Genomic DNA, 115,343 nt, shown 5'->3' with positions numbered 1-115,343 from the left:
GATCGGCGACCTCGAACTCGACTGCCTCGGCGACGGGACCGCGACCGCCGTGGGCACCGCGGACAAGCCGCTCGTGGTGGTCCTGTGGGCCAGCTGGTGCGTCCCGTGCCAGCAGGAGGCCCCCGAGATCGAGGCGTTCTTCCAAGCCAACGGCGACCAGGTGGACGTCCTCGGCGTCGACACCGCGGACACCGACGACGCCGGGCGCTGGTTCGCCGACGACTTCGGCATGACCTTCCCGTCCGTCGCCGACCCCGACGAAGCGGTGCGCATCGGCCTCGGCGTGCCCGCGCTCCCCGGTGTCGCGCTCGTGAACACCGACGGCACGGTCGCCGACCTCATCGTCCAGCCCGGCGTCACCGCCGAGAGCCTCGCCGAAGCCGCGGGCGCCGCGTTCGGCCTGGAGCTGGCGTGACCGCGGCCCCCGAGCCCGACTGGTGGCGCCCGCTGCTCAAAGCGGCCGCAGCGGCCCAGGGCCCCACCGCAGAGCGCGTCATCGAAGGCCACCTGCGGCCCTATAGCGAGGAGCACGCCCGGACCGCGTCGGTCCTGGTCCTCCTCGCCGACACCGAGACCGGACCCTCGGTCCTCCTCCAGCAGCGGGCCGCCACCCTGCGCCACCATCCCGGCGAGGTCGCGTTCCCCGGCGGCGCCGCCGACCCCGGCGACGCCGACAGCGCCGCCACCGCCCTGCGCGAAGCCGCCGAAGAACTCGCCGTCGACCCGGCCACCGTGCTCGTCGGCGCGACCCTCCCGCCGCTGTGGATCCCCGTCTCCGGCTTCGCCGTCACACCCGTGCTCGCCCTGTGGCGCCGACCCCACACCGTCGCCCCGCAGGCGGCCTCGGAAGTGGCCGCCGCGCACCAGGTCCCGTTGCAGGTCCTCGCCGATCCGGACGCGCGCGGCACCGTCGGCTACCCCTCGGGGCGCAGCGGCCCGGGGTTCCAGGTCGCTGGCGTGCCGCTGATTTGGGGGTTCACCGCCGGGGTACTGTCGTGGCTACTGGACCTGGGCGGCTGGTCCCGCCCCTGGGACCGGAGCCGCACGATGGAACTCGAAGGGCGCTAGCGCTCAAGCGATTGCGGGGTGGCGATGAGTCCGAGCGGATCCGGCCTCCTGGTCGACGTGATCATCGTGCTCCTCGCCCTCCTCTTCGCGATCAACGGCTACCGGCAGGGCTTCATCCTCTCCGCGGCCACGTTCTTCGGCTTCCTCGGCGGCGCGCTCCTCGGCATCCAGATCGCCCCCTGGGCCGCCGACTTCTACCAGGAGCCCCTCGCGAAACTCGTCGTCGCGCTCGTCGTCGTCTTCGCGCTCGCCCTCGGCGGCCAGGCCCTCATGACCGCGATCGGCTACCGGCTCCGCCGGAAGCTGAAGTCCAACGGCTCCAGGCGCCTCGACCGCTCCCTCGGCCCGGTCATCTCCATCGCCGCGGTCCTCCTCGTCACGTGGATGGCCGCCGCGCCGCTCGCGAGCCTGCCGCTCCCGGCCATCGCGGGCGCCGTCCGCAACTCCTCGATCGTCGGCGGCATCGACGACAACATGCCCGAGGCGGTCCGCGGCGTCTACGACCGGCTCCGCGAATCCCTGAACACCACCGGCATGCCGAACATCTTCTACGGCATCGACCCGACCCAGGTCCGCGACGTCCCCGCCCCGGACCCCGAGCTCGCCGCGTCCTCCGTCGTCCGCAACGCCGAGGACTCGGTCCTGAAGGTCCACGGCTCGGCCCCCTCCTGCGACCGCCAGATCGAGGGCTCCAGCTTCGTGTACGCCGACGGCCTCGTCGTCACCAACGCGCACGTCGTCGCCGGGACCGAGGACGTGCGCGTCGAGTCCGACGGCGACCTCCTCGACGCCGAGGTGATCGTCTTCGAACCGGAGAAGGACCTCGCGATCCTCCACGTCCCCGACCTCGACGCCGACCCCCTGCCCGTCGACGAGGACACCGCCGAGTCCGGCGCCGACGCGATCGTCCTCGGCTACCCCGGCGGCGGCCCCTACACCGCGACCGCCGCCCGCGTCCGCGAAGCGCGCGTCGTCACCGGCCCCGACATCTACGACGACGGCACCGTCACCCGCGAGGTCTACCAGCTGTACGCCACGATCATCGGCGGCAACTCCGGCGGCCCGCTCCTCAACCCCGACGGCGAAGTCATCGGCGTCGTCTTCGCCGCCGCCGTCGACGACCCCGAGACCGGATACGCGCTCACCATGGACGAGTCCGCCTCAGTCCTCGACGCCGGGCGCACCGCGAGCGGGTCCGTGGGGACCGGTTCGTGCACGTGAGATGTGCGATCTTGGGGATTCTCTCCATTGCCTGATGTTGGGCTTGACGTCACAATGCGGGTAGGCTGTAGCGGTCGCCGTCGACGCTTTCCGCTCCCCGGAACGAAACCCCTGCTGAGACGGCGCGGCGAGTCTCACGCGGTGACGCTCGGAACGGACGGAGGGCATTCATTCGGATACGAATGTCGATTCCGGCGGCGACGGTGCGCATGTGGATTTACGGGGGTCTCGCTCCCGCAATGCGGACAAGAGGCATAGACTCAGTACTTGCACTAGCGGTGCGTTGAAGAAAGGTGCGAACGGACATGGAAGACGTATTGGCGAGGGCCGCCCTGTTCAAGGGGGTCGACCCCGAAGCTGTCGAGTCGCTCATCAAAGAGATGGAGTACGTCGACGTCAACAAGGGCCAGACCGTCTTCACCGAGAACGAGCCGGGCGACAGTCTGTACATCGTCATGTCCGGCAAGGTGAAGCTCGGGCGCCGCTCCGCCGACGGCCGCCAGAACCTGATCGCCGTGATGGGCCCGTCCGACATGGTCGGCGAGCTCGCGCTCTTCGACCCGGGACCCCGCACCGCCACCGCCACCGCTCTCACCGACACCCGCATGGCCCGCCTGTCCAAGACCGCCCTGCGGCCCTGGCTCGCGAACCGGCCCGAGATCGCCGAGCAGCTGCTCCGGGTGATAGCGCGCCGGCTGCGCCGCACGAACGACTCCATGGCGGACCTCATCTTCACCGACGTCCCCGGCCGCGTCGCCAAGGCCCTGCTGCACATGGCGAGCCGCTTCGGCACCCGCGACGGCGGCGTCCTGCGCGTCACCCACGACCTCACCCAGGAGGAGCTGGCCCAGCTCGTCGGCGCCTCCCGCGAGACCGTGAACAAGGCCCTCGCCGACTTCGCGGGCCGCGGCTGGCTGCGCCTGGACGGCAAGAGCGTCATCATCATGGACCCGGAGCGCCTCGCCCGCCGCGCGCGCGTGTAACACTCCCGGTCGAACTTCGAGGCCCCCGGCGGCGCCGGGGGCCTTCGTCGTCCCCCTGGTAGTGCGCCTCATCACCTCCCGTAGCGCCCTTGGCCGCATGGACGCCCGCAGGTCCAGCCGTTTAGACTTCCCGTAACCATCCCGGAGTCCGACAGAAGGAGCGTTGTGGCAGGGCAACTGAACGTCGAAGTCGTGGCAGTCGACTCGAAGGTGTGGTCCGGCACGGCCGAAGCCGTCTACGCCCGCACCACCGAAGGCGAGCTGGGCATTCTGCCCCACCACCAGCCGCTCCTGGGCGAACTCCGCGTCGACAGCACCGTCCGCGTGCAGCCGGTCGGCGGCGGCGAGCTCGCCTGGAAGATCGAAGGCGGCTTCCTGTCGGTCACCACCGACGGCGTGACCATCCTCGCCGAGACCGCCGAAGCGGTCGCCCCCGCTTCGGCCTAGACATGCTGAAGGCACTGCTGATCGTCGCCGCGCTGGCGGCGGCCGTCGCGGTGTTCCTCGTGCTGACCTACGTCCGCCGCTCGATCCTGTCCCGCTCCGGCTCGGTCGCCATGGCCGCCCGCCTGTCGCGGCACATGGAGGGCCGCGGCTGGGCCCCCGGCTTCGGCGTCTACGAGCGGGGCACGCTCCGCTGGTACCGGATGTTCTCCCTCGCGCTCGGGCCGCGCTACTCGCTCTCGCGCCAGGACCTCCAGATCGCCGACCGCCGCGTCCCGGCCGGTCCGGAGGCCCAGATCTTCCCCCCGGAGGTGGCGATCCTCCGCTGCAAGAACGCCGCCGGCGACGTCGAGCTCGCGATGACGACCTCCGCCGTCACCGGCTTCCTCTCCTGGCTCGAAGCCGCTCCCCCGGGAGCGGCTTTCTACTCTGACCGGGACTGAACCACCCGATGCCCGCCTCCTGACGGAGGCGGGCATCGTCGTGCTACGCGGCCGGTTCGAGGGCCTGGGTGAAGAGGACTTCGCCGTCGAGGTCCTTGAGGGACACGGTGAGGACCTCGGTCTCGGCGTCGATGTGGACTTCGCCGAAGAACTGGTAGCCGACCGCCGGGGAGGTGTTGGCGGCGGGCGGGGCCTTGACGAAGACGGCTTCGGGGCCGAAGGTGGGGTCGAGCTGGTTGGGGCCGAAGGCGCCCGCGTTCAGGGGCCCGGAGACGAACTCCCAGAACGGGTCGAAGTCCTGGAACGCGGCGCGGTCGGGGCTGTAGTGGTGGGCCGCGGTGTAGTGGACGTCGGCGGTGAGCCACACCATGTTCGCGACCTCCTCGCGCTTGCAGTAGGACAGGAGGTCGGCGATCTCGGTCTCGCGGCCCATCGGGGCGCCGCCGGTGCCTTCGGCGATGCCCTCCCAGGCGCCCGCGCCGTCGCCGACGAGGAGGCCGATCGGGAGGTCCGCGGCGACGGCCTTCCATGTCGCGTTCGAGCGGCGCAGTTCGCGCTTGAGCCACGCGAGCTGGCGCTCGCCGAGGATCTGCCCGGTGGGCCCGTCGGCGTCCGGGTTGGCGCTCTTGTAGGTCCGCATGTCGAGGACGAACAGGTCGAGGAGCGGCCCGTACGAGATCTTCCGGTAGATGCGGCCCTCGGCGTCGAAGCCGCCGGGCGTGTACTCGGCGAACGCCTGGCGGGCCCGCGCGGCGAGGACGTCGACGTTCTTCTCGGTGTACTGCGGCAGGTCGAGGATCTCGCCGGGGTACCAGTTGTTGGTGACCTCGTGGTCGTCCCACTGGTTCACCATCGGCACCCGCGCGAGGTACGCGCGCAGGTTCTCGTCGAGCAGGTTGTACTTGAACTGCCCGCGGTACTCGTCGAGCGTCTCGGCGACCTTCGACTTCTCCTCGACGACCCTGTTGCGCCACGTGGTCCCGTCGGGGAGCGCGACGGTCTCCACGAGCGGCCCGTCGGAGTAGACGAAGTCGCCCGAGCACAGGAAGAAGTCCGGCTCCGAGTCGGCCATGGCCTGGAAGATCCGGTACCCGCCGAACTCGGGGTTGATCCCCCAGCCCTGCCCGGCGAGGTCCCCGGACCACTGGAACGTGATGTCGCGGCACTCGTCCGAAGCGGTCGTGAACGAGCCTTCGAGGGCGTCGGAGGCGCGCTCGCCCTCGGCGCGCACCCGGTAGTGGTACGTCTGCCCGGGCCGCAGGCCGCTGAGCCGCAGCTTCCCGGTGAAGTCCGAGTCCGCGGTGAGCGCGGGACCGCGCAGTTCCCTGGCGTGCTTGAAGTCCGGGCGGGTCGCGAGTTCGACGCGCATCCGGGAGCCGCGGTCGGCGCGGGTCCACAGGACCGCGCCGCGCTCGGTGACGTCGCCGGACTGGACGCCGTGCGTGAGCAGGGGCCGGGACGCGGCGTACGAGATGCCGGGCGTGCCCAGGAGGACGGCGCCTCCGGCTCCGGCTGCGAGCAGTTTCCTACGGTCGATCGGCACGGGGGCCTCCAGTGTCAGCGGGGTGTCGGCGGTCGCCACTCACGCTCGCAGACCCCGGTGGCACCGGAGTGGCCCGAAGGTGAACAGAAGGCCCCGCTCTCAGGCGTCCTTGGGCAGCAGTCGGAACGCCCCGCCTTGGAGCGGGGTGACCGGGCGGAAGTCGCGTTCGTCCCGGGTGAGGAGGTCGACGGTGCCGTACCGGTAGGCGAGGACGACGAGGCTCGCATAGGTGAGGCCGAGGTCGAGCGCCGCGTACTTGGCGTCGATCTTGACCGCTGTGAGCAGATCGGTGTGGGACAGGGCCGGGACTTCGATCATGCGGCCCTGGAGCAGCCGCGCGAGGATCGCCCGGACCGCCTTGGCGCTCTCGATCTTCCGCACGAGGTAGTCGAACTCGGCGAGCACGAGCGGGCTCACGATGAGCGGCTGCGGCTGCGCCACCGCGATCGCGCGGATCGCGGCGTGGTCGGGGTCGGCATCGTTGACGAGGCTGATCAGGCAGCTCGTGTCGCAGACGATCAACGGTCGAAACCGTCCAGCCGCAGGAACTCCTCTTCGTCGTCGATCGCCGCGAGCTCCGGACTGTGGATCACCGGCAGCAGGTCCCACTGCGGGGCCTTCGACGCCAGCCCGGCGTCGATGAACTCGCGGATCAGCTCGGCCTCGGAGATCCCCCGTTCGGCGGCGCTGCGGCGCAGGCCGTCCTTCTCGTCGTCCGTCAGGTAGACCGTCGTCTTGAACATGCCCTCATTGTGCCATACGTATGGCACGGCGCGGCGCAAAAAAGGCCCCGCGCTCCGGACGGCCTGGGGCCGGGGTGTCTCCGGAGCGCGGGGCGGGAAGCCCTAGGCGCCGAGGCGCGGGAAGGGCTTGGTGGAGAAGACCACTTCTACGGGCACCTCGAAGTACTCGGAGAGCTTCAGCGCCAGGTAGAGGCTGGGGCTGTACTCGCCGCGTTCGAGGTAGCCGACGGTCTGGTAGTGGACGCCGAGGGCCTCCGCGAGCTGGCGGCGCGAGACGCCCCGCTCGGCGCGCAGCATCGCGATCCGGTTGTAGACCTCGTCCCCGGCCACGGCTCGATCACCAGTCCCTCTGCATGTCGGCGCGGCGGGCCGCCACGGCCGAACCCGACTCGCGGCGCGACATCCGCCGCAGGAGCCTGGGCGCCAAGGCCATCGAGACCACGGCCCAGACCGCGAGCACGGCGAACATGGTAACGGTCCGCCATTCGCCGCCGATCTCCACGGCGGCCATGGAGTCCGGGAGCAGCGCGTGCCGCATCCCCAGGCCCATCCAGTACATCGGGAAGACCTGCCCGACGCCCTGGAGCCAGCCGGGGAGCGCGGTGATCGGGTAGAAGATCCCCGAGACCGCGACCAGGCCCATGACCGGGAGCATGACCAGGCCCATGTTGCGGGGGTTGTCGAGGATCGCGCCGAGGACGGCGCCGATCGGGAGGGTCGCGACGACGCCCATGACGAGGACCGCCAGGAAGGTCATCCACCGGTCGGGGGTGGCGAACGAGAGGCCGTCGAACAGCGGCAGGCCCACGGCCAGCAGCGCGACCGCGCTGGCGCCGATGAACATCGCGGTGGACGCGAGGTGCCCGACGAGGTAGCCGGTCATGCCGCCGGGCATGGACTTGGCGCGCAGGAGCGTGCCGTTGGTGCGGTCCATGGCGAGCGCGCCGACCATGCCCATGATGCCGCCGAAGACGACGTTCATGCCGATGAGGCTCGGCATGTTCATGGAGCCCAGGGAGACCGGGGCCCCTTCGAAGTCGGCGTTCTGCATGAACAGGAGGACGACGATGGCGATGCCGGTGGGCATGATGAAGCCCATGAGGTCGCCGATGGACGTCAGCGAGACCTTGGTCTCGATGAGGGCCCGCTTCCAGCCGGTGCGGTACTCGTGGAGGGTGTTGGCGCTCATCGGGTGACCTCCTTGAAGGCGTCGACGGCGGTCGCGGCCTCCCCGGCCTCGAACTGGGCGACGAGTTCGAGGTAGGCGTCCTCCAGGCTCGCGCGGTGGATCTCCAGTTCGGTGACCTTGCCGTCGTCGGTGGCGAGGAGCTTGCGCACGAAGTCGGTGGCGTCCTCGGTGGCGTGGATCTGGAGCTTGCCGTCCTGGATCCACTTCACCTCGGCGGTGGTGGACGCGGCGCGGGCGAGCTGGTCGGGCGAGCCGTCGGCGATGATGCGGCCGCCCGCGAGGATGAGGATCCGCTCGGCGAGCTTCTCGGCCTCGTCGAGGTCGTGGGTGGTGAGCAGGATCGTGGTCCCGTCGAGGTCGGTGAGCCGGTGGATGAGCTCGTGGAACTCCCTGCGGGCGTGGGGGTCGAAACCGGTGGTCGGCTCGTCGAGGAACAGGAGGGCCGGGCGGCCGATGATGCCCAGCGCGACGTCGAGGCGGCGGCGCTGCCCGCCGGAGAGGGTCCGCACGCGCTGCCCGGCCTGCTCGGCGAGGCCGACCATGTCGAGCAGTTCGTCCGCGCCCCAGGGGTTCGTGTACGGCTTGTAGTACTCGGCGAAGTGCGTGACGATGTCGCGCACCTTCCACTTGCCGTTGTCGCGCCACTCCTGGAGGACCACGCCGAGCTGCGCCCGCCACCGCTCGTCGCCGTGCGCGGGGTCGACGCCGAGGACGCTGACGTCTCCGGCGGAGCGCCCGCGGAAGCCTTCGAGGATCTCGATGGTGGTGGTCTTGCCGGCCCCGTTGGGCCCGAGGAGGGCGGTGACGCCTCCCGCTTCGATCTCCAGGTCGAGACCGGTGAGCACGTCCTTGTCGCCGTAGCGCATGCGCAGGTCGGACACCGCGATGGCGGGTCCGGCGTGCGTTCGGGGGTGTCCCATGGATCGCTCCGTTGTATGTTTCCGATCGTTGATAGCACTCATACTACAACCCGCGGGAGAGTTTCGCCAACCCGTATAACACCGAGGGCCGTCCACCTGCGTGAACGGCCCTCGGGAAGCGCTGCGGCTACTCCTGCGACCCCCGCGGGGCCCACAGCACGTCGCCGCCGGGGTTCGCCTTGCGCGCCAGCACGAACAGCAGGTCCGAAAGCCGGTTCAGGTACGTCACGGGCACTGCGTGCGTCGTGTCCGGCTCGGCCTCCAGCAGCGCCCACACGGACCGCTCGGCCCGCCGCACCACCGTGCACGCCTGGTGCAGCAGCGCCGCGCCGGGCGTGCCGCCGCGCAGGATGAACGACCGGAGGTTCTCCAGATCGGCGTTGGCCTCGTCAATCCAGCCCTCCAAACGAGTCACATAGGACTCGTCGATGCGCAGCGGCGGGTACTTCGGGTCCGCCGCCACGGGAGTGGAGAGGTCCGCGCCGACGTCGAACATGTCGTTCTGGACCGCGAGCAGCATCTCCCGCTCGCGCTCGCCGATCTCCCCCGTCTGCAGCGCGAGGGCCGTGCCGATCACGGCGCCTGCCTCGTCCACGTCGCCGTACGCGGCGAGCCGGAGGTGGGTCTTGGGGACGCGGGAGAAGTCGGCGAGCCCGGTCGTGCCGTCGTCGCCCGTCTTCGTGTAGATCCTGGTGAGATTGACCGCCATACCCCCGACCATATAGCCTCCCCCCATGACACAAGTCGCGGTAATCGGTTCGGGACTCATGGGTTCCGGGATCGCTCAGGTCACAAGCCTCGGCGGTTCCGACGTCACACTGATCGACACGGACGAGGGGGCGCTCGACCGGGCGCGGGCGGCGATCCGCTCGTCCCTCGACCGCTTCGTCGCCAAGGAGAAGACCACCCCGGAGGCCGCGGACGCGGCCCTCGCGCGGATCGCGGTCTCCACCGACCTCAAGGCCGCCGCGGGCGCGGACATCGCCGTCGAAGCGGTCTTCGAGCGCCTCCCGGTCAAGCAGGAGGTCTTCCGTCAGCTCTCGGCGATCGTCGCCCCGGAGACCGTGCTCGCCACGAACACCTCGGCGATCCCGATCACGGAGATCGCCGCCGCGGCCACGCACCCGGAGCGCGTGGTCGGCACCCACTTCTTCTCGCCGGTCCCCATGATGAAGCTCTGCGAGCTCGTGCGCGGCCTGCACACCAGCGACGAGGCCCTGGCGACCGCCCGCTCGTTCGCCGAAGCGGCGGGCAAGACCTGCGTGGTCGTGAACCGGGACGTCGCGGGCTTCGCCACGACCCGCCTGATCTGCGCGCTCGTGAACGAGGCGGCGCGGCTCGTGGAGGACGGCGTGATCTCCGCCGAGGACCTCGACACGGCCTGCAGGCTCGGCTTCGGCCACCCGATGGGCCCGCTGGCGACCGCGGACCTCACCGGCATCGACGTGATCACGCACGCCACGGAGAACATCTACGAGGACACCGCGGACCCGCAGTTCTTCCCGCCGGCGCTGCTGCGCCGCATGGTCGCGTCGGGCGCGATCGGCCGCAAGAGCGGCAAGGGGTTCTACGACTACGCGGAGTTATCCACAGGGTTGTGGATAAGTTCTGGACCAATGTGGCGCGGGCGGGTGCCAGCACCCGCTCGCCGCCGCTGGTCGCGGTGATCGCCAATTCCACGGTGCCGTCCTCGGCCTTGCGGACCTTGCCCTCGACCTCGACGGCCGTCCCGGCCTCGGGCACGACGACGGGCTTGGCGAAGCGGGCGGTGAAGTCGGCGAGGCGGGCGTCGATCCCGTTCGCGGCGGTCCATTCGAGGATCGCCCGGGAGACCAGGCCCATCGTGTACATGCCGTGGGCGATGACGTCGGGGAGCCCGGCGGCCTTCGCGGCGGCCTCGTCCAGGTGGATCGGGTTGTGGTCCCCGGAGGCGTCGGCGTACGCGGCGAGGTGCTCGCGCCCGACGGGGTAGGAGGCGGTGAACACGGTCTCGCCGACCGCGAGGTCCGAGAGGTTCACTGGGGGTCTCCTGCGACGAACAGTGTGGTCCACACCTCGGCGGCGAGGCCCTGGGCGTCGTCGACGGCGGTGCGGAGCGAGAGGAGGTCGTTCCCGGCGACGGTCTTGATCGACTCGACGGTGACGGTGCACGTCACCGCGTCTCCGGCCTTGAGGTCCCGGTGGTACGCGAAACGCTGCTCGCGGTGGAGGACGCGGCCCCAGTCGAGCCCGAAGTCCGGGTCGTCGATGAGGCGGTCCGCCGCGGGCAGCGTCAGCGAGATCAAGTAGGTAGGGGGGACCGCACCGGTGTCGGGGAGGCCGACGGCCTCGGCGAAGCGGGTCACCGACTCGGCGGTGACCACCACCGGCTCGGTGGTCGGCAAGGACCGTCCCACATACGAAGCGTTGAGCATGTACCGGGGCGGGGAAGACTAGCGGGTCTCTTTGTGGACCTGCGAGGTCTTGCAGCGCGGGCAGTACTTCTTGAGTTCGAGCCGGTCGGGGTCGTTCCGCCGGTTCTTCTTCGTGATGTAGTTGCGCTCCTTGCACTCCGTGCACGCCAAGGTGATCTTGGGGCGGACGTCGGTAGCCTTGGCCACGATGAGTGCCTTCCTCTAGCGGAACCCGCCGCTCGGCGGGCTCTCCCTGCAAAACAAAACGGCGACCAGCGTAACGCAGTGGTCGCCGATTGCCAAAGTAGCGATGGGCAGGATCGAACTGCCGACACAACGATTATGAGTCGTTTGCTCTACCACTGAGCTACACCGCCGTGTGCTCACTGCCGCCAGATGGCTCTGGGTGAGCAGTACAACACCAGTCCGCTTCCGCTTCGAGGTGTGTCCGAGCCCCCTTACGGAATCGAACCGTAGACCTTCTCCTTACCATGGAGACGCTCTGCCGACTGAGCTAAGGGGGCGTTCGCGGGGCTTCCCCCGCGGCCTTGACAAGAGTACATGACCGGGCCTGGACCGCCGAACCGGGGCCCGCCTTGCGGTGCGGGCCACAGGCCCGGCTCAGACCACCCGCAGCCGGGCCTGGCCGCGGTTCCAGCCGCGCCCGTCGAGCCAGGCCGCGAAGCGGTCCGGCGGCAGGGGCCGCGAGAAGTAGTACCCCTGCCCGGCCTCGCAGTGGAGCCCGCGGAGCTGCTCGACGGTCTGGTGCGTCTCGATGCCCTCGGCGACCACGTCGATCGCGAAGTGCCGGGCCAGGCCCAGCACCGCCTCGACGATCGCGCGGTCGTCGTCGTCGGTCGCCATGCCCTGCACGAACCGCAGGTCGATCTTGATCTCCTGCACGGGCAGCCGCCGCAGGTACGCGAGCGAGGAGTACCCGGCCCCGAAGTCGTCCACGGACAGGCGCACGCCCATCTCGTGGAGCCGCTCCAGCGCGGGCGTGAGCCGCGGCTCGCCGGACACCACGTCGTCCTCGGTGATCTCGAACGTGAGCCGGTCCCCGGGGACGCCGTGGCGCTCCAGGAGCGCGGCGACCCGGTCGGGGAACTCGTTGTCCGACAGCGTGCGCGGCGACAGGTTCACCGACATCGGCAGCGGCCCGTCCTCCCCGGCCCACTCGGCCGAGCGGCGCAGCGCCTCGTCCAGGACGGTGTCGGTGAGCCGCCCGAGCTGGCCCGTGGACGCCGCGATCGGGATGAACTCCTCGGGCGCGACGGCCCCGTACGTCGGGTGGGACCAGCGCACGAGCGCTTCGGCGCCGACGACGGCCCCGTCCGCGTCGAGCTCCCGGTCGAGCCGGACCTTCGGCTGGAAGTGGACTTCGAGGCGTCCCCGGTCGAGGGCCTTGCGCAGGTCCGCGGCGAGGCCGATGCGCCGCAGGGACTCCGATTCGAGCCCCGCGTGGTACAGCTGCACGCCGTCCGCGGAGTCCTTCGCCTGCCTGGTGGCGCCGTCGGCGCGCTTGAGGAGCTCGTCGGCGTCGGCCGCGAAGTCCGGGTGCGTGACCACGCCCACGGCCGCCGAGAGGCTCACGGCGACGCCGCCGACCTCGAACGGCCCCTGCACCTCCTCGCGGAGGCGCCGCGCGGTCTCCACGGCCGCGTCGGTGGACGCCAGGCGGGTCTGGAGGATGAACTCGTCGGAGTCGATGCGCCCGATGAACGACGCGGCGGGCGAGTGCTCCTTGAGCCGCCGCGCGAACTCCCGCAGCGCGGTGTCCCCGGCCTCGTGGCCGAGCGCGTCGTTGATCTCGTGCAGCGAGTCCATGTCGAACATGAACACGGCGACCACTTCGCCGGGCACGGTGATCGACAGGGCCTCCTGGAGCGCCGCCAGGGACCGGCGCCGGCTCGGCAGGCCCGTGAGCGGGTCGTGGTAGGCGTCGTAGCGGAGCTGGTCCAGCAGCCGCTCGTTCTGGACCGCGATGCCGACGCTCCCCGCGATCGTCTCCAGCAGCTGCAGGTCCACGGGCACGAAGTGCGAGATCTCCCCGCCGATCCGGTCGGCGACCGACAGGCACCCGTACACCTCGTCGCCCGAGCGCAGCGGCACGAGCATGGCCCCGCGCAGGCCCGCGGCCTCCAGTTCGGCGAGCTGCTCGGCGGTGCCGTGCTTGGGGCTGAGGAGGACGCCGGTCCCCGATTCCATGACCTGGCGCTGGAGCGAGTCGGGGATGGGGTCGAGGTCGGTGAGCCCGGCGTCGTCGACCGCGGAGGTGAGGCGGATCTGCGCGTACCGGCCGGAGGCGGGGACCCAGACGGTCGCGGACTCGGCGGAGAGGATGTCGCGCAGGCGTCCGAGCATGGCGTCGATGAGCCGCTTGGAGCTGACGGAGTCGACCACGAGCTGGGTGAAGTCGTTGAGCTCGCGCAGGACCTGCCGCTGCCGCCGCAGGGTCATGTAGCTGCGGGTGAGGTACACGAGCGCGAGGACGACGAGTCCGATGAGGATGCCGGACCAGAGGGTCGCGTCGAGGAGCACGAGGAAGATGACGCCGACGCATGCGGCGAGGACGGGCCCGACCATGGTGAGCAGGAACCCGCTCCAGGCCCTGACGACGGCGGCCCAGCCCGACAGGAAGTACAGCATCGCCGACATGAAGACGGTGGAGACCACGCCCATGAACAGGATCGCGGAGACCAGGACGAGCCAGGTCCGCGGGTCGGCGGCGGGGCCGAGTCCCATGTACTGCACGTAGAGCGCCGCGAACACGGTCCCGGCGGCGGTCAGGCCGGTGTTGAACGTGGGCTTGAGGAGGCCGATGTCCTCGCGGACGTAGCGGCGTCCGAAGAAGAGGGCCGCGGCGAGGAACTTGGTCGCGACGACCCAGAACGGCGGCAGGTAGAACAGCGCGATGACCATGGGGATGTCGGTGAGGTTGAACGAGATCCCCAGACCGCGCGCGTGGTGCTGGACGAGCAGGCCCTGGCACAGGAAGAACCCGGCGACGAACAGCAGGAGCTGCGCCACCGGGTAGGTGTCGGGCGGGCCGAACAGGAGGAGCCCGGACAGGCCCGTCGCCATCACGATGCCGGTCACGATCCTCGGCATGATCCGGAGCAGTGCGGTCCGGCGCTCCCCTGTCATCGGCGTCTCATCGGGGCCCGGGTCTAGCTGATCTCGCCCGAGCCGCGGGTGGAGGCCAGGCTGATCTCGCCCGAGCCGCCCCCAAGCGCGGAGACGTCGCTGATCTCGCCGGAGCCGGCGGTGCCCTCGTCGTCGCTGATCTCGCCGGAACCGCCGTCGGTGCCGCCGTCGTCGGCGACGGAGCTGATCTCGCCCGAGCCGCCGCCGTCTTCGTGGGCGCTGATCTCGCCGGAGCCGCCGCCGAGCGAGGCGGCGGAGAAACCGGCGACGATGCCGAGCGCGATGAGGCCCGCGGCGACGGCGGCGCCGAGCTTCTTCAAGATTCTGGCCGGTTTCACAGGGCCTCCCGTGAGTGGTGGGTACGTTCAGTCAAGGGGACCAGTTGAGCCCATGGTGCCACAGTCGGATCGCACTAGGGAAGGCTTGCGACCGTGATTCTCGCGCTCTTTCTGGTTCAGCCCTACGAGTGAGTAGGGTCCGTGACCATTGTCGCCGATGACCGTGCGGCGTTCGCCCACGGGTCGGTCGTTCGCCACAATGACACGGACCACGTCAGTAGGTTAGGCTTGCCTTACTCTCGAAGACGGCCACAACTCGACAAGGAATACGCCCATGTCTGCTGACACCGCTGCCGCGACGTCGTTCTCGGCCCGGATCCGCGAGGCGTCGTGGTCTCGCCACCAGGGCCTCGACCCCTCCGCCGAAGCGACGCGCGAACCGGGCCTGTTCGACCGGCTCTTCGACGGAACGCTCAGTGTGGACGACTACACCCGCTGGCACGCGCAGCAGTTCTTCGTCTACGAGGCCATCGAGGCCGCGGGCGACCGCCTCGCCGACGACCCCGTCGCGGGGCCCTTCGTGTTCGCGGAACTCGCCCGGCGTCACTCGATCGAGGCGGACCTGCGGTTCCTCATGGGCCCCAAGTGGCGCTCGGGCGCCGAGCCCCTCCCCTCGACGCGCGCCTATGTGGACCGCATCACCGAGGCCGCGGCGGAGCCCGCCGGGTACGTGGCGCACGCCTACACCCGCTACCTCGGGGACCTCTCGGGCGGCCAGGCGTTCGGGAAGGCCGCGCGCCGCAACTACGGCTTCGACGGCGAGGGCGCCTCGTTCTACGACTTCACCGGGATCGGCAGCCCGAAGGCGTTCAAAGCGGAGTACCGCTCGCGCCTGGACGCGATCGACCTGGACGAGGACGCGAAGGCCCGCCTCGTCGACGAAGTGCTCCTCGCCTACGACCACAACGGCGCGGTGCTCTCCGAGCTCGGCGCGAACCTGGGCCGCAACCCCTTCGCGCCCAAGGTGGTCGCGGCGATCTGCCACCACATGAACCACGACCACGCCGCCGACACGCTCGTCATCTGCCGCGGCGCGGGCGGCCGGCCGGAGGCGCACGCGGCCCGCATGACCGGCTTCGACGGCGACGGCGCGGACTTCGCGGCGTCCGTCGGCGACGAGGAAGTGCCGCTCCGCGTCGACTGGGCCCGCCCGCTGACCGAGCGCGCGGAGGTCCGGCCCGAGATCGTGCGGCTCTTCACCGAGTCCAAGGAGCAGCTGGGCGGCTGACCTTTACCGGTCGGCGATGTCCTGATTGTCGCGACACGCCGGGCGGTGACGAATCTCCCCCGCCCGGCGCCGTCGGCGCTACCGTGTCCCGGTTGCCAAGCTCACGGACGGCCCCCCGGAGCCCGCACTCGACTGCGGCCCGCCGTCCCGTCCGATGAGTCAGTCCCGGACCCGGAGGAATCGTTGTCCGACACCGGACCGGTAGGCGCCCAAGCGATTCGGCGCCACGCCGCCCGGCCGCACCGCACGAGGGGCCAGCACCGCGCCTCGTGGGCCGCAGAACTCTCCCCGCTGCTGGCGGGGACCCAGCGCCGCTACACCGCCGTCGTCGGCTCGGCAGTGGCGGGCGCTTCCATCGTCGCGATGGCGACCGCCGCGGGGATGCCCTCGGGCGAGGACCCCGCACCGTCGCGGGCCGTGAGCGACATCGCCGCGCTCGCTGCCGAGGCGAGCGTCCCCGAGGACGCGCTCCCCGCGAACGCGTCGGAAGGCGAGGCCGTCCCGGCCGGATCCGTTCCCGGCGAGACCGTCGCCGCAGCCGAGACCGGGCGGGTCTCGCCGGTGACCGCGCAGGACGCGCAGGTGAAGTGGCGGCCGATGCTCGACCACATCACGATCACGTCGCTGTTCGGCCAGCGCTGGGGCCGCAACCACAACGGCGTCGACTTCGACGCCGAGACCGGCGACCCGGTCTACGCGGCCTACCCCGGCACCGTCAAGCACGCGGGCTGGGAGACGGGGTTCGGGAACCTCGTCGTCATCGACCACGGCGGCGGCATCGAGACCTACTACGCGCACAACTCGAAGATCGTCGTCTCCGAGGGCCAGTGGGTCGACGGCGGCGAGCAGATCTCCGAGGCCGGGAACACCGGCCGCTCCTTCGGCTCCCACTGCCACTTCGAGGTCCACGTGAACGGGGAGCCGGTGGAGCCGCTGAGCTACCTGTCGAGTGTGGGCCTGGACCTGCGCTAGAGCTTCGTCACCGGGGCCAGGCGCAGGATCACCCATTTCGGCTCGCCGTCGCCGAAGTCGATGCGCGCCTGGGCCCGCGGGCCCGAGCCTTTGAGCTCGACGACGCGGCCGAGGCCCCACTTGTCGTGCGTGACACGGTCACCCACGTCCAGGACCGGCACGTCGCCGGAATTGCGCATGACGATCGGCTGCCCGAACGAGGGCGCCTTCGTCTTCACGACCCGCGGCGGCGGCGCGGACTCGGACCATTCGATGAGGTCCCCGGGGATCTCGGCGAGGAACCGGCTGGCCGCGTAGTACTGCGGCTGCCCGAACACGTTCCGGGTCCCGGCCCGCGTCAGGTGCAGGTGCTTGCGCGCCCTGGTGAGACCCACGTACGCGAGGCGCCGCTCCTCCTCCATGTCGCCGGGCTTGCTCATGGACCGCTCGTGCGGGAACAGGCCGTCGTCGAGACCGGTGAGGAACACCGTGTCGAACTCCAGGCCCTTCGCGGTGTGGAGGGTCATGAGCGTGACGACCCCGCCCTCCTGCGACTCGGGGTCGGGGATCGAGTCGGCGTCGGAGACGAGCGCGACGTGCTCCAGGAACGACGGCACGTCCGCCGCCAGGTCCTGCTCGTCGTCGTCCGTCGTCCCGCGCATCACCGACTCGGTGAACTCGTGAGCCACGGCGACGAGCTCCTGGAGGTTCTCGATGCGCCCCTCGTCCTGCGGGTCCTTGGACTGCTCCAGCCCGTCGAGGTACCCGGTGTCGGCGATGAGCTTGTCGAGGACCTCTTCCGGCGGCGCGGTCTTCGCGAGTTCCGTTGCGGCGTCGATGATCTCGCAGAACCGCTTGATCCCGGGCCTGGCCCGCCCGGAGATCCCGGCGGACTCGTCGGCGCGGTGCAGCGCCTCGGGGAACGACACTTTCAGCCGCGCCGCGAGCGCCTCGACCTCCGCGACGGCCCGGTCGCCGACGCCGCGCTTGGGCGTGTTCACCACGCGCATCGCCGAGACCGTGTCGTCGGGGTTCGCCGTGAGCTTGAGGTACGCGAGCATGTCGCGGACCTCTTTGCGCTCGTAGAAGCGGACGCCGCCGACGACCTTGTACGGGATGCCGCGGCGCACGAACACTTCTTCGAACGCGCGGGACTGGGCGTTGGTGCGGTAGAAGATCGCGGTGTCGCCGAAGCTGGTGTCCCCGGCGTCGACGAGCTCGTCGATGCGCCCGGCGACCCACGCGGCCTCGTCGTGCTCGTTGTCCCCGGTGTGCCCGAGGATGCGGCCGCCGGGGCCCTCGTCGCTCCACAGGCGCTTCTCGCGGCCGCGCTCGGTGTTGTTGCGGATGACGCCGTTGGCGGCGTCGAGGATCGTCTGCGTGGACCGGTAGTTCTGCTCCAGCAGGATCGTCTTCGCGTCGGGGAAGTCCCGCTCGAACTCGATGATGTTGCGGATCGTGGCGCCGCGGAACGCGTAGATCGACTGGTCGGCGTCGCCGACCACGCACAGCTCGGCCCGGTCGTCGCCGGTGCCGACGAGTTCGCGCACGAGCGTGTACTGGGCGTGGTTGGTGTCCTGGTACTCGTCGACCATGACGTGGCGGAAGCGCATCCGGTAGGACTTCGCGACGTCGGGGAACGCCCGGAACAGGTGCACGGTGGACCCGATGATGTCGTCGAAGTCGACGGCCTGCGCGAGGCGCAGCCGCTCGTCGTACTGCGAGTACACGTCGGCGACGAGCTTCGCGCGGGCGTCGTCGGCGCTGGACGCGGCCTGGTCGGGGCCGACGAGCTCGTTCTTGAGCCGGGAGATCTCGGCGGCGAGCCAGCGCGGGGAGTGCTTCTTGGAGTCGAGGCCGAGGTCCTTGACGATCTGGGTGAGCAGCCGCCGGGCGTCGTCGGTGTCGTAGATCGTGAAGGACTGCTTCCAGCCGAGCCGGTGGGCTTCGCGGCGGAGGATGCGCAGGCACGCGGAGTGGAACGTGAGGACCCACATGGCCCGCGAGCGCGGCCCGATGAGGCCGTCGACGCGTTCGCGCATCTCGGCGGCGGCCTTGTTCGTGAAGGTGATCGCGAGGATCTCGCCCGGGTGGACGCCCCGCTCCCCCAGGAGGTAGGCGATGCGGTGGGTGAGGACGCGGGTCTTGCCCGAGCCCGCGCCCGCCACGATGAGCAGCGGCGATCCGGCGTGCTCGACGGCTTGGCGTTGCGGTTCGTTGAGGCCGGTCAGGAGGTCGTTCATCACCGTTGATTATGCCGCGCCGGGTACGACAATCCGGCGCGGCCATCACTCGTTAGAGCGGGCCGCGGCCGGCTCGCAGGACCAGCATCGCGATCTGGACGCCGTCCTCGCCGAGGGCCGTGCGGTACTTCTCCAGGATGGCGCGCTCGCGGTCGAGGACGAGGCGGGTGCCGCCGTTGGCCATGCGGATCTCGCCGATGCGCTTCGAGACGGCGGCGCGGCGCTGCCAGAGGCGGATGAGCTCGTCGTCGAGCCCGTTGATCTCCTTGCGGAGGCTGTCGAGCTCGTCGGTGGTGACTTCGGTCGTGGCGGCCATCAGGGCTTCTCCTTGCGAACGGATGCGGATCGATGTCCGGGCGGTGGCCCTAGGCGACGAAAAAAGCCCCGGGCGATCCGCCCGGGGCTGTAGGTCTGAGCTCAGCGCGACCTACGGCTCGGGTGGTCCGTGCCGTAGTAAAAGTAAAATCGCGCGCTCTGAGTCACGCCGCAAGTATGCCACACGCCCGCCGTTCGGACCAGCGGGCGTGTGGCGCATAACGCAGTGTTCGCCTGGTGTTCAGGCGTGGTGTCTAGGCGTCCGAGCCCCAGTCGGCGCGGGCGGCGCGGCGGCGCATGAGCACCATCGCGATGACGCCGGCGACCAGGACCGCGCCGCCGATGGAGGCGACGGTGGTCAGGCTGGAGCCGGTGACGGGGAGCTGCGGCTTGGGCGACTCGGAGGGGGTCTCCTCGACGACGATCTCGAATTCGAGCTCGGCGGCGTACTCGGAGGAGTGCTCCTCGGCGAGGATGAGGCGCTGGCCGACGACGTCGGCGCCCTCGGCGTCGACCGGGACGAAGGTGCGCCCGGCGGGGGTGGTCCAGATGATCGAGTCGGTGACGAGCTTGACGCTGGCGGAGACCGCCTCGTCGAACTCGACGTAGAACGTCTGGCCGTCGGTGAAGGAGGTGACCTCGTCGCCGTTCTCGTCGACGACGGTGGCGCCCTCGGGCTGGCTGAAGGTCAGCTCGTCGAAGTTGGTGGAGACGGTGAAGGGGCCGACCTTGGTGCCGTCGGTGACGGCCTCGGAGTCGTCGACCTCGAAGTAGGGCTCGAAGTCGGGCTCGTCGACGGGCTCGGCGATCTCCAGGAGGTAGTCGTGCACGGCCAGGACCGCGGTGTCGACGCCGGCCTCGCCCTCAGTGGGATCGGAGGCGTTGATCTCGAAGCCGTCGGTGAGCTCCCAGATGGCGGCCTGGGTGCCGGCGTAGGCGACCTCGTCCTGCGAGAACGGGTCGATGGTCTCGCCGTCGACGCCGGCGGCGGCGAGGAGGTCGGCGGCGTTGTTGCCGTTGTAGCCCTCCAGGAGGACGCCGAGCACGAGCGGCAGGGCGTCGGGGTTGTCGAGCTCGATCGAGTCCCAGGGGCGCTCGGCGTGGATCAGGTCGCTTTCGAGGCCCACTTCGATCTGGATGCAGTAGACGGTGCGGGCTTCGCCGTCACCGAGGTCGATGCCCATGACGACGGCCTGCGGGTTCTGGTTGCCGTGCAGGCGGATGCCGTCGGACTCGAAGACGATCGAGCCGGACGCACCCGACGGGGTGGGTTCCTCGTCCTGCGCTTGGGCTGCGGCGACACCGCTGAGGCCGAGCATGACGCCCGCCGCAGCGGCGAACGTCCCTTTCAGGGCTTTGCTCATCATTGGTAGAAGTCCCTTTGCTTTTCCGAGGGATTGACGCGTTGAATCTTCCTTCGGACACGTTAGCGGCCTCCCGCCGGTTGCATCAGGGGGCTCGAATTCCGTGACCTGGGGATCGCTTGCGGGGCAACGAAAGCGGCGCGACCTCGGAGAGGTGCGCCACTATAACGATTCGGTATCGACTCACGCTGTGCGATCAGGACGGTGACGGGGGGCGACCACCGTGACCGGTGGTGCGGACGCGAGTGGCCGGAACCGGGGCGGATCGCTTGCCCCGGTTCCGGCCGCACCATGCGCCGGGCTGAAGGAGAGCCGAGGAGCGCGCCCGGCCGGACCGGTCGGAGATGGTCCGGATCGCTCCTGCGGCAGCGGGTCCGGCCTGGGGGACCGCCCGCGTCAGTGCCGTCTAAATGCGCTGCCGTCTTAGTACGCCGTCGTCTTGCGGCGCTTGGCGAGCACGGTGACCGTGAGGCCGCCGATGAGCAGCGCCAGGCCCGCCGCGAACGCGACGGTGAGGCTGGTGCCGGTCTTGGGGAGCTGCGCGCCGCCGGCCTCGGAGGGCCGGTCGGTGGGCGCGTCGAGCGCGAAGCGCCACTCGGCGGGGACCTCCCCTTCGCGCGGCTGCGCGAGGATGAGCTTCTGCGAGTCCCCGGAGATGACCCGGTTCGCGGCGCCGCCCGACAGGGACGCCTCGGTGGTCGCCAGGAACACCCGGCCCACCGGCAGGTCGTATGCGGCCGTGCCGGTCACGGTGATCTCGCTGCTGCCGTCGTCGAGGGCGATCCAGAACTCCTCGCCGTCGTCGAGAGACTCCACGATGTCGCCGTTCTCCTTCTCCAGGCGGCCGCCGTCGGCTTCGAGCTCGACGGGGCCGGCGTTGGACCGCACCGTGTACGGGCCGAAGCGCCCGTCGACGTACGCGGCGTCCTCCTCGCCTTCGAGGTCCACGATGTACTCGGAGGGGTCGGGCACGCGCCCGGGCTCCTCGGTGAGGTGCTCGTAGACCGCGAGGACCGCCTCGTCCTCGCCGTTGTTGCCGCCCTTGACCGGGTTGTCCTCCAACAGGTCCCAGTCGTCGGTGAAGTGCCAGACGGCGGCCTGCGTGCCCGCGTAGGCGACCTTCAGGACCTCCTCGTCGGTCCAGTCGGGGTTCACCTCGCCGCCGGCGTCCTCGATGAGGTCCTCGGCGCCGACGTTCGGGTACCCGTTGAACAGGACCCACCGCACCGCTTCGAGGTTCGCGACGCCCGACTCCTCCCAGTACCCCTCCTGGTAGGGGGACTCGGTGTCGAGCGGGGTGCGGATGTCGATGCAGTAGACGGTGTAGGTCTCCTCGGCGCCGCGCGGCGTGAGCCCGAGGACGTTGGCCCACACGTCGTACCGGTCGCCGTCGAGGCGGCCGCGCAGCTCCAGGCCCGGCTCGGCGACGGGGTCGCCGGTGATCGGCGCAGGCTCCTCCTGCGCGAAGACGGGCCCGCCGGTGAGGACGGCGGCCATGACCGCGGCGGCGGCGAGTGGAGTGCGGATCGTGTTGCGTCTCATCGTGATTCGGTCCTCCTGGGAGTGGACGTGAGGTGAGCGGCCGCGGCGCCTGTCACTGAGGGAAACGAGGCCCCCGCTCCGGCGGGCGCGGCCACTCCACCGAACGATGTGGAGAATCCTCCGAAAGTACGAGGACGAATCGGGGCAAGGGCCGCTCACGGCACTTCCGCAACACGCAAGTAGGGGCCGGAGCACCCCGCGGCGCGCTCTATAGTCGGAGTCATGCCGATCTCGAAAGCCGCCGCTCGCGGCATCACCGACGAATTCGCCCGGCGGAGGGGCCCCAAGACCGGGCTGGTCGTGGGCGCGTCCTGGGGGAACCCGGTGCTGACGGCCGCGCTCGAAGCGCTCATGCCCGCCGACCGGCTCACCGTCGTCGCCGACCGGACCTCCATTGAGGACCTCAGCGCGTCGCTGGCCGCCGAGGGCTCCTGGACCGCCGGGAACGTCACCGCCGTCGCGGACCTCAGCGAGGCCGAGCCCGCCGAGGAGGTCATGCTCGCCGAGGCCGTCACCGTCGAGGCCGAGGCGTTCATCGACCGCATCGCGCTCCTGCGCGAGAAGGTCGCCCCCGGCGGGGTCCTGTCCTTCGCCGCCACCCTCACCGCGCCCGCGCGCGAGGAGATCGCCGAACTGGTCGCCGACTACGGCATCGGCACCGACCTGATCGTCCGGTCCCTCCCGCCCGTCCGCATCCACAAGCTCCGCATCGGCTCCGCGTCCAAGCACGACGGCGAGCCCCGCGCCATCGCCCCCGCCGAGGACCTCGCCCCCGCCTGGCGCGCCTCCTCCGTCGCGATCACCCCGAGCACCCACCTCGACTCCAACGGCGTCATCGCCGCCGGACTCCTCCTCGGGACCGCCTGGGCCGCCAAGAAGATCCGGCCCTCCTCGAAGGCCTGGCTCCTGCCCGCGCTCGCCGCCGCCCCCGTCGCCGCGTTCTTCCGCGACCCTGTGCGCGAGGCCGATCTCCGCGGCGAAGACGACGAGCCCGAAGCGGTGCTCGCCGCCTCCGACGGCCGCATCATGGCCGTCGAGACCGTCGTCGACGAGCGCTTCGGCGCCGCCACCGGCGCCGCCGGGGCCGAATGGCTCCGCATCGCCGCGTACCTGTCGATCACCGACGTGCACATCAACCGCTCCCCCGTCGCGGGCGAGGTCGTCGACGTGTTCACCGAGCGCGGCGGCTACGCGAAGGTCTCCGCCCCCGAAGCCGAGCACAACGCCGCCTGCTACACCGTCGTCGCGACCCGCCGCGGCCGCGTCGTCGTCGCCCAGCGCACCGGCGCGGTCCTGCGCCGCATCGTCAACCGCACCAAGCCCGGCGCGTCCCTCGCCAAGGGCGAGCGCTACGGCCTCATCCGCTTCGGCTCCCGCACCGACGTGTACCTCCCCGCCGGAGCCGCCGAAGCCGCGGTCGTCCCGGGCGACCCGGTCCGAGCGGGGGAGACGGTCATCGCGCGCTGGCGCTAAGCCTGCGCGGCCAGGTTCTTCAAATCGACGACCTGGAGCGCGTCCTCGACGGCCGCCGACAGCGGCAGGTCGTCGAGGGCCTCGGCGTCCCACCAGCGCGACTCGCTCGTCGAGCCGCCCGCGGCCTCCACGACCTGCGCGGCTGACGGGTCCGGCACGGTGGCCGAGTAGATCGCGCGCACCCCGTGCCAGTCCAGCGGGTACCCCTCGGGGCCGATCGCGCGGCGGTGCCGGAACGACGTGACGTTCAGCAGCCCGCCGACCAGGGCGTCCTGCCCGGTCTCCTCGTAGATCTCCCGCGCGACCGCGGCCTCCGGGGACTCCCCGAAGTCGACGCCGCCGCCGGGCAGGTGCCAGGTCCCGCCGCCGGGGTAGCCCTCGGCGATCCGGGCCAGGAGGATGCGGCCGTCGACGTCGGCGACGACCCCGTACGCGCCGAAGCGCTGGCCGCGGCGCCTGCGGCCCTTCTTGGCCTTCGCGGGCGGGACGGGCCGGGTCTCCTGCGGGGCCTTGTCGACGCGCCCGGCGAGCCGGTCGTCGGCGAGCCCGAGGGCCGCGGACACGAACGGCGAATGCGCCTCGCCGGCGGCGCGGGCCGGGTCGACCCACTCGGCGGCCTCGCCGGCGAAATCGCTGGCAGGCCCGCTCTTGACGTCGGCGGCGTAGATGATCGCGTTCGTGTGGACGCCGCGGCGGGCGACCGCGACGGCCTCCAGGGGCCGCCCCACGGTCACCTCGTAGCCGGTGTGCTCCCCCACGAGCCGCCCGGCGGCCCGCTTCGGGGGCTCGCCGTGGTCGATGACCCCGCCCGGCAGGTGCCACGGCCCCGCATCTCTCCCCGCGCGCTTCCGGCGCGTCAGCAGGACCAGGCCGTTCTCGTCACGTACCTCCCCGTACGCAGCTATCCGGAATTGCATCCCTCAACTGTACGGCGTGTTCACGTGGCGACTACTCCCATTCGATCGTGCCCGGGGGCTTCGAGGTGACATCGAGCACGACGCGGTTGACGTCGGCGACCTCGTTGGTGATCCGGGTGGAGATCTTCGCAAGCAGCTCGTAGGGCAGGCGCGACCAGTCCGCGGTCATCGCGTCCTCCGAGGAGACCGGGCGCAGCACGACCGGGTGGCCGTAGGTGCGGCCGTCGCCCTGGACGCCCACGGACCTGACGTCCGCGAGGAGCACCACCGGGAACTGCCACACGGACCGGTCGAGCCCCGCGGCGGTCAGCTCGGCGCGGGCGATCGCGTCGGCGGCCTTGAGCAGGTCGAGGCGCTCCTTCGTGACCTCACCGACGATGCGGATGCCCAGGCCGGGGCCGGGGAACGGGTGGCGCCAGATCATCGCCTCGGGCAGGCCCAGCTCCAGGCCGATCGCCCGGACCTCGTCCTTGAAGAGGGTCCGCAGCGGCTCGACCAGCGCGAACTGGAGGTCGTCGGGGAGCCCGCCGACGTTGTGGTGGCTCTTGATGTTCGCGGTGCCGGTGCCGCCGCCGGACTCGACCACGTCCGGGTACAGGGTCCCCTGCACGAGGAAGTCGACGCCCTGCTCCTCGGCGAGCCCGCGCGCCGCGGCCTCGAAGGTGCGGATGAACTCGCGGCCGATGATCTTGCGCTTCTCCTCGGGGTCCGTGACGCCCTTCAGGGCGGTGAGGAACTGCTCCGAGGCGTCCACGGTCCGCACGTCGATGCCGGTGAGCTGCGCGTAGTCCTTCTCGACCTGCTCGGCCTCGCCCGCGCGCAGCAGCCCGTGGTCCACGAACACGCACGTGAGCTGGTCGCCGACGGCCCGGTGCACGAGCGCCGCCGCGACCGAGGAGTCCACGCCGCCGGACAGCGCGCACAGGACCCGCTTGTCGCCGACCTGGGCCTTGATGGCCGCGACCTGCTCGTCGATGATCGCCGAGTTGGTCCAGTTCGGCTTGATCCCGGCGATGTCGTGCAGGAAGTGCCGGATCACGGCCTGGCCGTGCGGGGTGTGCGCGACCTCCGGGTGGTACTGGACGCCCGCGAGCCGCGACTCCAGGTTCTCGAACGCCGCCACCGGGGCGCCGCCCGTGCGCGCGACGACCTCGAAGCCCGCGGGGGCCTCGGTCACCGAGTCGCCGTGGCTCATCCACACCGACTGGTGCTCGGGCAGCCCGTCGAGGAGCTTCGACGCGCACAGCACGTCGAGCTCGGTCCCGCCGTACTCCGACAGGCCGGTCTTCGCGACCGTCCCGCCCAGGGCCTTCGCCATCGCCTGGAACCCGTAGCAGATCCCCAGCACCGGCACCCCGGCCGCGAACAGCGCCGGGTCCACCTGCGGGGCGCCCTCGGCGTACACGCTCGAAGGCCCGCCCGACAGGATGATCGCCGCGGGCTCCTTCGCGAGCATCTCCTCCGCGGGCATGGAGGACGGGACGATCTCCGAGTAGACGTGGGCCTCCCGGACGCGGCGAGCGATGAGCTGCGCGTATTGGGCCCCGAAGTCGACCACCAGCACCGTTTGTCGCATGCCACCAGCGTAACCGTTGACCTCCTCGACTCCCGGGAAGGGAGGCGACTCCCGGCTTTCGGATCACTGATGTGAACCGGCTACGGGCGGGTTCCTGCTTCGACGGGCCGCGCTTGGGTCTTCCCCAGGTCTTACCGGCCCTCCACAGGCGTTTCAGTTCTCCGCGAGCCCCGCGGCGAACAAGCCCTGCTCTACAGCAAGGCGTCTTCCCTCACGCCTGATGTTGACCTCGGCGTTGGCGTCCCGGTCATGACGTGCGCCGCACCCGCACGCCCAGGTGCGCACCTTGAGCCCAGACAAGCCGGTCGGACCGGTCAAGGCTCCACACACCGAGCACAACCTGGTCGAAGGGAGGAACCGGTCGACCTTCACGAATACCCGACCGGCCCGGTGTGCCTTCGATTCGAGCCGAGTCAAAAACATCCCGAACGCGGCATCATGCACCGACTTCGCGGCCCGGCTTCGGGCCAGTCCTTTGACGTTGAGGCCTTCGGCATAGAGGGCTTGGTTCTCACCCACTACTGCCTTGACCTGCTTGTCGATCCAGTCGGAGCGGGAGTCCTTGATCTTCTCGTGCACCTTGGCGACTCGCAGCCGAGCCTTCGCCCGGTTCGCCGAGCCCTTCGCTTTCCGCGACAGCTCCCGATGCGCCTTCTTGAGTCTGCGCTCTAGCCGAGCGAAGAACCGCGGGTTCGCAATCACCCGCCCACCGCGTAGCACTGCGAAGTCCTTGAGACCCAGGTCAATCCCGGTTTCGGCCTCTGGATCGGTCAGCGGCTCCAGCCGGTCCGCATCATCGTCGACCGCAACGACAAAACTCGCGTAGTACTTGCCGGTCGAGGACTTGATGAGCGTCACGCTCGAAGGCTCGGACGGCAGTTCCCGCGACCACGCCACCTTCACCTCGCCGACCTTCGGTAGGCGGAGTCGCCCATTACCGAGCACCCTGAAATGGGCATTTCGCGTAAACCGAATCGACTGCGCCCCTGACCGGCGCTTGAACCGCGGCGGCCCGATACGCGGCCCCCGCCGCCTCCCTTTGACCGAAGCGAAGAAGTTGCGGTAGGCCCGGTCGGAGTCCGCCAATGCCTGCTGCAACACCACCGAAGACACCTCGGCCAGCCAGGCCCGGGCGGGCGTGCGCTTCGCATCGGTGATCAGCGTCTTCGACAAGACCGCTGCCGTCGGATAGGGCAGGCCCTCCGTTTGCGCGCGCCGCCTTGCCGCTACGCAGTCGTTGTAGATCACACGGGCACAACCGAACGCCCGCGCCAGGCTCTGGCGTTGCGGGGCGGTCGGGTAAACCCGGAACCGGTAACGAAGCTGCACACCTGTACAACGATCGAACACTGCAACGGAAACGGTCGAACTCCTTACCGAACCGGTAAGGGTGCTCACACCCGTAGGCGCGGCTACCCTTTTGACGTGCTCAACAACCCGGGCGTCGACGAGTCGGTCCGCCGGGTCGGCGACGACCTGAAGTCGTGGACCCCAGGCGAGGCCGCGCCGGTGCTCGCCGTGCGCGCGGCCTGCGGGATCGCGGTCGCGATGGCCGCCGTGGCGCTCCTCGGGCACCCGGGCTGGGGGCAGGCCGCGATCATGGGGGCGTGGCTCGGCGGGGTCGCGCTGCTCACGCCCGGGACGCGGACCGGGCCCTCGCTGCCGCTGCTCGTCGGCTTCGCCGGTGCCCTCGGGGTCGTCCTCGGCGCGATCGACAACCCGGCGCTGCTGGTGGCCGCCGCCGCGGTGTACGCGTTCACGCTGACGTTCACCGGCTCGGTGACGCACGTCGCGGGCGTGACGTTCACCGTCTCCGGCATCATGTTCTTCCTCGCCGAGCACATCACCGTCGGCACGACGCCGCACGTCGCCGCGATCGCGGTCCTCGCCGGCGGGACCCTCCAGGCGCTCATGGCGCTGCTGCCGCCGTACTTCCGGTGGGCCGAGGACCGGCGCACCCTCGCCGAGGCGTGGCTCGCGCTCGCCGCCGAAGCCGAGGCGCTCGCCTCGAACCCGGACGCGCCCTTCGACACCGAGGCCCTCCACGAGGCCGCGCGCGAACTCGACCGGCGGCGGGTCCTGCCCGCCGCGATCCTCGACGCGCGCCGCCAGATCTACGCCGTCTCGGCCGCGATCGGCCGCACCGCCTCCGCGCGGGCTCGCGCCGACGCGCAGGACCGCGACACCGTCGCGTTCTATTCCGAGGCCCTGGAGATGGCCGCGCGGCTGCTCACCCACTTCGCGGGCCGGATCACCGCGCGCCGCCCCGCCGAGCTCGACTGGGACGACCTCCTCGCGGGCCTCTCGCAGAACCCGATGGCGACCGCGACGGGCACGATGCCCACCGAGATCGGCGGGCTCCTGCGCACCCTCCACGAGACCGGCGGGTTCGCCGAGCGGATCACCTCCGGCGGCGACTCCGTGGTCGCCGATCCCGCGCTCGCGCACGCCACTTCGACCGTGCGCCAAGCCGCGGGGCAGCTGCGCGCCCGCCTCCACCGGCACGATCCGGTCGTCCACCACGCGCTGCGCCGCGCCGGGGTCATCGCGCTCGCGATGACCATCGGCCTGCTGTGGCCCACCGGCCACGGCTACTGGATCCCCTTGACCGCGTGGCTGGTCCTGCAAGCGGACTTCTCAGGGACGCTCACCCGCGGCGTGACCCGCGCGGCCGGCACGACCGGCGGCGTCGTCCTCGCCTCGCTCCTCGGGCTGCTGATCCCGCAGGGGCAGGTGTGGATCAGCCTGACGATCCTCGCCTATGCGCTGCTCGCGTACCTGATGCGGCCGGTGTCGATGCTCGTGTTCACCGCCGCGGTCTCGGGTTTCACGGTGTTCCAGATCGACCTCACCGGCGAGAACCCGCTGTCGGCGGCCCTCGACCGGGGCGCCTGCACGCTCGTGGGCGCGGCGCTCGCGATCGGCTTCTACGTGCTGGTGCCGACGTGGCAGACCCGGCGCCTCGGCGACCTCCTCGGGGACCTCGTGGACGCCTACCGCGACTATGCGCGCCTGGTCCTGGACCGCCAGGCCCATCCGGACGACTACGACCGCAAGACGATGCACGCCGCGATCGACCAGGTGCGGGCCCGCCGGGCCGCGCTCACGCAGGCCGCGGACCAGGCGAAGGCGGAGCCGATCGGCGGCCCGGGCCCCTTGTCAGGCGACGTGCTCGGCGCGGAGGCGGCCCTGTCGCGGGCCGCGCGGGCCCTGGTCGCGGTGAACGCGACCCTCGGCCGCGAGGAGGACGCGCCGGGCCTGGCGTGCGTCGACGAGTTCGCGGACGCGCTGGACGCGGCCTACATGCGGCTGGCGGCCCTCGCGCGGAACGCGGCGCCGCCGCGCGGCGTGGACTTGAGCGACGCCACCGAGCGGCTCGACAGAGCCCTTGGCGCCATTGAGGACCGCGGGACCCGCACGCGCCGCAACGTGCTCCGCTGGGAGTCGGACAACCTCGTGGACGCCCTCGACGACGCGGCGCACGTCATGACCGGCTGGGTCGACTAGAACAGGGCGCTTCTCGCCGCGGCGATGGCCCGCTCGGCGGCCGCTTGCCGTTCGGGCGCAAGGGGTTCGAGCTCGATGAGGTCGAGCCCGACGACCTGGAGCTGGTCGGGCAGGTGCAGGTCGTTGGGGAGGCGCGGAACGGGACGGCGGGGCCGGTCCTCCGCGTCGGCGGCGAGGTCGGCGATCTCCTGCACGAGGGCGTGCATCGCGTCGGCCCGCGGAGACCAGCGAGCGGGCGACCAGTGGCGCGTGCCTTCGACGACGCGCCCGATCGCCCGCTCGATGTCGGAGCTCAAAACCGTTACTCGCCTTGGAAGTAGGACAGCAGGCGCAGCAGGTTCCAGTACAGGAAGATGAGGCCCGCGGTGAGGCCGAAGGCCCCGGCCCACGCGTACTTCTTCGGGGCGCCGTTGTTTGCCGACCACTCGATCATGTCGAAGTCGAGGATGAAGGAGAACGCGGCCCAGAGGGTGAGGGCGATCGCGATGACCCACTGGAGCGTCGTCGGGTCGCCGCCGGGGGCGGCGAACAGGCCGAGGTTGACGCTGAACAGGCTCGCGACGAAGTTCACGAGCAGCAGGCCCGCGATGCCGAAGCCGGCGCCGACGATGACCTTGGTGAACATCGGGGAGTTCTTGAGGATGCGGAACTTGTAGAGCGCCAGCATGCCGAAGAACACGAGGATGGTCGCGACGAGGGCGTTCACGACGATGCCCGGGATCTGCGCCTCCATGATCGCGCTGAGCCCGCCGAGGACGAGGCCCTGCCCGATGCCGTAGGCGAAGGCCACGAACGGATTGGTGACCGGCTTGAACATCGAGAAGATGACGACGACGATGCCGACGACGCCGCCGAGCGCCATGAGCATTCCGGCGGTACCCACCGAGGAGGCGTCGCCGCTGCCGACCATGCCGAAGGTGACCAGTGCGGCCACGAAGGTCGCGCCGACGAGGGCGACGGTGCGGACGATGACGTCGTCGATCGTCATGGTCTGGGCGGGCGGCGCCTGCGTCATCTGCCCGTAAGGCCCGTAGGCGGCGCCCATGTGCTGCTGCTCGCCGTACTGGGTCTTCACCATGTTCCGTAGGGATGAGTTCCTGCTCTGGATTGCCATGACCTGCGGTCCTCCGTCGAATGTTCAGGGTGGTACCAGATTATCCGGTACGGGCTGGGAATACGAGAAGCGGCGGGGGCATTCCGCCCCCGCCGCCTGTGAATGTGCTCAGGAACTACGAGACCACGGTGATGCGGCCGAGCTCGGGGGCCTCCAGCGGCGCCGCGGTGGTGCCGAACTCGGTGATGTAGTCCTCGAACGCGTCGACGTCGAGCGCCCCGAAGAGGCGGTTCTCGCCCTCGGCGAACGCGGCGAAGGAGTCGCCGCCGTCGGCGAGGAAGGAGTTGACGGTGACGCGGTAGACCTGGTCGGCGACGATCGGCTCGCCGTTGAGCGACAGCGAGTCGGCGACGATCTGGTCGGTGCCGGTCTTGGTCTTGTCCCAGGTGTAGGTGAAGCCCTCGGAGACCTGGAGGACCAGGGTCGTGGAGCGGCCTTCACTCGGGAGCTGCTGTTGCAGGGCCTGGAGGATCTGCGCGCCCGTCAGGTCGAGGGTCACCACGTAGTTCGCGAAGGGCTGCACGGTGAACACCTCCGCGTAGGTCGCCTCGCCCGGCGTCCCCTGCGCGTACAACAGGTCGGCTCTCACTCCGCCCGGGTTCATGAACGCGATCTCCGCGCCCCCGGTCTCGGCACTGGAGGTGTTCCACAGCTGCGCGTCGGCGATGAGGCTCCCGAGCGGGAACTCCTCCGCTCTCGTGGCGCCGCGCTTGATGTCCTCGGCGATGTAGCCGACGACGCGGCCCCCGGCCTCGGCCGCGAGCGGCCCGTAATGGTCGAGGATCGCGGTCTGGTCCTCGTCGGGGTCGACGTCGCGGGTGACGACCGTGTTGGAGCCGACGACGGTGGAGCGCACGATGTCCTTGGTGCGCTTGTCGTACGTGGCGTCGATCTCGGTGAAGACGCGGCCGTAGTTGGACGCGGAGGTGACCAGGCGCGGGTTGCCGTTCGGGTCGGGCACCGAGCAGACGTACTCCTGGTGGGTGTGGCCGGTGACGAGCACGTCGACGAGCGGGGTCATGGTCTCGGCGATGTCCACGATCGGGCCGGACATCCCGGTGGCGGTGCCGTCGGCGGACTCGCAGTCGTGGCCGGTGTCCTCGGCGACGGGGACGCCGCCTTCGTGGAGGAGGACCACGATCGCGTTGACGCCCTGGCGCTTCAGTTCACGGGCGTACTTGTTGGCGGTCTCGACCTCGTCCTTGAAGACGAGGCCCTCGATGCCGGACTTGGAGACGATGTCGCCGGTGCCTTCGAGGGTCATGCCGATGAAGCCGACCTTGACGCCGCCGCCGAAGTTCTTGACCCAGTAGGGGTCGAGGACGGGCTGCCCGGTGGTCTCGTCGACGACGTTCGCGCCGAGGTACGGGAAGTCGGCGCCCTCGAAGTCCTCGTCGCCGTCGATGATGCGGTTGAGTTCCTCGAAGCCGTCGTCGAACTCGTGGTTGCCGACGGAGGAGACCTCGACGCCCATGGCGTTGAGGGACTCGATGGTCGGCTCGTCCTGGAAGACCGCGGACATGAAGGGGCTGGCGCCGATGAGGTCGCCGGCGGCCACGGTGGTGGAGTAGCGCTCGCCTTCGCGGGCCTGCTCCAGGTGGGTGGCGAGGTACTCGGCGCCGCCGACGGGCTCGGTGTGGCCGGGCCAGGTGAGGCTGGAGGCGGCCTCGATGTTTCCGTGGAAGTCGTTGATCGCCAGCAGCTGGAGGTCGACCTGGCGGCCGTGGCCGTTGCCGTGGCCGGGCCCGAAGGACCAGCCGCCGACCGCGAGCGTGGTCGCCGCGAGGGCGAGCGCTCCTGCCGCCGCGACGGCGCGGCGTTTGAAGTTGAACATGGCTCTCCGTACGGATGGGGGGTCGATGGGCAGGGCAGACACCCCAGATCCAATCATGGGACGATTGCCCGCGAGTCAACGCAGCATAACGGCTCGGCGAAGGACCGGCAACGTAGCACGCGGTCACCGTTCGCACACCCTCACTCCCGGGATTTGGGATTATTTGGTTTCGTTGGGCCCCAACGGTTCGTTACCGCCACGTAACCGGCTTACGTCCACTTTGCTGACGCTTGCCCCATGCGACTCGCGTTGCTACAGTCACTGCGAGAACATTTCGCATATACAGCTTGTCACTTGGTGGGGACCACCGCACCAACGTGCGGACATCGACGAGCGACACGCCCACAGGGGGGTTACCCGTTGACGACCGGCTACTTCACGACCGAACAGCATGACGCCCTCAGAGCCCGGGTGCGGGCCTTCGCCGAAAGCGAAGTGCGCCCGCACATCCCCGAAATGGAATCCACGAAGACCGTCCACACCGGCCTGTCCCGGCGCATCGCAGCGCAGGGCTGGCTGGGTGTCACCGTGCCGACCGAGTACGGCGGCATGGGCATGGGCCACTTGGCGAAGACCATCATCATCGAGGAGCTCGCCCGCGTCTCCGGCGCCATGGGCGCGATGGTACAGGCCTCCCAGCTCGGGGTCGCCAAGATCCTCCACTTCGGATCCGATGAGCAGAAGAAGACCTGGCTCCCCAAGGTCGCCGACGGGTCCTGCCTCCCCACCATCGCCGTCACCGAGACCGCCTCGGGCGGCCACGTCCTCGGCATGCGCGCCAGGGCCGTCCGCGACGGCGACGACTACATCCTCAACGGCCACAAGGTGTTCGTCGGCAACAGCCACGTCGGCGACCTCCACGGCGTGGTCGTGCGGACCGGCCTGGGCCCCAAGGGGCTCACGGCCTTCCTCGTCGAATCCGACCGGCCCGGGTTCGCCGTCGCACCGCAGCAGTCCACGATGGGCCTCCACGGCTTCTCCTTCGGGGAGCTGCTCTTCGAGAACTGCCGCATCCCCGCCGCCAACCGCCTCGGCGACGAGGGGGACGGCCTCGCCGTCGCCTACTCCTCGTCGATCCTCTACGGCCGGGCCAACCTCACCGCCGTCGCACTCGGCATCCACCAGGCGATCCTCGACGAGACCGTCAAGTACGCCACGGAGCGCGAGCTGTACGGCAAGCCCATCGCCGAACTCGACAACATCAAGCAGAAGATCGGGCAGATCACCTCGCGGCTCATGACCGCCCGCATCACCGCCTACCACGCCGCGCACCTGCTCGACCAGGGCGTGCCCTGCGACATCGAGCTGATGAACGCCAAGCTCGTCAACGTCGAGTCCTCGCTCGACTCGGCGCGCGAGGCCATGGAGATCCACGCCGGCATCGGCCTCACCACCGAGCGGCCCGTCGAGCGGTTCCTGCGGGACGCGTACCACATCTACGCGCCGGCGGGCACCTCCGACGTGCAGCGGCTCCGATTGGCCGAGGCCGCGATGGGACGGACCAAGGGCCAGTGGTCCGAGCGCATCGCGGCCGGGACGGTCACGGCGAGGGGTTAGCGCTCACCTTCCGGAGGGATCGGCCGGATGGTGGAAGAGGAGGCGGCTTCGGCCGCCTCCTCTGCTGTTCACCCCTGAAGCGGGTTGTCGCCCCCGTACGGGTCGCGCTCGGCCTCGTTGCGCTCGCGGATGCGGTCCATCACCTTGGCGGCCATGCCCTTGATGATGTCCAGGCCCGGACGGCCCCAGTCGTGCGTCTCGGTGTCGACCACGCACACCGTCCCCAGGGTGTTGCCGTCGTCGTCGATGAGCGGCGCCCCCAGGTAGGAGCGGATGCCGATCTTGTCGACCACCGGGTTCCCCGCGAACCGCGGGTAGTCGCACACGTCGCCGAGCACGAGCGCCTTGCCGCGGACCACCACGTGCGGGCAGTACCCGTGGTCGCGGTCCATCTCGCGGCCCACCTCGACCGCCTCCCCCGCGCCCACGACGGCCTGGTTCCCGGCGGTCGCGTCCGGGGCCGCCAGCCCCGCGAAGTACTGGCGGTCCTCGTCGATGAAGTTCACCATCGCGTAGGGCGCGCCCGTGAGCTCGGTGAGCTCCTTGGCGAGCGAATCGAACTCGGGGTCCGGCAGGTCGCCGATCCCGAGTTTGCGCAGGCGTTCGACCCGTTCTTTTGCGCCGGGGTCGTCGGGCGTGATCGTGAGACGGAACTCGTTCTCGGACATGGACATTGCAGGCTCCTTTACCGGACGCTCGAAGCAGCGGCCGACATCAGGTGCTTCGTCAGAGTGACCAGCACCAAGGTTGCGGAACGTGGATCGCGTGCGTCGCAGCAGACGATCGGGATATTCGGTTTGAGGTCCAGAGCGGCCCTGACTTCGTCCGGCTCGTAGTGGAACCCGGTCTCGAACTCGTTCACCGCCACGATGAACTGCGTCCCCCGCCGCTCGAAGAAGTCGAGCGCCGGGAAGCAGTCCTCCAGGCGGCGCGTGTCCGCGAGCACCACCGCGCCGAACGCGCCGTCCGACAGCTCGTTCCACATGAACCAGAACCGGTCCTGCCCGGGGGTGCCGAACAGGTACAGGATGTGCTGCGGGTCGAGCGTGATCCGGCCGAAGTCCAGGGCGACCGTGGTGGTCGTCTTGTCCCCGACGCCCGTGAGGTCGTCGGTCCCGATCGAGGCCGTGGTGATGGTCTCCTCGGTGCTCAGCGGCTCGATCTCCGAGACCGCTCCTACGAAAGTGGTCTTGCCGACCCCGAAGCCCCCGGCGACGAGCAGCTTGATGGCGGTGGGCAGGGCTGGTTGTTGTGCGGGCGCTCGGTCAGAGTCGCCGTTGTAGGCCATTGAGGAGTGCCTCCAATACGGTTCGGTCAGTGGGATCGACGGCGGGGTCGGGGGCGTGGGCGGTGACGGCCCCGCAGTCCACGAGATCGGACAGCAGGACCTTGATGACCATGGCGGGCAGCCGCAGGTGGGCCGAGACCTCTGCGACCGAGATGGGCTCCCGGCACAGGATCAGCGCCTCGGCGTGCTCGGCCTCCAGCTGCGAGGGACGCATCTGGCCGGTGGAGCGGACCAGTGACAAGAGGTCCAGCTTCGCCGTGGGTGCGGTGCGCCCGTTGCTGACGGTGTACGGCCGGACCAGCGGGCCCGCGTCCTCGTCGAGCAGTGGCCGGTGCTCGAAGTCGGCCATCAACTCACCATTTCGCCGCTCGGTCTCCGGACCGGTGTCTCCAGGTACGGGCGCACGCTCTTCACGAGGATCGACATCTCGTACCCGAGCACCCCCGCGTCCGCCTCCCGCCCGGCCGCCACGGCCAGGACCGCGCCCTGCCCCGCGGTCGACACGAACAGCAGCGTGTCGTCCAGCTCCGCGACCACCTGCCGGACCCCTCCCTGGGACCCGAACTGGGCCCCGGCGCTGCGCGCCAGCGAGAACATCCCCGACGCGATCGCCGAGAGCTGGTCCGCCTGGTCCGTCCCCATGCCGTGGAACGCCTTCTTGATGCCGTCCGAGGACAGCAGCAGTGCGCTGCGCGTGTGCGGGACCTTCCTGATGAGGCCCGCCAGCAGCCAGCTCAGATCCGTGTGGGCGCCTGCCTCGTCGCCTGCCATTAGAACTCCTCATTCCTGTACGGAGAAGAAACGGAATCGTTGGGGATCTGCGGACTCCCGTCCGCGCGCTGCTGGCCCTGCTGGAACGCCGCCATGAGCCCGGGGTCGTGCCCCGCCTCCGACCCGCGGGCGGGGCGGCCCGGGTCGTCCCGCAGCTGCGGCGCGAGGTGCGTCTGCTTGGTGCGCTTGGGAAGCGCGGGGCGACCGTCCGGGCCGTAGCCGTTGGTCGGGGACTCGACCGCCTGCATCTCGGCGGTCACCGGCAGGGCGCCGGTGTCCACTGCGACGCTCGCAGGGGTGTACGACGGGTTCTCCTGATACGACGCCGCCTCCGCGTACGCGGGCGCCGGGGCGTCCATCCGCGGCTGCGGCATCGGTGCGCTTCTGGGGGTCGCACCCGCCGAAGGGAGCGGACGGAGCTGGACGGACGGCAGCTGCGGCGGCGTCTGCGAACCCGGCTGGCGCACCGGCATCGCCTGCGGCGCGGCGGGAAGCTCCCGCGGGGCCGCCTGCGGCGCGGGCGGCGTGTCGTCGCCGAGCAGCTCCTCGGGGACCACCAGGACCGCCTGCGTGCCGCCGAAGATGTTCGACTGCAACTGGACCGTCAGCGTGTGGCGGCGGGCCAGCGACGAGACCACGTACAGGCCGATGCGGCCGTCCGCGAGCAGCTCGTCCAGGTCGACGCGGTCCGGCGTCGCCAGCATCGTGTTGTACCGGTTCCGCTCGTGGTTCTCCATGCCCAGACCGCGGTCCTCGACCTCGACCGCGAGGCCGGTGCGCACGCGCTGGACCCGGATGAGCACCTGCGTGCCCGGGGCCGAGAACGTCGTCGCGTTCTCCACCAGCTCGGCGACCAGGTGGATGATGTCCGCGACCGCGTGGCCCTTCAGCGTGCCCTCGATGGGGCGCACCAGCTTCACGCGCGCGTACTGCTCCACCTCGGCGACCGCGGAGCGGAGCGCCTCGTAGACGTTGACCGGGCGCGACCACTGCCGGTGCGAGGTCGCCCCGCCGAGGACCGCCAGGTTCTCGGCGTGGCGGCGGATCCGCGTCGCCAGGTGGTCGACCGAGAACAGGCCCTTGAGCAGGTCCGGGTCCTCGACCTGGTTCTCCAGCTCGTCGAGCTGCTCGATCTCCCTGTGCACCAGGGACTGCAGGCGCCGGGCGAGGTTCACGAAGATGCCCACGCGGGCCTGGACGTCCACCGTGTCGATCGGACCGGAGGTGACGATCTGCGGCGGGACCTTGGCCGGGAGCTGTTGTTGCGGCTGAGTGGGTCGTACTCCTCGCGCCGCAACGGCTTCTGCGGCGGCGCGCAGGTGGCGGGCCTCGGAGGCGAGGAGGCGCAGGGCCTCCTCGGTGGAGGCGGCGCTGGCGCCGGGGTTGGGGAGGGGGACGGACCAGCGCTGGTCCTGCGGGAGCTCGCGCTGGAGGTCGTCCAGGATCTGCCAGACCTTGTAGTGGGTTTCCACTGTGGAGCGCCGGACGGTCTGGACCTGGCGGGTGAGATCGGCTTCGGCCTTCGAGGCGGCCGAGGACGCGAAATACGCGACCACTGCGATCAGCACGACCGCCGAGCCGAGGACCGCCGGGACCATCCATGAAGGACGGCTCGCGGCATCGGTGGCCGCGAACACGACCGCCGCGCTCGCGCCGAGGAGCGCCGCCGCCGTCAGGGGCAGCAGCGCGATGCGCATCAATCGGGGTTTGAGTTCCACCGGGGCGCCGGCGTCTTCGCCGGAGAAGCCTTGGGGCGCTGGCCCGGAGGGTTGAAACGTATGAGTTGTGGACCGAGGTGTTTCGGGCATCGCCATCCTCACGACACTGGCCTATCGGCTTCCGCGATACCGGGAAGTGACAAAGTCGTTGCAGCAGAAGGGAAGGCATTAGCCCCCACCGGCTTGCTCGACAGAATGGTATCAGCGCTCGCCTCCCTGGATAGCACGGCGGCCCTGTGCAGTCAACCTGCCGATGCATTTGGCCCCGACCGCGAAACGCGCCGTTCACAGTGGTAGTTGAGCAGCTCAGGGGTCATGCGGTTGCAGAGCGTGAGCACTTGCATAGGAGCAGTGGCGACTCACCCGTTCGGGCGGAACATGCAGGATGCGCGCGAATGCGAGGAACGACACCCCGGGACCGGACGGTCCCATACCGTCCGATCCCGTTGGCCGACAAGACGAGGGCTGTGCCCGGTGCCCGAGACGGGACTTGAACCCGCAAGTCTCCCGACGGCCGGTTTTAAGCCGACTGTGTCTACCAGATTCCACCACTCGGGCCCGTATGCTGCCACGCTATCGGCTTCCAGGGGTGCCACGGGGGCTTGGATTTACGGGTATACCGCTTCTAGCTGCGGAGACGGCGAAGTGTCAGCATCCCGACACAAGACAGGATTTTTCCCGGCCGTTCGTTGGCTTCGTTCGGCGTGAATGTCCACAAGGTTCAATCGGCGGCGACAGAGAGGCGAGTGTTTGCCCTTGTCAGACTTGGGCTTTGGGGTCCGGTGTGGTCGGCGCGGGCGGATCTGTTAAGTCTACTTAGTACTAACTTTCACTCGAATGGGTGATGACACCAGCCTCACTACCTGTCACAATTGAACTACCGCAACAGAAGTCACAACAGGAGAGGAGAAGATCAGATGTCCGCAGCAGTTATCGACAGAGACCGCGAAGCCTCCCTTCTCCACTCCGACATCGAATCCCTGGCTTCTCAGGCCCGCGCCCTTGAGGCCGCGGCCCTCCGCGCGGTCATCGCCTACACCTCCGCCGGTCTCCACAAGACCCGCGACGGCTTCTCCGGCATCCGCGACTGGATCATGGAGACCTACTCCTTCAATGCTTCCAGCGCCGGGCAGATGGCCTCGATTGCACGCCTCGCCCCAAAGTTCAAGCACTTGGCGGAGGCAGCTACTTCTGGGACTGCCAGCCTCGACGCCATCGCATATGCCATGCGGCGCATCGAGAGAGAAGGTCTTGCGGTCTACGCCAGGGTCGCCTATCAGGAGCCGGTCGAGTCCCCCTATTCCGACCTGCTCTGCCGGACTCCCGAGGAACTGATCCGGGAGTACTGCATCCATGCGGTCCGATCCGAACTCGCTGAGCACTTCGACCGGATCTGCGCAGAACTCTTCGACCAGCAGTCGATGCTTGACGAGATGAGCCAGCAGTCCCTTGCCTGGCTGGAAGTCAATGAGCGTCCTGATGGCATGTGGGACTTGGACGGCCGCCTCACCGGTGACACCGGGAAGCTCCTGAGCAACGCACTCCGGACCGCGGTTCCCCCGCCCCGCCAGGACCAGGCTGATGACGACGGCCTCCTCCCCCGGGTGTCCGGCCGGAACGCTGAGGCCCTGCACCAGATGGTGGCGGCCTACGGGACTTCTCCTGACGCCCCGCGGCGGCACGGCCACACGGCCACTCTGAACCTCCTGTGCGACATCGAGACCCTTCGCGGGGCTGCGACTGGCCGCCTCCCGATCCTCGACGGCCGCCCGGTCTCGGTCTCCAAGGCCCGCTTCCTCGCCTGCGAGGCCGGGATCCTCCCCTCGGTCTTCGACTTCAAGACCGGCGAAGCCCTCGAACTGGGCCGGGAGAAGCGACTCCCCAACACGGCCCTCCGCCACAAGCTGGAACTCGAACAACCGAATGGGTGCGCTTGGTCCGGTTGCCGGGCCCCGGTCAGCTGGACCGAGGCCCACCACATCACCCACTGGGCAGATGGTGGCAAAACGGACGCAGACAACCTGATCCTCCTTTGCCGATTCCACCACGGCCGCATACATACCGGCAAATGGGAAGTCACCAAGACGGGGCCCGGCAAGGCAAAGATCGTTCACCTCAATGGGGTCACGGATCAGGAATGGGAAGCAGATCCCTTCAAGGACTTGCCAAATGGTCATGATTCGGGCGAATGGTCGCCAGCCTATAAACGGGAGCTGACCGACATCGCACTCTGGTACGCCCAGAAGCAGATGCAGGCCGCCATTGTCAAAGCCCGAGAGCGATTCAAAGTCCCGCCCGGCTTACCCCGGCCCTCCCGGGGAGGGCGTCGCCTCCCCGACCCGGCCTTGCCCGGGTACCCCATCGGGCCCCATGGCCCAAGTCCCAGCCCCGCCCGCCCCTCCACCTCTTTGTCGCTGCCTCAAGACCTGCACCGGAATGGACTTGAAGGACTGTCGGATACCCGACTCTTTGCGGCGCTGGTCAGTTCGTCCGGAGCGCTTTCGGCTTCAATTCACGCCTGGCAACCTGGAGAGCGTGAGAAATCGGTAGTGGATTTCTCACCCCTTCGGTTCTCCCGCAATGAATTCCACGCAATCGGTGAAGTTGATTTCGTTAGTGCTCATGGGATAGTGGAAATCCACCAAGTACAGCGGTTTGTGGGAGGCATCGATGACCGAGGACCGGCAGGACGGGAACGGCCAGGATGAGGAGCAGCAGGGCGAGAGCCAGATCGATTGGTTCAAGCGCAAGATGATGCACAAGTACCGCACCATGCGGGGACTTACTCAGCAGATGGTCGCAGACGGCGTCTACAAGTCCAAGGACACGATCCGCGCCTACGAACGCCGACGGTCACCGATCCCGGCGAGCATCATCACCAATCTCATTGATGTGCTTGAGATCCCGGATGATGTGGCCGACTACCTGCGAATCATCGCGCCGCTCAAGGGAGACGAGCCGCCCATCGAGGCGGACGGGCGATTCAATGCGCTGTACCTGTCGCTCTGCGAGCAGTACATGGGCGAGATCTTCGAGTGGGCACCGACGCTGTTCCCCGCACTGGTCCAATCTCGCAGCTACTACGAACAGATCGTGGCCAAGGCAGACATCAACGACACCGCCGCGCGAAGGAAATCCGGTCTGGTTTTCAGGACGGAGCGGAAACAGGTCCTCGTTGAGCGCAAGGACAAGCCCACAGTCCAGTACCTCGTGGGCGAAGCCGCCTTCTTCTTCCTGAGCAAAGCACCACGCAAGCTCCAGGTCGAACAGCTCGACCTTCTGACCGCCTGCGCGGAAATCCCCGGTTGGGACATCCGAGTGCTGACTCGCCCGCACCTCAACCCGGTGAGTACCTTCAGCCTCTTTAAATCTGGAGACCCTGAGAAGTTCCCGGAAGCCGGACCGGAAGTCGTGTACACGGAACTCCCTCATTCGAGCTGGGTCTTCCAGGATGAGGATCGGTTCGCGGTTTACGATGGTTGGCGCAACACGATGTGGCCCTGGGCGACCGGATACAAGGAGTACCGCGATGCATACTGGCGTGACCGATTGGCGTAAGAGCACCCGTAGCGGCACCGGCAACGACAACAACTGCGTCGAGGTCCGGCGCTCCTGGCAGAAGAGCAGCTTCAGCGGTGGCGGCGGCAACGACAACAATTGCGTTGAAGTCAGCCCGTGTGCGGAGTCGGACGGGTTCCACCTCCGGGACTCGAAGCTCGACACCGAGTCCCCGGTGTTCGACCTGTCCCCCGCTGACTTCACCGCCCTCGCCAAGGCCCTCTGAACTATCAGGTTTCCGACATTAGCGACTTAAGTCCACTCCGGAGTCGCCAGAGCTGCCAGCATGAGTCGGCAACCCTGGCACTACTCACCAAAAGGTGGACAAATGCGAAGAGTTCTTGCAGCTTCGGCGATGGCACTCATGATCGGCGCAGGATGGGCAGCCCCCGCGATGGCCGAGCAGCAGCCCGAGACCGACCGGATCGCGCCGGACACCGCATCGGAAAGCGTCTCGTGCGCGGTGAAGTTCATGAACGACACCAAGGTCCGCGAGATCCCCTACGCCGACTCCGCAGTCCTCGGAGTGATCCCGGCCGACACCTGGGCGGACGGCGCCTGGTGCATCCCGCTCACCACAGGCGGCAAGCACACCACCTGCGCGCAGTACTCCAACATCTGGGTGGCCGTCGACGTCGATGACACCTGGGGCTTCGCCCACGTCGGCTGCATGAACGACTACTACCTGCACTAACCGCAGACGCAGAACGGCCGGGTGGAAGACCACCCGGCCGTTTCCGCATCTCAGATCAAGGCGCGCAAGGCGTTCACCGCAGGATCGTCGGAGTCGTCGCTCAACTCCCCCACGAAGACCATGCGAGCCGCAGCCCCAGCGACCAGGAGACCCCGAACCTCCCGCCAAGCAGCCAGGTTCGGGTGCTCGTAGGCCGTGCAGACCTCTGCGGGAGCCAGCAGCCGAATGGCAAGATCCAGCAGCTCAAGGTCCACCGCGTACGAGGCCGACCCGCCCCCGTGCCCCAGGACAGTCGACATGACAACGGCCGGAAGCGGATGCACGCCGGCGTTGACCCGCGGGAACTCGAAACCGTCCGCCCCCTCCACCGCAAGGGCGTACGCCGCAGGCAGCGTCCAGCCCGGGATGCGGGCGATCATGGCCGCTCGGGCAGTGGCGATGGCTTCGGGAGTCGGCCACTCGGGGCCGAGCTCGGCCAGCAGCGCTTCAACGGTCGCAAGGGAATCGCTCATGCCGGAAGTCTCCCAGCCACGCCGCTCCCCCGGCAAACGAGAAAGGCCGCCCCACCAGCAGGTGGGACGGCCAGTCGATCGGCAGCGATTAAACGAGCTGCTTCTTCTTCGCGTAGTGGCACGCCGCGCGGGTCAGGCCGTCGTGGTCGGACCGCAGGAGCGGCTCGACGTCGATGCACTTGGCCTGCTGGTCCTCGGACAGCGTCTTGAACAGCGGGCAGCGCGTGCGGAACCGGCAGCCCGAAGGCGGGTTCGACGGGCTGGGCACGTCGCCCTGGAGGACGATCCGCTCGCGGGTCCGCTCCTTGCGCGGGTCCGGGAGCGGGATCGCGGACATGAGGGCCTGGGTGTACGGGTGGGCCGGACCGGCGAAGAGCTGGTCGGTGGTCCCCTCCTCGACGATCTTGCCCAGGTACATGACCGCGACCTTGTCCGCGATGTGCCGCACCACCGACAGGTCGTGCGACACGAACAAGTACGACAGCCCCAGCTCGTCCTGAAGGTCCTCAAGCAGGTTGATGACACCCGCCTGAATGGAGACGTCCAGGGCCGACACCGGCTCGTCCAGCATGAGCACGCGCGGCTGGAGCGCCAGGGCCCGGGCGATGCCGATGCGCTGGCGCTGGCCGCCCGAGAACTCGTGCGGGTACCGGTTGCGGTGCTCGGGGTTCAGGCCGACGATCTCGATCAGGCTGTTGACCCGGTCGCGGCCGCCGTTCTTGAACAGGCCGTGCACGCGCAGCGGCTCGGCGATGATCTCGAAGACCGTCATGCGCGGGTCGAGCGAGGCCATCGGGTCCTGGAAGACCAGCTGGATGTCGCGGCGCATCGGGCGCATCTGGGCGCGCGAGAGCTTCGTCAGGTCCTTGCCCTCGTAGAGGACCTGGCCCGAGGTCGGCTCGATGAGGTTCATCATCAGCCGCGCCGTGGTGGACTTGCCGCAGCCGGACTCGCCGACCAGGGCGAGGGTCTCGTTCGCGCCGATCTCCAGGTTCACCCCGGAGACGGCGTGGACCGCGCCCACCTTGCGCCGCAGGATCCCCTTGGAGCGCACGGGGAACTCCTTGACCAGGTCCTTCCCGGCGATGACCGGGTTGGCCGCGGTCTGCGGAGTGTCGAGCATGGCGTTCACTTGTCCTCCTCGTCGGCGGCCGCGGCGCCTTCGGCGTCCATGGCTTCCACCTCGGCCTCGACGGACAGGTCCGTGGCGACGGGCGCGAACACGTCGTCGGGGGCCTTGCCTTCGAGCTGGTCCGAGAAGTGGCAGGCGGCCACGTGGCCGGAGCCGTTGATGGGCAGCAGGTCGGGTTCGACCTCCGCGCAGATGTCCTGGTGCATGGGGCAGCGGGCCCGGAACGGGCAGCCCGGCGCCAGGTTGAGCATCGACGGCGGGGTCCCGTGGATGGGCGTGAGTCGCTGGTCGCGGCTCTCGTCCATGCGCGGGAGCGAGCCGATGAGGCCCAGCGTGTACGGCATGCGCGGCTGGTAGAAGATCTCGTCGACCGAGCCGTGCTCGACGGGGCGCCCGGCGTACATGACCAGGACCTCGTCGGTGTGCCCGGCGATGACGCCCAGGTCGTGCGTGATCAGGATGAGGGCCGCGTTGACCTCTTCGCGGGCCTTCTCCAGGGCTTCGAGGACCTGCGCCTGGACGGTCACGTCGAGGGCCGTGGTGGGCTCGTCGGCGATGATGACGTCCGGGTTGTTCGCCATCGCGATGGCGATGACGACGCGCTGGCGCATGCCGCCCGACAGCTCGTGCGGGTAGGCGTCGACCCGCTGCTGCGGGTTCGGGATGCCGACCGAGTCGAGCAGGTCGATGCAGCGGGCCCGGGCCTCGGACTTGGAGATGTCCGAGTAGTGGGTCCGGATCGCCTCGGCGAGCTGGTAGCCCACCGTGTAGACCGGGTTGAGGCTGGTCAGCGGGTCCTGGAAGATCATGGAGATCTTCTTGCCGCGGATGCGGGACAGTTCGGCGTCGCCGAGGCCGAGGAGCTCCTCGCCTTCGAGCTTCGCCGAGCCGGTGATCTGGGCGGTCTTGGGCAGCAGGCCCATGATCGCCATGGAGGTCACCGACTTGCCCGAGCCCGACTCGCCCACGATGCCGAGGCTCTGGCCGCGGCGCAGCTCGTAGGAGACGCCGCGGACGGCGTTGACGAGGCCGTCGTCGGTCGGGAAGCCGACCGCGAGGTCCTTCACCGCCAGGACGGTGTCGCCCTTGGTGCCCGTGGCGCGCTTGTCGCTGGTGGAGACCGAGATGTTCGCCATGCCTATCGCCTCACCATCGTCTGTCGCGGGTCCATCGCGTCGCGCATGCCGTCGCCGATGAAGTTGATGGTCAGCGCGATCAGGATGATCATGACACCCGGGATGTAGAACAGGTACCAGTGCTCGTTGAAAGCCGACGCGCCCGCCGCGTCGATGAGCAGGCCCAGCGACGTGTCGGGGCTCTGGATGCCCAGGCCGAGGAACGACAGGGTCGTCTCGGACAGGATGGCGAAGGCGATCTGGAGCGTCGCGGACACGATGATGACGCTCATCGTGTTCGGGATCAGGTGCTTGGTGATGATGTGCCAGTCGGAGCCGCCCGCCGAGCGGGCCGCCTCGATGAACTCCTTCTCGCGCAGCGACAGGACCTCGGCGCGCACGGCGCGCGCGATGGAGGTCCAGCCGAACACGGCGAGGATGATGGCCATGTGGTACCAGCGCACGGAGGTGTCGATGGCCCCGGCGAGCGCGCCCGTGATGACCAGGAACGGGATCACGAACATGATGTCGAGGAAGCGCATGAGCACCGAGTCGACCCAGCCGCGGTAGAACCCGGCGACGGCGCCGTAGAGCGCGCCGATGACCGTGGAGCCGATCGCGACGACGAGGGCGACGTTCAGGGACTGCTTCGTCGCCTGCATCATCGCGCCGAGCATGTCGCGGCCGGCCTTGTCGGTGCCGAACGGGTGGGCGAGGCTCGGGGCGGCCCACGAGGGGATCTCCGAGTGGATCTTGTAGTCCCACTTCCACAGGAAGGGCCCGACGTACGCGAACAGGACGACCACCACGAAGATCACGAGGCTGACGACCGCGGCGCGGTGGCGGAAGAAGCGGCGGAACACCAGCTCCCACTGGCCGCGCTCCTTGCTGGTGATGGCCTCGGCGTCGAGGCGCGGGGCAGCGGTGTTACTCATAGCGGATCCTCGGGTCGAGCACGCCGTACAGGATGTCGGAGATCAGGACGCCGATCAGGACGACGACGCCGGAGATGAGCACGTAGGCCATGACGGCGAAGGTGTCGCCCGCGTTGATCGCGTCGAGCGAGTACACGCCCAGGCCCCTCCAGCCGAAGATGGACTCGGTGACCATCGCGCCACCCATGGCGCCGGACAGGGCCAGGGGCGCGAAGGTCGCGACCGGGATGAGGGCGGTCCGCAGGGCGTGGCGCCGCATGACGGTGCCGTTGCGGACGCCCTTGGCCCGGGCGAGGCGCACGTAGTCGGAGTTCATGACTTCGAGCATGCTGGCGCGCTGGTAGCGGGAGATGGCCGCGTAGCCGCCGAGCATGAGCACCAGGGTGGGCACGATCAGGTAGGGCAGGGAGTCGACGAAGACCTCCCAGCCGTTGCCCTGGAAGCCGGTGGTGCCGGAGCCGTAGGTCTGGAAGACCGTGGAGCCCAGGATCTTGTTGAGCTGGACGGCGCCCTCCTTGAAGAGGGAGCCGAGCCAGAAGATGGGCATGGCGAGGAACAGGAAGCCGAGGAACGTCAGCGTGTAGTCCGTCCTCGAATACTGTTTGACGGCGCTGACGACACCCGCGAGAATGGCTATGCCGATCGACGCGATGGTGGCGAACAGGACCAGCCGGAGCGTGATCCAGAACCTGCTGGAGATCTCAGTGCCGATGTCCATGGCCGAACCCTCGATGGAGGGGCCCCACTTGCCCTGGAGCAGGCCGATGTCGTCGTTGGTGTCGCCCAGCCCGGTGAGCCAGATCCAGTACCGCTCGGGGACCGAGCGGTCGTAGTACCAGGACGCTTCGAGGGCGTCGATGGTGCTCTGGGGGACCGGTTCGCCGGTGGACTGCTCGATCTCGAAGACCCTGTCCTGTACCGGGTCGTTCGACAAGTCGACCAGGGCGAAACACAGGATAGTGGCCCCCAGCAGCACCGGGATCATCATCAGGGTGCGCCGGATTATGAATACAACCATAATGCCTCGTTAACGGTTTCTCTACTGTGGCCCGGTCCGCCTGCCGACCGGTCCCGCCGCGCTGCCGCGCGGCTCCTCATTGGGCTCACTGACTCCCCATTCTGCGGCCTCAAAGCTCCGGCCTCACCAGCGAGCGGGTTCTCGCCCGGAATGGGCGACTCGAAGGTAAAAACTACTCAGTGTCTGCCACACCCCATTCTGCGATGTTGTAGGCCGCTCGTTGCTGGGAAGCCCAATTGTCCCGGACGTTGACCAAGTTATCGGAGACCATCACCGCCACCGGTGAGTCCACGATCGGGAGGACGTAGGCGTCCTCGATGACGCGCTTGACGGCCTCGTTGGCGCGCGCGGCGGCGTCGTCCATGTCCAGGGTGCCGTTGATCTCCTCGATGAGGGCGTCCAGCTCCGGGTCGTTCAGGTTGCCGAAGTTCGAACCCGACGCGGAGGACCAGTACTGGGACGCGGAGCCCACGAACAGCGGGTCCGAGCTCCAGCCGAAGTTGATCATGTCGAAGTCGCTCTCGGCGAGGACGGTGCCCAGGTCCTCGTCGGGGATCGGCTTGAGCTCGACGTCGATGCCGAGGTCGGCGAGGGTCGCCTGGGTGAGCTCGCCGGTGATCTTGCGCGACTCGCGGGACTCGATGTAGCGGAAGTTCAGCTTCACTTCCTCGCCGTCCGGGGTGAGGAGGGCGCCGTCGGTGCTCCACTCGTACCCGGCGTCCACGAGGGTGTCGCGGGCCATCTCGATGTCGCCCGCGCCCTGGCCGGTGGAGGTCAGGTAGTCGGTGAAGTACTCCGAGCCGTTGCGGAAGAGGTGGTTGTTCTTCCGCTCGATGTCGGACTGCACGAACGCGTAGGTGCGGGAGATGATGCTCTCCAGGTCGATGGCCTGGAACACCGCGGTGCGCAGCTTGACGTCGGAGAGGAACTCGTTGTTGGTGTTCAGGTCGATGTGCTCCCACGAGGGGCCGCCCGCGACCGAGTAGGAGAGGCCGTCAGCGCTCTCCAGCTGGGTGATCGCCTCGGCGTTGACCGAGAAGGGGGAGGCGCCGTCGATCTCGCCGTTGCGCAGGGCGGTGACGATGTTGTCGAGGCCCTCGATGACCTGGAAGGTGAGCTTGTCGAGGGTGACCTCGGTGTCGCCGGCCCAGTCGGGGTTCGGCTCGTAGATCACGTACTCGCCCATGGCCGCCGAGGCGACCTTGTAGGGGCCGGTGGTCCAGGTGGGGGTCGTCTCGGAGAAGTACAGCTCGGCCGCGGCCATGGCGGCCGGGTCGTTCTTCCAGTCGAAGCCCTGCTCCTCGGCGATGTGGGCGGGCTCGGAGAGCACTTCCTCGTACTTCCACTCCGCGGAGTGGTACGAGTCGACGTAGGTGACGGTGACGGTGTTCCCGTCGCCCTCGATGCCGGCGACCTGGGAGCCGTAGGTGGTGGTCGCGGGGGTGCACTCGGCGCACAGGTCGTTGTTGCCGGACCTGGCGTACCAGTGGTAGATGAAGTCGTCGACGGTGATGTCGGTGCCGTCGCCCCAGTTCGCGCCCTCTTTGAGGGTGTACTCGACGGTCACGGGGCTCTCGCTCACGAGCTTCGGCTCGGAGGCGAACAGGCCCTCGTTGACGATGAAGTTGTTGTCCTGGTCCCACTGGCCGGTGTACGGCCACATGCCCGCGAGGGCGATGCTCACGTACGCGTTGTTGCCGTCGGCCGTGTTCTGGTTCCAGCTGCTCCATCCGGCGTCGATGGCCCACGTGATCTCGCCGCCGTCCGCGCGCTCGCCGGCGTTGCATCCGGCGGCATCGGTGATGCAGTCGTCCAGGCTGGACGAGCTCGCGTTCCCCTGGCCGCAGCCCGCAAGGGCCAGGGTGGTGCAGGCGAAGGCGGCGACGGCCGCCATGTGGTGTCGCTTCATGGTTCCTCTCGTGGGTTTGCGCCGCCGGACCGGTCGGCGGGGAGGGCACCGTGGTGGGGGCGGTGTGCCTGCCTGGCCGATTCGCCGCCGGGGGCCGCGGGAGGGCTCCGTGTGACGGCGGTCGGGTGACGCGAGGTACAGCCTTCCACGGGAATCGCAGGTTTCGGACAGCCGAACCAGAGATGAGCTTCGTTCGTTACAGTCCCGTGATGTTCATTCCCAGAATGGCTGCGAAAGGTGGGATTTTCACAGTCCACCAGGGGAAACCCGTCGCGACAGTGAGACCGGGCCGGGGTCCGGGCGGGCCGTCCGCGGCGGTGCGTCATCGCCTCGCCACCGGATCGGAACCCGCTCAGAAACCATTCGAGCGGCGGAGCCCCGGAAAGGGGCTCCGCCGCTCGGGCTCAGCGAGCCCTGACTACTTCAGCTTCCACTCGCGGATGTTGAAGAGCGGTCCGGCCTGGGTGTAGCCGTTGACGACCGGGCCCTCCAGGACCTGCGGGTTGTTGAAGAACGCCTGCGGCTCGTCGAAGATCGGCAGGGTGTAGGCGTCCGGGACGACCAGCGCGTCGACCGCGTTGGCGGCCTCGGCGGCGGCGTCGATGTCGAACGTCGCGCGGACCTGCGCGATGAGCGCGTCGGCCTCCGGGTTGTTGTACTTGCCGTAGTTCGAGCCGGAGTCCGACTGGAAGTACTGCGACGGGGCGACGGTGAACGCGGCCGAGCCGGACCAGCCGAAGATGATCAGGTCGAAGTCGCCCTCGGCGAGGACGTTGCCGAGCTCGCCGTCCGGGATCGCGACGAGTTCGAGCGCGATGCCGATGGAGGCGAGGGAGGCCTGGGCCAGCTCGGCGGCGAGCTTGCGGACCGGGTCCGACTCCGCGTAGCGGATGCGGAAGGTCACGGCCTTGCCGTCGGGCGTGGTGAGGGTGCCGCCCTCTTCGGCGCCGGTGTAGCCGGCGGTGGTGAGGATCTCGGCGGCCTTGGTGACGTCGCCGGAGCCCTGGCCCGTCGGGCCGATGTGGTCGACGAAGTACTCGTTGTCGTTGGAGAAGAAGTGGTTCAGCTTCTGCTGGACGCCGCTCTCCGGGTAGTTCTTCGCCGAGATGTCCGGGATGTTGATCGCGGTGAAGACGGCCTGGCGCAGCGGGACGTCCTTGAGGAACTCGTTCTGCGTGTTGGCGTCGAAGTGCAGCCACACCGAGCCGGCGTAGGTCTCGATCTGCATGTTCGGGTCCTCGGCGAGCTTGGCGTTCTCCTCCTCGGAGAACTCGCTCGGCCAGGCGCCGTCGATGGTGCCCTGGCGCATCTCGGTGACGATGTTGGCGGTGCCCTCGACGACCTTGAGCGTGAGCTTCTCGATGGTGGGCTTGATGGAGCCCTGGTAGTTCTCGTTGATCTCGTACACGATGTACTCGCCGAGCTTGGCGTCGACGACCTTGAACGGGCCGGTGCCGAGGACGCCCTGGCCGTCGGCGGTCGGGGCGGTGGTCTCGAAGTACTGGATCGCGTCGCCCATGACCTCGGGGTCGGTCTGCCAGTCGGCGAAGCCGTTGGCCTCGGCGATGTGGGAGGGCAGGTAGATCGTGGAGGCGTAGAGCCACTCGGGGTCGGAGTAGCCCTCGACGTAGGTGACGACGATCGAGCCGTCCTCGGCCTGCTCGATGGAGGCGACCTGGGAGCCCCAGTCGACGGACGCGGGGAGGGCCTTCTCCTGGTTGGCGTGCTCGGCCTTGCCGGACATCGAGTACCACTGGAAGATGAAGTCCTCGACGCGGACCGGGTTGCCGTCGGACCACTGGGCGTTCTCGTTGAGCACGTACTTGATGGTCATCGGGGACTCGGAGACCAGCTCGGGCTCGGAGGCGAAGATCGCGTCGTCGTAGACGAACTTGGCGTTCGGGTCGAAGTCGCCGGAACCGGCGGCCATCGGCACCATGGCCTGGTGTCCGTAGGAGTTGTTGCCGGCCTGCGTGTTCTCGTTCCAGGAGGCCCAGGCGGAGGAGATCGCCCAGACGACCTCAGTCTTGCCGGAACCGCCGCCGTCGCCGTCGTTGCCGCCGCAGGCAGCGAGCGTGAGGGCGGCGCCGCCGCCGAGGGACAGGCCGCCGAGAGCTCTACGAGTAAGAGCCATTTGTGTTTCTCCTCCAGATATCGATGCCGAGGGGCCTCCGGTCGGCCGCGAAAGCGCCGATGCCTCGCGTCCGGACGAAACGGGTTGGGGGAAGGCGTGCGTCCCTCGGCGGTGTTGTGACAAACACTGGCACAGACGTGAGCGGATTGACACGGCGGAGGGCCCAACTGGAGTTTATTCGTGATGCATTCGTGACTTTGCGCCCTGGAGCGTGTGGTCTGAATGGACCGTGGGGCCGATGTGGCATCGGCCCCACGGGGGAATTCAGTGAATTATCGGGATGCAGTATCGCGAATCGGCGCGTGGATTCCACGCGCCGTTCGACCGGTCGTTACGGCTTGCTCCACTCGCGGAGGTTCCACGCCATGGCGGCCTGGCTGTTCGGGTTCACCGGCTCGGGGAGGTCGACGAGCTTCGAGTTCCAGATGACCGACAGCGGGCTGGAGTACAGCGGCAGGGTGTACGCCTGCGCGACCGCCTGGGCGCTGATCTGGTTCGCGAATTCGGCCGCCTCGGCGAGGTCGAACGTGCCGCGGACCTTCGGGAGCAGCTCGTTGATGACCGGGTCGTCGTAGCCGCCGTAGTTGGAGGCCGAGTCCGTCGAGAAGTACTGGTTCGGGCTGCCCGTGAACGCCGGGGAGCCGACCCACGAGAACACGATCATGTCGAAGTCCGCGGAGGCGAGCGTCGCCGAGAAGTCCTCGTCGCCGAAGCCCTTGAGCTCGACGTCGATGCCGAGCGGCTCCAGCTGGGCCTGGATGATCTCGCCGGTGAGCTTGCGGATCTCGTTCGAGGTGGCGAAGCGGAAGTTGAAGACGACCTGCTCGCCGTCCTTCTCCAGCTTGCCGTCGGCGTTCCAGGTGTACCCGGCCGCGGTGAGGATCGCCTTGGCCCCGTCGAGGTCGCCGAGGCCGTAGTTCGCCGGGGTCAGGTAGTCCTCGTAGTAGGAGCTCTCCTCGGTGAAGAAGTGGTTGCCGAGCCACGGGACCTCGGTGCCGGGGAACGCCCGCTCCTTGATCTCGTTGATGTCGATGGTCGTGAAGACGGCCTTGCGGAGCTCGACGTCCTTGAGGAAGCCGTTGCGCACGTTGATGTCGAAGTGCGACCAGGTCGCGCCCGCGTACGTCTCGTACTTCCACTCCTCGGGGTTCTCGTCGAGCTCCTGGAGGATCTCCAGCGAGAAGTCGTTCGGCCAGCAGCCCGCGATGGTGCCCTGGCGCAGCTCGGTCACCTCGGCCTCGATGCCCGTCACCGGCTTCATCGTGAGCTTGGTGAACTTGGCCTTCTTCGAGCCCTGGTAGTTCTCGTTGGGCTCGTAGACGATGTACTCGCCCAGCTTGGAGTCCACGGGCTTGTACGGGCCGGAGCCGACCGTCGCGAGGTTCTCGTTGAACCAGGTGATCGCGTCGCCCATGACCTCGGGGTCGGTCGCCCAGTTCGCGAAGCCGCCCTCTTCCTCGGCGTAGTGGCTGGGCAGGTAGACGCCGCCGGTGAAGGTCCACTCCGGGTCGACGTTGCCTTCGGTGAACGTGAAGACGATGACGCCGGGTTCGGTCTCCTCGATCGAGGCGACCGTGGCGCCCCAGGCGGTGGAGGCCGGGAGGGCCTTCTCCTGGTTGGCGTGCTCGGGGTTGCCCGACAGCGAGTACCACTGGAAGATGAAGTCCTCCAGGCGGATCGGCTTGCCGTCCGACCACTGGGCGCCCTCCTTGAGGGTCACCTGGATCTGCATCGGGGCCTCGCTGATGAGCTGCGGCTCGCCCTCGAAGATGGCGTCGTCGTAGAAGACGTTGCCCTCGGGGTCGAAGTCGTAGCCGATGGCGCCCATCGGGTTCTGCGGGGCCATGGCGATGTGCCCGGCGATGTTGTTGCCGGTGCTGGTGTTCTCGTTCCAGGCTTCCCACGGGTACGCGATCGCCCAGACCAGCTCGCCGCTGGGCTCGCCGCCGTCCTCTTCGTTGCCGCCGCAGGCCGCCAGCATGAGCGCAGACGACCCGCCGATGGTCAGTCCGCCGAGTGCTCTACGGGTAAGAGCCATTGCTGTGTCTCCTCCATTGGGTGTGTCGACCGAGGGATCGCCCGTTCGCGGACCGCGGGGATGCGGCGTCGGTGCCGCGCGCGGGCGCAGAGGGGGCGGACGGCCGCCTCGGCAGTACTGGGTCACAGGCTTCCACGGAGCCGGGACGAATGGAATGTCTCGGTACGGATTTGGCGGATCATTGTTACCCGACCGATACGCGGAAGGGGCGGTCCGAGCGGACCGCCCCTTCCGACTGCGCCTGCTGTTAGGCGGGCTTCCAGTTCTGGACGTCCCACAGCGGGCCGGACTGGCTGTTGCCGTTCGCGGTGACCCCGCCGAGGTTGTTCTGGTTGTAGATCGTCGACTGCGGCTCGTCGAACAGCGGCAGCGTGAACGCCGCGGGCATGACCATGGCGTCGACGTCGTTGGCGAACCCGGCGGCCTCGTCGAGCGAGGTCGTCGAGGTGACCTTGGCGATGGCCTCGTCGAGCCCGTCGAGCGAGTAGCCGCCGAAGTTCGAGCCCGACGTGGAGCCGAAGTACTGGTACGGCGCGGTCGTGAACGCGGGCGTGCCCGACCAGCCGTAGACGATGAGGTCGAAGTCCGCTTCGGACAGGACCGGGCCGAGCTGGCCGTCCGGGATCGCCGTGAGCGTCACGTCGACGCCGATCGCGGCGAGCCGGGACTGGACGACCTCGCCGATGAGCGTGCGGGTCGGGTCCCCGTCGCCGTAGCGGAAGACCAGCGTGACCGGGTCGCCGTCGGGCGTGGTGAGCGTGTCGCCGGTGGTGTATCCGGCCGCCTCCAGCGCGGCGTTGGCGGCGTCGGCGTCGCCCGAGCCCTGCTGCGGGTCGGTCGGGGTGAGGTTGTCCTGGAAGTACTGGCTGGTCTGGCTGAAGAAGTGGTTCTGCCGCAGCGCCACCTCGGTGTCGGGGTAGGCGCGGTCGATGAGCTCCTGGTTGTCGATGGCGGTGAACACGGCCTGGCGCAGCACCTCGTCGGCCAGGAACTGGTTCTTGGTGTTCGTGTCGATGTGGAGCCAGACGTTGCCCTCGTAGACCTCGGTCTTGATCGCGTCGTCGCCGTCGAGCTTGTCGAGCTCCTCCTGGCTGAACTCGCTGGGCCAGGAGCCGTCGATCTCGCCGTTGCGCAGGGCGGTGACGATCGCGTCGGTGCCCTCGACGACCCTGAGGGTGAGCTTGTCGAGGCCGGGGTCGACGCTGCCCTGGTAGTTCTCGTTGGGCTCGTAGATGACGTACTCGCCGACCTTCGCGTCGGTGGGCTTGTAGGGCCCGGCCGACCAGGTGGGCGCGGTGGTGGAGAGCCAGTCGGCGCTGTTGCCCATGACGGCCGGGTCGCTCTGCCAGTCGGCGAAGCCGTTGTCCTCGATGACGTGGCTGGGCTGGAGGTTCGGGTAGGCGAACTGCCATTCGGGGTTGAGGTAGCCGTCGATGTAGGTGACGGTGACGACGCCGTCGGCCTCGGCGACGGAGGCGACGTTGGCGCCCCAGTCGGTGGTGGCGGGCGCGCACTGCTCCTGGTTGCAGTAGTCGGCGTTGCCCGACATCTGGTACCAGACGTAGATGAAGTCCTCGGCGCGGATCGGCTTGCCGTCGGACCACTGGGCGTTCTCGTTGAGGGTGTACTCCACGGTGAGCGGGGCCTCGGAGGTCAGCTCGGGCGCCTTGGAGAGGACCGCGTCGTTGAACACGAAGTCGCCGTCCGGGTTGAAGTCGCCCAGGGACGCGGCCAGCGGGGTGAGCACCTGGTTGAGGTAGCTGTTGTTGCCTTCGCTGGTGTTCGGGTTCCACGAGTCCCAGCCCGAGCTGATCGCCCAGGTGACGTCGCTGTCGCCGCCGCTCGACGAGCCGCCGCCGCAGGCGCCGAGCGCCCCCGCCGCGAGCGCCGCCGCACCGGCGACCGCCAGCGCGGTTGCCCTTGCAGGTCGCATATGACCACTCCCCCTGTTGCTCCCTTGTGGGCCGCGCCGAGGGGCGCGACTGGAACATCGTTACACCTGGGAGGTCCGTTTTCGGGGAGTTTCCGGCAAAGAACAGGGCCGGAGTCGCGGACTCCGGCCCTGTTGCGCGTGAACATTATTCGGCTCTGACGCCCCATTCGGCGACGTTGTACAGGGCGCGCTGCTGGGAGGCCCAGTTGTCGCGGACGTTGACGAGTTCGGGGGTGGCGATGATGGCGACGGGGGTGTTCACCAGGGGCAGCTGGTAGGCGTCCTGGACGACGCGCTCGGCGATCTGGTTGCCGATCTCGGCGGCCTCGGCGGGGTCGGGTTCGAGGGCGAGGGCGTCGATGAGGGCGTCGAGTTCGGGGTCGTCGAGGCGGCCGTAGTTGGTGGGCGCGTCGGAGGCCCAGAACTGGCGGGCGGAGTTGACGATGACGGGCTGGGAGGTCCAGCCGAAGGCGACCATGTCGAAGTTCGACTGGTCGAGCGTCGGCCCGAGGTCGGCGGCGGGGAAGGGCTTGAGCTCGACGTCGATGCCGATGTCGGCGAGGTTGAAGGCGACGAGGTCGGCCATGGTCTGGCGGTCGTCGGAGCCGTCGGCGTACCGGTAGTTGAAGGTGACCTGCTCGCCCTCGGGGTCGAGGAGCTTGCCGTCGGCGTTCCAGGAGTAGTCGGCGTCGAGGAGGGCGTCGCGGGCCTGCTCGGTGTCGCCGGCGCCCTGGCCGGTGGCGGTGAGGTGGTCCTGGAAGTTGGCGGAGTCGTTGCGGTAGAGGTGGTTGAGTTTGCGGGCGGCGTCGGACTGGACGTTGGCGTAGGTGCGGGCGATGATCTCTTCGACGTCGATGGCCTGGAAGACGGCGGTGCGCAGGACGGGGTCGGAGAGGAACTCGTTGTTGACGTTGATGTCGATGTGGTGCCAGAGGGGGCCGCGGTCGACGTTGAAGTTGATGCCGTCCTCGCTGACGAGCTGGACGACGTTCTCGGCGCTGATGTTGCCGGGGCTGGAGCCGTCGACGGTGCCTTGGCGGATCTCGGTGATGATCGATTCGAGGGAGTCGAAGGACTTGAGGGTGAGCTTGTCGAGGGTGACCTCGGTGGAGCCGGCCCAGTCCTCGTTGGGGGTGAAGATCGCGTAGTCGCCGGTGGCGGCGTCGTCGATCTTGAAGGGGCCGGCCGACCAGGTGGGGACCGTCTGGGAGAAGTAGGTCTCGGCGGCGGCCATGTCGGCGGGGTCGTGCTTCCAGTCGAGGCCCTGCTCGTCGGCGATGTGGGCGGGGTTGGAGAGGACGGGCTCGTACTTCCATTCGGAGGAGGCGTACTCGTCGTTGTAGGTGATGACGATCTTGTCGGCGGTGGCGCCCTCTTCGATGGAGACGACGTCGGCGGCGGTGGCCGCGGCGGGGGTGCAGTCCTTGCAGAGGTCGCCGTTGCCGGAGCGGGCGTACCAGGTGTAGGTGAAGTCGTCGAGGCCGATGGGGTTGCCGTCGCCCCAGTTGGCGTCGGGGTTGAGGGTGTACTCGACCTGCATGGGGGTCTGGTTGATGAGTTCGGGCTCGCCGGCGAATATGGCGTCGTTGACGACGAAGTCGGCGTTCTGGTCGAACTGGCCGACGGCGGGCCAGTAGGGGGCGGTGACCTGGAGGGTGTAGACGGTGTACTCGGCGGAAAGGTTGGGGTTCCATCCGGTCCAGGACCCGTCGATGCCCCAGGTGATCTCGCCGCCGTCGGCGCGTTCGCCGGAGTTGCAGGAGACGGGGTCGGTGGCGCAGTCCTCGAAGCCGGGGTCGCCGGCCGCCTGTCCTTGGCCGCAGGCGGTGGTGCCGCCCAGGATCATGACCAGGGCGGCGCCGATGCCGATGGCGCCGGTTGCGGGTCGTCGTGCTCGCAACATCGTTCTCCTCGTATTCCGGGCCGCGCGGGCATATCAGATTTCGCGGCGCTATGGGGAATATGAGCATGCAGTGCCACTGCGCCCCAAGTGTCCTCATTGACCGTCCAATGGGTACTCTTGAGGGACTTGGGGCGGGCATATCCGCAGGTTGAGGCGATTGTGGAGCGTATCCGTAAAGGACCCGTAGATTTCATCGCTTTCACCGACAATCCCGGCGTTCGCCTCGGCGTCAGCATATTGTGACCAAATCGGTATGAGCCCGGAGGCGGGCGCCACAGCCGACCCGGCCACCGCCCGTCACGAGGCCATCTGGGGCGGCAGGTCCCGGGCGTGGACCACGGTGAGGCGCGAGACGGCGCGGGTGAGCGCGACGTACAAGTGGCGCAGGCCGACGCCTTCGACGGTCGCTCCGCCGGTGGCCGGGGCTTCGACGATCTCGACGGGTTCGACGACCACCACGTGGTCGTATTCGAGGCCCTTCGCGAGGCTCGCGGCGACGAGCTCGACCCGCTCGGTCCCTTCGAGGACCGGCCGCAGCGCCTCGGCGCGCGCGTCGGCGGCGATGACCCCGACGAGGCCTTCCTCCTGGAGGGCTTTGGCGACCGCTTCGCGAACGCCCGCTTCGAGATCCGCAGTCCTGACGTGGTCGAGGGACCCGTCCGAGCGGATCGAGCGGGCGGGGGCGACGCCGACGCCGAGGTGCGGCAGGACCCGGTTGGCGAGCTCGATGATGACCGCGGGCACGCGGAACCCGGTGGTCAGCTCGGTGTGCTCGGCCTGGTCCTTCCCCAAGTGCCGCATCTGGTCCGTCCACGAGGACGCGGCCCACGGGGTGGTCCCCTGCGCGAGGTCGCCGAGGACGGTCACCGAGCCCTTCCCGGAGCGGCGGGCGATGGCCCTGCACTGCATCGGGGACAGGTCCTGGGCCTCGTCGATCACGATGTGCCCGAAGGACGCCGACGGGTCGCGCAGCTTCAGGTGCGACTCCACCTCGTCCGAGATGAGCAGGTCGGCGGCGCTGGGCTTGGCGAGCTTCCCGGTGAGCAGCGCGGCCTCGTCCTCGGTGAGGATGCCGCGGGTCGCGTCCGCGCGGAACGCCGCGTCCGTGTACAGCTTCTTCATGACGGTCTTGGCGTTGAGCCCCGGCCACACCGCGTCCATGAACTGCTGGACCGCGGCGGTCCGCTTGATCCTGGTGCCCCACTTGGCGTCCGGGGAGTGCCCGGAGCGGATCTCGGCCTGGCGGCGCACGCCCTGCACGATCGCGTCCTCCAGGGCCTTGCGCCCGGCCGTGTAGGTGCGGGTGTGCTTGCGGGCGTTCGCGAGCGCCTCCTCCAGGAACCGCAGGCCCAGGCGCCAGCGCCATCCGGCGTCGGCGATGAGGAGGCCCTCGTCGGCGGTCACGCCGCCGTCTGCGGCGGTGCCGATGTGGCCCCAGACGGCGCGCTCGCAGACCAGGGCGATGCGCTCGTCGTGCTTGACGAGCGCGGCCTCGTGCGTGTCGGTCCCGGTGGCAGTGTGGGCGCCGGTGAGCTGCTGGACGGTGACCTGCCAGACGGAGGTCTCGCCCAGGGTGGGGAGGACCCCGGCGATGTAGTTGAGGAAGCCCTCGTTGGGGCCGACGACGAGGACGCCGGACTTGTTGAGCTTGTCGGTGTAGTTGTAGAGCAGCCAGGCGGCGCGGTGGAGGCCGACGGCGGTCTTGCCGGTGCCGGGGGCGCCCTGGACGCACAGGTTCGTGGTGGCGTCGCGGCGGATGAGCTCGTCCTGCTCGGGCTGGATGGTGGCGACGATGTCGCGCATCGGGCCGGTGCGGGGGCGCTCGATCTCGGCGGTGAGGATGTCGGAGGCGACCTCTTCGCCGAAGACGAGGTTCTCGTCCTCGAAGCCGGTGAGGGTCCCGTTGTTGAAGCCGAAGCGGCGGCGCTTGGCGACGTCGCGGCGGTCGTGGGCGGAGGCGCGGTAGTACTGCTCGGAGAGGGGCGCGCGCCAGTCGAGGACGAGCGGGTCGCGGTTGCCGTCGAGGATGTGGCGGCGGCCGATGTGGAAGTCCTCGCCGTCGTCCATCCAGATGCGCCCGAAGAACAGGGCGATGCCGCGGTCGGTGAGGTCGGCGAGGCGGGGCACGGTGTAGTTGGCCATGGCCCAGCCGAAGAGGTGGTCGGAGCGGACGTCGCCGAGGCCGAGGTTCCGGGTGGACTCGTCGAAGTCCCCGGAGTAGATGTTGTGGATGCCCTCGGTGAGCTCGCGCATCGCGGCCATGGCGGCGCGGGCGCGCTCATGGTGGTCGATTTCTGCCTGGAGTTCGGTTTCTGACACAGGAGTCTCCCCGGTGGATTTGTCAGAGTTCACGGTTGCCTGAAAGGCGAACCGTCGACCCTACCCGGGGTTGACCTGGGACTGCAATCGATTTAGCGCACGCTGAGCGGCTTGACGTCGACGAGCCGCCCGTCGTCGCGGTGGAGGACCCAGCCGCCGCCGGGCGCGAGGTCGCCGTCCGGTTCCTGCGCGCGCTCGGCCAGGTCGTGGCCGTCGAGCGCGGCGGCGCCGACCAGGAGCGCGCACAGCACGGGGGCCTCGGCGCACACGACGGCGGTGCGGCGCGGGTCCGGGAGGGCCCGCAGGGCGCGGGCGGCCAGCCAGACGGCGGCGTGCGCGGGGCTGAGCGCGGGCGCGTCCCTCGCCAGGTCCGGGGAGGCGAGCGCCTGGAGGTCGAGGCGGCTCGCGAGCGGCGCGAGCGTGTCGGCGCAGGCGCGGCCGGGCCCCGACAGCAGGGTCGTCGGGTTGTACAGCTGGAGGAAGTCGGCGAGCGCCCAGGCGCGCCGCGACTGCGCGTCGGTGAGCCGGTCGCCGGGGTCGTCGGCGACGTGCCGGAGCAGGATGAGCGCCGAGAGCATCAGCGGCCTCGCGGGGCAGGGGGTCGTCGCATATCGACGATGCTTCATCCCTTGATGAACGGCAGTTGAACCCGCAGTTTGCGCAGAGGTGAACAGTCCGCAGCGGTGCGGCCTAATGCCCCTGAACGGCCGCTACCGCGGCACGTAGCGCAGGTCCTCGTACTCGTCGTGGCGCTGCATCCACCGGTCCACGAACGGGCAGGTCGGGTACGCTTTCGCGCCCTTCTCCCGCAGGTCGTCGAGCGCGAACCTGACGAGCCGATCGCCCCATCCCTGCCCGCGCAGGGACCGGTCGACCTCCGTGTGCGGCAGCACGATGAAGTCCTCGCCCTGCATGTACTCCAGGTACCCCAGCACCTCGCCGGCGTCGTTGCGCAGCTCGTACCGCTGCTCGCCCGCATTCTCCACAACCGAAAGATCCGCCATGCGGCAACCATATCCGGCCGGGCGGCTCCGAAGCCCGGCTAAACGGCGCTCGTCACTCTCACCCGGCCCGGGAGCGCCACGGAGGCGACCGCGCCTGCGAGGCAGATGAAGGCAGCGGCGGTGAAGACGTCGGCGTACTGGGCGGCGAGGGCGCGGTCGATCGCCTCCAGGTAGGCCTCCTGGCGGGAGAGGAAGACCGACTCGGAGATGCCGAACGGGAGGGGCGTGTCGAGGTCGGCCGTGGACTCCTGGAAGCGGTGGAGGCTCCAGGAGGTGAGGGCCGCGACGCCGATGAGCATCCCCATCATGCGGGCGACGACGGCGAGCGCGGCGGCCGTGCCGTGGCGGTCCTCCGGGACGACGCGCAGCGCCGCCGAGGACAGGGGCGCGACGGTGAGGCCGAGGGCGGCCCCGGCCAGGCCGAGGCCGAGGGCGATGTGCGGGACGGCGTCGGCGATCCACACGTACGCCAAAGCGGCCGTGGCGAACCCGGCGAGGGCCGGGACGCGCTCGCCGTAGCGGGACGCGAGCGCCCCGCCCGCGACCGCGCCGAGCGGCAGGCCGACGAGGAACCACATGAGCAGCAGCGCGCCGCCCGCGGAGTCCAGGCCCAGGAGCGTCTGGGCGAGCAGCTGCGTGTCGACGAGCGTGACCATGAGGACCGCGCCCGCGGCGGCGCTCGCGGCGAGCACGGCCGCGTAGGGGCGCCATTTGACGCCGTCGGGTTCGAGGAGCCGCACCGGAGAGCGGCGCTGCTGGAGGACGAACAGGGCGAGGACGACGGCCCCGCCGACGATCGCGACCGGGCCCCACGGCGGCAGCACCGCGTCCTCCGGTTCGGGGTTGTACAGGCCGATCGTGAACAGCCCCAAGGCGACCGCGAGGAGTGCGCCGCCGAGGAAGTCGATGCGGCCTTCTCGGCGCGCCGTGTCGCGCGGGAGCGCGAAGTGGACGGCCAGGGCCGCGAGGACCGCGAGGGGGACGTTGATCCAGAAGATCCCGCGCCAGCCGACGAGGGCCGCGATCCCGGCGCCCGCGAGCGGCCCCAGGACCGCGCCGAGCTCCTGCGCGGCGCCGATCCACCCGAGGACCACGGCGCGGCGCTCGGCCGCGAACAGGTCCGCGGCGAGGGCCATCGTCACCGGCAGGAGCGCCCCGCCCGCGAGGCCCTGGAGGGCCCGGCCCGCGACGAGCGGCGCGAGGTCGAGCGAGACGGCGGAGATGATCGAGCCGATCGCGAAGGCCGCCAGGCACACGTGGATGACGATGCGCCGCCCGAACCGGTCCGAGACCCGCCCCAGCAGCGGCATGCCCGCGATGTAGCCGAGGAGGTACCCGGTGACCAGGGGCGTGGCGCGCTCCAGGTGGTTCGCGGGGATGTCGAGGTCGCCGATCATGTCGACCAGGACGCTCACGAGGACGTACGCGTCGATCGAGCCGAGCAGGACGGCCGCGCCCGCGGCGGTCAGGGCCGGGCCGCGGCGGGGGGCCGGGAGGTCAGGGGACCGCAATGTCCACCGGCTCGTTGTAGTCGTCGAGCAGCAGCGTCACGGTCGCGTCCCCTTGGGCGAACTCGGCTTTCACGACTCGGAGGGTCTCCTCGTCGAACCACACCGTCGCCGTGTTCCACTCCCCCGCGGCGGGCAGGAACTCCGCGAACGCCGCCGGGTCGAACACCACCTCGTACCGGTACGTGTCGAACCCGCCGACCGCCTCGGTGTCCTCCGGGGTCGCCGTCTCGACCGCGTTCAGCAGCGCCGCGATCCCCGCGCCCGGGTCGAGCAGGACCGTCGGGTCGTACGGGAGCATCTCGTCCCCCACCGGGATCTCCTGGTAGCCGCCGGTGACGCCCTTGACGTAGGCGCTGTCCCCGACGATCGTGTAGTCCACTTCCAGGTCCATGCCGAGCGCGGTGATCGTGCCCGTGCCCTCGGCCTCGCCGTCGGCGGTGACGACCCCGTCGGCGCTCTTGACCGACAGGCCCTCGACCTCCCCGTCGACCGTCAGTTCGAAGTGGACGGACTCGACCTCGGCCATCACCTCCGACGCGCTGGGCAGCACCTCGTCCGCGGCGGGCACCTCGTCGGCGCCGTCCGAACAGGCCGCGAGGACAGTCAAAGCCACCAGAACACCGACGAGCTTGGGAGGAGCCGTTCTCATCGCCTCATCCTATGCCGTCCTGCTTCTCACGGCGATCGTGCGCATCGGCGAGATGACGTTGCAGCACACTGTGGCGAAACTGGTAGGAGGCTCCCACCTTGCGAAGGACTCCGCGGGCGCAGGCGTCATCCAGGAACGCCACGAGGTCCCTCGGCAAGAGCCCTTTCGCGGCAAAGTATGAGGTCGCCGCAACATATCCCCACCAGGAGGAGGTTTTGAGAAGGCTGAGCGACAGGACCAGTGCGACGACCATGCTCACGGGGGTGAGCCCGATCCCCAACGACAGCAATACCACCATAGTGATGCCAATGAGCACAAATCTCACCAAGAAGCCCCGGCGGTCCAACTGAAGCGATTCACGGGGGCCGGCGCTGACCGGAGTGTCAACGGATTTCACTTGGTCCACGATGATCGCAAGCACCGTTATCGGGAGGCAGAGATACAAGCCGGCTTTCAAACCGTCGGCGATCACTTCACTCCAGGAGACCTCTATGTCGAAGGCAAAGCCGAAGACGAGCACGAGAACGGGCCCACTGACAATGCCCACCAGGACCGCCTGGCCTAGAAGGCGCATCGTCCCGCGGAAGGAGGACATCGCCAATCGTCTAGGGACCGGGTAGAGATGTCGGATCCAATTCGATGGCAAGACGATGTATGCGATCAGGACTCCGAAGATGATGCTTGCCAAAGACCCGAGAACGGAGATCCTCGTCATGGCATCCGACGAAGTGACGACAACGATGTCCCATCCCATAGATGAGAGCAAGTAGGCGACGGATACAAGTGCAGCCGCTAGTCCCACCAGGGCCCGGAAGAGAAGCCGGGCACCTGCTGGAACTTCCTCGAGAAACTTCCACCATGACATAAGCTCAGCATTTCGACGCTCCATAATCGCTGCCAGCAGTTGAAGCCAGCGCTCGGGATCTCCCTTCCAGTACCTGTACACCGCCGGGACGAACATACCCAGAAGGTGGCTCCTGATCGCATGCTTGTCTGGGAATCGCAGCAGCTCTGAGGGGTCGGCATTAGTCATGGAGTAGCCGGTCAAGGCCAGACTCGACATGAGCGGGCTCGACAGTGCCTCAGCCAGACTGCTCTCAGGATCTTCCCTGAGCGCTGCTCGAACCCCACGCCACTCGGCAGCACTCTCAGCATCCAGAAACTCAATGATCATCGCTGCCTCGAGCGGCTTCAGTTCGATCACATCAGCCGCGCCGAGCGGCCCCTGTTTCCTCAACACCTTCCGCAGCGGTTCAATCTGGCTGGTGAGCACGAAAGGCTGATCCTCCCCGAACCAGCGTTCGATTTGAAATGCACCCTTTTCCCATTGCACGTCAGGAATTTCGTTGAATCCGTCGAGCACTGGGATGAGATGACCTTCCTCGACTAGCAGTTGCGAGTCCCTACGGCTGTAACCGAATTCCGTCCGAAGCTGCAAGGCAAGCCAGTCACGAATATCATGCTCCTCGGGTCGCCACGACCCGAGCATGAAGAGCGCCGGCACCCTGCCGCCCAGCTCGGCTGATCGATAACCCTGCAAATCACGAACCAGTTGCACCGCGAGAACCGACTTGCCAGAGTCCGATTCCCCAGTTACGACGAGCTGTCGATGCGTCGTTTCCAAATACTGGAGGGCAAGCGAACCTGGTGTTCCACCATCACGGGAACTAGGGGAACCAAGGGTTGTTGACCAACGAATCCTCAACGGACACCGAGACTTGTTGCCCAAGATCGACTCCCATCCTCGCCAGGTCTCAACGACCGCTCTTGAGAGCCGGGCCCTGATTTCTTCAACCTCCTCCTCGGTCAAACGATGCCGGCGACCCCATCCATGGTGCTGAGCGATGCGGGAGCTGAGAGCCGCGGCGATGCTGATCACTACGACCCATGCTGCCGTTTCCCCCGGTGAGGCACCGGCCATCTTCGCTGAGGCATACGCGCTCAGGCCCGCCAGTATCCCGATTGCACACATGCGAGTAGTAGAATCCATCGCCCCAAGATCCATCCCTTCCGAAAGGAGTAGGCATTCTACACCTGCCCAAGCCGCGGAAGCTCATTCTCTTGCTTCTCGTCCCCGGCATACTCCTCGCAAATCGGGTTTCGCAAGCGAGGCACGTGGTCCCCGCCCCGAATCTGTACGCAAAGAGGCTGTCACAACTCTCATCCCTGGCCGGGATGTCACTCGGCTTCGTTGTGTCGGTCGCGTACATCGACGAGACCGGAGCAACCTGGCTTCTCAGCCAACCGCTTGCGATTTGGATGTCCTTCAGCGCCACCGCAGCCGCAGCCTATCTGCTTACGCCGATGTTCGTGGATTTCTCTGGACTCGCAGACGGGCGCCCCGCCCTCCTCAACCGGGCCTGGTCTCGGGTTCCAGTGCGGCTCGGGCTCCTCTTTCTGGGAATGATCTGCTCCGGAGCGCTGTTCGAGCTGAGCTTCAGCGATTTCAGCCTCTTCCCAGGCGACCGGATCATCCTGATGCCATGTACCTGGACGGCGATATGCTTCACGTTGCGGTCCTGGCAGCTCGCTCGCCGCGACACGTTTGGGATTGCAGAGTTTCACCCGGCTCTGCCGCACCTCATCGCGCCGACCGCCTCCTGGTTCTCGGCATTTCTTTCAGTTGCGGTTTTTGCTCCTGAACCGATTCCCGATCTCTGGCGTTGGATCATCATCTGTGGCGGCATCACGAGTGCAACAGTGCCCGCAGCTGTGGAAATATGGTCTCTTCGCGGCTCAATGCGGAGCCTTCCGGCGTTTTCAAATGCCGCGATCGAATATCCGTAGGTAGCCGGAGGGACCACCCCGTCTCGGGCGGTCCCTCCATGTTTGCCGCGACTCAGGCGCAGCCGACCGTGGGCCAGTTCCAGTTCCCGTTGGCCTGGATCGTCAGGCCGAACGTGTTCCCGGCGCCGTTCGGGGTCGCCACGAGCGTCTGCGCGTTGGGGTACGACGCGTTGCAGTTCCAGGTCGCGAGGACCTTCGCGGGCGACGGGATGTTCAGCGTCGTCCGCCAATCGCTCTTGCCGGAGACGGTGACGTTGAGGTTGTACCGGTCGCCCCAGCTCTGGCCCGCGGACAGGACCGCGGTGCAGGCGCCGCCGCCACCGCCCCCGCCGCCTCCGCCGGAGCTGTCGAGGGTGATGTTGGAGCTGCCGGTGGACTGGTAGCCCTCGGTCGCCATGATCATGTAGTAGCTGAAGGCGCCGAGGTTCATGCCCGCGCGGGCCCAGGCGTCGAAGTGCTCGCCGGTGTTGATGGTCCCCGAGGTGCGGTTGCCCTGGCGGACGCTCCAGTACTGGTTGAAGGTCTTGGTGCCCTCCACCGACGGGGCGTTGTAGCGGGTGGACTGGCCGAGCCAGTAGGTGCCGCCGCTGGTGGTGAGCGTGCCGCGCTGCGAGGCGCCGCTGCTGGGGTTGTAGGGGCCGTGCGACTCGACGATGTAGTACTCGACCAGCGGGTTCGAGGTCCAGCCGTACAGGGCGAGGTAGCCGTTGCTGCCGTGGTTGACCGAGCCGCTGTAGTTGACGGTCCGGCGCCCGCCGTTGGCCCAGCCCTTGCCGCCGACCCAGTTGTTGGCGCCGTTCCACTGGGAGCTGTAGTTCCCGCCGGCGCCGAGGGTCATCGACGCGCGGCCCTGGGTGTCGGTCCAGAACGAGTAGTAGTAGCCGTTGTGGGTGCCCTCCTGGTTGGTGGTGATGACCTGCTGCGCCAGTGCGGCCTCGGGCATGACCAGCCCGGAGGCCCCGAGCGCGAGCGCGCCCGCGCCGCCGAGCAGCAGGCTCCTGCGGCTGAAGAGGCTGGGGGGAGGGTTGAACTTCATCCTGTCTCCTCGGAAGGGTGCGAACCGGTCCGCCGAACGCCGACCGTATCGAGAGACATCTATTTCTCGATAGAGACCATCGTGGACCGCTCCCTCCGACGTGTCAATAACTTCCGGAAAACTATCGGAACTTTCTTGATCCATTTGTCCGAAACTTTCGGAACCAGCACAGCGAAAAGGCCACTCGCGATATTCGGTCAGTCGCGCTCTGCAGTGACACCGACCGAATCGTCGGAAGGCGTTGCCGCGGGCGGGCGGCGGGTCAGCAGGAGTCCGACCGCTGCTGCGGCGAGACCTGCGAGGCCTGCCGCCGCAAAGCCGCCTGCCGGGGCGGTGAGGTCGATCGCGAATCCGGCGAGCGGGGCGCCGACGGCGAGGCCCGCGCTCTGTGCTGAGGACTGGAGGCCGGTCGCCTCGCCGCGGACGGGGGCCGGTGCCAGCGCGCTCACTGCGTCGGCCACTGTGGAGAGCGTTGGGGCGGTGAGAAGGCCCGCGATGACGGCGGCCGCGGCGAGCCAGCGCCAGTCCGCGGCGAGACCGAGGGGGATCGTCGCGAGCCCGAGCAGGCCGAGCAGCAGCCAGGTCGGCAGCGACCGGGCCTGCGAGCCGTAGATGAGCCCGCCGGTGACGGACGCGATGCCGAGGACCGCCACGACCAGGGCCGCCCGGGACACCTGGTCGGCTTCTTCGAGGGTGGCGATGACGGCGAGGTCGATGCCGCCGAGCAGCGTCGTGACGCCGACGGCCATCGTCAGGACCGCGATCATGCGCAGGTTCAGCCATTCCCGGCGCGGGGGCCGCGGGCCGGTGTCGGCATCCGCTTCGTCGGCGGTGCGCAGCGGCGGGTTCAGCAGGCCGATCCATGCGCCGCCGACTGCGATGGCGGCGCCGACGCCCCACGCCACCGCTTCGGGAGACGTGTTGGCCGCGAAGAGGATCACGACGGCCGGGCCCACGAGGTACGACAGTTCGCCTTGCACCGCTTCGAGCGCGAACGCTGCCCGGCGCTGCGGCACAGTGGTCATCGCGGCGATCGCCTGGCGCGTCACCGACTGCGCCGGAACCATCAGCAGTCCCGCCGCGAGCGAGGCGACCAGCAGGACGCCGTAGGACATGAGTGGCACGCTCAGCCAGAACACCGCCTGCGCGGCTACGGTCGTCAGCACCACCGTGCGCAGTCCGCGCCAGTCGATGAGGCGGCCGAGCAGCGGCCCGCTCAACGCGACCCCGGCGGTCAGCGCCGCCGCGACGCCGCCCGCCGCCGCGTAGCTCAGGTCGAGGGCCAGCACGACGAACATGATCAGCGCAGTCGCATTGGCGGTGATCGCGGTGCGGGCGAGCAGCGAGGATCCCATGAGCGATGCCATCCCCGGCACCGCGAGCACCTCTCGGTATCGGGTCACCCGCGCGATGCTAGATCATCAATGCGGCTTGGTGAACCGCTGCGGCATGGGGAACGCCGACGATTCCCCTGCGGCAACGGCGCCCTACCGCTGGAAGTAGGTGCCGTCATCGGCAGTGATCCCCTGCGCGGGCAGCGCTTGAGGCGCGGGGGTCGAATTCAGCAGCGGCCTTTGCCCAATCGTCGAGCCCATAGCCCCCCTTTTGGCTCCATGGCCGCCTGCGGGCAGGGGTGATCCCCTCGTGGTTTGGAAGGAAAAATGCCCTCTAGCTGGGCTGATGCAGAGTGCCCCCGGCAAGGCTGTTTGCAGAACCTCTACGCGCCGGGCCGCGGTTTCGGCCCCCGCCAGCCGCGATTCCGCAGGTCGCGTTTCTGACCGCTCCTCGGCGATTCCGACGATCTGGGTTGCCGTGGTGCTGACCGAGTCGATGGTCTCGCCGATCAACGTGATCTTGAAGGCGGCGGTTCGGGTGTCGTGGTCGTAGCTGATCTCCAGCCGGAGCGACTCGAACAGTCGGCGGGAGACTTCGTCGGGGAGCGACCCGAGGTCGACCGATCCGACCGGGAGCCCATCGAGCAGACCCGGGTTCTCGGTCGGCGCGGCCTCTTTCAGCAAGGCGGCTCGACGTTCGGCAAGGGCGCGGTGTTCCGCGTCGAGCTCGGCACGCCTGCGGCTGATGTCGCCGAGAAGGGCCTGGTCGAGATCGTCGGCGATTTCGAGTGCGCTGACCAACCGCCGAGATTTGACCTCGTTGTCGCTCATCGCCTTCTCAAGGGCAGCGACGGTCTCGTGGTGTTCGCGCTGGCCTCGCATCAGGCGGTCGGCACGCTCGTCGTCGTCCAGCCGGTGCCGATAGGTCCCGAAGACCCGGTCGTTCAGGAAACCCTCGAGCGCTTTGAGGAGCTGGTCCTCCCGAACTCGAATGGCCCCTGGGTGTTCGGGGCCGCGCCAGGCGGGCTTGGGGTTGCACGCGTAGTAGACGTGGCCCTTCATGGTGTTTCCGCACATGCGTCTGCCGCACATCGTGCAAGTGATGTAGCTGCGGAGCCGGTAGACGCGCTTGGTTCCAGGCTTACGGTTCTTGCCGGCGGCGGAGCGCGAGCGGTCTTTCTGGCCGTGGACTTCTTGGGCCAGCAGCCAGGTGTCGAGGTCGATGATCGCCTCGTGGATCGGCATCGGCGACCACACCCACTCCTCCACCGGGTTGATGCGGTTGCGGCCTGCGCCCTTGCGCGCTCGCCGGTTCCACACCATGTACCCGGTGTACTTGGGCTGGGTGAGGACTTCTCGGACGTTCGAGTAAGTCCAGCGTCCGACTGCTCGAGTCGGGTCGACGGGGATCGGCGGTGGGTTCAGCACCAGGTCGGCGTTGAGCCGGTCGGCGATGGCCTGGTACGCAGTTTGTTCGGCGATCCGCCATTGGTAGATCTTCTGCACGACAGCGCACTCGACCGCGTCGGTGACCAGCCGGGTCTTCTTCATGCCTCTGGCGCGCTTGGCGCCGACCGGGTGGGGGATGCTCTCGGCCCGGAACCCGTAGCAGGGCTTGCCGATGTTGAAGCCCTGCTGCGCGTGCTCTTCGAAGCCATCCCAGGACTTCTCGAGCATCTCGGTCACGTACCACTCGGAGACGCCCTGCTTGACCCGTCGGGTAAGGATCTGGGTCGAGCGTTTTGACCGGCGGCCGATTCGGGAGAAGTCGTACGGTTCGTCGGCGGCGATGAGGATGACTCCGGCCTGTTCGAGTCGGTTCTCGATCTGCGTGGAGATGTAGGACTTGCGGCCGATGCGGGAGATGTCCTCGCAGATGACGATGTCGAAGCGCCGGTCGGGACGTTCGGCTTCGGCGAGGAGGTCGTCGATGCCGCCGTCGCGTGGGATGGGGATGTTGAACCGTTCGTGGGCTTTGCCCTTGCCGCGCTTGTCAAGGTCGAGTCGGCCGGACTCGATGTCGTAGAAGTGCGCGACCACAGCGGCGTTGGCGGGGAGCTTGTCCGTGGAGTTGCGCAGTTGTCGAGGCAGCGACAGCGTCGGATCCTGGGCATCGTAGGTTGAAGTTCGCCCGACCCAGGCAACGGTGATGAAGTCGCTGCCAGCGGGGGTGAAGATGGAGTCGCTGCCGCGCGAGAATCGTGGCCCGGTCCACTCTTGTACGGATGCAGGGCTACTCATCGCACACCTGCTCGCGCGTCGTTCGGCTCGTCGGCGACGATGAGCCTGATACCGCATTCGTGGAGTCGGCTCCGGATCTGTTGGTAGACCAGGGTGTTGCGGGCCAGGGCTGAGTGCGCATGGCACACCACGACTTCGAATCGCCGATCCGCTCGGCCGACTTCGGAGAGGAGGTCGGCAAGCCCGCCGTCGCGGTCAAACGGAAGTACGATCGCAGTCCAGTCCTGCTCGCGTCCGCGGTCTGCCGGGGCTGCGCAGCCCGATCCGATGTCAGCGAACCGTGCCGTGAGCTCCGCGCCGGGAGGAAGGGCGTCGGCCGACCAGCGAAGTTGCGCCGCCAGTGCCCGACCTGGGTCATCAGCAGCATGAGCTACCCGCCCGGTCCACGCCGCTCGCGTCACTGCCCCGGATTCTCTGGCGTCTCCCGCTTCTTGCTCTGTCGGTTTCGGCTCGTGGCCATGCATTCGAGGACCTCCCGTATCGCGTCCGATTGCGCCTGACGAAGGCGCAGTGCTTCGGGGCCGTAGACGTACTGCACATCGAGAACGGCGCTGAACTCCATGAGGTCAGGCCGCGAATCGACGCCCTCGTCGATTCCGGTCTCAACGGACATGTCGGCCCCGTATCCGCGGACCGTACGAGGACTCGCGGGGGAAGTCGAGTCCTCAGCGCGGCATGCTCCTGCGTCGGTTCCGGCCATCGAACCGTTGCCAACGCCCGAGTGCTCTGGGCTGCTCATCGCGGCTTCCGGAAGATGAGCACGTCCTCGTGCGCTCGCAGAACGACTCGTCGTCCCTGGGCGCGGAGATTCCTGGTGTTTGTCAGGTGGAAGAACGTCGCGTGCGGGCGGAGCATGGTGCCGTCCCAGCGCGCTAGCAGCGCCACGCAGCGGTCGACGAGGGCGAACCCGGTCGCGAGTCCAGCCCTGACGACGAGGGAGGGGAAGTCGACCAGGCGTCCGGCGTCAGTGAACGGCCGAGCGGTGACCACCATGTGCCCGCCTGGCTTGAGTGCCAGGAGGCAGCCGGTGAAGACCCGTTCCAGTCCTGAGGACAGGCGCGGGAGCGATGAGGTCGCGAGCGACTCGGCCGCTGCTTTGCCCTCGGCGTAGCGGTGGTTGCGGTTGCGGATCGCTCCTCCGGTGACCCGGGCTGTGTCGGGCTGGCCGTGGGTGACCGCCCCGTAGGGCGGGCTGGTGAGCACCATATCCACGGGCGCTTTCAGGCGTCCGCGATCGAGCAGTGCGGCGAGGTCGCCGGCGTCGCCTTGGAACACTTCACCCCACCGGCCCGGGCCGGTCTTGAGTGCAGCCGCGACGTTCGCCCTGGCGTGGGTGACCCATTCGGGCTCCAGGTCGACGCCGTAGGCGCAGCGACCGGCCAGGATCGCCTCGACTAGGCTGGTGCCGACGCCGGCCATCGGGTCGAGGACCACGTCTCCGGGCCGGGAGTACCGCTCGATCGCGGTCCTGGCGATCGCGGGCCACATCTTCGCCGGATGCCGGTTGCCGGCGACGTAGGCGCTGCTGCGCTGGTGCCGAGGTTGGAGCTGGCCGGTCGCCCACACGCTCGGGACGGGGATCTTCGGGTTACGCACGGGTGCCTCCCGACCGTCGGGCGTGCTTACTCCAGATGCCGACCGCCCAGTGCCGCTCGGCCTCCGGCTGCTCGCCCTCGGCGGCGCGGACTGCAGCGTCGAGCGTTTCGGGTGCGGTCGCGATCAGGTAGGCGGTGAAATCGAGCGAGGAGGCACCGCCTCCGCTGGTATCGGCGTCGACGAGCGTGGCGATGTCGATGGCGTCCTGGTCGGTGCGCCCAAGAACGGCCAGTACTCCGCCGGGCTTGAGCGCGGTGAGCGCACTTTCGAGTCCTCCAGGGCAGTGGAGGAGCCAGCTGGAGGCGCACACCATCCCCAGGCCGTTCTCGGGCCGAAGCTTCGGTGCGAGCGTCGTTTTGGTGACGAGGTGGTGGGCTACTCGCTGACGGGCAGCGTCTGGCAGGGTCGCGAGCTCGCGGGCGCTGGTGGTGCGGGAGCGGCTGTAAGCGCGCGTGCAACGGCCCGAGCGTGGGATCGCGGTCCAGCCAGGCAGGTCGATCGCGGCCACCGGGCCGGTCGGGGCGATTTCGACCAGGAGCCCCGCGACAAGGTCGGTTTCCCCGTCGACAGTCCAGACCGACAAGGGCACGTCCAGACCGCCGTAGCGGTTGACCGCCAGCGGTGGCTTCGAGTTGGTTCGGTTCGGCAAGTCATCGTCTCACCGGACACCGATAGATCCAGGCCCCTTATATAGGCAGGGTGCGCGGCCGCTTCCGCGCCGGGTGCATGGGGTGCGCGCACCCGATTATCCACGTAAACAGCACGATAGTGTTTTAAAGTGGGTTCGCGGCCGAAGCGACGGTGCGGCGAATCTCCGGCCAGCCGACGCGGTGCCTGAGTTTGTTGACGGTTGGAGCCTAGCCGTGGCGGCGCCTCTCACGTAGCAACGCCACATCGACCTCGCGGGCCAACAGGTGCTGCACGCGTGCCCGTGCGAGGAAGCAGATAGCTCCGGCGATCAGTCCCGTCGCCGCGACGATCGCGGCGGTCGCCGCTGCCGAGTCCGCGGACAGCCAATCAGGCATCGGCGCGGACCGACTCTCCTCGGTTCCCGGAAAAGGGTCGATCAACTGGATCAGCCACCTCACCATGAACGGCAACGCGAGGAACACGATCAAGACCGGCAGCCGCAGTGTCCACTCGCTGGGGATACGGCCCTGGCGCTGCGCGATGAGACTCGCCACGACCGAGAACCCGGCGAGCACCACCGCTATCGCGATCAATGGGGCGCCGACTGCACTCATAGATGCCGCACACCGTCCCTTCGAAAACGCTCTCAACACAGCAGGCACACGGCGGTGCCTGCCAGCTCCATCTTCACATGGTTGCTTGCCGTGCAGATCGCATTGGACACCCGGTGCCCCTGATCCCACGGCACGGGCCACGTGTTGCTCCTCGAGGTCCCGGATCTTGCAGTCGGTGTTCAGGTGGACGTCTGCACATCAGGCCGGGCTGTCGTCGGTTCCTGCTCCAGTCGCATCAGTTCCGCCAGGAGACCGGCATGGTTCTCCAGGAGAAATTGGTGGAGTGTCTGGGGCCGCAGCTCGACATCGGCGAGCGCGTCGGACGACAGCGTGATCCGGTCGACCAGATAGGCGCCCCTGGCCGGATCGAGGAACTCGCTTCCCGAGCGCTTCAGTTCGTCCAGCGCCTTCAGACGAGTGAGGAAGAACCGCTGTGTCCCCACCCGGTTCCCTTCCGTGGTCCTGATGAAGTACACCGGCAGTACCGGGCCCGAGATGGCGCCGAGCTCTTCGGCGAGTTCACGGCGCAGGGCCGCCTCGTCGGAGACATCGGTGTCCTCGACGCCGCCGCCGGGAGTGGTCCAGTAGGGCGCCTGGCCAGGCTTGACTCGTCGTATGAGGACCAGGCGGTCGCACTGGTCGATGAGAATCGCTCGCGCGCTTCGCCGCGCCGCGATCACACCCGGCTGCTCATGCACACCGGCCACAGTACGCGCCGCCCGCGTACTCGCACCGCCCCCACCCACAAGCTTGGCATCGCATCGTGTGAGGAATCATCATGACGCGCGCTGTTCCTTGGCGCTCACGACTTTTGAGGAAGTTGGACGGCGCGGCGGCTCGCGAGCCACTGACCCTCGCCTGGTCTGCCGGTCGGTGCCGGGCAGGGCGCGGACGCGGGGCCCGGTCATGCGAAGGGTGCCGATACTGGTGCGAGGGTGGCCTCGTCGATCTGGTCCGCGGTGTGGGACAGGAGGCGCTTCCCGGTCGGGGAACCGCTCGGGCGCCGCCACGCATCGCGCGCGCACGGGCGTACACCCAACGAGATCATCTCGATGAGCGCGGCGGTCTTGAGGGTCCGCCAGTTCCGCGGATCGAGCCCTGCGGCGCGGCAGCGGTGGTGCAGACGCCGGTCGAGGTCGCCGATGCTCCAGGGCCTGCCGGTCCCATCGGTGAACACGAGCTGCGCCGGGTTCTTCCAGACCGGGCCCGCGGCCTTGGCCGCCTGCTCCTGCTGGCGGCGGTGCCAGTCCAGGGCCGCAGCGGTGCGCGGCCCGATGGGATGGCGGGCGCGGGTGGGTACCAGCTCCCTGATCTCGGGCACCCATTCCTCGGTCGGGAGCCACACACCGCGCAGGTCCCGGTCAAAGTGAGGCCAGGTGACCTCGGTGACCTCAGTGGCGCCGAGCCCGATGGTCAGCGACGACACGTAGCCGACGGCGAGCGGATCATCGGCGTCGAAGGCGCTGTCGAGGAGGCGGTGGAGGTCGCCGAAATCGAGGAAGGGGGTATTCGGGTCCATACCCAGGTCAACGATCGTCACGCCCGGCGGTGACGGCATCGACCCTGGGGGCGGACCGGGTTACATGGCTGGCCGTTCGTTCCTCGTGAATTCGGCTGCACGTCCTCGCCCGTCGAGGCCGACCCCCGCCACCAGCGCGAGGGGCGCGTTCCTGGGGTCACAGTGGCGGCGTAGCGTGGCGTGTATGGACGCTGTGGACGAACCGTTCGGCCTGGTCACTGCGCTGCCCGTCCCGGTGCCCGGGTCTGAGGGGTGCGAGGCGTGTGGCGGGCTCGGCACCGTCGAGTTCATCCCCGAGCGCGATGCCACCTCATGGGTGACCGTGGGCCGGAGCCTGCCCGAGCACCTCCGCCCCTGCCTCGTATGCCGGAACTGAAGTCACTAGACGGATCTCGCACCGTGAAAAACCGGGGGACCCACATCGGGCCCGGGGGTGCTACGTTGAGGTGGTCGGGGACGCCCGACGCGCCCCGTACTTGCGGGGATGATCCGAGATAGGATTTTAGGTACAAGTTGCCCTGCACCTGCGGGGATGAGCCGGCTTGGAAGCCTGGCGTTGAGAGGAAGCCCCGCACCTGCGGGGATGAGCCAGTCACCGTCATGGACGAATGGACAATGGCATAACTGAGCCCCGTACTAACGGGGATGAGCCGTGAGCCGTCGCGTATGTGTGGACGCCTGAGGCGCTGAGCCCCGCACCTGCGGGGAACCTGGGGGGGGTCTGACGACCCCCCTTCACACTGTCCGCAGCGCGTTTCCACACATGGCAGCCGTCGAGTCGTGCAGGCGGGGCAGAACCGGGGATCCTCGCGGTGCCCAACCGGTGGTCGCCCCCGTCCCGCTCGATATTAGGTGGTGCGACGCCGACGGCTTCGCGACTCACCCTGCCCAAGCTGAGTGTTTGCGGTCCTGATTCGCGGTGCGGCACTCAGGGCACCGACACCGGTACTTGATGTAGGTATAGGCGACGCCGTGGGAGCGGCGTGGATCTCTGCCGTCCATAAGCGCCGCATCGATCCGCTCGCACCAGTTCCGATCCCATTGACGTCGCCCGTGCACCGCCTGCACCGAGACCTTCACCGACGCGCACGCCTCGGCCAGGCTCACGCCCGCAGCAATCGCGGCCAGCAGCGTGGGCGCAACAGCCTCCAACCGGGCGGCCTGGATCCGGCGCGCTGACGCCCGGCCCTGCTCGGTATTGGCGCGGCGTGCTTGAGGGTCGGCGTGGTCCCCCAGACGGTACCGGGTCGACGGCCGCCGCTGGGCATGCTCAAGTCGGCGCAACGGAGCGCCTCCGTTCACAAAAACAGGATCCCCGTGGCGGCGGGGCGGACAATCGCCGGTTACGCTCCGGCACATCAAAAGGCGGCTCATCCCCGCAGGAGCGGGGCGTACGCCATGCTCAGACTCGTGCAGTGTTGGCAACATGGCTCATCCCCGCGGCGGCGGGGCTCCGCGGTGAAGCGGTTGGACGTAGCGTAGCGGAACACGCCCCAAAGTGGAACCCCCAGGTCGCCCCTCGATCTCGATCAGCCGCTACGGGCTTGAGTCTGTCCGATGCCGACTCGCGACCTTGGATATGCCATCGATGACCGGTCGTCTCCCGCAGTGGCGCATCGGACCATGCTGTGACACATGGCCCTTGCCGCCTTATGGAATTGGGGCCGACTTATCAAGGTGTCGTCCATGAGGGTGGAACGGCGGTCAGGCGAGAAGGATACGGCTGACGCGGCCCCGCGACGCTGCGCCCACCCAATCGCCCGGCGCAGACGTTCGCGGCACCCGATGTCCCCGCCGAAGGTCAGCACCTGACAGCGACGAGTCCCGCCGCCCTCGGGTGCGCTCAGGCGGCATTCAGGTCCGCGCATGTGACGCAGTAGTCGTGCTTCGCGGGCGTTCTGCGGCAGCCCGGCACAGCGCACCAGTTCGCGTCCCGGCAGGTGTCGCGGTGCATTCGGCGGGCGAGCGCCACGGCGGCGTCGAACTGTGCGCCTGCGGTGCCCCTGCGGCCGCTGGCTTGCAGGGACTGGAGCTCTCGCAGTCGCGCCTCGGTCCGAACCGCTTCAACGACCGCCGGTCGGTCCGCATCGGCCTCGGCCTGCTCGCACAGCCACCGAACGCGCGCCAGGACCTCCGGGCCCCGCGCCATCGCATCGACCAGCTCGGGCCGGATCACACCGGGGCCAACCGTGCCCGTCATGCGCGCCAAGTGCTGAATGCGCATCAGCAGCGCCTCGGCCACGGCTTGCACCGGGCCTTCCTGGAGGAGCGCATCGGCAGCGAAGCGGGCCGTCCACTCGTCACCGGTGCGATCACAGGGCGCCTCGGGCGGCGGTCGCACCGGCAACCGCCCGAGGACAATCGCGAAGGCCGCCCCGAGCCCCAGTCCGGCCGCGATGCCTGCCAGGACCGCTCCAACCGTGCCGCCAACGCCCCACGCGAAGACCGCCAGCAGCACCGGCACGATCGCGGGCCACCACCGGCGCCAGGCGATGCCGAGGCGGTGCGCGGCCCGGCGGTACGCCCGCAGCGACCCCAGACCCGCCTCCTCGGCCCGCCCTTCATCAGTCCCAGCACGCCACGCGATCCAGTCCTGCCCGCCGTCAGCCCACTCCCGCACCAGTTCGCGCCGCTCGCCCGGATACAGGCGCCCGCGACGGCGCCGCGACCCGAACGCAAGCATCCGCGCCGTCCGGTCCTCACCCACCGCGTGCAGATACACCCGGTCCTCCAACCGGCCACCCCGGCGAAGGTCGACCCGGTAGCGCACTGCGAACTCCACGCCTCTCATCATCAGCCCTCCCGCCAGCCAAGCGCAGGACAACACGCACGATCCCTGCCCGTCCCCCCGAGCCAGTGCTCTATGCCGGGCGCGTCCCAAGGTCGGACCCCGCTGCCGCGCGACCTCGGCTCCGTGCAACCGGGCTACTCGGCGGCGACGCCGGCCTGTGTGCCCTCCGCTTTCAGCGCCATCACGTGCTCGTAGGTCGCGGGCAGGTAGTCCCTGAGTATCCAGGCCGTATACGACTGGTCGGTGAACGGGTAGACCGGGTCCTCGCCCATGGTGACGGCCGGGTCGTTGGAGTAGTCGGCGAATACGTACATCACCACATCGGATTTGCGGGCGATGGCCGAGAGCACATAGCCGGTGCTCGACCGCCCGCCATGGTAATAGGAGTCGTCCCACTCGCCTGCCGCCTCCTGCGGGAACGCCCCACTCACCACGCCGGAGTATTCGGTACCGCCAGTGTCGAGCGCCCAGGTAAGCTGCTCAACCCGCTCCCCAAAATTCTCTGCGGCTTCGGTGTCCGAGTCCCACGGGGCGACTCCGACATCGATGCTCGTATTACCTGAGAAAGTCCGGTTGCCGGTGACCTCGGACTTGTGCTCGTAGGCGGGCAATGCCGCAACGTACGCGGTGCAGTTGTACGCTTCGCCGTCCATGCCGCCGGGGATGTCCGTCGATATCAGACCATTCGTCCCCCATGCCGTGATGCCCATGTGCTCCTCGAGCGCAGCGAGGTCGTTGAGCGCGGTGCACCCGTCCCACTCGGCCATGACCGAGTAGGATCCGATATCCGCGTCGCTCCCATCAGGGTTCATCGTCCCGCCCTCCCCGGGGACCGGTGCCCGAGAGGAGCAGCCGACCACCAGCAGCGCGCTGGAGGCCACGGCAGCCGCGAGTGCGGGCCAGCTCGGCCGTCTACTGGTAGACATCGCTCATCGCCCCCTGGATGCGGCCGGCCGACGGGACCGGGCGGCCGGTGATGGCGGCCTCAGCCTTGGTTCTCATGCGACCGGGTTGCGTCCGGATCGGGCCGATCACGGTACTGACCTCGATGTACTGTGCGAGCAGCGCACGGAACTTTTCCGCGTTCGCCTCGGAGAGGTCAATCGCGTAGAGATGTCGGTCGAGGGCATACACGATCGTGGTGGCGTCGGGCTCGCCGGAGAGGTCGTCTCGCAGCGTCGTGGTGGTTTCGGTGGTCATCGGTTTGCCTTTGCTGTCGTTGGTGATCGGTGCGTTCCCGGTGCGGCCGTCGCATGCAGCCGCGCCGTCGGCGGATGCGGCTGGGCGGGGTTGCACCACGGCCCAGCGGCCAAGATCGGCTACGGAGCCGGGACGGCCGGGTTCAGCACCGGGTCGGCGGTGCCGGCCGCTGCTGTTGTTTGGCGTGCAGCGGCGAGTCCGCTACGCCGGGTCTGGTGCTCGGCTAGGGCCTGCTGGTAGGCGGCCTTGACCGCTCCGGGAATGCGGCCGTGCTCGGCGATCGCCATCCCATTGCGTTGGGCCCATGCCCGGATCTGGGCGTTGTGGCCGGCGTTCGCACGCGGTTGCCGCTCGCCGGCGGTGCTCTTGGTGGTCCGCCCGGCGATGCGCAGTCGCCCCTCGCGGGTCCCTGCCTCGGTGTAAGGCGCGAGGAGGCGCCGCAGGTCGTCCTCGTGCTTGGGTGAGAGGTCGACGGTATAGACGCGGTCGTCGAGGGCGAATCGGACCGGCGTGGCGCCGGAGGTGCCGTCGAAGTCGTCGATGAGGATCGTCTCGATGTGTCGCATGGCGGTTGCCTCCTTGTGGTCGTGTTGCATTCTCAATGCCGGTTCGGTCGCCGACGCAGCAAGCGCGGAGTCAGCACAGTTACCGCAATTCGGGCGCTTCATCCTGAGTGAACTCAGCAGCGACGATATGGAATCGACCAAGATCGAGTTGAACAACGACTAGTTCTGGGTGTTCACATTCATGATCCTGACAGCAGACTCGTGGTAAACGCCAGTCCAGAAGGCAGATTCGCACTTGCAGCGATTACAGCTCTGCTAGAAAAATGTTGACTTTCACGCCTACGAATCCGTTGCCGAGCCATCCCGTGCCCAATGGCCATCACGACTCCTATCTGGGATCACAGGACACGGATATGCCTGAAGGTCCGAATCGGTGTCCGGAGACTTTCCACAGCCAGACTCTTCACGTCATCAGCGCACCCCGAAGCGTGAATACGGTCGCGTGACCCCAATACGGGAGCCCACGAAGTCGCCGAGACCCTCGCGCAGGCACCTGGCGAACCGAGCAGTTCAGGTACCCTGTCGGTCGTATCCCGCATGCGCGGGTTCTTGTCGCTTCAGACCGTCCCGTCATTTCCATTGCCTCGACGCGGTTTCGCCATCCGCGAGCACCTCACCGGGGCCCAAGACAGAAACCTGATGTATGACCGCCCCGATCGATCTTTCCGACCTTCCCGGATTCACGCGCCCCGGGGACAATCGCGTGCATGTCACCGCGTTCTTGGGACGAACCTCCACCAAGGACAATCAGGATCCACGTACGTCCATTCCCGGCCAGGCGTCGGTCTGCGCTGCACGCCTGACCGACAGCTCCGAGTTCGACCAGTACTTCTGGGATGTGGAGAGCGGCTACACCCAGTTGCAGGACCGCAGCCAGCACGATGATGATTACTACGCCGAGCTGGGGGTGCCGCTGCGCCGCGACGGCGGCATCAACGACCTCCTGGCAGCCGTCGAAGCCGGCACGATCACGCGGGTCATCTGCGAACGCTCCGACAGGGCCGCCCGCGACATGCTCGCCATCCTCACCGTCGAGACGTTCCTCGAACGCCACCACGTCGAGCTCGTCTACGCCACCGAGCCGCCGAAACAGCGCCCCGGGGCCCTGTCCGCCAGCGAGCTGCACATGCGCCGGGGCTCCCAGATTCACGCCGAGATCTTCCGCGCGCAGATGCTGGAGTCCTCCGGGCGCGGCCAGCGCGAGCATGCGGCACAGGGCTACAGCCACGGCGCCGCACCGTATCCGTACATCTCGGTCATCGATCCTGATGCGCCGGTCCCCGACGACCGGTTCCTGCGCCGGGCGAAACGGCGTCTGGCGAAGCACCCGGACGCACGCCGCTGGGCCGCGGTGGAGCTGATGGCGCAATGGCGGCTGCGCGAGGAGGCCGACTATCGCGACATCAGGGACCGTCTGAACGCCGACCTCGACCTGTATCCCTACGACAGGCCGGGCGGGCAGTGGTCGGTCCAGCGGATCCGCAAGCTGCTGCTGAATCCGCGCCTGACGGGGTACGCGGTGTTCAATCGTCGGTGCAACCGGGCGGGGTGGGCGCCGAACCCGATCTCGGAGTGGACGTGGTCGCGGCAGATCGCACATCCTGCGGTGTTCACGGTCGGGGCATGGGCGCGGATGATGCGCATGGACGCTGCGGAGCGGCTGGCCGGTGATCCGCTGGGGCAGTTGCGGTACGCCGCCGAGCAGCGCGGCACCGCGTTGGATCTAGTGCGCAGCGATGGGCTGCATGCCGTGTACACGATCGGCGGCCGCGAAGTCACCCTCCCCGCGGCGGATCCGCCCCAGGCCGCGGTCGACGCGGTGCTGACCTGGCTGGAAGCGGCATGAGCGAGGCAGGACGCGAACTGGTGCCTGTGGTGACCGTTCCTGTGCATCGGCACGGACGCCTGTGGGTGGTCGAGCTGCCCGCAGACGGGGTGTGGACGTGCGGGCGATCGCTCGACCAGGCTCGTGAGCGCAGCCATGCCGCGCTCGCGCTGGCGCGCGAAATCGGCCTCGATCAGGTGACCGTTCGCGTCCGGCTGGATGGTCCGGAGATGGATGCGTTGGAGCAGGCGCGCGAGCGCGAGCGCGCGGCCTTGGCCGCGGCGGTGGTGCGGCTGCGTTCGCAAGCGGTGCCGTGGCCGGAGGTTGCACGGCTGCTGCAAGTCAGCCAGCGCGAGGCACGGCAAGCATTCGCGGAGGCCAGCGCGACCACCGCGGGGTAAGGGCAATGAGCTCATGGACGCAGCGGCTCTCGACGCGACTCCAGTGCGGTACCACGGGAAGGTGAGCGGCAACGTCGATGAGTTCGGTTGGGTCGCTTCGTCGTTCATGGCAGTGCCATTGCCGCCTCGGTGTTGGGGGCTAGGGGCTCGGTCGCGTTGACGCAGTCGCAACCGACTGGCAGACGGGTCGTCATGCTAGACGGGCCAGGTCCGGTACCAGGAGGCGCGCGATCAGGCCGCTAGGGTCGCCTCCACACCTGAGATGTCATCAGCCGGCAGTGTCCCGCAAGGCCCGGCGATCCTCTCCTGCGACGACCTTGGCAATGAACCCCCAGATCCGCTCGATGTGGACTGGCTCAAGCCCGTGTCGGCTCTTCGGCCGGATTTCCAGACGCAGGCCGCCGAACTCGGTCACGTCGTCGACGTCCCCGGCGAGCTCGTCGTCACACCACACATAGGAGCGTCCGGCTGCCGCGACCCGGTCGATCACCGCATGCTTCGCGGCCGGGACCTCTCCGGTCGGCAGCAGCTCGGGGATGGCCCGCGGCCAGCGCGGCAGGTAACCCCACAGGTCCTCCAAGGGCGCAACCTCCGGGCCCCAGGAAGTAAGCCAGACCAGGCGGACCCGGGGATGGTGGTCGAGCTGCCGCAGTTCGGTGACGAGCGCCGGGGACCAGGTGACGTTATACTCACCGGTCTCGGTGCGGACGTGGCGACGCTCGATCCGCGAGTCCCATTTCGGGCGGCGGGCGTTGAGTACCCCGTCAATATCAGCGAAGACGAGCACGTCGACGCTCGTGTCAGCAAGGACGTCCTCGAATCGGGGCGGTGCAGTCCAAGACGTGTCCGGCACGTCAGTGGTGTTCGGTGCAGACCGGGAGCTCCTGGGTTCATTCTCGCGCATCGCTGTCAGCGTACCGTCCAAGCGCGTGCAGGCGAGGATCTCGGCGAGCCACACAGGCCCATGAAGACGACGTCTCCACCCTGCGGATGATGACTGGATGCAGGCGCTGCAGATATGCGTCACACGGTAGGCTCCAGATGTGGCGCAGGACCTTTCACTGTACGACGATGCCCGCACCGGGTTGGACGTCACCGATCCCGAGATGGGACGCCTGCGAGTATGCGCGGCGCGCTGCTACTCGTGCATCCTGCACCGCGACACCGACAAGCGCCTTCTCGAGTCCCAGGCGCTGGCCGACTACCTCGACCAGGTCGCCGCCGCTGATGAGTTCGTGGTCTGCCACAACACCGGTCCCGATCTAGGCACTCCTGCGGCGATGTGTGCCGGCTACATGGCCGAGGACGTGCCCGACGAAGAGCAGGAATGGCGCCGCTCCTGGCGGGCCCGGATGATCAAACGGCATGAGCGGGAGCTCTCCGTACCACCGCCAGCGCCGAATCAGAGCAGACCGGACGTCGCCACCGCCTGAGCACCGTTCCCCCACCAGCGCAAGCACCTGTAGGCGGGCAGCACCACCGGTCGGGCCGCCAATCACCGACTGCGGCCATGTGGCCTTGCACGGTGGCGCGACGCGGCGCTCGGGGCTGGCCTCGATCCACGCCCCGCCGCGCCCACCGTTGCTGGTCGGTGCTTCGTCCGGGTACAGCGGCTGGCGCGCCGCGCTGGTTGCCCCACGATCGTTCTATTACGTCCCGCCGCACGATCCTGGCCGTCCGTGTTGCCCCCTCTTAGCCTGAGCGCCTTACGATGTCTCCTGGGGTTGGAATCCGTCTCTGCTAACCAAGTTCGCGAAGCCGGAGGTCTCCGACCGCCCGTATCCATGACCTTGCCCGTTTGCTGGAGTGACGATGCCGGACGAGCTACCACCACGGGACGGCGGCCGCATTGCTGCCCGGGGCTTCCAGTACCAGTACCTTCGCACGCTCGAATCGATGCTGGGGTGCCTCGACGACCCTCGTGTGGACGCCATCCGCGTCGAGGGCGACCCGACCTCGGCACAGGAGACAGTTGACTTCGATCTCCTGGAGGCCGACGGCTCCAGCTTGCTCGCTGTCCAGGTCAAGAGCAAAGGACATGAAGGCAGAGCGACGGCTCCTGAATTGTTCAAGACCCTCTGCGGGCTCGTGACACAGCAGGAATCGCGAGCCCACGAACTGTGGACCAATGCTGTACCCGACGCTGGAGCGCGGCGCCTGGTCGAGATCCTCACCGCTCCCACCGACCTGGAGGATTTCCGCACGCAGTTGCAGCAGCTGCTTGCTCGCGCCGACCGTCGGCTCACGGAACTGAGGCGTCTAACCGATCCCCAGCTCGAACGCCTCCACGCGGCGCGGGTTCGGTTCGACGACCGCGATCCGTTCGAAGTGCGGGCCGAACTTCGCGAGCGGCTGCGACGATTCCGAAACGAGCACCGAGCCGGCTTGGGGGAACGGTCTGCGGGACTGTTGACCGGCTACCTCGTTGCCGAAATCCTCTACCGCGCTGCGGATGGCCGCCAAGCCACCTGGCCGCGGGAGGAAGCTCGCCAGACGCTGCTGGTGCCTGACGAGGTCGTCGCACATGCCATCGGTGTCCGCGACTGGGGGGTAGTGGTCGGGCCCATGCCCCAGGTCCCCGACGTGCCGCGGCTGGGATGCCTCGCAGACCTCCGGTCGGCCTTCACGGCCGGCAAGCAGCGCACCGTGCGGCAGGCAGTCCTTGTCGGACACTCCGGCATCGGCAAGTCGAGCCTGGCCGCCGGGTACATCGCCGACCGTGCCGACGATTACGACGTGATCTTCTGGCTCGACGCCGAATCCGAGCCCTCACTGGCGGCATCGGTCCGCACGGCCCTCGTTCACCTGCGCGGCCCCGAGTTCGCGAGCGCCATCGGCGGGGATCCGAAGCAGTTGCGTGAGCAGCTTCGCGCCGAGCTTTCCCGGTACCCAGGACGATGGGTCATGGTCTTCGACAACCCGAACCGCGCCTCCGACGTCGCACCGTGGATCCCCTCGACCGGTGCCGGCGACGTCCTGATCACGACGCTCGATGCCGCCACCCCTGCACGGCATGGCGTGGTCTTCGAGATCGGCCCGATGCTCCAAGAGGAGGCGACCGAGCTCGTCCAACGGCGCCTTGCGCCTTCAGGTCCGCCGGTGGCCAGCGACCAACTCAAGCTGCTCGCCGACACCGTCGAGCGCTGGCCGCTCGCAATCGAGCTGCTTTGCGGCTATCTCACCAGCTGCGGCATCAGCACCGACAACTTCGAAGGCTTCGCCGACACCGTCCGCCGCAGGGCCATGGACGACATCTCCTCGATTCCCGCGGGCTACCCCAGAACCGTGGTGGCCGCGGTGAAGCTCTGCATCGCCCCGTTCTACGAGCAGTGGCTCGCCGAGCCTGAGGATGCCCGCGTCGGCCGCCCCATCGCCTTCCTGATGGCTATCGCGATGCTCGCCTCGCAGCGCATCCCGGTGCATCTGCTCGGCGCCGCACTCATGCTCGACTTTGCGACGGCTCGGAAACGAAACCCCGAGCAGGGCCCGCTCTACCTCGAGATGCCAGCGTTGGAACTGCACGAGACGCTCCGGTCCTTGCGCGGATATTCATTGATCACCTTCGACGAGAGTCTTCCCGTGTTCCGTGAAGGCGATCCGGTCGAGTTGTTCGGGACCGTCCGGGTGAACACGATCATCCAGGAGATCCTCCGAGACCACTACGACCCGGTTCCTGATCCCGTCGCGATCCTTGAAGGCCTGTCCATCCACGTCAACTTGTGGATGGTCGCAGCGCTGAACTCCGGCCTGTGGCAGTGGGTGCACCTGCTCTTCCCGCACGCCGTCGCCTTGCTGCGCAACCTCGCAGCATACCGGGTAATCTCGGAGTCCATCCTGCTGCTAATCGTCAATATGGGGTTGGTGAAGCGGCTCAGCGGCGAGTACGAAGCGGCCGAGGAGACCTGGCGCATGTGCCTCGGCCACATGTTCGCGCACGATGAGCTCCGCCAGGACACCCTGGGGATCCAGGTCTTCACCAGCTTGGCTGAGTTGCGGCTCAGTCGTCCGGACCGGTGCTCTGCCACGCTCGAGGAGCTCCAGCGCTGGCTCGAGTTCCTCCTGATCACCTTGCAGCAACTCGCACTGGAGGCTCCCGAGATCACCTCGCACCTGCTCGCGACCCTCATGGTGACCTTGCGTCTGCCCCAGTCGCAGCCGATCCTCGCATCGCAGGCGGGGCTGCAGCGGATCGTCGTCGCCCTCGACGACCTGACCCTGCGGGTGCCGGCCGCTCCCCTCGCGGCGATATCGAAGGACCTCACCGACATCGAGCGACAGTTGAGTTCTCCCGACATCAACGCCACCGATGCCGAGCGGCAGTGCCGTGTACTGCTGGCCGACAGCGAGCTTGCGGCCATCAACGCCGTCGGGCTCCGCCGCATCCTGATTGAGGTGCTGGTCAGAGACGATCGATGGGCCGAGGCGCAAGTAGAGCTCGGCAAGGTGCTCGCCGTCCCCGGCGCGGCACCGCTGCAGGTCGACGCGACGATCCAGCTCATCCAGAATGTCGGGCTCTACTGCGCTGGCAAAGTCCTGCTCACCGAAGATGCGGCGAAACCGATTGCCGTTGCGATGTTCACTGATCTGCTCGACTGGCCCCAGACAGGCCTGGTGATGATGCAGGCCAGGCGTCCCGACCAGCGTCGACACGAGCTGCTGCTCGCAGTCCAGGAACTCCTCGCCGGCCGGGTAGTCGCTGCGGAACAGGTACTCAATGGCATCGCCGTCACCGAGATCGACGAGCATGCCGAGGACGTGGAGGGCGGCACAGGGTGGAGGATGCTGTGGCAGCATGCCCGGCTCCGGGTATTCCGTGAAGCCTGGATGCCACCCTCGGTCCGGTGACCGTCTAGCTTCAGCCCCCGATCAAACCAATAAGGCCGTCAGCTTGCGATGGGCCACTCCCCCGACGACTCCAAAATGGCTGATATTCCGGCAGTGCGTCCGCCCGGGTATACGAAAGCGGGCCCGTCATCCCCCGTCTGCACCAATCGCGCGTCGGCCACCGCGCGCATCATGGCAGTTAGACGAGGCCACCGTTCTCGCTCAAGGCGCTGCCAAACGTCGCGCCACCGCAGTACATCGATTACTTCCGCAAGGAGCGACACCGCGAGCCGCTCGAGGTCGACCTCTCGAGGACGCATCGCCTTCCACTGGTCCCGTTGGCGCCCAGGTACCGGGTGATACTCAACGATGCGGTCGAAGCGGTTGACGCCGAACGGGGAGTCCCACTGCAGGGGCCCGAACGGCGATTGCAGGAACCAGTCTTCCAGTTCGCTGCCGGCGATCGACGGGAGTTCGGGCAGGTGAGCGTCAACCGCTCGATCGAGGCCGGGAAGGACGAGCAGGAAGTAGCCGTCATCCGCTGCCCCACCGGTCGCGCCCGAACCGTACTCGGCCATCGGCAGATCAGCGTCCCGCCGCCAGATACGGACGACTACCGGCACGACTTCGACCTGCAGGCCCAGGTGAGTAAGACACCGTCGCAGCACCTCGCAAGTCACTGGCTGCGGAACGTCTCGACCGGTCGCATGCAATCGCCACAGCGACACTGCCGCCATATGCGGGATGCAGTCCGTCTCCTGATCTGCCAAGCCGTCCAACGATGCCCGAACGACCTCGAACGTGTCACTCAGCGCCATGCCGTGAGTATCGCAGGAGTCGTGCTCGCCTTGCAGACGAGCTCGGCTTCCTGCTCCGCGCTGTCGGCTGCGGGTTATAAGAGGTTCCCGCACGCGCTGATCCAGGCCTGTGACGATCAGGGGCAGCGAAAAACTCGGTAGGAGTTCTGGCTTGCGCGTGTGAGGATGAGCGAGTGCCGATTCCGCTACCCCATCTTCGTCAGCAACTTGACCGGTATCTCCAATCCCAACCCGCCGAACGACCTCGGCTTGCCACGATGAAGCACCGGCTCGGCGCCAACGGCCCCTGGACCGATCGAAAGGCCATAGATGGGCACGCCGTCGCCACCGCCGTCATCACCAGTCCCGACCAGGAGATCCTCCTCGTCCACCATCGACTGCACCGTGTGTGGTGGCCTCCGGGCGGCCACCTCGAAATGGTCGATGACACGCTCTCCGGTGCGGCACTGCGGGAGGCGGTCGAGGAGGCCGGCCTCGACCCGGGCAGCATGACGCTGGCAGCGCCGCATCCCATCGATGTGGAGGTGACTGCAGTTCCGGCGAACCCGGCCAAAGGCGAAGGCACCCACAAGCATCTCGACTTCCGGTACTGGTTCAGCGCTCCGCGTCTGCCGCTTCGCCCGCAGGAGGACGAAGTGCACGACGTGGCCTGGCGCCCGATCGATGACCTCGCTGATTACGGCAGTTGGTTTGGGTCGCGCTGCGGCGGAAAGTTTGAGTCGCACGGGTATTGACATCGGCTGATCTCTATGTAGTGACGGGTTTCGATGTCGGAAAGTTCGGGTCGCAGCCCGGTGACCGAGGACATCGATGGTGATGGATCGGCGGAAACTGAGGCGCGGATGGGCCGGCTCGATCCGACTCCCGAGAAACGGGTTGTCGTCGGTGGCCCCTTGCCCCAGTATCGATGGATGCTTGCTGACCTCCTGCCGATCTATCGGCTTCGCCTGCGCACGGACCGGCTGGAGCTGCGCCTGCCCGCGACCTTCGACGAGCTCGCCGACCTGGCCAACGCTGCCGCGGCGGGTGTCCATGACCCCACCTTCATGCCCTTTGGCGTGCCGTGGACCGAAGGCAGCCCCGAAGTCGTCGCCCGCAACGTCGTCTTCTGGCATCACCGTGTCATCGGACGCTGGGACGCCAAGAGCTGGACCCTCCCATTCACCGTCTTCTACGAAGGCCAGCCAATCGGCGTCCAGGACATCAAGGGCCTCCAGTACGCGATCACCCGCGAGGTTGCGACGGGCTCCTGGATCGGGCGCGTCCACCAGGGAAAGGGGCTCGGCAAGGAGATGCGCGCCGCGGTCCTCCACCTCGCCTTCGCCGGGCTCGGAGCCGACTACGCCACAAGCAGTTCGTTCGTCGGCAACGACGCCTCCGAGGGCGTCTCGCGCAGCCTCGGCTACTGCCCCGACGGCGAGGAATTCCAGGTCGTGCAGGGTCAGCGCCGCCAACTGCGCCGCTGGCGGGTCTCTCGCGAGGATTGGGACGCCACTCGCAAGCATGAGGTTCGCATCGATGGTCTCGACGGGGATGTTCTCGACATGCTCGGCATCGACGGTGTCGATGCATGATGTCCATCGCGCCAGACGCGGGCGATCGGCTTGGTCGATATTGCTCCTATTGCGCCGCAATGAGTTCGGGGTTGAGCCGACGTCTATGACTGGTGTGTCCAAGTCGGTGGCGGCGACACGCCGGACGGTATTGAGGACTTGGTTGCAGTGTTGGGGCTGGTGAGCGGATTAAGTTGATGCCTGGTCGTATTGGGAGGCCAGGTTTTTGTCACGCGTTGAATTGTTCGAGCGGATTCGTCGTGACCGCCGCGTCGATCCCTCGGTGTCGCAGCGAGAGCTGATGAAGCGCCACGGGGTATCGCGCAAGACGGTGGTTCAGGCGCTGTCGTCGGCGCTGCCGCCGCCGCGCAAGCCGGTGACCGGCAGGCCGAGGGCGGTTGCCCCGGTCACGTCGTTCATCGACGAGATGCTGCGTTCGGACGTGACCGCGCCGAAGAAGCAGCGGCACACGATCGAGCGGATCTGTCAGCGCCTGGCGCACGAGTTCGACTTCCGGGACGCCTCGTACTCGGCGGTCCGTGACTACGTCGCCATGCGCCGCCCGCAGATCACCGCGGAGGTCCGCGCCGGCCAGGGTGTCGTCGAGGGGATGGTCCCGCAACTGCACCTGCCCGGTGAAGAGGCTGAAGTGGACTTCCATGACGTCACGGTCGAGCTCGCGGGCAAGAAGGTCGTCTGCTACCAGTTCACGTTTCGGCTCTCATACTCCGGCAAGAGCATCCATCGCGTGTTCGCCTCCTGCGGGCAGGAGGCGTTCATCGAGGGCCATATCGAGGCGTTCGGGGTGCTCGGCGGGATCCCAACCCGGCACGTCCGCTACGACAACCTCTCGCCGGCGGTGACGAAGGTGCTGCTGGGCCGCTCCCGGAAGGAGACGCAGCGTTGGCTGGCATTCCGCTCGCACATGGGCTTCGACGCGTTCTACTGCCAGCCGGGCTCCGGCGGCGCGCACGAGAAGGGCGGTGTCGAGCACGAGGGCGGCCGGTTCCGGCGCAACCACCTGGTCCCGCCACCGGTCGTCGACACGCTCGACGAGCTGAACCGGCAGCTCGCCCGGATCGACGCCGCCGAGGACGTCCGGCACGTTCACGGCAGCCCTGAGTCGATCGGCGAGCGGTTCGCCAAGGAGGAGTACCTGCTGCGGCCGGTTCCCGAGGAGGAGTTCGAGCCGGGCACGGTCAAGACCCCGAAGGTCCGCCGCGACTGCCGGATCGTGGTCATGCAGTGCTACTACTCGGTCCCGGCCCGCTTCATCGGCCGGAAGGTCCGGGTCAGCCTGCGGGCCAACGAGCTGCTGGTCTTCGACGGCCGCAAGGTCATCGCCCGCCACCAGCGGCTCGCGCGCCGCTGGGACTTCTCCGACCACCTCGACCACTACCTGGAGATCCTCGCAGCGAAGCCCGGCGCGTTCGCCGGGTCGACCGCTTTGGCCCAGGCCCGGGCGTCCGGGGCCTTCACACAGGCCCACGACGCGTTCTGGGAGGCGGCCAAGACCGCCCGCGGCGACGCCGAGGGCACCCGCGCCCTGATCGAGGTCCTGCTGCTGCACCGGCAGCTGAGCGCCGACGCGGTCGAAGCGGGCCTGGCCGCGACACTGAGGGCTGGATCGACCACGCCCGAGCTCGTCGCGATCGAGGCACGCAAGGCCGTCGAGGCCGGCAGCGTCGGCGAGCAGGCCGCGCCGCAGCCCGTCGCCCTGCCCGAGCCCGCCGAAGAGGACGAGAGCGACGAGGGCGACGAGGAGGGCCCGGTCGCTGAGGTGATCTCGCTGCACGCGAGGCGCCTGCTCTCGTCGAAGGGCCACCCGACCCCGCAGATGTCCGTCTACGACCAGTTGCTGTCCAACAAGAAGAAGGGCCATTCGGCTTGAGCCAGATCACCGGCACCACCCGAGTGCCAAGTCCTCGCGCGGCCGCTGACGGCGGCCTGGACGCGGTCGACGCGGCCATCATCGACGCCTGCGTCGCCCTGCGCCTGCCCACCGTCCGCGACAACTACGCCGAAATCGTCGAGAACGCACTGCGGCAGAAGGCGAACTACCGCGGCTTCCTGCTGGAGCTGCTCACCAGCGAATGCGAGCACCGCGAAGAGCGCCGCAAAGAGCGCCTGGTTCGGGGCGCGAACTTCCACCGGCCCAAACGGATCGAGGACTTCGACTACGGAGCGAACCACAATGTCCAACCCGAGGAGGTCAACGCGCTGACCGACCCGTCCTGGGTCCTCTCAGGCCAGCCGCTCTGCCTCATCGGCGGTTCCGGGACCGGGAAGTCCCACCTGCTCATTGGCATCGGCACCGCGATCGCCGAAGCGGGCCTGAAGGTCCGCTACACCACCACCGCGGGCCTGGTCAATGAGCTGATCGAGGCCCAGCACGACAAGCAGCTGACCCGCACCATCCACAAATACGGGCGCTACGACCTTCTTTGCCTGGACGAGTTCGGGTATCTCAACCTCGACAAGACCGGCGCGAAGCTCCTGTTCCAGGTCTTCACCGAGCGGGAGGAACGCCGATCGATCGCGGTCGCCTCCAACGCCCCGTTCGGCGAGTGGAACAAGACCTTCACCGACGAGCGGCTCTGCGGCGCGATCGTCGACCGGCTCACCTTCAAAGGTCACGTCATCGAGACCGGCCACGACTCCTACCGGCTCATGACCACCCTCGCCGAACGCGAAGCCGCCTGACAGAGCGGAACGGGCCCCTCGCGCCACCTCCGGTTATTGGGACCGACAGGCGCGAGGGACCCGACCACACCCGATCCTAGACACCCCGACACCCGCCCGGCGCGAGCGAAACGCGACCCAAACTTTCCGCCCAAACCTTCCCTCGCGGCGGCCCGGTCCGGGCAAGTGCGACCCGAACTTTCCGCCCGAAAACCGCGACCGGACTTTCCGTCGATCAAAGACCGTCGATGCTTTCCCGCACGCACTGCGACCCAAACTTTCCACCCGAGTGAGTCCCAAACCACCCGTCGAAATCAGACCTCGCTGCGCCCCGCCTCGTCGCCGCACTCACCGCACACCTTGCCACAAGTCGGAACGAATGGCCCTGAGCGCATGGCCGTCCTGTTCCCAGGAGCCGCGGTGGAACGCGACAGCGACGACACCGCCTCTGGCAGGGTCGGCGCAGGCTCCCGCGATCAGGCACAATGGGAAAGTGCCACCGAAGCCCGGCCCGTGGAGCTTTAATGCATTCGGATCCGGCTGCCGGACCAACTCTGCCCGGATCGGACCGGCGTCGATGACAGAGCCCGCGCACCCACCTCACGAGACTGGTCCCCGGTTCGCTCGGCGCGCCGCGCGCGTCCTGGTCGTCGACGAAGCGGACCGGCTGCTGCTCTTCCACGGTCCGGCGCTGGTCGCGGGAGCGGGCGCTGCCTACTTCTTCACCGTCGGCGGGGCGATCGAGCCGGGCGAGACCGCCCGGGAGGCGGCTGTGCGCGAGCTGCACGAGGAGACCGGCATGCTTGCGGCGCCCGATGCGCTCATCGGACCGGTCGCACGCTGCCACAGTGTCCAAGAGTTGCTGGCCGGCGGGGGCTTCACCGCCGACGAGTGGTTCTTCTGGTGGCGGTGCACGAACCCGACCGTGCAGCTCGAGGGTCTTGAGGAGCGCGAGGGCCTGGAAACGGCGGGGTTCGCGTGGATGTCGCTGCCCGAGCTCGAATCGGCGCCGCTAACGATTCTTCCCCGCGCACTCCCGGCCTTCATGCGCCGTGTCCTGACCGAGGGCCTGCCGGCCCGACCGGTGACGATCGCATGGGACCGGCCCGGCCCGGCCTGAACGGCAGTTCCGCCGCCCCGGCGCTCGGAGAGGGGCCGCCCGGTTGCGCCAGCGCCATTTCGGTCCGCAGGTGTCCGGTACCTGTCGCTGGCGGCGGGGATGTCAGGCGGGGCCGGTGCTGCGGGCGAGGTAGGCCATGCACAGCTCGCGGACGGCGGGCGGGACGTCGAGGTTGCCGGCGCCGTGGCGCAGGAGCTCCTCGGCACCGGGTTCGCCGAGCTGCCGGAGCCGGCCGGCAGCCGGCACGCGGTCCTTCAGCTCGAGGTCGCAGGCGTGGGCGAGGATCCGGAGCGCGCGGACGTGGCCGAACTGGGAGAACAAGGCGGTTTCTTCGGCGGCGTGGTAGCGAAGGCCCAGCGACAGGTCCGGGTCGGCGACCCGCTGGAGCAGCAGGGCGACCGCGCGGGCGGGGTCGGTACGGCCGATGTGGACGCAGGCATCGACCTGGGTCTCCGGGGCCAAGGTCGCCTCGTCGGTGAGCCGCTCGTAGACAGCCAGGCCACGCACCGGGTCCCACCGGTAGATCTCGTCGGCAACCGACAGCCGCAGGTCCCCGTCCAGTGCGAGGTCGGCGATGAGAAGCTCGAGCAGGGCCAGGCCGAGGTCGCGGTCGCGCTGGGCCGCAGTGCGGGCGATCATGAACCGGGTCCACGGCCCCCGCTCGGTGTCGGCGACGCGGGCGCGCAGTTCGGGGCGACGGGCAGCCCATCCCCGCTCGGGCAGGTCGATGACGTGGTGCAGCCACAGCAGGTCGATATCGACCCCGCCGCGGAGCTGGTAGATCTCATAAAGGCGCTGGCTGGTCGCCGAGGCGCCGCGGCGGCCGGGGGTCCCGAGGTAGTACGCGAACCGGTCGGCCACGCCGGCACCGGCGCGCCGCCGCCGGGTAAGGACTCGGCCCGCCGCGCGCAGGCGCCCGGCCACGGCCGCGCCCCGCAGCCGCACGAAGGCCAGGTGCACCCCCGCGGCAGCGGCCGCGCTGGCGGCGGCGAGCAGGGGTACGTCGTCGAGGTCCAGTCCCGGCAGCACGGCCAAGGACGGGCTCAGCAGCGCGGCTGCGGCCGCGGTCAGTGCGAGCGAGGGCCATATCGGACGTCCATTGGGGTTGGACAAGGATCCTCCAAACCTGGAGTACTGGAGTTGAGTCGATCTGGGGAAGCCGATCGCGCGCCAGGACTCAGACGAGTCCGGCTGCCGCCCAAGCGAGGTCACGGCCTCGAGGACGCCAGTTCACTCTACCCACAGGGGTGAACTTGGCCTGGCGGACAACGAGTGCGACACCCTCGATTCCTGGGGCGCGTGTGACGCCACCACTGCTGTGTCCGAACATGCGGTCCCCATGCCGACGCGGTGGTGCTCTGCTTGCGTCCCAACGGATCTCGGCTCATCGGCGGTATCAGTCGGAGGGATTGGCACGGCGGGGTTGGGCCGGGGTTGTCAGATTTCTGACAGCGTCGAACCGGGCTCGGTCGTCGAGGGTGGGGTCGGCCAGGAACGACTCCAGCGCGCTTGTGCCGCCGGCTTCGTCCCATCGGCGCAGCCGGGCGGCGGCCTCGACGCGCGCGGCCCATGCCAGGGCGGGGTCGTGGGCGAGGGCGAGGTAGGTGGCGGCGGCCCGCTCGGGCCGCTCGGCCGCGAGCCAAGCCGCGACCTGGAGCCGGTAGTCGGCGGCGAGCACGCCGTCGTTGGCGAGCGTCCACAAGGTGCGCCCGTACTGGTCGGGGTCGACGCCGGCCAGGTGCATGGCCGCGTCCAAGCGCAAGGTCAGCGAGGTCGCCGCGTCGCCTCTGGCCAGGAAGACGAGCATGGCGCCCGGCCGGTCATTGCCGCCTGCGGGCCGGTCTTCGATCTCGCGGTCGGTGTGGATGAGCGCGGCCTCCAGCCGGGCCGCGTCAGGGGCGCCGGGGTCGGTGACGAGTCCGGCGAGGACCTCCCGCGCGGTGGCCGGATCGCCGGCCGCGCCGAGACGGTCGGCTGCCTCCAAGCGCGTCGGGGTCGGGGCGGCAGGGTCGGTGGCGATGCGACGCAGGGCCTCGGCGGTGGGTGCGGTGCTGTAGTCGGCGAGGATCGCGGCGATCTCAAGCCGGAGCTCGGCGGGGAGCTGCTCGATCTCCAGCAGCGCACGCAGATCGGCGATCCGGTCCGGCCCGCCGTGCCCCCAGATGACCCACACCAGCTCGTAGCGCGCCTCGATCGACAGGTCGGGGCGCAGCAGCATCGCCATCGCCGCCCGCTGCATCCGACGGCGCTGCCACAACCGTGCGGGGGCTGCGCGGCGCTGCACCGGCGACGGGACGCTCCTGCCGCGACCGGTCCGCCACACCACTAGTGCGATACCGGCGAACACCGAGGCGACCGCCGCGGCCGGACGCCACGATCCGTCGAGGGCCGCAGGGCCGGTCACGGCGAACGCCGCAGCGGCGGCGCCAGCCCAGATCCACCACCGACGCCGGGCAGCCTTGTACTCACGGTCCAACGACACCCCCAGCTCGGTGTGGCTTCGAGCCTCATCGTATCCACGCCTGCGCCGACAGGTCGCACCCCGTGTCCGTTGCAGCCCAACGCCAGCCCCAGGGACAGAGCCGGTTCAGGGAACGCCGGATGCCAACCGGCCACGAAGCTCACTGACCGATGGCCGCACCCCACCAGGGAATCCCGTCCGCGACCATGGCCCCCGCCAGTCCGCCTCTGGCTGGTGCCGACGTGAGGGTTGAGGAGATGCCTGGCGCGACGGCGGTGTCCTACTCAGGAGCACACTGACACCGTGCGTCGGGCCCTCTCCGGCGTCGAAGCAGTGACCTCCGCTCCGCCGGGTGACCGCGACCCGGCCCTGAGCGCCGCTCGGTATCCCTGGGTGCGGTCCGAGACAGGTGCACGTCGTCGTCGAACCCGCAGACGACCTGCTGCCCTGTCCGGGTATACAGTCCAGCGGTCTCGCATGCGGTCAGTCAGGCTGATCTTCCGGGGGCGGCGACTGGTAGGCACCGGGTTTGACCGCAGCGGAGTGCAGCCGCGTCAGCAGGTTCTGCTCGCCCCCGGCATCGATCCACATCGCCGTGACTCGATCCCACTTCTCATACGTGAGGCTCTCGACCGCCGAGAGGCCGGCGGCGACGCCGCGGCTGCGCTCGCTGAACGCCGGCGAGCATTTCCAGTCCTCACCCGTGTCGATAATCGCCAGGAACTGGCCGCGGACCTTGACGACCGTGACGATGCCGTCGAACACAACCGGATCCGCGCGCGCCCACGCGACAACGCGTTCGGTCTCGTCGGCAAGGAGTTGCCGGATCTGCGCGGGAGGCGCCTCGAGGGCGTCGGGAAAGAGAAGGAACGGCTGCTGCGTCCAGGCAAACGACAGCATGGGCCGTCGCGCCGGGTCGGCCTCGGCGCGACGGCGGCGCCGATTGGGCTCGCGTTGGTATGCGGCAGTGACTGCCCCAAGGGATTCGTTCAACCGGGCCTGGAGCGTCTCGATCACACCGATGCGATCAAGGTCTTTGTCAGGCCACTCCGGCCCGAGCTCGACGATGAGGGACTCAGCCAGCAGCGCGCAATCCAGAGCCGCCTGGGAAAACGCGTCCACATAGCCCGAATCGCCCGTCTCGATGAAGACACTGCCGCCTACACCGCTCCTGGCGAGGGCGTCGAGCTGGTCGATGAGGATGCCGAGGTTCGCCACGGCCGCATGCTGCGTCGGCTCCAGGGAATCACCGGGTGCGTCTTTGAGCGGCGCCATCACCTCGTCGGGCAGGTCCGCGTCGTAGAGCCGCTGCCAGCGCATGACCACGGCGGTATGCACTTGGGTGTCGAGTTCGAGCAGGAGGGCGTTGTGGCGCAGGCGTCCATCCTCGGGCAGGTTGGACGGGACCGGAATGCCCAAAGCGTCCAGCGCCGCAAGGAGCTGCTCTTCGCTGAAATCGGTCACGATCGCCACGCTCCCGGCAATGAAGGGCAGCAGTGGAGGTCGACCATGGGGATCGGCATGACCCGACTCTAACGACCTCGATCGCAGCAAGGAACCCGGCGGCGAAGCCCGCGACCGGCAGAACCTCCCCTGGGCCGACTTCCCGGCGATCCCCTTCCGGGCCTCGAATGACACGCCGAAACCAGGCATCATCCGTTTTCGCGGCTTGGTAGCCCACCATCGTGGGTAGGTACGGCACACATGCCTGCCATTGGAGGGAAGGAGAAGGAGCGATCGCGAATCCGAGACCGTTGACCGACGAGCAGCGGGCGATCGCCGACCGCGTGGTTTTCGGCGACGAAACCAAGTCGGCTGTCACCCGAGAAACCGGCTACAACTACAAGACTGTTCGGGCCTGGGTGGCCAAGCGTCTCGCCGAGCTGAACGACGAGCTTCCGCTTCACGATCACTCGCGGCCAGCGGTGCCGTTGCAGCGGATCGGCAACCCGGAGGGGGCGTTGTACCGGGCCCGCCTTCGCATCCAGGAGCTTGAGGAGCACATCAGCAGGTTGAAGATCCAGCACGAGGCCGAGCTTGACGGTGAACGCCGCGCCAAGGAGACGTTCAAGGACGCGCTCATACTCTTGAGCCGGGATCATAGTTCTGTCGGCGTGGCTGCCATGAGGCGCAATGGTATTGGCCCGCAAACGGGCGCGGCGTGGCCCGGCGCGATGGAAGAACCAGCGGATCGCGGCCCCCGTCTGATGGATTCCGGTAATCACCTGGCTGGGCAGGCGCCGCTTGAGAGCGGTGTCGACGAGTTTGCTGAGGTTGAGGAGCGGGGGTAGGGCAGCAGGAGGTGCAGCTCGATTCGGTCGACGCCGACGGCGGCCCACTCCCGAACACGCCGGGAACGAAGGGCCGAGCGGTCGTCGAGAACCATGCAGTCCCGCGCTCGGCAATGTCAATGGCATCGAGGAGCTCGATCAGCACCGCAGTGGTAGACGGCCGGCCGAACACGAGGCCTTCTATACTCCTTCACCCGGTCTCGCTATGCATGGCAAAAACCCACGCTTCGGCGCTGGATGCCCCGGCAGGCCAAGCTTGTCAGTGCCTCGCAAAGTCCTGCCCTGTAACGAGGAGTAGTAGTGTCAATGGCCTTGTGGCTATCCCCATAGACGGTTCTTGAAGCTCCCCGCTGGCGGCCGGTGTTTCTCCCCGGTTTCTCGCTCAGCGGAGCTGTTGCCTAGCTGAGTGAGACGACGCCTTTGCCGGAGAGGGCTTCGGAGAGGCGGTGGCTGTCGCCGGAGGTGACGGCGACATGGGCGTGGTGGAGGAGCCTGTCAACCGTGGCGGTGGCGAGGGTCTTGGGCATGATCTCGTCGAAGCCACTCGGATGAAGGTTTGAGCTCACGGCCAAACTTCTTCTCTCATAGGCGGTGTCGACCAGGCGGTAGAAGCCTTCGGCGGCGTCTTCGGAGACCGGCAGGAGCCCGATGTCGTCGACGATGATCAGGTCGGCGCGGGTGATCCGGTCGAAGGCCTTGGCGACGGTGTCGTCGACGCGGTGCTTGCGGACCAGGGCGCCGAGGTCCTCGATGGTGAACCAGGCGACGTTGAGGCCGGCGTCAACCGCCTCCTGGCCGAGCGCTTCGCAGAAGTGCGACTTGCCCGTTCCCGAAGGCCCGCAGATGCAAAGGTTCTCGCGGCGGCGGACCCATTCGAAGGTCCGCAGGTTCGACTGGGTCGGGATCGGGATCGAGGAGGCGTTCTCGTCCCAGACATGGAAGGTCTTGCCGGTCGGGAACGACGCGCGTTTGCGCCGGGTGCGGAGGTTGGAGGCGTCGCGGCCCTTGACCTCTTCGGCCAGGAGGGCGCGGACGACCTCGGCGGGGTCCCAGCGTTGGGCCTTGGCGGTGGGGATGACCTCTTCCATCGCGCGGCGCAGGTAGGGCATCTTCAGCCGCCTGGCGTGCTCGAGGGCATCGTTGAGGGCCTGGCCGGTGACGGCGGCGACCGCGGAAGCGGGCGCCGACATCCTCGGCGGGGCCGGGGTGGACTTGACGTCGGTCAACGGGTTACCTTTCTAGCGATTCTTCTGCTCGCCGGGGTCGGCCGCTGCGCGGTCGGCCCCCGGTCGTCTATCGGCCGGCGGGCGTCCCGAACGAGGCCCAGCCGCTGGTCCCGGGCTGGAGCGAGTGCGCCTCGGTCGCGCGGGTGACGCCGGTCTTGGACTGGTAGCGCTGATACTCGAGGATCTGGACGAGCGCGTCCTCCTCGAACCGCTCCGCTTTCGCCGCGGCCTCCAGGGCGGCGCGGACGGCCTCGGCTCCGTAGAGCGCAGCGGCCTGGGTCGCGGCCCGCATCTTCGAACGCAACCGGCTCGTCCCAGCCGAAGCCGCCGCGATCAGCCAGGTTTCGGCCTCTGGACCGAGTGCGAGGAAGTCGGCCTCCTCGCGGCTGGTCGGTCTTGCCTTCCGCTCGCCCCGGCTCGATTCGGGGTAGTGCTCGTCGAGGATCTGCGGGCGGCCCGGTGTCGAGCGCAGGTGGCGGGCGACCTCGGTTGCCGCGCCGTCGACCATGGCCGTGACCACCATGTCGTCGCCATGGAACCGGGCCCAGACGGTCCGGTCGACCAGCTGATGCGGGACCGAGTAGCGGACACTGCCGACCGAGATCGTCGAGTCGCGGGAGACCCTGCGGGTCTCGCCGAACGCCGCGGCGAACGGCTCGAGCGGGACCGGATGCAGTCGGGTCCGCTCCTCCAGCAGCGCCTCGGCCGGGACCATACGCGTCTCGCGGTGAACGCGGGAATTCACTTCTAGGCAGAACTCCTCGGCGGCCTCTTGGAGCGCGGCGAACGCCCCGTACTGGCCCCGGAGGTTGACCTCGGTCGGGACGAGGTCGCGCTTGGCGAGGCGGACGGTCGACTCTGCGCCGCCCTTGGACTGCGGGTCGGCCGGGACGCAGGTCCGGATCGCGGTCGAGTAGTGCCGGCCGATCTGGGCGATGTCGCTGTTGCGGACCGGGATGCGCGCGACGTGGTCGACGGTGACGGTCTTCTCGTTGTCGGTCAGCACGTTCGTTGGGACGCCGCCGAGGATGCGGAAGGTCTGGTCCAGGCAGGCGGCGATCGTCGGGATCGTCTTGTCCCAGACCGGGATCACCACCCGGAACCGGGACCACGCCAGCCAAGCACACCACAACTGCGTCCGTCGCCCGTCGACGCGAGGGCCTTCGCCCCAGTCGAACTGGAGCCAGAGACCGGGCTCGGGGATCCAGGGCCGGAAGACGCGTCGGTGTCCGGACTTATACGAGGTCTTCGCCGCGGCGACGGCCTTGCGGGTGGTCCGCTCTGAACCGTCGTAGCCCATCGCGACGATCTTCTTATGCGCCATGTCGGCCCCGATCCGGGCCTGCGAGCGTTCGACGAGCTCTTCGATCTTCGGCATGTAGTCGTCGATCAGCCTTGCCCGCGGCTTGCGTTTCGTCGGGTCGACGCCCTGGTCGCGGAGCTCGACATAGCGGCGGACCGTGTGATGGTCACAGCCGGCCAGCTCAGCGGCCTTCCGATACGACCCGACCAGGTCGTATGCCTCCAAGATTTCCATGATCTCCCAGTTGCACTTCACAGCCGCACATCATCGCCGCGGCCGACTGGCCCCAAGTGGGGAATTCCCGCGGCCGTGATCGGGGACGCCCAAACGGCCGCGGATGAAGGGGGTCAGATGGCCGCCAGCAGGGAACTAAACGGGCCATCACTGGGGAGGTTAGGACTGCCGCTGACATAGTAGTAGCGCCGAGTTAGGTCATCGGGCGAAGAGCAGAGGACCGCGGGGTGCAACGGATCTCGATATGATCAGGGCGTCGACGACGAGGACCTTCACCTTTCAGGAGCGTCTGCGATGGTCTCTCCGCAACCCCCCGAATCCAGACTCCGCGCTTGGCTCACCAAGAGCAAAGTCCTCGCGATGTCCGTCGCGGCCGTCGTCGTCGGCGCGCTGGCCGCGGCGAACCAGGCGTTCGACCTCTGGGACAAGGCAGACGCGCGCTTCGCTGACCCGCCCGCACAGGACGGTCCGCTCCTGTACGACGCGTCGTGGCCGCTCAACCGCGGATGCGACGGGGCCACGAATGTCGCGGTGTCTGCTGAGGAAGGCGGACCTGAGACGTTCGCCGCATGGCCGGACCGCGAGCAGCTCGCCAAGGAGCCGGGCTCGGGCGCGTGGGTCACCGGCTCGCTGACTGTCGATCTCGTCGGCGTTGATGAACACCCCGTGCAGATCTCGGCGATCGACTACCAAGTTCTGAGCGACGACCTCGCCTCGCCCGCGTGGGTCTACGAGCCCCACGGCGGGTGCGGCGAGACCTACTCGCGGCTGTTCGTGCTCGATCTCGACGGGGAGACCCTTGAGGACCAGGGAGTCGTGGGCTCCCCGCTACCCGAGGGCACTGCGCCGCCGGAGGCCGCGATCGGGCCGGCGTTCACCGTCACGGACCTGGAGCCCGCGCAGATCACCGTGTCGGTCCTGGGCTGCGAGGCGAACTACGAGTGGGAGCTGATCGTGTCCTACTTCTACGAGGGCGAGTCCGGGGAGGTGCGGCTGGGGCCCTACCGGACGTTCGGCGCCGCCGACGCGGACACCCCCGTGTACACCGACGACACCGAGGCGGACGGCCTCGTCGCGACCGGATGGCCGGCGGACTCGACAGGCAGGTGCGCCTTCTGACCGCAGGTCAGGTCGTCGCAATGGTTGTGCGGGCCATGGCATCACGTGAGACATCAGCGCAGACGGGCTTCGTGGTGGGTGGTGCTACGTCGGTTGGGGTCCGTTGTCGGACGCTCGTACTGCCCGGATAAGCGGGTGTGTCCGGTAGGTCGCGAGGCGGTAGGGGGATTCGATGCCCGCTTCCCGGTCGGCGGCCGCGAGGCGCGCACGGGCCATGACTTGGTCACGTTCGGCCCGCGTCGGCCTGGCCAGCGCACACCGATACAAGACTTCAACCAGATTGAGCGCCGGGGCCGGACCAGCGGTCTCCAAAAGAGCGAGCGCGGTCTCGGCGGCGAGGTCGGCGGCGGCGCGCCGTCCTTGTCTGGTGTGGAGGTCGGCTGCCAGGGCGAGGGCGGTGATGCGGATGCGCGGCTGGTCGTGGTCGTGTCCCCAGGCGTCCATCTCGGCGGCGGCTTGCAGTGCCGCGTCGAGTGTGGCCGGGTCCTCGTCTGCGGTATGCGCCAGGGTCTCGGCTCGGTGGAGGCCGATCAGCGGCAGCAAGTTCGGGTGGCCGTCGGCGCGGATGGCCGTCCAGGCGTCTTCGGCCCAGGCCCTGGCGTCGGGGTGGTCGGGTTCGATGCGGGAGGCGAGGTCGGCGCGCAGGGCCCGGTTGTAGTCCTGCCAGGGCCCTTCCAGGCCGAGCTCCTGGTCGGCGGCGCTTGCGTCGGCGAGGATCGCTTCGGCTTTGACGGCGTCGCCCAGGGTCGCGGCGATCTGTGCGGCGAAGTTCGCGGCGACCGCCGCCAAGGCCCGGGTGGCTCGGTTGCGGTGGCTGCGGTGGAGGGCGATGAGGTTCTCGGCCGTGTCGAGCTCGCCGGCGTCGAAGGCGAGGACTCCTTCGTACAAGCCGGTGAGCGCTCGCCACACCCGCAGTGAGGACCCGCCGTCGGCCGGGGGTTCGCGGCGGGCCGCGTCAGCGAGGAGGCCACGGGCGGCGGGAAGGTCGCGTTTCGCATACTGCCGCGCGTAGAAGACGAGAGAGGCTTGATACACGACCGGGTCGGTGCCGGGTTGCTGTGCGGCCTCCCAGGCAGCGTCGAGGTGGGCGAGCTGGACGTCGAGGCCGAGGACGGGCGGGCTAAGCCGGGCGCGTGCGAGCAGGACACGGGCGTCGGGTCCCGGTGCGGCTTCTGCTGCGGTGAACGCTTCGTCGAGGTGCTCGACGTCGACCTCCTCGGGGCGGTCGATGGCGAGCAGCCACCATCGCGCGGCTTCCGATCGCCATTCGACGGTCTGTGGCCCGGGTTCGGGGTGGTCGTCGATCATGGACAGTGCGCTCTCGGCGAAGCGCTGGGCGTCGCCCGGCGCGAGGGCCGACCAGGCGGCGCGGGCGTGGCCGAGTAGGAGCGGGAGGGCGCCGTTGCGGTGGTCGGGCCCGGCCCATTCGGCGAGGGCGACGTAGCGGAGCTCTTCCTCAGCGGACAGGACCCGGGCAGTCAGGTCGAGGTGGCGTGCGGCTTCCTCGTTGAACCAGGCCTGGCGCTGGGCGGGGTCGATGGCGGCCAGGGCCCCGGCCCGGGCTTCGGGGCTAATGAACGAGCACACCAGCAGGCCGTCGAGGTCGGTCGCCGGGCGCAGCACCTCGCTGGTCATCGCGCCGGGGGCGCTGGCAAGGAGGGTGACGACGCTGCCGGGGTCGATGCCGAAGCGGGCGAGGCTGCGGTTGTCCCAGGCGGTGCCCGCGACCGCGGCGGCGCCGATGAGGTGCTGGAGGTCTGCCGGCAGGTGCAGGATCGCCATGCTCGCCGCCATCGCCACTGCCTCGGCCTGCCGGCCTCCCAGGTCCGTGCGCTCGAACCCTGCGGTGCGGGTGGTGGGGATCCAGGGGCCCAGGGCGGTGGCGATGAGATGGAAGCCGCGCTCGGCCACTGCGGTGGCCAGGTCGGTGATGACGGTCTGGGAGGCGTCGTCCCACTCCTCCAGGCCCAGGACGAGGATCGTGACGGCGGCGCCGCCGCGGGCGGCGGCCTGGTCGATCAGGTCGATGATGGCGCTGGTGACCGCTGCGGTCACGGCGCGCTGCCAGGGCCGAATGCTGTCGGTCGCGATCGCGCCGGTGACGGCGGCGGCGTCCAGGAGGGGCCGGGCGTCGTCCCAGATCGCCTGGACTGCCGGCTCGCGCGAGGCAAACCACGCCAGCGGCCCTTCTCCGATTCCTTCCCGGTCTGAGGAGGCACCGGCGAGCTTGCCGAGGGTGCGGGTCAGGGTTCGGGCGCCTTCCCACGGCAGTGCGGCACGCGCGCCGCCGCCGGGCGCAGGTGCCTCCACGATGAGAGCGCCGGCCTGTGCCCGCTGGCTGTTCAGGAATCGGAGCTCTTCGACGAGGTCGCGCATGTCGGCGCCGTTGGCGACTGTGACCAGTTGGGCGGCACCGCGTCCGGTCGCGGTGACGCGCTCGCTGGCAGCGGCGATGGACTCGATGGCGCTGGGGTCGGTCACGGCGGCTCCGTTCGTTCCTGTGCAGTGTGTGCAGTCAAGGCAGGTGGTGAAGCGGCAATGGTCGGCGGGGTGCGCCCGGCGTTGCGGCGGCGAGGAGCGGCCGGTCAGGGCCGAGCCTACGGTGGGTTGCGTTCCCTAGTCGAGCGGCGAGTCGCCTGCAATCGAGCCCAGGAGGGCCTTGACGGCGTCGCTGACGGGCGGGTCCTCGCCCGGGGACCGCCACTGGTACTCATCGTGCTCGGTCAGGCGAACCGGTGCGGTCTGCGCGGTGGTGATGGCGAAGGTGAATTGGCGGGTGGATTTGCCGCTACCGCTGGTGTAGTCGAATGCCCCGAGGTAGGCATCGATCGAGGCGAGCGCAAGGCCGGTTTCTTCAGCGACTTCCCGCGCGAGCGCGGCTTGGAGGGCTTCGCCGGGCTCGCGTGTGCCGCTGGGCAGCTCCCACAGGCCGCCCATGAAATCGCCGCCCAGCCGCTGTAGAAGAAGCACGCGGCCGTCGCTGTCGGTGATGACCGCGCCGACGACGACCTGGGCGATGCCCTCCTGGTCGGCTGCCGCGAGCAGCGCTTCGAACTCAGTGGGTTGCATGGTGTCAGGCTCCTTCTGCGCGGGGCGGATCGGTTGCTGCAGGCCCAGGCCGCCATATCGATATGTTCCGGGACCGCCAGGTGGTCCCTCGCGCCGAAGCCGAGCGTGCGCGAGGACGCAGAGCGGCCCCTTCGGAGCGTAGGCGCATTGTTGCTGTTCAGGCTCCGGGCCTCTCCGACTACTCCGCTGGGGTCCATGCCTGGCCGCTGCGCAGTCGGCGCAGGTGGCTGCGACCGAGTGCTTCTTGGGCGAGTCGGCGTCCTTGTTCGAGGAGGTCTTGGACTGCCGATTGTTGATCGGTCTCCAGCCAAGAGGCGAGGTCGGCTGCTCGACCTCGCTCGACCCGTGCGCCGGCGGTGGGCGTGCGGGTCAGGAGATTGCGGTAGAGAAAGCTGGCAGGCTCGACTGGCGGTAGGCCGATGTCCTGAGCCGTCACAGACGCACGGGCGGGAATGGCGAGTCCGTTGGCGTCAAGGTCGCCGAAGTAGAAGATGCGACCGATCTGCCCCAGATGGCGGAGGTCGGCGACGGCAGATTCGAAGGCGCTGCCGCCCCCATATGCGAGGTACCCGAAGAGGCCCGGGTCGGGTCGGAGCACGTCGTGGAGACTGTGGAAGGTGTCGCTGTTCTCCGCCACGAGCACGGTTGGCGTGCCTCCGATGCGGCGGATGGCCAGGGGGACGGGGAGCCGGAAGGTGCAGAGTGTGGTGAGCGTGAGTCGGCCCGGCGCGAAGAGCGAGGTCGGCAGGAGTGCTTCGAGGCGTTTCTCGTCGCCGAAGATCTCGACCGAGCGCTCGCGCATTGGTATCGGCTCGCGCAGTTCAACGGAGGCACTGGCGTCGCGCAGCCACCGGTTGACGGCACGGAGGTGATCGGTCTGGCTGGCGGTGAGCGCCGTGCTGGCGGCCCAGGCCAGTTCGGGCCGCCACACCACGCCAGGTGCGCTCGTCCGTTCAGGGGCGGTACGGCGGAGTCGGATGTGGTCGGGCAGAGCGGGCCGTCCGCCGTCCCAGCGGCGACGGTCGCGGGGTGCAGTCAGGTCTCCGGATTCGATCAGTTCGTCCAGGAGCGCGGCCAGTGCGGTCCGGGTGGCGCCTGCGGCTACCACTGCCGGAAAGATCTGGCCCATGGTCTCGATGAGCTGATCGCGTTGCACGGTTGCCTTCGTGGAATTCGCGTCGAGGGCCGCGTGCAGGGCCGCGGCGTTGTCGGAAAGCGCGGCGGAGGTAGTCACTCGGTCTCCTTTCGGTGGAGGCGTGCGGCACCGACGATCCCAGTGGGCGGGGGTTCGTCGGGGTCCGGGTCGTGCAGCGGGGGTGCAATGGCGTTGCGTGCCTGTTTGGAGATGCGGATGAGGATGGTTCCTTGGCGGACGGTCGAGTCGTTGATCATGTGGATCTGGAGGGGGAAGTGCATGATGGCGCGGTCTTCGGAGAGCGGCGTGGTGCAGATGAGTTGGACGTTCATGGCGCGGGCGATCTGGAACTGCAGCTGCATGAGGTAGTCGGCGTTGGCGCGTCCGAGCGGGTTGTCCAGGAACAGGGTGCCGCCGTGGGAGTCGCGGCGGCTGGCCCGGTCGGATTGTTTTAGGACGGCCATGACGCAGTACAGGAGGATCGAGCCGGTCAGGTCCTGGCCGCCGGAGAACTCCTTGGACATGCGTTCAATCGGGACCATGTCCATGCCCCCGGTCGGGGTGGGTTTGAGGATCTTGACGGTGAAGCCGGTGGCAACGCTTTCTTTCAGGCATGCGAGTACGAGTTCGATGCCGCTGACGGCGGTTTGCCGGGGATGGTGGGCGAAGCGGTCGATGATGGCGCGGGCACTCGCAGCCAGTGTCTCCTCGGCTGGCTTGGTGAACCGCAGTTCGAGGAATTGCTTGCCCGCCCAGGGGCTGTCTCCTTGGGGCACTCGTGCCGCGCCGTTGGCGCGTTTGAGCATGCTGACCGCATTCTCGACATGGCGGGCCAGGGTGCCCACGACGGCTTGGCGCCGGGAGTTGGCTTCATCGAGGTCGGTCGCGACGGTCATGCGGAACTGCTCGAAGTTGTGCCTCCACCGTTCTGCTGCCTCGGGGAGCTCGCGATCAGGGAAGAGGGTGATCTGGTTGCGGAGTGGGAAGTCGACGTCGTTGAAGTCGTGTCGTTCGTTCGTGCTCCGCAGGTCCTTGATGGCCTCATTGAGCTGGAGGGTCGCTCCGTTGGCGGCCTTGCGGCTGGTGTCGTAGGAGTTGATGGCGGCGTCGGCGCCTTGTTTGGCTTCGGTGAGGTCATCGGGCACGGTCGTCCCGACCTCCGGTGTGGGGAGGTCGCGGGCGGCCGCGGTGAGGCGGTGCTGGATGATTTCCAGTTGGTGGTGGTGTTCGGTGCGCGCGGTCAGGGTTCGGTTGAGCGACTTGGCGGTTTGTGCCGCCGCCCGGCGTGCCTGGGCAGCTTCGCTGATCTGTGCGTCTGCTTTGGCGATGAGCGTTTCGGCCTCGTCGAGGCTCGCGGGAGTCCAGGTGTCAGGCTGCTCGTGGTCGTCGAGCCAACGGCTCCTGCCTCCCCTGGGCTTTGCCTGCTCGAGGCGCTCTTTGAGGGTGGACGCCTCGGCGTCGTAGGTCTTGCAGGTCTCGCGGAGGCTCGCCAGGCGTTGCCGTGCGTCGTCGGCGGCGACGCGTCGTTGGTCTGGTGATTTCGCCCGCGGGTCGGCGCTGAGGGCTTGGGCCCGCGATTGGATCGCCGTTTCCAGGCTGCCCCATTGGGTTTGGAGGCGTGCGAGTTCCTTGGCGGTGAGTTCGGTCTGCTCGCGCAGTTCCATGCCGATTGCTGCTTGTTGGAAGGCGACCTCCGCGCGTTGCAGGTCGGCGACCAGTTCGGCGAGGTCGGGCAGTGGGCTGGTGTCGAGTTGTTGTCGTGCTTCGGCTTCGGTGGTGCAGGTGATCATTTCGGCGCTGGTCTGGTAGTCGGCCAGCCGGTACTTGATGTCGGCAAGCTCAAGGTGCCGTTGCTGGCGGCGTTCCTCGGCGTGGGTGATCTTGATGTCGAGTTCGGCGGCTTGCTGTTCACGTCGCTGGTTGTCGGTGGCGATGCGTTCGAGTTTCGGCCGCAGCGCGTCGGCTTCCGCAACCTGTTTCGCAAGCGCTGCAAGCTGGGTGTGCGCTGCGGTCGATTGGTTGTATCGCTCGTGGGCGGATTCGAGTTCGCCGCGTGCGGTCTCGAGCGCTACTGCGGCAGTTTCGGCAGCTTGTTCGGCCGCGGTGGCGTGCTCATTCGCGGTCTGGGCGTGGCTGTCGGCTGCGGCGCTGCGTTCGATGAGGTCGTCGGCGCGTTGGCCCTGCATACTCGTGTGCCACGCCTCGATGGCATGGGCGAGTTCGTTCACGGCAGCAAGGCGTTGGCGCAGCAGTCGGAGTCGCTCCGTGGCTTCGATGAGGCGGCGCTCTGCCTGTGCGCGTTCGCGTTCGGCCGCACTCGTGTCGTGCATGGCGGGCGTCGGCCGCGGCACGTAGCGTGCGGACCCGGACTCGTCGGGGTGGTGTTCGAAGGCACTGCTGGGTGCGATTAGGACCGCTCCGGCAGGGAGCAGCTCGGTTTCGGCGAGCAATGCTTGCGCACGGCGGACAGCGGCATCGTCGTTGACGATGATGCCCTCGGCCAGTTCGGGATAGACGTCGATATACCGGGGGTGCTCGCTGGGAGGGCAGTTCTCGCTGAGCCAGCGCCACCCTGACTCTGCGGGAATGTCGTGGTCGCGGAGGGCTCGCAGGAGACTGGCGACGGCGCGGCGCGGCGGCAGCAGGGCACCAGTGGTACCGAGTGCGGCGAGCAGGCGTTGCGCCTCCTCGCTTTCGCGCCGAGGGTCCTCCTGTTCGCCTGCGATGGTGCCAGCGCTGCGTTGACACTGCTCCAGGAGGCCGCCAGCGTGCTCAGCGAGCCATCGCAGTGGGTCGGCCGCGTCGAGTTCGGATCGGTCGGTTTCGGAGAGCTCGCTGACGATCGGCCCGTCGACGATGCGTCGGGCGCCCTCGCGCAGCCGTTGGAGCTCGCGCTTGAGCAGGTCGGCGTTGTAGGTCGCGTCCTGCGCGAAGCGGCGTCGCTCGTTCGCTGTGCTCGCGGCTTCTCGTGCCTGGGCGTCCGCGCTGGACACTGTGCTGGCGCAGGCGGCCTTCGCCGTTTGCGCGTCGTTCATCGCGTTGTGGGCCCGCTGGTTCGCTTCAGCGGCGGTCTCCTCGTCGGAGAGGAGCTGGGCGCGGCGGGCTTCGTTGACGGCGTGGTCGGCGCGTTTGAGCTGCTGCTCGATGTATCGGGCGTCGACGGTGGCTTCGGTGATGCTCTGGCGCACGGTGGCGGCGGTGTCGCGCCATTGGCGGAGGTGGTCGGCCTCGGTGCGCAGGTCTGCTTCGAATTCGTGCTTTTGGCTTGTGGCCGCCTCGATGACGCGTCGGTATCCGGCTTTCGCACGTGCGGCGGCATGGTCACGGCGGGCCCCGGCGACTGACTCGGCTCCTTCGGCGGCGCTGAGTGCCTCCTGCAGGTCCTGGTGCTGGTTCGCTGCCGAACGCAGTTGGATGCACAGGTCTACCGAGGACCAGGCCGCAGTTTCGGTTTCGGCTGGGGCGATCTGTGCAGCAATCTGACCGGCCTGGTCGGCGGCACGAACGTGCTGGAGGCCGAGTTCGTGCATGATGACATGGTTGCGGCGTCGCTCGCCAAGGTCGTGCTTGTCGTCCCATTCGCGCTGGTCCTCCACCGCCGAACCGTGCTGTTCTCGGAGGGTGGTCACGTCACGGCCGTGCTGGGCGACGCGTTCGTCCATGCCGATCTTGAACGCTGCGAGGTGTGTAGCAGCAGCATCGCGGGTGCCTCGCCGGGTCAGGTGTTCGCGGTACCTCGCCGCAACGGTCGCGCAGGCGCGTTCCATGACTTCGGCGTAGGCGTTCTGCAGGCGAAGGCTGTCGTCGCGGCTGACCTCGCGCCGGTACTCGCCGAATCCGTCCTCGAGGGCGGTGAACCTGTCGGTGGGCATCACCTTGCGCAAGAGCCAGTCGATGAACTGGCGGCCGGAGCTGCGGGAGACGGCCTCGCCTGCTGCGCCTTCAGAGGCGTTCATCTTCCATTGGATTGCGAACAGGTCGGGGTCCAGCCCCAGCCGAGCCTGCAGCTGCTCCCACGCTTCCTGGCCTTCTTTGACCTCCAGTTCCAAAGCAGGGTGCGCGCGCCGCTGGTCGTGGAGGAACGCGAGGAAGGCCTCGTACTGGGTCCATTTACCGTTCCTGGTAAACGGGAGCCGATCGATGTCGAGGAGGTGCGAGGGCCGGAAGGTGTAGAACTGACGTGGTACCTCACCACCCCTCGTTTTCGCGAACACCTGGGCGGTCACCAGAAGCTGGCCATTGGTGCGGTTGACCCATTCGAGGACGACGTGGGTCGGCTGGCGCATCGCGACAGCGAACTTGCGCAGGGATTCGAGATCGCGGTGCCGGTACGGGGTGATGGTCGACTGGAGGGCATGGAGCAGGATCCCTTTGCCGCCGCCGTTCGGCAAGAGCAGCAGACCTGCCGCAGCGGGGCGTGTCTCCACTCTTCCCGGGTCACTCCCTGCGATGAGCGCGACCTGTTCGATCGGCTCGCCGGCCGCAGAGAAGTCGAGGTCAACCCTCTCGTACCGGGCATCGTGCGGTCCGAAGTTGCGCAGCAGGATCCTGTTGAGTTCGTACATGCGGGGTGCGTCTCCTCGGCAGGGGCTAGGGGTTCCAGAGTGTGGCGTCGTCGGATGGCGGCGGTGTCGCAGACGAGGTCGGCATGGTGGCGATGCCGAGTGAGGCGAGCTCTTCGAGGAGGGCATAGCCGGCAAGTTCACGCACATGGATCCGGTAGCGGTCGGTGGTGGTGAACGTGCCTCCCAACTCGTTGCTGGACTGGGTCATCATGCCCTGGTCCTTCAGATGTCCAAGCGCACGTTTGACGAGGACGCGGGTGGTGCTGCGGCCGCCGCCTTCAGCTGTCGAGCTGGGTCGACGGGAATAGTGGCGCCATAGCATTTCCAAGCCGGGCTGGTCGACCGGCGGGTTCAGCGCCTCGCCTGCCTCCACAGCCTTGCGCTCGAGGAGGCTGATGGCATCGCGGGCACGCCGATCGATCGTGTCGACCGAGACACGCCCGATGAAGCTCGCATCGTCGAGGTCGCGCGGGCCCGGGTACGCCTCAGCAGCGATCAGCAGGTGCGCGAGGAGATAGATCGGCCGGTCGGGTGCACGCGCGAGATCAACGAGGGAGGTCTTGAACGGCGTCTCATCGGTGGTCCCCAACACCAAACCGGCCTTCGAATCGAAGTGGAGTATCTCCAGATCGAAGCCGCGGGCGATGGCACGCACCAGATCGATGAAGCCCTCATCGGCCAGGCACCGGTGCATGAGCTGTCCGTACTCGTTGCTTGCCGTGGGACGGCGCCCCGGGGCAAGGGCGAGCGCAACCAGGCGCGCGGCGGCTTTGACATCGTCGGGGTTCACGGCTGCTCCCTGATCGGTTCGGCAACGGATTCGGCGCGCTGCGACGGTACGTTGGGCGTCTCGGCCACCCCCTCAAGACAGACGAGCTGCAGATCGTCCCCGCCGAGCTGGGGATCATCGAGGCCGACGCCATCGCGGACGGCGGCGATGACGGTCCCGTCGTCCATTTCATGGGGCTTGGCAAACAGTTGGAAGGCGCGCAGGGCCAGCAGCTGGTCGGTGTCATCAGGCAAGCCCTCGTCTGCGGACCGGTGGCGGGCCTGGCTGAGGAGGGACGACAGCCGCGCGCCCGACAAGGCCCCGGCGACCATGATCTCTTGTACGACCTGGTCCTGTCGGGCTGTGAACTTCGGCGCTGGTTCAGGTATCGGCACATCGTCGATAGCTTGGACCTCAACGTCTTCGACGGCGAGGTCATCGGGAATCTCCAGGAGCCGCATAAGGACGTCCGGAAGATAGAAGACAGCAGGCTTCACCGGCCCCAGCACCTGCTCGGTGAATCTGGCGAGCGGAGCGATTGCCTCGTCAATCCGCATCCCCAAAACCGGTGCCGCGAGCTGGCTGGCGAGGTGGAGCGTCGGACGCAGCGCTGGCGGTGCGAACCCTTGCCGGATGATCTGGTCGCGAATCTCGTCTCCGGCACGGCCAATGATCACCAACAGGTCCATGTGCGCCCGCTCGCAATCCGCAAGCAAACGGTGGAGTTCGCCGAGCCCGTGCCACTGCTCGGCATTCAGCGGACTTTCCTGGAGGCTGCGAACGAATTCCAGCAACACCCGCTCGTCCCGGATCCGATCGTTCAAGTGCGCCAGCGCGTTACGGGTCAGCGGCGCCACGTCCTTCGCCCAGTCGATCGCGCCGATATCACGCCGGGCGAGCTCGAGCTTCGCTTGCATATCGCTGCGGAACCTCCGCGAATGCAGGCTTGCCTCCAGTGCCGCGGCCCTGGCTCGCGGGATGTCGCCCTTCTTGAGCAGCGCATGCAGTTTCGCTTCCGCAGCTACCTGCTCGGAGGCGATGTCGACATCGAGCGCGTGGATCAGGACGTTGATTGCTTCATCGGAGGCCTCCAACACCGCCTCACCTGCAGCGTTCTGGCGGTCGATCAGCAGCCGGAACGGGAAGCGTTGCACCTGGTAGGCCTCGTCCACCACTCCCACGGGATAGTCAAACCCGCGCTCACGACTTTCGGGATTGATCAGCCGATGCACGATCCATTGCGCCACATCACGATGCTCCTCGACTGACTGCTCGGGTTGCTGTACGGCGGCGAAGTCGGCCACGATCTGCTCGATGTCGACCTGCGCGGCACCGTCGTCAAGATCCATGCGCAGCGCGACCGCATCAATCGCCGCGATCGCGAGCTCGGCCATCTGGTACCTGCCGCTCCAGCCCCGGCCAAGCTTGCTCTGCGTACGGTCGAGTTCCAGAATCGGTTCACCGATCGCCAGCGCCTTCATACGCCCTTCGACATCAGCGAACGCCGCAGCACTCGGTCCTGCCATCCCGTCCTTCAATCCCCTTCAACGTGAATCGCCATCACGCCGCACAATACCGTCCCCCTCCGACACTTTCCTCCCCTATTCGTCTCAATGTTCCTTTTTAGCTCATCTGTTCGGATCGAACTGTGCCTGAAGGGGCCCTTCGTGGCGCCGCACTCGAGGGGGAAGCGACGTCATCGGGTCCTGGCCCGGTGGCAGTTCGAACGCAACTTCGATGCCGGCGTGATCGCTGGCGGTGCCGTCGCCGGGGACGCCCAGGATCCGGTACCGGCGGGCGCGTTCGAGGAGGGCCGGTGAGGCGCAGGCGCGGTCGACGCGGTCGCCGGCGACGCCGGTCGGTGCCGACAGCGCCGGATCGTCATGCGGCGGGTGCAGGGTCTGCGCGACATCGAGCAGGTCTGCGTTCTGCACTGCCACGGCGATCTCCCGGTTCACCACCCGCTCGGTGGAGGAGCCGAATGGGTCGGCCAGGTCGGTGCGGGCCGCGCGGGTGCCCGGGTACAGGCGGGCGGGGTCGGGGGCGGGTCCGGCCAGGGGCGGGCTGTTGAAGTCGGCGCACAGCAGCGCGAGCGGGTCGTGCTCGGGCGGGAAGACCAGTCGCGCGCACAGGGTCTCGGCTTCGATGCGGGCCGCCGTGCGGCTGTAGGGGTCGAGGTGGCCCACCCCGATGTGGAGCCGCCGCCCGCCGAGCGCGGGCGGGGTGAACACGGCGACGCCGGCGCCGTGGTGGAACGCGAAGCCGTCGAACCAGTCGGGGCGCTCTCCCATGGTCTGGGGGTTGTAGAGGATCGCGCACGGCTGCCCGTCGAGCGACCGCACGGTCGCGAGCCCGGCCGGGACCAGGCCCAGGTCGGCGCTGGCCCGGTGCAGCAGGGCCTGGTCGTGCGCGTCCCAGCCGCGGCATTCGGCCAGGGCCACCACGTCGGGCCGGCCCCCCTCGGTCAGTCGGGCGGCGAGTCGTGCCCAGCGCGGGCCGCCGACCTCGCCGCCGTCGCACAGGTTCTGGAAGCGGACCGTCAGTCTCATCGTGGTGCCTCTCGTCTCGGGCGATCTGGGTGCGGTCACCGGTACAGGAATTTCCGCTGGGAGTTCCAGCGCTCGGTGTCGATCATGCAGGTCACGGCGGCGTGGTCGCTGGCGCCGGGCGGGGTGGCGGCGACCGAATAGGTGGTGAGGGCGGGGCGCAGGGCGCCGGTGACGGCGATGGCGTCGACGCGGGTGTGCGCGCCGGTCGCTTGCAGCAGCGTCTCGTCGGGGGCGCCGGTGGATCGGGTGCGCTTGTACAGCTCCCAGGCGGCGTCGTGGCAGTCGCCGCGGGCGATGGCGTCGGCCACCTTGTAGTTCGGTTGCAGGTCGACTGCGGGGTTGAGGGTGCCGTCGGGGAGCCAGATGTCGGTCTCGGCCAGGGCGCCGTTGGCGCCGCCGTTGACGATGGCGCGCAACATGATGTTGTGCGGCAAGGCCTGGTCCCAATTCGGGTCGGATCCGTAGAGGGGGAAGTTGAAGTCGCCGCCGAAGGCGCCGATGCTTCCTTTGCGGTAGACGCGGGAGACCAGTGTGGTCGCTTCGGCTTCGGCCACACCGATGTTGAACGGCGTGAAGTGGACGGCGCCGGCGCACATCGGCAGCGGCAGCCCGGGAACGGTGAACGCCGCGACCCCGTACCCGTGCCCGAACATGGTTCGCAGGCTCGTGTCCCACCAGATCGGGTGGCCCATGGTGCGGGCCCGGTAGAGCAGCGCCGAGGGCGTGCGGGTCTTGGTGGGGGTGATGCCGGCGATGCGCAGGCCCAGCGCGTCGGCGAGGCGGTGCAGGCGGCGCTGCCAGGTCTGCGGCCACCGGCGGCGGGTGCGGGAGCGGGTCTCGTTGAGGACCAGCAGGTCCAGTTCCAGGGGCGCTAGCCGTTCGATCAGGAGTGGCAGGCGGTCGGCGTTGGGGTCGGCGTCGCCGATCGCGGCGCCCCAGCCGTTGTGGCGCATGTTCTGCACGCCGAAGCGGATACGCATGTCAGGCTCCTAGTGGTGGTCGAGTCGATGGCTCCCAGTGGCGCGGGGCTGCTTGATCCGGGGAGGGGGAAGCCGCGCCGTCGGCAGTCGCGAACTGCACTGCGCGACGACGATTGCCACAGAGCGGCCTCGTCCTCACACCACTGGCCGCTGTCAGCCCTGAGGCGTGATGGTCGGTGTCGCCCGGCGGGGTGCGCGGGTCCCGGGCTGCGGTCCTGGACGTCGACGGTCACTGCGCCTCCGCGATGGTGTCGTTGACGGTCTGGTGCACCGAGGGCAGGTAGGTGTCGATGAACCATTGGTGGAGTTCGTCTTCGGTGAACGCGAGGGCGGGCTCATTGCCGTTGCGGATGCCGAAGTCGGTGGAGTGGTACAGGTCGATGTGGAGGACCCACTGCCCGTCCTGCGCGATGACCTGCGTGTTCGGCTGCTCGGCGCCGTCGGTCCACGAGAGCAGGGTGCCTTGGTCCCACCGGTCGCCGAACTCCTGGCTCTCGGCGCCGCCCCATTCGGCGGCGTCGCCCTCGGCTCCGGACACGCGGCTGGCGAACACGGCCGCCGCCGCTTCCGGGCTCTCGGTCGGGATGATCTTGACTTCGATCTCGCCGCCGGCGCCCAGTCCCTCGTTGTCGCCGAGGTTGAGCATGCCGTTGCAGCCGATGGCCTCCGGGTCGAAGGTGTTGCCGATCTCGGAGTTCCCGGGCGATCCGCCTTCGGCGGTGATGCTGCCCCAGCCGACGATGCCCATCTCGTTGGTGATCGGCTGGAGGTCGTCGAGGACCTCGCAGGCGTTCCAGGCGGACATCGCCGTGTAGACCGGGTCCTCGGCGGCGTCGGACCCGTCGTCGGTGGCGCCGCCTGTGGCGTTGCACGCGGACAGCCCGAGCCCGGCGGCGGCAGCGGCGATGCAGAGCTTGGCGAAGCGGTGCATGGTGAATGGGTCCTCATGGTCGTCGGTCGAAACGGTGCGGTGGTCGTGTGCGCTCGGGTGCGGTGTGTGCTCCGGGCGGCGGTTGCTGCAGTGGTCACGGTGCGAACGTCTCCCGCACCAGCGCCCCGAGTTCGACGGTCAGGTCCTCCACCGACTTGTCGCTCGGGCCGAAGTACTTCGGGTCGTCCTCGGTGTCCTGGGTGAGGTTCCGGCTGGAGACGGTGAGGCGCAGGTTGCCCTCGGAGGCGATGCACTGGTACTCGGCATCGACGGTCAGGCCGATCCGCTTGTGGCAGGTGCCGTGCTCCCAGCCGTTCAGGGACTCGTAGTCGGTGCTCCAGCTGCTGCCGGGGTCGTCCCGCGGCTCGTACACGCGGTCGTCGTTGACCTCGATCTCGACCGTGAGTTCCTGGCCGCCGGTTCCGGACTCGGCGGTCTGCCACTGCCACCGGCAGGTGTAGGAGTGGTCCGAGGGTTCGCGCTTTGAGATGTCGGGCCGGGAGGATCCCGCCTCGTCCCAGGCCAGGTACTCGGCCGCGGTGTCGTCGCCGCCGAGGCACGACTCGGCCCAGGCATCGGGTGCGGCGAACCGGTAGTCGATCTGGAGCCATGCGACGAGCGGATACGAAGCCAGCAGCGCGATGAACGCGATGATGATCGCTGCGACGATCAGCATCCTCCGGTTCGATCCGGGCTCCCAGCGGCGGGGGACGGCGTGCGTCATTTCGCGAAGGCCGTTCGAATGAGGGTGCCGAGCTCGACGGTGAGGTCGTCGACCGCGACGGCGCCGGGCCCGAAGACCTTGGGGCTGGCCGGGTCGGCGAGGTCGAGGGGCGTGCTGGTGACGGTCAGGCGCAGGTTGCTGTCCGAGGCCACGCATTCGAACATCGTGTCGGTGCCGTTGATGGTGAGCGTCCAGCAGGAGCCGTGCTCCCAGCCGGGCAGCTCGCGGGTGTCGGCGGACCAGCGCGTGGCGCTCT

103 protein-coding genes, 3 tRNA genes and 1 pseudogene (2 of these 107 running past the window's edge) are annotated in these 115,343 nt (G+C 68.6%); 30 read left to right on the top strand and 77 right to left on the bottom strand.

All coding sequences use genetic code 11. The annotated features are described in order from the left end of the window. The 6 genes from WA640_RS20580 to WA640_RS20555 form a co-directional block, all read left to right on the top strand. Window positions 1-415, top strand: the 3' portion of a protein-coding gene (locus WA640_RS20580) for a TlpA family protein disulfide reductase (RefSeq protein ID WP_335990175.1). It extends 143 nt beyond the left edge of the window; 415 of the gene's 558 nt are visible here — the last part of the coding sequence; its start codon lies beyond the left edge, outside the window; its stop codon occupies window positions 413-415. Continuing rightward, window positions 412-1,068, top strand: a complete 657-nt coding sequence (locus tag WA640_RS20575; protein WP_335990174.1) for an NUDIX hydrolase — start codon at window positions 412-414, stop codon at window positions 1,066-1,068. Before WA640_RS20580 ends, WA640_RS20575 begins: the two co-directional genes overlap by 4 nt. A 24-nt stretch (window positions 1,069-1,092) precedes the next feature. Further along, a complete protein-coding gene (locus WA640_RS20570; protein ID WP_335990173.1) occupies window positions 1,093-2,289 on the top strand; it encodes a MarP family serine protease in 1,197 nt (398 codons plus the stop codon). A 305-nt stretch (window positions 2,290-2,594) separates the two neighbouring features. Continuing rightward, window positions 2,595-3,272, top strand: coding sequence for a Crp/Fnr family transcriptional regulator (locus tag WA640_RS20565; RefSeq protein ID WP_026924818.1), 678 nt, complete (start codon window positions 2,595-2,597; stop codon window positions 3,270-3,272). A gap of 165 nt (window positions 3,273-3,437) precedes the next feature. Continuing rightward, entirely contained in the window at window positions 3,438-3,719 is a 282-nt protein-coding gene (locus WA640_RS20560) for a F0F1 ATP synthase subunit epsilon (RefSeq protein ID WP_106363368.1), read from the top strand. 2 nt (window positions 3,720-3,721) lie between these two features. Beyond that, the gene (locus tag WA640_RS20555) at window positions 3,722-4,159 is read left to right on the top strand and encodes a DUF2550 domain-containing protein (protein WP_106363367.1); all 438 of its coding nucleotides are present in this window, start codon (window positions 3,722-3,724) and stop codon (window positions 4,157-4,159) included. Between the two features lie 43 nt (window positions 4,160-4,202). Here WA640_RS20555 and WA640_RS20550 read toward each other — a convergent pair whose 3' ends face one another. The 7 genes from WA640_RS20550 to WA640_RS20520 form a co-directional block, all read right to left on the bottom strand. Beyond that, complete coding sequence (locus WA640_RS20550; RefSeq protein WP_335990169.1) at window positions 4,203-5,741, bottom strand: alkaline phosphatase D family protein; 1,539 nt, start codon at window positions 5,739-5,741, stop codon at window positions 4,203-4,205. A gap of 60 nt (window positions 5,742-5,801) precedes the next feature. Then, on the bottom strand, window positions 5,802-6,224 hold the full coding sequence (locus tag WA640_RS20545) for a PIN domain-containing protein (protein ID WP_335990168.1): 423 nt from the start codon (window positions 6,222-6,224) through the stop codon (window positions 5,802-5,804). Beyond that, complete coding sequence (locus WA640_RS20540) at window positions 6,221-6,445, bottom strand: CopG family transcriptional regulator (RefSeq protein ID WP_106363365.1); 225 nt, start codon at window positions 6,443-6,445, stop codon at window positions 6,221-6,223. The genes WA640_RS20545 and WA640_RS20540 overlap by 4 nt, the downstream gene beginning before the upstream one ends. 102 nt (window positions 6,446-6,547) lie before the next feature. Continuing rightward, window positions 6,548-6,742 carry a helix-turn-helix domain-containing protein gene (locus WA640_RS20535; protein WP_106363454.1) on the bottom strand — a complete coding sequence of 65 codons (195 nt, stop codon included), beginning with the start codon at window positions 6,740-6,742 and terminating at the stop codon, window positions 6,548-6,550. A gap of 40 nt (window positions 6,743-6,782) precedes the next feature. Next, complete coding sequence (locus WA640_RS20530) at window positions 6,783-7,634, bottom strand: ABC transporter permease (RefSeq protein WP_335990163.1); 852 nt, start codon at window positions 7,632-7,634, stop codon at window positions 6,783-6,785. Then, complete coding sequence (locus tag WA640_RS20525; protein ID WP_219926632.1) at window positions 7,631-8,554, bottom strand: ABC transporter ATP-binding protein; 924 nt, start codon at window positions 8,552-8,554, stop codon at window positions 7,631-7,633. The genes WA640_RS20530 and WA640_RS20525 overlap by 4 nt, the downstream gene beginning before the upstream one ends. A 127-nt stretch (window positions 8,555-8,681) precedes the next feature. Then, complete coding sequence (locus tag WA640_RS20520) at window positions 8,682-9,263, bottom strand: cob(I)yrinic acid a,c-diamide adenosyltransferase (RefSeq protein ID WP_335990159.1); 582 nt, start codon at window positions 9,261-9,263, stop codon at window positions 8,682-8,684. A gap of 25 nt (window positions 9,264-9,288) precedes the next feature. Here WA640_RS20520 and WA640_RS20515 point away from each other — a divergent pair, with 25 nt between their 5' ends. After that, complete coding sequence (locus tag WA640_RS20515; RefSeq protein WP_335990157.1) at window positions 9,289-10,221, top strand: 3-hydroxyacyl-CoA dehydrogenase family protein; 933 nt, start codon at window positions 9,289-9,291, stop codon at window positions 10,219-10,221. 55 nt (window positions 10,222-10,276) lie between these two features. Here WA640_RS20515 and WA640_RS20510 read toward each other — a convergent pair. From WA640_RS20510 to WA640_RS20480, 7 genes and pseudogenes are all read right to left on the bottom strand, one after another. After that, a pseudogene (locus WA640_RS20510) lies at window positions 10,277-10,540 on the bottom strand (MaoC/PaaZ C-terminal domain-containing protein); the annotation flags it as partial. 29 nt (window positions 10,541-10,569) lie between these two features. Then, window positions 10,570-10,950, bottom strand: coding sequence for an FAS1-like dehydratase domain-containing protein (locus tag WA640_RS20505; protein ID WP_245888919.1), 381 nt, complete (start codon window positions 10,948-10,950; stop codon window positions 10,570-10,572). 36 nt (window positions 10,951-10,986) lie between these two features. Beyond that, entirely contained in the window at window positions 10,987-11,154 is a 168-nt protein-coding gene (gene rpmG, locus WA640_RS20500) for a 50S ribosomal protein L33 (RefSeq protein WP_181245701.1), read from the bottom strand. A 98-nt stretch (window positions 11,155-11,252) separates the two neighbouring features. Continuing rightward, a tRNA-Met gene (locus tag WA640_RS20495) sits at window positions 11,253-11,324 on the bottom strand. 74 nt (window positions 11,325-11,398) lie between these two features. Then, a tRNA-Thr gene (locus WA640_RS20490) sits at window positions 11,399-11,471 on the bottom strand. Window positions 11,472-11,568: 97 nt separating this feature from the next. After that, on the bottom strand, window positions 11,569-14,094 hold the full coding sequence (locus WA640_RS20485) for an EAL domain-containing protein (protein WP_106363359.1): 2,526 nt from the start codon (window positions 14,092-14,094) through the stop codon (window positions 11,569-11,571). 23 nt (window positions 14,095-14,117) lie between these two features. Continuing rightward, the gene (locus WA640_RS20480; RefSeq protein WP_146148019.1) at window positions 14,118-14,432 is read right to left on the bottom strand and encodes a hypothetical protein; all 315 of its coding nucleotides are present in this window, start codon (window positions 14,430-14,432) and stop codon (window positions 14,118-14,120) included. A 274-nt stretch (window positions 14,433-14,706) separates the two neighbouring features. On the opposite strand from WA640_RS20480, the gene WA640_RS20475 reads away from it, so the two are divergent. Continuing rightward, window positions 14,707-15,660: a biliverdin-producing heme oxygenase gene (locus WA640_RS20475; RefSeq protein WP_335990152.1), complete on the top strand. Its 954-nt coding sequence runs from the start codon at window positions 14,707-14,709 to the stop codon at window positions 15,658-15,660. A 183-nt stretch (window positions 15,661-15,843) separates the two neighbouring features. Further along, complete coding sequence (locus WA640_RS20470; RefSeq protein ID WP_335990151.1) at window positions 15,844-16,632, top strand: M23 family metallopeptidase; 789 nt, start codon at window positions 15,844-15,846, stop codon at window positions 16,630-16,632. Here the strand turns inward: WA640_RS20470 and pcrA are convergent. From pcrA to WA640_RS20450, 4 genes are all read right to left on the bottom strand, one after another. Then, the gene (gene pcrA / locus WA640_RS20465) at window positions 16,629-18,854 is read right to left on the bottom strand and encodes a DNA helicase PcrA (RefSeq protein WP_106363356.1); all 2,226 of its coding nucleotides are present in this window, start codon (window positions 18,852-18,854) and stop codon (window positions 16,629-16,631) included. The genes WA640_RS20470 and pcrA overlap by 4 nt on opposite strands. A gap of 52 nt (window positions 18,855-18,906) precedes the next feature. Further along, window positions 18,907-19,170 carry a chorismate mutase gene (locus WA640_RS20460; protein ID WP_106363355.1) on the bottom strand — a complete coding sequence of 88 codons (264 nt, stop codon included), beginning with the start codon at window positions 19,168-19,170 and terminating at the stop codon, window positions 18,907-18,909. 253 nt (window positions 19,171-19,423) lie between these two features. Further along, window positions 19,424-20,533 (bottom strand): Cys-Gln thioester bond-forming surface protein, encoded by a 1,110-nt coding sequence (locus WA640_RS20455; protein WP_335990148.1) that lies wholly within the window; start codon window positions 20,531-20,533, stop codon window positions 19,424-19,426. Between the two features lie 423 nt (window positions 20,534-20,956). Next, complete coding sequence (locus WA640_RS20450; RefSeq protein WP_106363353.1) at window positions 20,957-22,075, bottom strand: Cys-Gln thioester bond-forming surface protein; 1,119 nt, start codon at window positions 22,073-22,075, stop codon at window positions 20,957-20,959. Window positions 22,076-22,297: 222 nt separating this feature from the next. Here WA640_RS20450 and WA640_RS20445 point away from each other — a divergent pair, with 222 nt between their 5' ends. After that, complete coding sequence (locus WA640_RS20445) at window positions 22,298-23,548, top strand: phosphatidylserine decarboxylase (RefSeq protein WP_106363352.1); 1,251 nt, start codon at window positions 22,298-22,300, stop codon at window positions 23,546-23,548. Here WA640_RS20445 and WA640_RS20440 read toward each other — a convergent pair. From WA640_RS20440 to WA640_RS20430, 3 genes are all read right to left on the bottom strand, one after another. After that, window positions 23,545-24,465 (bottom strand): NUDIX hydrolase, encoded by a 921-nt coding sequence (locus WA640_RS20440; RefSeq protein WP_335990147.1) that lies wholly within the window; start codon window positions 24,463-24,465, stop codon window positions 23,545-23,547. The two genes, WA640_RS20445 and WA640_RS20440, sit on opposite strands and share 4 nt — an antisense overlap. A gap of 31 nt (window positions 24,466-24,496) precedes the next feature. Next, entirely contained in the window at window positions 24,497-26,041 is a 1,545-nt protein-coding gene (guaA, locus tag WA640_RS20435; protein WP_106363350.1) for a glutamine-hydrolyzing GMP synthase, read from the bottom strand. A gap of 153 nt (window positions 26,042-26,194) precedes the next feature. Beyond that, entirely contained in the window at window positions 26,195-27,439 is a 1,245-nt protein-coding gene (locus WA640_RS20430; RefSeq protein ID WP_335990146.1) for an RNA-guided endonuclease InsQ/TnpB family protein, read from the bottom strand. A gap of 27 nt (window positions 27,440-27,466) precedes the next feature. Here WA640_RS20430 and WA640_RS20425 point away from each other — a divergent pair, with 27 nt between their 5' ends. Beyond that, window positions 27,467-29,548 carry an FUSC family protein gene (locus WA640_RS20425; RefSeq protein ID WP_335990145.1) on the top strand — a complete coding sequence of 694 codons (2,082 nt, stop codon included), beginning with the start codon at window positions 27,467-27,469 and terminating at the stop codon, window positions 29,546-29,548. Here WA640_RS20425 and WA640_RS20420 read toward each other — a convergent pair. The 3 genes from WA640_RS20420 to WA640_RS20410 form a co-directional block, all read right to left on the bottom strand. Continuing rightward, window positions 29,545-29,844: a hypothetical protein gene (locus WA640_RS20420; protein ID WP_335990144.1), complete on the bottom strand. Its 300-nt coding sequence runs from the start codon at window positions 29,842-29,844 to the stop codon at window positions 29,545-29,547. The two genes, WA640_RS20425 and WA640_RS20420, sit on opposite strands and share 4 nt — an antisense overlap. A 5-nt stretch (window positions 29,845-29,849) precedes the next feature. Next, the gene (locus WA640_RS20415; protein WP_335990143.1) at window positions 29,850-30,626 is read right to left on the bottom strand and encodes a Bax inhibitor-1/YccA family protein; all 777 of its coding nucleotides are present in this window, start codon (window positions 30,624-30,626) and stop codon (window positions 29,850-29,852) included. A 151-nt stretch (window positions 30,627-30,777) separates the two neighbouring features. Next, window positions 30,778-32,496, bottom strand: a complete 1,719-nt coding sequence (locus tag WA640_RS20410; protein WP_335990141.1) for a bifunctional metallophosphatase/5'-nucleotidase — start codon at window positions 32,494-32,496, stop codon at window positions 30,778-30,780. Window positions 32,497-32,856: 360 nt separating this feature from the next. Between WA640_RS20410 and WA640_RS20405 the strand changes: the two genes are divergently transcribed. After that, window positions 32,857-34,053: an acyl-CoA dehydrogenase family protein gene (locus WA640_RS20405; protein WP_219926629.1), complete on the top strand. Its 1,197-nt coding sequence runs from the start codon at window positions 32,857-32,859 to the stop codon at window positions 34,051-34,053. Window positions 34,054-34,121: 68 nt separating this feature from the next. On the opposite strand, the gene WA640_RS20400 is transcribed toward WA640_RS20405, so the two are convergent. The 6 genes from WA640_RS20400 to WA640_RS20375 all read right to left on the bottom strand — a co-directional run bounded on the left by WA640_RS20400 (window position 34,122) and on the right by WA640_RS20375 (window position 38,388). After that, complete coding sequence (locus WA640_RS20400; protein WP_106363345.1) at window positions 34,122-34,727, bottom strand: GAF domain-containing protein; 606 nt, start codon at window positions 34,725-34,727, stop codon at window positions 34,122-34,124. An 11-nt stretch (window positions 34,728-34,738) separates the two neighbouring features. Further along, window positions 34,739-35,341, bottom strand: a complete 603-nt coding sequence (locus WA640_RS20395; RefSeq protein WP_106363344.1) for a GTP-binding protein — start codon at window positions 35,339-35,341, stop codon at window positions 34,739-34,741. Further along, window positions 35,319-35,690 (bottom strand): DUF742 domain-containing protein, encoded by a 372-nt coding sequence (locus WA640_RS20390; protein ID WP_106363343.1) that lies wholly within the window; start codon window positions 35,688-35,690, stop codon window positions 35,319-35,321. Before WA640_RS20390 ends, WA640_RS20395 begins: the two co-directional genes overlap by 23 nt. After that, window positions 35,690-36,112 carry a roadblock/LC7 domain-containing protein gene (locus tag WA640_RS20385; RefSeq protein WP_106363342.1) on the bottom strand — a complete coding sequence of 141 codons (423 nt, stop codon included), beginning with the start codon at window positions 36,110-36,112 and terminating at the stop codon, window positions 35,690-35,692. The genes WA640_RS20390 and WA640_RS20385 overlap by 1 nt, the downstream gene beginning before the upstream one ends. Beyond that, window positions 36,112-37,830 carry a sensor histidine kinase gene (locus WA640_RS20380; protein ID WP_335990134.1) on the bottom strand — a complete coding sequence of 573 codons (1,719 nt, stop codon included), beginning with the start codon at window positions 37,828-37,830 and terminating at the stop codon, window positions 36,112-36,114. Before WA640_RS20380 ends, WA640_RS20385 begins: the two co-directional genes overlap by 1 nt. A 475-nt stretch (window positions 37,831-38,305) precedes the next feature. Further along, a tRNA-Leu gene (locus WA640_RS20375) sits at window positions 38,306-38,388 on the bottom strand. 359 nt (window positions 38,389-38,747) lie between these two features. Here WA640_RS20375 and WA640_RS20370 point away from each other — a divergent pair. The 4 genes from WA640_RS20370 to WA640_RS20355 all read left to right on the top strand — a co-directional run bounded on the left by WA640_RS20370 (window position 38,748) and on the right by WA640_RS20355 (window position 42,082). After that, window positions 38,748-40,538 carry an HNH endonuclease signature motif containing protein gene (locus tag WA640_RS20370; RefSeq protein WP_335990132.1) on the top strand — a complete coding sequence of 597 codons (1,791 nt, stop codon included), beginning with the start codon at window positions 38,748-38,750 and terminating at the stop codon, window positions 40,536-40,538. Beyond that, a complete protein-coding gene (locus tag WA640_RS20365; protein WP_335990130.1) occupies window positions 40,501-41,388 on the top strand; it encodes a Scr1 family TA system antitoxin-like transcriptional regulator in 888 nt (295 codons plus the stop codon). The genes WA640_RS20370 and WA640_RS20365 overlap by 38 nt, the downstream gene beginning before the upstream one ends. After that, the gene (locus tag WA640_RS20360) at window positions 41,372-41,614 is read left to right on the top strand and encodes a DUF397 domain-containing protein (RefSeq protein WP_335990127.1); all 243 of its coding nucleotides are present in this window, start codon (window positions 41,372-41,374) and stop codon (window positions 41,612-41,614) included. Before WA640_RS20365 ends, WA640_RS20360 begins: the two co-directional genes overlap by 17 nt. Window positions 41,615-41,716: 102 nt before the next feature. Beyond that, on the top strand, window positions 41,717-42,082 hold the full coding sequence (locus tag WA640_RS20355; protein WP_335990124.1) for a hypothetical protein: 366 nt from the start codon (window positions 41,717-41,719) through the stop codon (window positions 42,080-42,082). Between the two features lie 50 nt (window positions 42,083-42,132). Here the strand turns inward: WA640_RS20355 and WA640_RS20350 are convergent, their stop codons facing one another. The 16 genes from WA640_RS20350 to WA640_RS20275 form a co-directional block, all read right to left on the bottom strand. Further along, window positions 42,133-42,594 (bottom strand): hypothetical protein, encoded by a 462-nt coding sequence (locus WA640_RS20350; protein WP_335990123.1) that lies wholly within the window; start codon window positions 42,592-42,594, stop codon window positions 42,133-42,135. Between the two features lie 88 nt (window positions 42,595-42,682). Continuing rightward, window positions 42,683-43,717 carry an ABC transporter ATP-binding protein gene (locus WA640_RS20345; RefSeq protein WP_181245714.1) on the bottom strand — a complete coding sequence of 345 codons (1,035 nt, stop codon included), beginning with the start codon at window positions 43,715-43,717 and terminating at the stop codon, window positions 42,683-42,685. 5 nt (window positions 43,718-43,722) lie between these two features. After that, on the bottom strand, window positions 43,723-44,862 hold the full coding sequence (locus tag WA640_RS20340) for an ABC transporter ATP-binding protein (RefSeq protein WP_335990122.1): 1,140 nt from the start codon (window positions 44,860-44,862) through the stop codon (window positions 43,723-43,725). 2 nt (window positions 44,863-44,864) lie between these two features. Further along, on the bottom strand, window positions 44,865-45,776 hold the full coding sequence (locus tag WA640_RS20335) for an ABC transporter permease (RefSeq protein WP_106363336.1): 912 nt from the start codon (window positions 45,774-45,776) through the stop codon (window positions 44,865-44,867). Then, complete coding sequence (locus WA640_RS20330) at window positions 45,769-46,794, bottom strand: ABC transporter permease (RefSeq protein ID WP_335990121.1); 1,026 nt, start codon at window positions 46,792-46,794, stop codon at window positions 45,769-45,771. The genes WA640_RS20335 and WA640_RS20330 overlap by 8 nt, the downstream gene beginning before the upstream one ends. A gap of 172 nt (window positions 46,795-46,966) precedes the next feature. Beyond that, complete coding sequence (locus tag WA640_RS20325) at window positions 46,967-48,703, bottom strand: ABC transporter family substrate-binding protein (RefSeq protein WP_335990120.1); 1,737 nt, start codon at window positions 48,701-48,703, stop codon at window positions 46,967-46,969. A gap of 418 nt (window positions 48,704-49,121) precedes the next feature. Further along, entirely contained in the window at window positions 49,122-50,837 is a 1,716-nt protein-coding gene (locus tag WA640_RS20320; protein WP_335990119.1) for an ABC transporter substrate-binding protein, read from the bottom strand. 331 nt (window positions 50,838-51,168) lie between these two features. Next, a complete protein-coding gene (locus WA640_RS20315) occupies window positions 51,169-52,875 on the bottom strand; it encodes an ABC transporter substrate-binding protein (protein ID WP_335990118.1) in 1,707 nt (568 codons plus the stop codon). A gap of 247 nt (window positions 52,876-53,122) precedes the next feature. After that, window positions 53,123-54,808 (bottom strand): ABC transporter family substrate-binding protein, encoded by a 1,686-nt coding sequence (locus tag WA640_RS20310; protein WP_335990117.1) that lies wholly within the window; start codon window positions 54,806-54,808, stop codon window positions 53,123-53,125. Window positions 54,809-54,953: 145 nt separating this feature from the next. Beyond that, window positions 54,954-56,708, bottom strand: coding sequence for an ABC transporter family substrate-binding protein (locus tag WA640_RS20305; RefSeq protein ID WP_335990116.1), 1,755 nt, complete (start codon window positions 56,706-56,708; stop codon window positions 54,954-54,956). 300 nt (window positions 56,709-57,008) lie between these two features. Beyond that, window positions 57,009-58,973 carry a HelD family protein gene (locus tag WA640_RS20300; RefSeq protein WP_442904795.1) on the bottom strand — a complete coding sequence of 655 codons (1,965 nt, stop codon included), beginning with the start codon at window positions 58,971-58,973 and terminating at the stop codon, window positions 57,009-57,011. A 149-nt stretch (window positions 58,974-59,122) separates the two neighbouring features. Further along, the gene (locus WA640_RS20295; protein ID WP_146148016.1) at window positions 59,123-59,656 is read right to left on the bottom strand and encodes a hypothetical protein; all 534 of its coding nucleotides are present in this window, start codon (window positions 59,654-59,656) and stop codon (window positions 59,123-59,125) included. An 84-nt stretch (window positions 59,657-59,740) separates the two neighbouring features. After that, window positions 59,741-60,034, bottom strand: a complete 294-nt coding sequence (locus tag WA640_RS20290) for a GNAT family N-acetyltransferase (RefSeq protein ID WP_106363327.1) — start codon at window positions 60,032-60,034, stop codon at window positions 59,741-59,743. A 38-nt stretch (window positions 60,035-60,072) separates the two neighbouring features. Further along, window positions 60,073-61,545, bottom strand: coding sequence for an MFS transporter (locus WA640_RS20285; protein ID WP_335990110.1), 1,473 nt, complete (start codon window positions 61,543-61,545; stop codon window positions 60,073-60,075). After that, complete coding sequence (locus tag WA640_RS20280; protein WP_335990108.1) at window positions 61,532-62,194, bottom strand: LppX_LprAFG lipoprotein; 663 nt, start codon at window positions 62,192-62,194, stop codon at window positions 61,532-61,534. The genes WA640_RS20285 and WA640_RS20280 overlap by 14 nt, the downstream gene beginning before the upstream one ends. 4 nt (window positions 62,195-62,198) lie before the next feature. After that, complete coding sequence (locus WA640_RS20275; RefSeq protein ID WP_335990105.1) at window positions 62,199-64,073, bottom strand: hypothetical protein; 1,875 nt, start codon at window positions 64,071-64,073, stop codon at window positions 62,199-62,201. Between the two features lie 296 nt (window positions 64,074-64,369). On the opposite strand from WA640_RS20275, the gene WA640_RS20270 reads away from it, so the two are divergent. Beyond that, a complete protein-coding gene (locus WA640_RS20270) occupies window positions 64,370-64,981 on the top strand; it encodes a hypothetical protein (protein WP_335990104.1) in 612 nt (203 codons plus the stop codon). Between the two features lie 52 nt (window positions 64,982-65,033). On the opposite strand, the gene WA640_RS20265 is transcribed toward WA640_RS20270, so the two are convergent. From WA640_RS20265 to WA640_RS20225, 9 genes are all read right to left on the bottom strand, one after another. Further along, the gene (locus WA640_RS20265) at window positions 65,034-66,017 is read right to left on the bottom strand and encodes a glycoside hydrolase family 11 protein (RefSeq protein WP_335990102.1); all 984 of its coding nucleotides are present in this window, start codon (window positions 66,015-66,017) and stop codon (window positions 65,034-65,036) included. 197 nt (window positions 66,018-66,214) lie between these two features. Next, on the bottom strand, window positions 66,215-67,420 hold the full coding sequence (locus WA640_RS20260) for an MFS transporter (RefSeq protein ID WP_335990101.1): 1,206 nt from the start codon (window positions 67,418-67,420) through the stop codon (window positions 66,215-66,217). 84 nt (window positions 67,421-67,504) lie between these two features. After that, entirely contained in the window at window positions 67,505-69,592 is a 2,088-nt protein-coding gene (locus WA640_RS20255; RefSeq protein ID WP_335990098.1) for a recombinase family protein, read from the bottom strand. A 397-nt stretch (window positions 69,593-69,989) separates the two neighbouring features. Next, entirely contained in the window at window positions 69,990-70,205 is a 216-nt protein-coding gene (locus tag WA640_RS20250) for a hypothetical protein (RefSeq protein WP_335990097.1), read from the bottom strand. Between the two features lie 122 nt (window positions 70,206-70,327). Then, window positions 70,328-71,188, bottom strand: coding sequence for a TRM11 family SAM-dependent methyltransferase (locus tag WA640_RS20245; protein ID WP_335990096.1), 861 nt, complete (start codon window positions 71,186-71,188; stop codon window positions 70,328-70,330). Beyond that, window positions 71,181-71,837, bottom strand: a complete 657-nt coding sequence (locus WA640_RS20240; protein ID WP_335990093.1) for a hypothetical protein — start codon at window positions 71,835-71,837, stop codon at window positions 71,181-71,183. The genes WA640_RS20245 and WA640_RS20240 overlap by 8 nt, the downstream gene beginning before the upstream one ends. A gap of 208 nt (window positions 71,838-72,045) precedes the next feature. Beyond that, on the bottom strand, window positions 72,046-72,432 hold the full coding sequence (locus WA640_RS20235; protein ID WP_335990092.1) for a hypothetical protein: 387 nt from the start codon (window positions 72,430-72,432) through the stop codon (window positions 72,046-72,048). 179 nt (window positions 72,433-72,611) lie between these two features. Then, window positions 72,612-73,130, bottom strand: a complete 519-nt coding sequence (locus WA640_RS20230; RefSeq protein WP_335990091.1) for an NUDIX hydrolase — start codon at window positions 73,128-73,130, stop codon at window positions 72,612-72,614. 206 nt (window positions 73,131-73,336) lie between these two features. Next, the gene (locus WA640_RS20225; RefSeq protein WP_335990090.1) at window positions 73,337-73,951 is read right to left on the bottom strand and encodes a hypothetical protein; all 615 of its coding nucleotides are present in this window, start codon (window positions 73,949-73,951) and stop codon (window positions 73,337-73,339) included. Window positions 73,952-74,135: 184 nt separating this feature from the next. On the opposite strand from WA640_RS20225, the gene WA640_RS20220 reads away from it, so the two are divergent. Next, window positions 74,136-74,327, top strand: a complete 192-nt coding sequence (locus WA640_RS20220; protein ID WP_335990088.1) for a hypothetical protein — start codon at window positions 74,136-74,138, stop codon at window positions 74,325-74,327. Between the two features lie 1,467 nt (window positions 74,328-75,794). Here the strand turns inward: WA640_RS20220 and WA640_RS20215 are convergent. The 4 genes from WA640_RS20215 to WA640_RS20200 form a co-directional block, all read right to left on the bottom strand. Beyond that, window positions 75,795-76,733, bottom strand: a complete 939-nt coding sequence (locus WA640_RS20215; RefSeq protein WP_335990086.1) for a hypothetical protein — start codon at window positions 76,731-76,733, stop codon at window positions 75,795-75,797. 143 nt (window positions 76,734-76,876) lie between these two features. Further along, window positions 76,877-77,554, bottom strand: a complete 678-nt coding sequence (locus tag WA640_RS20210) for a hypothetical protein (RefSeq protein WP_335990084.1) — start codon at window positions 77,552-77,554, stop codon at window positions 76,877-76,879. A gap of 100 nt (window positions 77,555-77,654) precedes the next feature. Beyond that, window positions 77,655-77,942 (bottom strand): Lsr2 dimerization domain-containing protein, encoded by a 288-nt coding sequence (locus tag WA640_RS20205; RefSeq protein WP_335990082.1) that lies wholly within the window; start codon window positions 77,940-77,942, stop codon window positions 77,655-77,657. A gap of 119 nt (window positions 77,943-78,061) precedes the next feature. Continuing rightward, window positions 78,062-78,508: a histone-like nucleoid-structuring protein Lsr2 gene (locus tag WA640_RS20200; RefSeq protein WP_335990081.1), complete on the bottom strand. Its 447-nt coding sequence runs from the start codon at window positions 78,506-78,508 to the stop codon at window positions 78,062-78,064. Here WA640_RS20200 and WA640_RS20195 point away from each other — a divergent pair. From WA640_RS20195 to WA640_RS20185, 3 genes are all read left to right on the top strand, one after another. Then, a complete protein-coding gene (locus WA640_RS20195; protein ID WP_335990079.1) occupies window positions 78,507-78,671 on the top strand; it encodes a hypothetical protein in 165 nt (54 codons plus the stop codon). The two genes, WA640_RS20200 and WA640_RS20195, sit on opposite strands and share 2 nt — an antisense overlap. Window positions 78,672-79,151: 480 nt before the next feature. Continuing rightward, window positions 79,152-80,354, top strand: coding sequence for a recombinase family protein (locus WA640_RS20190; protein ID WP_335990078.1), 1,203 nt, complete (start codon window positions 79,152-79,154; stop codon window positions 80,352-80,354). Beyond that, complete coding sequence (locus tag WA640_RS20185) at window positions 80,351-80,734, top strand: hypothetical protein (protein ID WP_335990077.1); 384 nt, start codon at window positions 80,351-80,353, stop codon at window positions 80,732-80,734. Before WA640_RS20190 ends, WA640_RS20185 begins: the two co-directional genes overlap by 4 nt. Window positions 80,735-81,002: 268 nt before the next feature. Here the strand turns inward: WA640_RS20185 and WA640_RS20180 are convergent, their stop codons facing one another. Then, on the bottom strand, window positions 81,003-81,638 hold the full coding sequence (locus WA640_RS20180; protein ID WP_335990076.1) for an HAD domain-containing protein: 636 nt from the start codon (window positions 81,636-81,638) through the stop codon (window positions 81,003-81,005). Window positions 81,639-81,777: 139 nt separating this feature from the next. On the opposite strand from WA640_RS20180, the gene WA640_RS20175 reads away from it, so the two are divergent. After that, the gene (locus tag WA640_RS20175) at window positions 81,778-82,167 is read left to right on the top strand and encodes a hypothetical protein (RefSeq protein ID WP_335990074.1); all 390 of its coding nucleotides are present in this window, start codon (window positions 81,778-81,780) and stop codon (window positions 82,165-82,167) included. Between the two features lie 379 nt (window positions 82,168-82,546). Then, on the top strand, window positions 82,547-85,579 hold the full coding sequence (locus WA640_RS20170) for a hypothetical protein (protein ID WP_335990072.1): 3,033 nt from the start codon (window positions 82,547-82,549) through the stop codon (window positions 85,577-85,579). A gap of 38 nt (window positions 85,580-85,617) precedes the next feature. Here WA640_RS20170 and WA640_RS20165 read toward each other — a convergent pair whose 3' ends face one another. After that, entirely contained in the window at window positions 85,618-86,376 is a 759-nt protein-coding gene (locus tag WA640_RS20165) for a hypothetical protein (RefSeq protein ID WP_335990071.1), read from the bottom strand. Window positions 86,377-86,633: 257 nt separating this feature from the next. Here WA640_RS20165 and WA640_RS20160 point away from each other — a divergent pair, with 257 nt between their 5' ends. The 5 genes from WA640_RS20160 (at window position 86,634) to WA640_RS20140 (ending at window position 91,731) form a co-directional block, all read left to right on the top strand. Then, window positions 86,634-87,110, top strand: a complete 477-nt coding sequence (locus tag WA640_RS20160; protein ID WP_335990069.1) for an NUDIX hydrolase — start codon at window positions 86,634-86,636, stop codon at window positions 87,108-87,110. Window positions 87,111-87,170: 60 nt separating this feature from the next. Further along, window positions 87,171-87,950 carry a GNAT family N-acetyltransferase gene (locus tag WA640_RS20155; protein WP_335990067.1) on the top strand — a complete coding sequence of 260 codons (780 nt, stop codon included), beginning with the start codon at window positions 87,171-87,173 and terminating at the stop codon, window positions 87,948-87,950. A gap of 205 nt (window positions 87,951-88,155) precedes the next feature. Next, the gene (istA, locus tag WA640_RS20150; protein ID WP_442904788.1) at window positions 88,156-89,820 is read left to right on the top strand and encodes an IS21 family transposase; all 1,665 of its coding nucleotides are present in this window, start codon (window positions 88,156-88,158) and stop codon (window positions 89,818-89,820) included. Between the two features lie 5 nt (window positions 89,821-89,825). Next, entirely contained in the window at window positions 89,826-90,632 is an 807-nt protein-coding gene (istB, locus tag WA640_RS20145) for an IS21-like element helper ATPase IstB (RefSeq protein WP_442904794.1), read from the top strand. A gap of 556 nt (window positions 90,633-91,188) precedes the next feature. After that, window positions 91,189-91,731, top strand: coding sequence for an NUDIX hydrolase (locus WA640_RS20140; RefSeq protein ID WP_335990060.1), 543 nt, complete (start codon window positions 91,189-91,191; stop codon window positions 91,729-91,731). A 102-nt stretch (window positions 91,732-91,833) separates the two neighbouring features. Here the strand turns inward: WA640_RS20140 and WA640_RS20135 are convergent, their stop codons facing one another. The 3 genes from WA640_RS20135 to WA640_RS20125 all read right to left on the bottom strand — a co-directional run bounded on the left by WA640_RS20135 (window position 91,834) and on the right by WA640_RS20125 (window position 95,665). After that, on the bottom strand, window positions 91,834-92,844 hold the full coding sequence (locus WA640_RS20135; protein WP_335990057.1) for a hypothetical protein: 1,011 nt from the start codon (window positions 92,842-92,844) through the stop codon (window positions 91,834-91,836). A 283-nt stretch (window positions 92,845-93,127) separates the two neighbouring features. After that, window positions 93,128-94,213 (bottom strand): hypothetical protein, encoded by a 1,086-nt coding sequence (locus tag WA640_RS20130; protein ID WP_335990055.1) that lies wholly within the window; start codon window positions 94,211-94,213, stop codon window positions 93,128-93,130. A gap of 462 nt (window positions 94,214-94,675) precedes the next feature. Further along, window positions 94,676-95,665, bottom strand: a complete 990-nt coding sequence (locus WA640_RS20125) for a hypothetical protein (protein WP_335990053.1) — start codon at window positions 95,663-95,665, stop codon at window positions 94,676-94,678. A gap of 281 nt (window positions 95,666-95,946) precedes the next feature. On the opposite strand from WA640_RS20125, the gene WA640_RS20120 reads away from it, so the two are divergent. Continuing rightward, a complete protein-coding gene (locus tag WA640_RS20120; protein ID WP_335990049.1) occupies window positions 95,947-96,483 on the top strand; it encodes a hypothetical protein in 537 nt (178 codons plus the stop codon). Window positions 96,484-96,881: 398 nt separating this feature from the next. Here the strand turns inward: WA640_RS20120 and istB (WA640_RS20115) are convergent, their stop codons facing one another. Beyond that, the gene (gene istB / locus WA640_RS20115) at window positions 96,882-97,673 is read right to left on the bottom strand and encodes an IS21-like element helper ATPase IstB (protein WP_442904793.1); all 792 of its coding nucleotides are present in this window, start codon (window positions 97,671-97,673) and stop codon (window positions 96,882-96,884) included. Window positions 97,674-97,776: 103 nt separating this feature from the next. Next, window positions 97,777-99,267 (bottom strand): IS21 family transposase, encoded by a 1,491-nt coding sequence (gene istA / locus WA640_RS20110; protein WP_335990044.1) that lies wholly within the window; start codon window positions 99,265-99,267, stop codon window positions 97,777-97,779. Between the two features lie 273 nt (window positions 99,268-99,540). Here istA (WA640_RS20110) and WA640_RS20105 point away from each other — a divergent pair, with 273 nt between their 5' ends. Then, window positions 99,541-100,365 carry a hypothetical protein gene (locus WA640_RS20105; protein WP_335990042.1) on the top strand — a complete coding sequence of 275 codons (825 nt, stop codon included), beginning with the start codon at window positions 99,541-99,543 and terminating at the stop codon, window positions 100,363-100,365. 84 nt (window positions 100,366-100,449) lie between these two features. Here the strand turns inward: WA640_RS20105 and WA640_RS20100 are convergent, their stop codons facing one another. From WA640_RS20100 to WA640_RS20050, 11 genes are all read right to left on the bottom strand, one after another. Continuing rightward, entirely contained in the window at window positions 100,450-102,846 is a 2,397-nt protein-coding gene (locus WA640_RS20100) for a hypothetical protein (RefSeq protein ID WP_335990040.1), read from the bottom strand. A gap of 135 nt (window positions 102,847-102,981) precedes the next feature. Beyond that, window positions 102,982-103,434: an NUDIX hydrolase gene (locus tag WA640_RS20095; protein ID WP_335990037.1), complete on the bottom strand. Its 453-nt coding sequence runs from the start codon at window positions 103,432-103,434 to the stop codon at window positions 102,982-102,984. A 178-nt stretch (window positions 103,435-103,612) separates the two neighbouring features. Continuing rightward, entirely contained in the window at window positions 103,613-104,668 is a 1,056-nt protein-coding gene (locus WA640_RS20090; protein WP_335990035.1) for a Wadjet anti-phage system protein JetD domain-containing protein, read from the bottom strand. After that, entirely contained in the window at window positions 104,665-109,134 is a 4,470-nt protein-coding gene (locus WA640_RS20085; protein ID WP_335990032.1) for a hypothetical protein, read from the bottom strand. The genes WA640_RS20090 and WA640_RS20085 overlap by 4 nt, the downstream gene beginning before the upstream one ends. A 25-nt stretch (window positions 109,135-109,159) precedes the next feature. Then, window positions 109,160-109,924, bottom strand: coding sequence for a hypothetical protein (locus WA640_RS20080; RefSeq protein ID WP_335990029.1), 765 nt, complete (start codon window positions 109,922-109,924; stop codon window positions 109,160-109,162). Next, window positions 109,921-111,429: a hypothetical protein gene (locus tag WA640_RS20075; RefSeq protein WP_335990028.1), complete on the bottom strand. Its 1,509-nt coding sequence runs from the start codon at window positions 111,427-111,429 to the stop codon at window positions 109,921-109,923. The genes WA640_RS20080 and WA640_RS20075 overlap by 4 nt, the downstream gene beginning before the upstream one ends. 102 nt (window positions 111,430-111,531) lie before the next feature. Then, window positions 111,532-112,452 (bottom strand): endonuclease/exonuclease/phosphatase family protein, encoded by a 921-nt coding sequence (locus tag WA640_RS20070; protein WP_335990026.1) that lies wholly within the window; start codon window positions 112,450-112,452, stop codon window positions 111,532-111,534. A gap of 35 nt (window positions 112,453-112,487) precedes the next feature. Next, window positions 112,488-113,432, bottom strand: coding sequence for a hypothetical protein (locus tag WA640_RS20065; protein ID WP_335990024.1), 945 nt, complete (start codon window positions 113,430-113,432; stop codon window positions 112,488-112,490). 229 nt (window positions 113,433-113,661) lie between these two features. Continuing rightward, complete coding sequence (locus WA640_RS20060) at window positions 113,662-114,363, bottom strand: hypothetical protein (protein WP_335990023.1); 702 nt, start codon at window positions 114,361-114,363, stop codon at window positions 113,662-113,664. Window positions 114,364-114,457: 94 nt separating this feature from the next. Further along, entirely contained in the window at window positions 114,458-115,039 is a 582-nt protein-coding gene (locus tag WA640_RS20055) for a hypothetical protein (protein ID WP_335990022.1), read from the bottom strand. 44 nt (window positions 115,040-115,083) lie between these two features. After that, window positions 115,084-115,343, bottom strand: the 3' end of a protein-coding gene (locus WA640_RS20050; protein ID WP_335990020.1) for a hypothetical protein. 463 nt of this gene lie beyond the right edge of the window; only the last 260 of its 723 coding nucleotides appear in the window; the start codon falls outside the window, past its right edge; its stop codon occupies window positions 115,084-115,086.

The organism is Glycomyces sp. MUSA5-2 (genome assembly GCF_037034145.1).
GTDB lineage: Bacteria > Actinomycetota > Actinomycetes > Mycobacteriales > Micromonosporaceae > Glycomyces > Glycomyces artemisiae.
Note: the sequence above shows the minus strand (reverse complement) of the source record. Positions and strands in the feature narration are given on the sequence as shown.

Bases quoted from the DNA above. Each gene is read 5' to 3' on its own strand.
- WA640_RS20165 (WP_335990071.1), bottom strand. From the start codon at position 86,376: ATGGCGCTGAGTGACACGTTCGAGGTCGTTCGGGCATCGTTGGACGGC.
- WA640_RS20220 (WP_335990088.1), top strand. From the start codon at position 74,136: ATGGACGCTGTGGACGAACCGTTCGGCCTGGTCACTGCGCTGCCCGTC.
- WA640_RS20105 (WP_335990042.1), top strand. From the start codon at position 99,541: ATGGTCTCTCCGCAACCCCCCGAATCCAGACTCCGCGCTTGGCTCACC.
- WA640_RS20485 (WP_106363359.1), bottom strand. From the start codon at position 14,094: ATGACAGGGGAGCGCCGGACCGCACTGCTCCGGATCATGCCGAGGATC.
- WA640_RS20365 (WP_335990130.1), top strand. From the start codon at position 40,501: ATGACCGAGGACCGGCAGGACGGGAACGGCCAGGATGAGGAGCAGCAG.
- WA640_RS20340 (WP_335990122.1), bottom strand. From the start codon at position 44,862: ATGGCGAACATCTCGGTCTCCACCAGCGACAAGCGCGCCACGGGCACC.
- WA640_RS20345 (WP_181245714.1), bottom strand. From the start codon at position 43,717: ATGCTCGACACTCCGCAGACCGCGGCCAACCCGGTCATCGCCGGGAAG.
- WA640_RS20390 (WP_106363343.1), bottom strand. From the start codon at position 35,690: ATGGCCGACTTCGAGCACCGGCCACTGCTCGACGAGGACGCGGGCCCG.
- istB (WP_442904793.1), bottom strand. From the start codon at position 97,673: ATGTCGGCGCCCGCTTCCGCGGTCGCCGCCGTCACCGGCCAGGCCCTC.
- WA640_RS20320 (WP_335990119.1), bottom strand. From the start codon at position 50,837: ATGGCTCTTACTCGTAGAGCTCTCGGCGGCCTGTCCCTCGGCGGCGGC.
- WA640_RS20315 (WP_335990118.1), bottom strand. From the start codon at position 52,875: ATGGCTCTTACCCGTAGAGCACTCGGCGGACTGACCATCGGCGGGTCG.
- WA640_RS20060 (WP_335990023.1), bottom strand. From the start codon at position 114,363: ATGCACCGCTTCGCCAAGCTCTGCATCGCCGCTGCCGCCGCCGGGCTC.
- WA640_RS20140 (WP_335990060.1), top strand. From the start codon at position 91,189: ATGACAGAGCCCGCGCACCCACCTCACGAGACTGGTCCCCGGTTCGCT.
- WA640_RS20095 (WP_335990037.1), bottom strand. From the start codon at position 103,434: ATGCAACCCACTGAGTTCGAAGCGCTGCTCGCGGCAGCCGACCAGGAG.
- WA640_RS20355 (WP_335990124.1), top strand. From the start codon at position 41,717: ATGCGAAGAGTTCTTGCAGCTTCGGCGATGGCACTCATGATCGGCGCA.
- WA640_RS20410 (WP_335990141.1), bottom strand. From the start codon at position 32,496: ATGTTCAACTTCAAACGCCGCGCCGTCGCGGCGGCAGGAGCGCTCGCC.
- WA640_RS20540 (WP_106363365.1), bottom strand. From the start codon at position 6,445: ATGTTCAAGACGACGGTCTACCTGACGGACGACGAGAAGGACGGCCTG.
- WA640_RS20520 (WP_335990159.1), bottom strand. From the start codon at position 9,263: ATGGCGGTCAATCTCACCAGGATCTACACGAAGACGGGCGACGACGGC.
- WA640_RS20325 (WP_335990120.1), bottom strand. From the start codon at position 48,703: ATGAAGCGACACCACATGGCGGCCGTCGCCGCCTTCGCCTGCACCACC.
- WA640_RS20160 (WP_335990069.1), top strand. From the start codon at position 86,634: ATGAAGCACCGGCTCGGCGCCAACGGCCCCTGGACCGATCGAAAGGCC.
- WA640_RS20195 (WP_335990079.1), top strand. From the start codon at position 78,507: ATGGCGGTTGCCTCCTTGTGGTCGTGTTGCATTCTCAATGCCGGTTCG.
- WA640_RS20395 (WP_106363344.1), bottom strand. From the start codon at position 35,341: ATGGCCTACAACGGCGACTCTGACCGAGCGCCCGCACAACAACCAGCC.
- WA640_RS20085 (WP_335990032.1), bottom strand. From the start codon at position 109,134: ATGTACGAACTCAACAGGATCCTGCTGCGCAACTTCGGACCGCACGAT.
- WA640_RS20250 (WP_335990097.1), bottom strand. From the start codon at position 70,205: ATGTCCGTTGAGACCGGAATCGACGAGGGCGTCGATTCGCGGCCTGAC.
- WA640_RS20200 (WP_335990081.1), bottom strand. From the start codon at position 78,508: ATGCGACACATCGAGACGATCCTCATCGACGACTTCGACGGCACCTCC.
- WA640_RS20170 (WP_335990072.1), top strand. From the start codon at position 82,547: ATGCCGGACGAGCTACCACCACGGGACGGCGGCCGCATTGCTGCCCGG.
- WA640_RS20555 (WP_106363367.1), top strand. From the start codon at position 3,722: ATGCTGAAGGCACTGCTGATCGTCGCCGCGCTGGCGGCGGCCGTCGCG.
- WA640_RS20280 (WP_335990108.1), bottom strand. From the start codon at position 62,194: ATGAGAACGGCTCCTCCCAAGCTCGTCGGTGTTCTGGTGGCTTTGACT.
- WA640_RS20055 (WP_335990022.1), bottom strand. From the start codon at position 115,039: ATGCTGATCGTCGCAGCGATCATCATCGCGTTCATCGCGCTGCTGGCT.
- WA640_RS20335 (WP_106363336.1), bottom strand. From the start codon at position 45,776: ATGAGTAACACCGCTGCCCCGCGCCTCGACGCCGAGGCCATCACCAGC.
- pcrA (WP_106363356.1), bottom strand. From the start codon at position 18,854: ATGAACGACCTCCTGACCGGCCTCAACGAACCGCAACGCCAAGCCGTC.
- WA640_RS20530 (WP_335990163.1), bottom strand. From the start codon at position 7,634: ATGAGCGCCAACACCCTCCACGAGTACCGCACCGGCTGGAAGCGGGCC.
- WA640_RS20370 (WP_335990132.1), top strand. From the start codon at position 38,748: ATGTCCGCAGCAGTTATCGACAGAGACCGCGAAGCCTCCCTTCTCCAC.
- WA640_RS20445 (WP_106363352.1), top strand. From the start codon at position 22,298: ATGCCGATCTCGAAAGCCGCCGCTCGCGGCATCACCGACGAATTCGCC.
- WA640_RS20450 (WP_106363353.1), bottom strand. From the start codon at position 22,075: ATGAGACGCAACACGATCCGCACTCCACTCGCCGCCGCCGCGGTCATG.
- WA640_RS20075 (WP_335990028.1), bottom strand. From the start codon at position 111,429: ATGGCAGGACCGAGTGCTGCGGCGTTCGCTGATGTCGAAGGGCGTATG.
- WA640_RS20460 (WP_106363355.1), bottom strand. From the start codon at position 19,170: ATGGCCGCCACGACCGAAGTCACCACCGACGAGCTCGACAGCCTCCGC.
- WA640_RS20415 (WP_335990143.1), bottom strand. From the start codon at position 30,626: ATGGTGAAGACCCAGTACGGCGAGCAGCAGCACATGGGCGCCGCCTAC.
- WA640_RS20310 (WP_335990117.1), bottom strand. From the start codon at position 54,808: ATGCGACCTGCAAGGGCAACCGCGCTGGCGGTCGCCGGTGCGGCGGCG.
- WA640_RS20225 (WP_335990090.1), bottom strand. From the start codon at position 73,951: ATGGACCCGAATACCCCCTTCCTCGATTTCGGCGACCTCCACCGCCTC.
- WA640_RS20570 (WP_335990173.1), top strand. From the start codon at position 1,093: ATGAGTCCGAGCGGATCCGGCCTCCTGGTCGACGTGATCATCGTGCTC.
- WA640_RS20535 (WP_106363454.1), bottom strand. From the start codon at position 6,742: ATGCTGCGCGCCGAGCGGGGCGTCTCGCGCCGCCAGCTCGCGGAGGCC.
- WA640_RS20515 (WP_335990157.1), top strand. From the start codon at position 9,289: ATGACACAAGTCGCGGTAATCGGTTCGGGACTCATGGGTTCCGGGATC.
- WA640_RS20330 (WP_335990121.1), bottom strand. From the start codon at position 46,794: ATGGTTGTATTCATAATCCGGCGCACCCTGATGATGATCCCGGTGCTG.
- WA640_RS20295 (WP_146148016.1), bottom strand. From the start codon at position 59,656: ATGAAGCATCGTCGATATGCGACGACCCCCTGCCCCGCGAGGCCGCTG.
- WA640_RS20350 (WP_335990123.1), bottom strand. From the start codon at position 42,594: ATGAGCGATTCCCTTGCGACCGTTGAAGCGCTGCTGGCCGAGCTCGGC.
- WA640_RS20180 (WP_335990076.1), bottom strand. From the start codon at position 81,638: ATGCGCGAGAATGAACCCAGGAGCTCCCGGTCTGCACCGAACACCACT.
- WA640_RS20205 (WP_335990082.1), bottom strand. From the start codon at position 77,942: ATGACCACCGAAACCACCACGACGCTGCGAGACGACCTCTCCGGCGAG.
- WA640_RS20265 (WP_335990102.1), bottom strand. From the start codon at position 66,017: ATGAAGTTCAACCCTCCCCCCAGCCTCTTCAGCCGCAGGAGCCTGCTG.
- WA640_RS20270 (WP_335990104.1), top strand. From the start codon at position 64,370: ATGTCACTCGGCTTCGTTGTGTCGGTCGCGTACATCGACGAGACCGGA.
- WA640_RS20565 (WP_026924818.1), top strand. From the start codon at position 2,595: ATGGAAGACGTATTGGCGAGGGCCGCCCTGTTCAAGGGGGTCGACCCC.
- WA640_RS20255 (WP_335990098.1), bottom strand. From the start codon at position 69,592: ATGAGTAGCCCTGCATCCGTACAAGAGTGGACCGGGCCACGATTCTCG.
- WA640_RS20400 (WP_106363345.1), bottom strand. From the start codon at position 34,727: ATGTCCATGTCCGAGAACGAGTTCCGTCTCACGATCACGCCCGACGAC.
- WA640_RS20290 (WP_106363327.1), bottom strand. From the start codon at position 60,034: ATGGCGGATCTTTCGGTTGTGGAGAATGCGGGCGAGCAGCGGTACGAG.
- WA640_RS20525 (WP_219926632.1), bottom strand. From the start codon at position 8,554: ATGGGACACCCCCGAACGCACGCCGGACCCGCCATCGCGGTGTCCGAC.
- WA640_RS20300 (WP_442904795.1), bottom strand. From the start codon at position 58,973: ATGGCCGCGATGCGCGAGCTCACCGAGGGCATCCACAACATCTACTCC.
- guaA (WP_106363350.1), bottom strand. From the start codon at position 26,041: ATGCGACAAACGGTGCTGGTGGTCGACTTCGGGGCCCAATACGCGCAG.
- WA640_RS20210 (WP_335990084.1), bottom strand. From the start codon at position 77,554: ATGAACCCTGATGGGAGCGACGCGGATATCGGATCCTACTCGGTCATG.
- WA640_RS20455 (WP_335990148.1), bottom strand. From the start codon at position 20,533: ATGAGCAAAGCCCTGAAAGGGACGTTCGCCGCTGCGGCGGGCGTCATG.
- WA640_RS20385 (WP_106363342.1), bottom strand. From the start codon at position 36,112: ATGGCAGGCGACGAGGCAGGCGCCCACACGGATCTGAGCTGGCTGCTG.
- WA640_RS20235 (WP_335990092.1), bottom strand. From the start codon at position 72,432: ATGAGTGCAGTCGGCGCCCCATTGATCGCGATAGCGGTGGTGCTCGCC.
- WA640_RS20070 (WP_335990026.1), bottom strand. From the start codon at position 112,452: ATGAGACTGACGGTCCGCTTCCAGAACCTGTGCGACGGCGGCGAGGTC.
- WA640_RS20440 (WP_335990147.1), bottom strand. From the start codon at position 24,465: ATGCAATTCCGGATAGCTGCGTACGGGGAGGTACGTGACGAGAACGGC.
- WA640_RS20190 (WP_335990078.1), top strand. From the start codon at position 79,152: ATGACCGCCCCGATCGATCTTTCCGACCTTCCCGGATTCACGCGCCCC.
- WA640_RS20475 (WP_335990152.1), top strand. From the start codon at position 14,707: ATGTCTGCTGACACCGCTGCCGCGACGTCGTTCTCGGCCCGGATCCGC.
- WA640_RS20065 (WP_335990024.1), bottom strand. From the start codon at position 113,432: ATGCGTATCCGCTTCGGCGTGCAGAACATGCGCCACAACGGCTGGGGC.
- WA640_RS20185 (WP_335990077.1), top strand. From the start codon at position 80,351: ATGAGCGAGGCAGGACGCGAACTGGTGCCTGTGGTGACCGTTCCTGTG.